Raw genomic sequence first — 115,343 nt, forward strand, 5'->3', positions numbered from 1 at the left:
ATGGCGCAAACTCGGGCTTCTGGGACATACAAAATCGACTCGTTGGCAACAACCAAAGAAATCACGGTTCATTTAAACGATCTTGGCATTCGCACGGGCGTTGAAATCGTTGTGGTACAAAAAGATCGCAAAGGCGGCATCATTTTGCACCAGGGAACGCGGATTGCCTTAGATGCAAGGATCATGGAACAAATCGATGTCACAGAGATCCAGCAGCAAACCGTCATTACCTCTTTGGATCAGCTACAAGTCGGTGAAAGCGGGAAGGTCAATCAGATTGGTGCAAAAGGTGCTTTGCGCCGTCGTTTGATGGATATGGGTCTTACGAAAAACGTACATTTGGAAGTAGTGAAACTGGCTCCATTGGGTGATCCAATGGAGATTCGGCTCCGCGGCTATGAATTGTCTTTGAGAAAGCAAGAAGCAGCGTTGGTTTTTGTCGAAAAAGGAGTCGAAACGTTATGACCTATCACTTTGCATTAGCAGGAAATCCCAATAGCGGGAAAACAAGTACTTTCAATCAATTGACTGGTGCCAAACAAACAGTGGGCAATTGGCCGGGTGTCACCGTAGAACGTAAAGCGGGGCGACTGAGAAAAGACCGGCACGTGTTGATCCAAGATCTGCCCGGGATCTATTCCTTGTCGCCTTATACGCCGGAAGAACTGATTTCCCGCAATTATTTGATGGAAGCATCGCTGGATGCGGTAATCAATATTATTGACGGAACTAATCTTGAGCGAAATCTGTATTTAACCTTGCAATTATTAGAAATGAATGTTCCCACCGTGGCAGCCATCAACATGATCGACCTATTAAAGAAAAAAGGCTTGCAGATCAACTTCGAAAAATTGGCTTACGGATTAGGGATTCCGGTAGTGGGGATCAGTGCTTTGAAACAACGTGGTTTAGCCAAAATGATCGAGGCAGCGAAGCACGCAGTCAACACACAACAGCTCCCTCCCCGCTACGATGATCGTTTAGAAGCTGGCTTGACCGAGATCATGGCGATTTTGCCAGAGACGATCCCTCAGCAGCAAAAACGCTGGTTTGCCATAAAACTCTTTGAAAAAGATGAAGCGATTCAAGCAATGTGTAAACTGACTGATTCCCAGCAAGCAGTCATTCAGGAGACGATTTCGATTTTAGAGATGATCTTTAAAGACAGCAGTGACGCCATTCTCGTTAATGAGCGCTATGGCTTCATTGAAGAATTGTTGGCGCTGGCAGTCATCAAGGAAACAGATCAGCACTTAGCCTTCAGCGACAAAATCGACCGCGTGTTGACCCATCGCGTATTGGCGCTACCAATTTTTGCCTTCATTATGTGGGGAATCTACTATTTATCGATTCAGACGATTGGCACGATCGGCACCGATTGGGTCAATGATGTATTATTTGGCAGCTGGATACCCGAAACAGCAGCGCACTGGCTAGAACAGCTGCGGGTCGCCCAGTGGCTGCAAGAATTGATTTTGGATGGCATCGTGGCAGGGGTCGGTGCGGTCTTAGGCTTTTTGCCGCAGATCTTCGTGTTGTTTTTTTGCTTGGCTATCTTGGAGGACTGTGGATACATGGCACGGGTGGCATTTGTCATGGACAGACTGTTTCGCAAGTTTGGTCTTTCTGGCAAGTCGTTTATCCCCATGTTAATCGCTACAGGTTGCGGCGTGCCGGGGGTGATGGCAAGCCGAACGATTGAAAACGAAAAGGATCGTCGGTTGACGGTGATGGTCACGACCTTTATGCCTTGTTCTGCCAAATTGCCGATCATTGCATTGATTTCGGGTGCCTTTTTCCCTCATTATAGTTGGGTCGCACCATCGGCCTATTTTGTCGGCATGGGTGCTGTGATTTTTTCAGGGATCGTCTTGAAAAAAACGCCGCTTTTTGCAGGTGATCTGGCACCATTCATTATGGAACTGCCAGCGTATCACTTGCCGCAGCTCACAACGATTTTGAAAAGTGCCTGTGATCGAGCCATTGCTTTTGTAAAAAAAGCCGGAACGATAATCTTTGTGGCTTGTATCTTTGTCTGGTTTACCTCCAGCTACAGCTTTGCCTTGCAGCGGGTCAGTGAAGACCAAAGCATTTTGGCCTTTTTCGGTCGACTTTTGGCGCCCCTTTTCGCTCCCCTAGGCTGGGGAACTTGGCGAGGCGCCGTGGCGACGATCACTGGCTTGGTGGCCAAAGAAAATGTGATCGGCACATTCGGGATTCTCTACGGACAAACCGGTGAGTTGTCAGAAAGTGGGACGGAGATTTGGCAAGTGTTGCGCGGCGATTACACTGCTGTGGCGGCATACTCTTTCCTCGTCTTTAATTTACTATGTGCCCCCTGTTTTGCTGCCATCGGTGCGATCCACCGTGAAATGGGGGACAGCAAGTGGACGTGGTTAGCCATTGGCTATCAATGCGGCTTGGCGTACTGCGCCAGTTTTCTGGTGTACCAATTCGGACACGTCATCTTTGAAGGCGGACACCTCACGCTAGGTGTTTTTGCGGCAATAGTCATTGCTGGTCTATTAGTATTTGCTCTGGTGAAGAAACCATTCCGAGGGAGTGCGCCCTTGATCCAAGTCGTAGGAGGCGAAAAATGATTGCTACAGTAATTCTAAGCGGACTGATTTTTGGCTATGGCGGTCGTGTGGTGTACCGCATGGTGAAAAAGGATCATTGTTCTGATTGCCACAGCAGTTGTCCCGTGAAGCATGAGGAAGCAAAGTAGCGGATGACAGCAGAAAGGAAAAACTTCTGATGTCAGAACTACTATAGAAACGAATAAAACAACTCAGAAAAGAATAAAGCAGTTCGATCACGATCGGGCTGTTTTTTTATTCTTTACAAAACGACCTATTAAAGGAATCTCAAATATAGTATAATTATTTAATAAAAAGATATTATTTAGTGAGATTCGCAGGAAAGGGAGCAGGGAATCTCGTTAGAACGTAAACGAAGATAGGTTTTTGATAAAGCAGAGTGAAAGGGTGAGGGCATGAGACAACAACGAAGACGGGAGCGTCAGAAACACCAGCGGATCATTGTGGGGTTAAGTACAGCGTTGCTGGCAATCATACTTGGAGTGATTTATCTAGTGATTCAAGTGACAAGCATCCCCGAACAGCGTCATACAGCAGAAACGACAAAGGCAACAAAGCCAATGCAAGAAACGAGTAGTTCTACCGAAACAAAGCCAGCAGTAAAAACCATCACAGTGACAGCTAGTGGCGATATGCTTTATCATACACCTGTTTATTTAAGCGCTTACGATGGTAAGCGTTATGATTTTGACAACGATTTTGAGCAAGTCAAACCGCTGATTGCATCGGCGGATCTTGCTTTAGGTGATTTTGAAGGAACCATCAATCCCAATAAACCGCTCGGCGGTTTTCCCTTATTCAACGCCCCTATCGATGCCGTTGCCAGTATCAAAAACGCGGGCTTTGATGTGATCGATCTTGCCCATAACCATATTTTAGATACAGGGATCGAAGGAATCAAAACAACGGCGGCTGCTTTTCACGACCAAGGCTTGGCAACGATTGGTGTCACGGTCGACAATAGCGGAATCCTGGTCAAAGAAGTCAACGGGATTAAAGTTGCTCTCTTGGCCTATGCCTATGGCTTCAATGGCCTTGAAGAAAGCTTAACTCAAGCAGAGTATGACACCTATTTGAAAGACTTGTCGTTAGATAAAGTGGAAGCAGAGATCAAAGAAGCGGAAAGCCTGGCGGATATCACCATCGTGATGCCTCAGTCTGGTGTCGAGTATTCTTTAGAACCAACGGAAGAACAACAAACTGTTTATCGGAAGATGATCGATTTTGGTGCTGATATTATCTTCGGTGGCCATCCGCATGTAGCAGAACCAACCGAAATCATCGAAAAGGACGGTGAAAAGAAATTTATCATTTATTCAATGGGAAACTTATTGTCGAATCAACGTTATGAAACCGTCAATAACAACTATTGGACCGAACGAGGCGTCATCCCAGAAGTTGAAATCTCCAAAGAAGGGCAGCGGACCTATTTAAGCAAGATTGCCATGCATCCGACTTGGGTCTCCAAAGAACCGATCCCTGATCGTACCTATTATGATCCAGAATACGGCGTCTTGCAGGCCTTTGATTTTCAAGTTTACTTGGCCGAAGATTATCTACCGGATGGACAATACGCCAAACGTGTTCCTGAAGAAAAACGACAGCGCATAGAAACCGCCTACCATGAAATGCTGGAGCTGTTAGATTTGAAGTGGGAGCAGCAAAAAGAAAATCAAAATGACTAATAAGGCAACCTGACCAACAGGTTGCTTTTTTATTAGCTCTCGAGAAAACGAATCATGAAACGAATGGTGCTCCTTCCAACAAAACATGACAGTAGACTATCATTTATGAACAAAAAATGACACCTCAAACTGATAAAAATAAGTAATAATGTCAATATAAAGCATTCAGAAATGAGTCGGAAAGGATTCAGTAGATGATTTCTGAATAAAAGGGAAAGAAAGCAGGATGTGTCATGAGAATTATTATACTGACGAAAAATATATCATATGAGATTGATTTGCAGCGGGAGTTACAGATTTTGAGTCATGAAGTGTTCGTAGGGAAAAATACAGAAGAGGCGGAATGGTTGATAGAAAGCGCCAAATTATTTGACTGCTTATTTGTCAGTGAAACGATTGCAGATCCAGAATTTTTATTGATCAATCAGGCGTTGGCTCCTTATTATCAAAAACGAATCGTCCGTATCTTGCCAGGGAATATTGAACAAGAAGGTAGGATGGAAAAAGCTGAAAATGCCACGTACCTGAATCGCTCTTTTGTCGAGCTGAGAGAATTTTTGGCTGCACTACCACCAATTAGTCGTAAGTTAGAAAAAGCATCCGTCACGAAAGAATCCTTTCCTAAATTTCTTAGTCTGCAAGAACAGATCTTTTTTAACAATTTAGGAGAAGAGCAATTTATCAATCGAGAAGACCTATGTTGGAAAATTTGGGGAAATGGTGGAACAAACTCAAGAAAATCTCAGTTGTCGATATTAGCGAAACGAATCAATGAAAAATTAGATGAATACGACTACACTGAAAAACGGGTTCGTACCGCTTGGGGCAAAGGCTATATCTTACAATAAAAAGAAAATTGTGTGATCAAAAGAGCATCGAAGTCTTATTTCTCACGAATAGACCTCTTTGTAGCTTCGACTGCTTTTCAGGTAGAAACGACTCTGTTTTCAAATTGAGTCGTTTTTTATATAAAAATATTAGTATTAAATAAATGACGGTATCTAAAATTATGATAATGCTTTTTTTTAGTGTTAAAATAGAGATAATCAGTAATGAAAAGGAATACTACAGGATTTAAAAAGTACTTTGGAGAAACGTGCTGTAGTATCTTTCAGAGGAGGAAATGTCGTGAAGAAGATTGAGTGTGTGATATTTGATTTAGACGGAACCCTATTAGATTCGAGAGAATGCAGCATCAAGGCGACAAAAGCAGCTTTTACAGAGATGGGACTCAAAGTACCGAGTGAGGTAGTCATTGAACATTACATGGGGATACCGATCGAAGAATCGTTTTTTAAAATGTCAGAACAGCCATTGGATCAAGAAACAGCAACGGAACTGATTCGGATTTTTCGTACCTATTATCAAACATACGAGGAAAGTACCTTGAACGTATTTCCTGAAATTCCCCATGTCCTAGAAATCTTAATGAAACGAAAGGTTCCTTGTTTCGTCGTTTCAAGTAAGAAGACAGCGGTCGTTAAACGAAATTTGGCTGCTCAGAGCCTTGTGGCGTTCTTTGAAGAAATCATCGGCTCAGATGCGGTGTCCCACTATAAGCCTCATCCAGAAGGAATCGATAAAGTAGTTACTCACTATCAGTTTGATCCGACAAGGACGATCATGGTAGGAGATGCTATTTTTGATATCCAGATGGGCAAAGCAGCCGGTGTCAAAACCATCGCTGTTACCTGGGGCAGCCACGATGCGAAAAAACTTTCCGCTGAAAAACCAGATGCTTTGGCAGAAGTGCCGCAGGATATTTTAGATTATATCTATGCTTGATCTATTTTTACTGACACAGTTTAAAAATCATTTCTATTTTTGACCTGTAGCGTGAAAAATAGAATGGACTGAGCGTCTTCTTCCAGCAGTATATTTGAGGTTTCGACCAATGATCGATAGATTCGATTATTGGTTTTTTTTGTTGGTATGGATATGGGGCGTCTATTTACATGAAGCAACAATTTTAGCTATCTGTTGATTTTTATGGATATTATAGTCATTTTCTTGTCATTAGAGACGATCTAGTTGCATTCGGGCACTACTTTTTAGCAGAAGGGAACGGGGCCGCCTCTTTTTCACTCTTATTTCTTTTATTTAATAAAAAGTAATTATAAGAGAACCTGAAAGGGAAACTATAATAGGCCTAACTGATTTTCTTAATGTGTCTGCATTGGTAAGAGCTAAAGACCCAATCATTTTTAGTGGTTTTTGGACAGCTAAGCTTCAATTAAAAAACCTATCGGAAGAAAATCAAAGCGAGCAGAAGGGATAGCGCTACTTTCACCAAAAAAACATAGATGTAAAGGAGTAAGGATATGATATCAGAAAATATCAAGGAACCGAAAGACTATTTGTGTTATTCAAAAGAAGTGTTGCGAAGTTTAGGGGTAATGACAGATTTCCCCAAAATTTTTCATTTTTATCAAGAACTCTGCAATGAATTTGAGTACATTTATTATGATCGATCAAAAAATTTATTTGATCAGCTCAAAGCACTTCTAGCAATAGATGCGCAGATTCAAATTTTACTGGAACTTTTTGAAAATAGTAGAACAAACCTATGCAAAGAGTTTTGTATGGATGAGCATGAAATTATTTGTATGATCAAAAATGATAAAAAATCTTATTATCGCGAGCTTACAGGTCAAAAAAACAATCAAGTACCAAAATGGAGTTTAATTTATTTAAGTGAGGAGTAAGCATATTTTAGGATAATTCAACCATCTCAAGAAAGAACACATGGAGCAATAACGCGATGAACACGGGATTAGAGGAATAGAAAGAGGGATCACAATAACAGAATCCCATCTTATGATCTAGTAAAATAGTCTAGCGCACTTTCCTTGTGATTTGTTATACTAATTCTAAGGAGCTGATCTTGACACCTTGTGTTCGGCAAGTACGTTCATGTGAGCGCTTTATTGATTGAGTGAGAAAAGAGGGAATGATTTGACGAAAAAAATTGTCTTTTTAGATGTAGATGGAACATTATGTGATGATGCTGGAAATGTACCAGAAAGTGCACGCCAAGCGATCACAGCGGCGCATAAGAAAGGCCATGAATTTTTCTTATGTACCGGTCGTTCAAAGGCCGAAATTACAGAAGACGTGTTGGCACTGCCCCTAAGTGGGATGATTGGTGCCGGCGGCGGTTATTGTGAGGTGCATAATGAGGTGATTTTGCACAAAGTTTTTGAAAAAGAAGCTTTATTAAGATTGATTGATTTCTTAAAAGAAAACCAAATCGAGTATTACTTGGAATCGAACCAAGGTTTATTTGCAAGTACCAATCTAAGAAATCGTTTGCTGGAGATCGTCTTAGCAGGTGAGTCTGTTGAAAGTGAAGCAGGAAAACAGCGGGTTCAAACTATTCAGTGGTTCCTTGATTTACTGATTGAGGACGAAGCGAAAATCGATTACGATGACGTGAACAAAGTTTCCTTCATCAATCATTCCATTCCTTATGAACAGGTCCATGACCAATACCACGAACAATTCCAAATGATTCGCAGTACGGTACCTGTTTTTGGCAAAGATAGCGGTGAGATCGGCATCAAGAATATCCACAAGAAAACAGCCATCGATTTTCTCTTGAACCATCTAGGGATCGATAACAAAGATACCTTGGCGTTTGGTGACGGCCATAATGATGTCGAAATGTTTGAAGCTGTTGCGACGGGAATTGCGATGGGCAATGCCTGTGAACAGCTATTGGCAGTAGCTGACGAGGTGACGGATCGACCAGAAGACGGCGGGATTGCGCAAGCACTCCAAAAGCACGGCCTCGTGTAGCTACTAAGAAGCAGATGTCTGCACAATCCTTTTGTTTCCTGGAGGAATTGATCAGGAGTTGAGCGATGTTGGTAAACTGATCGGTAAAACCAACGATTGACAAGGAGGCTGAGTTGAATGAAGGAAACAACCTTTTTTTGTTATCTTGAACAAGCATTGAAAAATCTGAAGGCGACAGAAGCCTTGCGCTTCAACATCGAAGGCGAAGTCAAACGGCTGATGAAGGTGTACAGTGAGGCAGAAATTTGTGAGAAAGTAAAAGAGGGTACCTTTAAAAAGTAAGACCATTTTCTTATGAAACGCAGCGAATAGAACAAACACCCAACCTTGTGAAAGGCACAAAAGCGATCAATGCGTCCTTTCAAGGAGGGGCACACAAGTAACTATTTGTTGTATCAAAAAAGACTGATTCCAATTGAATCAGTCTTTTTCTTTCTTCTCAAGCAGTCAGATAAGCCACTAAAATAGCAAACAGGTCGAACAAGACATGTGTGCCCCAACTAGTCAGGATCGAGTTGCTCTTGATGGCAGCTTGGTTAAATAGCAAGCGCGCCACCCCTTGAATGAAAAGAATATGGACCAAGGTATGGAAAACATTGCCGTTGTCATAAGTGCTGTAATGAACCAAGCCAAAGAGGATCGCGGAAAGGATGCTGGCAACTGGCAAGGTACATTTACTAGAAAAGATCGCTAAAAAGAAGATGGAAAAGAGTTCTTCTCCAAGTAACATGATTGGAATAACGAGCAGAGTCAACCATTGAAAGCCTTCGTTCACTGGATTTCCGTGAAGATCCCACTTTAGTACGTATTGCAATACGAGAGAAACGAGGAAGCTGATCAGGATGTTTAAAAGGAAATACTTGCTGATCGTCTTCACTGGTGCGATGGGTTTTCCGAAGAGCTGCTTGACTGCTTCTTTACCGTAAACCAGCCGTAATGCCCAATAGCTGGCAATCAATAATGAGAAGATGCTGACGATGGCAGGTGCATACAAAAGACCGACCAAACCGATACCTGCGAGGACTGTTCCTAGTAAAGCGTTGTTCCATGAGATTTGTTTTCCTATAAGTTTGTTCATTTACTTTTCTCTCCTTATTAAGCTATAGAGCATGTACTATTTAGCTGTTTTCTCTGATTCTTCTGCAGTGTGCTTTTTGTGCCGCAATATAAGCGATAAGTACGACAATGAACGTTTTGGGTGATTTTCATATCATCGCTTCATTTGCGCCATTTCTTTGTACGGTACAAAGGATAGAGTAATCGATAACGAGTTTCTGAAACAAGATGGTCGTATATTTCGGACTTTTTATGGTTGTGCAACTAAGTGATGGAGGATGCACAAGTACTAAGTTACTTCATTAAGAAAGGAAAACTGACTTCCAGTTTCGATGGAATAATCGTCAACAAAGAAACGACATCGCTATGTTCTCTTGAAATCGACTAAAAATTCCAGAATATTTCGAAAAATACCATTGCTTATTTATGGCAAAACCATTAGTATTATTAGAAAAACTGATGGTGAATCGATGATAAAGCGAGCCTTTAACAGTGATAAAGCCGAATCAGTGGCATGAAATAGGAGTGATAAGTGTGGAAGAGTTATGGAATGTATTGAAACCAGCCGAACAAGTCGAACTGAAATTAAGAAAATTGTATACGCAGCATCATTTTTCACCTTATCACTCGAACAATTTTGAAGAGTATCGCAACTATCAGCAAAATGATCAGTTCTTGCGTGGTTCTTCCATCATCACGTTTACAGGCACGGATGGCAGGACGATGGCGCTAAAACCCGATGTCACCTTGTCGATTGCCAAAAATACACCTTCTGGAGAAGCGCGCAGAGTGTATTATGTGGAGGATGTCTATCGACAGGATCGCCAAGCAGGGGAATACCAAAAGATCGATCAAATCGGTTTGGAGCTCATTGACCAAATCACATGGGAAGATCAACTGGAGGTTGTAAAACTGGCTTGGGAAAGTTTGGCTCAGGTGGGAAAAGGGACCTTGGATCTGTCTCATATGGGGATTTTGGATGGCATCTGCCAACGCTTCCCCGAAGCGGATCGACAAAAGGTACTGCACTGCCTGCGGGACAAGAGTTCCCATGGCATGGATGCACTGACTGAAAAGGCTGGCTTGTCAGCAACAGAAGCTGAAAAATTGGCGAAACTGGTACGTTTGTCAGGTGATTTTGAAACCAAGTATCAAAAAGCCAAAGAGCTGCTGGCAGAGTATCCCCAAGCACAAGCTGGTTTAGCAGAACTAAAACAACTGTATCAAGCATTGCAAAAAGAACAACTGTCAGCCTCCATTCGGATAAGGCTGGATTTTTCGATTTTAAATGATGCCGATTATTACAGTGGTTTGCTGTTTCAAGGATTCATCGAAGAAGCAAGAGAGACGATTTTATATGGCGGCCGTTATGATCGCTTGATGATTCGGCAAGGCAAAGCGCAAGGGGCGATCGGGTTTGGTATGAAGCTCAACCATGTAGGGCAAAAGTTGCCGACTGACAACGAAAGTTCAGGCTATTTGAACATTGCGCTACCTAAAGGCCGCATGGGGGATGCCGTATACGATTTATTCACGAAAGCTGGAGTCGCTGCGCAAGGCGTCTTTAAAGACAATCGCCAACTAATTTTTTGTGATGAAGAAAACAAGCTGCGCTTTTTCTTAGTCAAGCCTAGCGATGTAGCAATCTATGTGGAGCACGGAGTGGCGGATATCGGTGTCGTAGGCAAAGATATTTTAATGGAAAGCAAGGCGGAAGTCATCGAATTTCTTGATTTGCATATGGGGGTCTGCCGTTTGGCCGTAGCGGCGCGTAAGGATTTCGAGGAAGATTTCTCCCGACCGCTGCGGGTCTCTACAAAATATCCGCAGATCACCCGCCAGTTTTATCAAGGGTTAGGTCGCTCAGTGGAATTGATCCAACTGCATGGATCGATTGAATTGGCCCCTTTATTAGGTCTCTCCGATGTGATCGTTGACATCGTCGAAACGGGGACGACACTAAAAGAAAATGATTTAGAAGTGATCCAAGACATCGCGCCGTCTTCAGCGCGCTTAGTGATCAACCACGCCACGTGGCGTTTCAAGCAAGAACGCATTCAAACAGTGATTGAGAAGGTGAGGGAGCAATTATGAGAATTTTTTCGACCCAAAAAAATACGATCGAAACGATTGTGGCAAGGAAACAGTCGGAAACGAAAGATGTTTCAACCATTGTCGCCCAAATCATTGCCCGTGTTCAGCAGCAAGGAGATCAGGCGTTGTTTCAATTAATTGAGGAAATCGATCAAGTGACCTTGTCTTCCTTAACCGTCAGTCCAGGGGAGATAGACGCGGCTGTCCATGCCGTCTCACCCGAGCTGCTTAATGTGATGGAACAGGCGAAAGAAAACATTTTGGCATTTCATCAAAAACAAGTCCAGCAAGGCTTTGTCTTAACGAAGGAAAATGGCGTTGTGATGGGACAGCGGGTCTTACCATTAGCAAAAGTCGGGGTCTATGTTCCTGGCGGCACAGCAGCTTATCCAAGTACGGTTTTGATGGATGTCCTGCCGGCAAAAATCGCCGGGGTCAAAAAAATCGTTATGATCACACCGACGGACAGTCAGGGAAAAGTTCCGGCTGCTATTTTAGCGGCAGCTTCCGTTGCCGGAGTGGATGAAATCTACAAAGTCGGTGGGGCCCATGGCGTAGCGGCATTGGCTTATGGAACAGAAACAATTCCCAAAGTCGACAAAATCGTCGGACCGGGAAATATTTATGTCGCCACAGCGAAAAAAATGGTGTACGGCGAAGTTGATATCGATATGATCGCAGGGCCCAGCGATGTGCTGATCCTCGCTGATGCCAGCGCAAATCCTCGCTGGCTGTCGGCGGATCTTTTGGCACAAGCCGAGCATGATCCCTTAGCGCAAGCTATCTTAGTCACAACAGAAGCAGCTTTGATTGAAGAAGTACAAGCCGAGCTTGAGTTGCAGCTGAAGCAACTGCCCCGCAAAGACATTGCTGCTGCGGCGCTTGAATCTAGCGGAAAGCTGATTCTGGTCAAAGATTTGACCGAAGCACTTACCATTGCCAATCAAATTGCTCCAGAACACCTTGAATTAGCGGTGGCTGATCCTTTTGCATTATTGGGACAAGTAGAAAATGCGGGTAGCGTCTTTTTAGGTCACCATACACCGGAAGTACTGGGAGATTATTTTGCTGGACCAAACCATACCCTACCGACAGAAGGGACGGCTCGTTTCTATTCGCCGTTATCAGTGGACGATTTTATTAAGAAAAGCAGTTATTTGTATTACCCAGAGGCAGCCATGAAAGCAGCTGGTCCAGCTGTAGCGTTGTTCGCGGAAACCGAAGACTTGATCGGCCATGCCCGTTCGATCAATGTACGAAGAGAGGGAGAAAAATGACCTTTTTACATCAAAAGTATCACAAGCTGACTCCTTATACACCGGGGGAACAAGTAGATGAGCAAGTCGTTATTAAACTGAACACCAATGAAAGTCCTTATCCGCCAGCGCCAAGTGTTCAAGCAGCGGTTGCTGATGCCGCCCAAAAGCTGAATCGTTACTCGGATATTGCTGCTGAAGTAGTGACAAACCCTCTGGCTGCCTATCTTGGCGTTACACCAGCCCAACTGTTTCTCGGTAATGGCAGTGACGAAGTCTTGTCCTACCTCTTTCAAGGCTTCACGGAAAACGGCATCGCCTTTCCCGATGTGACCTACGGGTTTTATCAAGTGTATAGTGCCTTGTACCAAGTCGCTGCCACCGTTGTTCCGCTGCAAGAAGATTTCTCGATCGCGTTAACGGACTACGATTCACTCAAAGGGACCGTCATTTTTGCCAATCCCAATGCCCCGACTGGGGTTTATCAAGAACAAAGCGAAATCTGTGCCTTTCTAAAACGGCATCCCGATCGCTTAGTGATAGTCGATGAGGCCTATATCGATTTTGGCGGCTCTTCAATGGTTTCTTTGATCGATCAATACCCAAATCTCTTGGTTGTGGGGACGTTTTCGAAATCTCGGCAGCTGGCAGGAGCACGCTTAGGCTTTGCGGTTGCCAATGAAGGACTGATCCAAGACTTGAATCGGTTGAAATTTAGCTTGAATCCGTACAATGTCAATAGTTTGACCCAAGCCGCTGGTGCAGCAGTTTTGCAGGAACAAGCGTATGTCGATGAGAAAATCCAAGCAACGATCCACGTGCGTGAGTGGAGCAAGCAAGCCCTAGCGAAATTCGACTTTGAGCAGACCGACAGCCAAGGGAATTTTTTGTTTGCAAGGCACCCTGCGATTGCCGGTGAAGAGTTGTATCAGGCACTGAAAGAGCAGAAAATCTTCGTCCGCTGGTTCAATCAGCCCCGCATCAAAGAGTATTTACGAATTACGGTAGGAACGAAGGCCCAGATGGAACGACTGATGACGGTGCTAACAACGATCATAGAAGAGGTGAAGGAATGAGAAAAGCAGAAGTTACCCGCAATACGACGGAAACCAAGATCCACCTGCAGTTGACGATCGATGGTACTGGTCAGCAATCAATCAAGACTGGTGTGGGGTTTTTAGACCACATGCTGGAATTATTTGTCCGCCACGGTCGCTTTGATTTGACGTTGGTTTGTGATGGCGATACAGAAGTAGATGCCCATCACACAACAGAAGACGTTGCCATCGCCATTGGCCGAGCGTTTTCAGAAAGTCTTGGGGAGCGACGAGGTATCAAACGCTATGGTAGTATGCTGCTGCCGATGGACGAAGCCTTAGTTATGACAGCGATCGATATTAGCGGTCGCGGCATGGCAGTCGTAGAGTTGGCGATACCGAGTGAAAAAATTGGGCAGCAGTTTGATACGGAGTTGGTTGAAGAATTCTTCATTGCTTTTGCCCGTGAATTAGGTGCTACGATCCATCTCCATCAAATCGCTGGCAAAAACAGCCACCACATTGTGGAAGCTTGCTTTAAAGGTTTTGGGCGTGCTTTAGGTGAAGCGGTGGCGATCAATCAAGCAGCCCCAGATGAGATCCCTTCAACCAAAGGGACGATTCAGTGATTCATGAGGGGGAAAATGATTACGTATCTTCCACACAGAGGGATGAGATAAGGAAAGGGGCGTATTATGTTAGCAATCATCGACTATGGGGTCGGAAATTTGTTCAGCTTGTCTCGTTCGCTGGACTATTTGGGTGTTGAGTGCCGAATCACGCGTTCACTAGCAGAATTAAAAGCTGCCGACCGCATTCTTTTACCCGGCGTAGGGGCTTTTGGCGATGCCCGCCAAAAGTTGGCAGAGTTGTCGCTGATCGAACCGATCCAAGAATTGGCAGCAGCTGGCAAACCCTTTTTAGGCATTTGTTTAGGGATGCAGCTGTTGTTTGATAGCAGTGAGGAGTTTGGCACACATGCGGGGCTCGGTTTGATTCCAGGACGGATCGTTTCCATGCAAAGCGCCTTTGAAGAAGCCAAACTGAATCTGAAAGTGCCACAGATTGGTTGGAATCGTTTGACTGTCAGAAAAGAAAGCCCCCTCGTCAGCGGGTTAGGGGAACAAGACTTTGTCTACTATGTCCACAGTTATTTTGCTGCTGATTGCCAAGAGTATGTCGTGGCAGACAGTGACTATGGTCTAGCAATTCCCGGTATCGTGCAAAAAGACAATGTCTTCGGCACTCAGTTTCACCCAGAAAAAAGCGGGGCAGTCGGGTTGAAGATTTTAAAAGCATTTACGGAGGTGCCGCTATGAAAATTTTTCCAGCAATCGATCTGTTAGATCAAAAAGTGGTCCGTTTGTACCAAGGAGACTATGAGCAAAAAGAAGTGTTTGGGGATGATCCAGTGGCATTTGCTCGTTCCTTTGAAGAAGCGGGTGCCAACTATCTGCACCTCGTCGACTTAGATGGTGCCAAAGCCGGCAAACTCCATTACTTTGATGTCGCAAAAAATATCGTCCAGCAGACTAATCTGTTTGTCGAAGTTGGCGGCGGGATTCGTGAGGAAGAAACGATCCAACATTGTTTGGCAGCAGGCGTTCATCGGGTGATCCTCGGCACGATTGCCCAGAAAGACCCAGCATTCACAAAAGCGATGCTCAAGAAATACGGCAATAAGATCGCCATTGGAGTCGATGCCAAGGAAGAAAAAGTGGCAGTGGAAGGCTGGCTCGAGAAAACGGCAACAGACGCGTTTACTTTTTGCCAACAATTGGTGGCATGGGGAGCGCAAACGATCATCTTTACCGAAATCTCCCGTGACGGTACAGGAGAAGGCATCAATCTGCCGCTATACGAAAAACTCAATCAATTGGATTGCGACATCGTGGCATCTGGCGGCGTGGCTTCATTGGCAGATATCAAAGGATTAAAACAGTTGGGCATCTCTGGCGTGATCGTCGGGAAATCCTTATATAACGGCAGTCTCCAATTGGCCGATGTCTTAGCAGCAGGGGAGGCAGAAGCATGATCGCCAAACGAATTATTCCTTGCCTTGATGTGCGAGATGGGCGAGTCGTGAAAGGGGTCAACTTTGCTGGCTTAAAAGATGTCAATGATCCGGTGACTTTGGCGCGCTTTTACAATGAACAAGGCGCCGATGAGCTGGTTTTTTATGACATTACTGCTTCTGCAGAAGAACGCGGCTTATTCACGGACATTTTGCAGCGCGTGGCGTCAGAAGTGTTTATTCCTTTGACGGTGGGCGGTGGCATCAATCAAGTAGCAGATTTTGAGCGAGTCTTAAACTGTGGCGCCGACAAAGTCAGCGTCAATTCGGGAGCGCTTCGCCGACCAGAGCTGATCGCAGAAGGCGCGAAACGCTATGGCAGCCAGTGCGTTGTTTTATCCGTTGATGTTCGCCGTGTCGGTGAGAACTGGCATGTGTTTGCCAAAGGCGGACGGGAAGATACAGGCTTAGAAGCATTGGCGTGGATTCACCAAGCTGAGCAGTTAGGTGCTGGTGAACTAGTCATCAACAGCATGGATACCGATGGCGTGAAGCAGGGGTTTGATCTCGACTTGCTGAAAGCTGTCAGCGAAATCACAAAATTACCGATCGTCGCATCCGGTGGTGCTGGCAAAAGTACCGATTTTATCGAGCTGTTTCAATTGCCAAATATTGAAGCAGGACTGGCAGCCTCGATTTTTCACTATGGCGAGGTAAAAATCCCAGAGCTGAAAAAACAATTACAGGCCGTCGATATTCCCGTACGAATCGTATAGAGTAGGCGTTTTGATAGGCAACAGAAGGAGTGGATAACATGGTGCAAGTACGATTTGATGAACAAGGATTGGTTCCAGTGATCGTGCAGGATGTGGAAACGAATGAAGTCTTGACTTTGGCTTATATGAACCAAGAAAGTTTGACCTTGACCTTGAAGGACCGATTGATGACCTTTTATTCCCGCAGTCGTCAAGAATTGTGGCGCAAAGGAGAAACCAGCGGCAATTACCAGCATTTAGTGTCATTGACAGCAGATTGCGATCAAGATGCCTTAGTCGCTAAAGTAAAAAAAGACGGACCTGCTTGCCATACAGGCACGGAAAGCTGCTTTACAGAAGTGCTTTATGGTACAAAATCCTCTCCAACCATCGATGCGTTGTATGAGCTGATAAAAGGTCGTAAAGATACGCCACAAGAAGGAAGCTATACCAGCTACTTGTTTGAAAAAGGCAGTGAAAAAATCTTAAAAAAAATCGGCGAGGAAGCAACCGAGGTCGTAATTGGGGCGATGAAGGAAGACCGTCAAGAAACCGTTTATGAGATTGCTGATTTGGCGTATCATACATTGGTTTTAATGGCAGAAATGGGGATTGATTTAGCGGCTATTCGCCAAGAGCTTGCCAAGCGTCATGTTGTGGATAAGAAAGTCAAACAAGAGCGGATGCAATAACGGTCAGGATTTTTCAGTAGAAAGAAAGTAGCTGACGATAAAAAAGAAGCCCTTCAGCTATTGCTTGAAGGGCTTCTCATCCGTGAGGAAAAAGTTGATCTGCTGGTTCTTTAAGTGAGCACATAAAATTGCTATTTGTTTTCTAACTCTTCGATCAATTCTTTCATTTCTTTGATTTCTTTTTCCTGTGCGTCGATGATTTTTTCTGCAAGTTCTTTTACTCTTGGATCAGACAAATCGGCATTTTTACTGGTTAGAATCGCAATCGAATGATGGGGAATCATGGCTTTCATCCAGGCTGTATCTCCCACGGCAGTTTGGCTTCTGACCATAAAAAGTGAACTAAAAAAGAGTGCAACACTGACAACTAGAATGCCGATATTCATTTTCTTGTTGTCATACATCTTCCACATAAACAATAGCATGATGATCGCCATCATCGCGCCCATCATAAGTGCCATAAACAGGCGGGTTTGGCTGAAAAAAATATGATCGAGGGCATAGACATTGAAATACATCATACAAAACATAATCACCGTCGATACCCCAATCATTACCAAAAATTTCCCATACTTCTTCATTTCTTTCCTCTCCTTTTTGTATACAAAATAAAAACAATAAAGCAATCCAAAACATCATCGTAATAGATGCTTTTTTTTGTTTATTGTTTTGTTAGAATAAATTTACTCCCTAAATCAAGTATAGCGGAGGAAGTAGAATGAGAGAAGCGATATACATTTGAACGAAAACAATGGGTTCTTAGAGTAAAAAAGCGAAAACGGGATTACTCGTCTAGGTTTATTTGTTATAATCAACCTAAGAAATGGATGGTGTATAGAATGAATCACAATGATCGCTTGACGCGTTTACGCTATGCTTTGGATATCAAAGATACTGACATGGTGAAAATTTTTGAACTTGGCGGCGCTTCTTTCACGAAAGAAGAAGTAAGACAATTATTGAAGAAAAAAGACCCTGAGACCTACGAGATTGAGTGTACCAATGAAGCCTTTGAGCGTTTCTTAAATGGTTTGATTCGCTCGCAACGAGGAACAAAGTCAGATGCTGCAGAACCTGTCTTAGAGTTGAACAATGGCAATGTGAATAATTTGATGCTGAAGAAAATAAAAATCGCCCTTTCCCTAACAACGGATGAAATGCTGAACATTTTCGAGCAAGCGGGAGTTAAGGTTTCAAAAGGTGAACTGGGCGCCATTTTACGCAAAGAAGGCCATCGCAATTACAAGCCATGCTTAGACAAATATGCCCGCAACTTTTTAAAAGGATTGACGATCGAGTATCGGGATAACTAGTAAAAAATCAATAATAGACTGAACTTACAATGGGGCGCCTAAAGAGATGCATGTTATGTGTCTCTTTTTATGTGTGTAAAAATAACAATTTAAATAAGTGATTGTAGCGCTGACCGAGTCCAAGCTTGGAGCATGAAGAAGCAGGTTAAGTGAACGATCTGATTGCTTGAATAACCTGTTCGTTGAAACCTGACAAGTTTGGTCATTTCTGATACAAATGTTGACGTGTTCAGAATGATGAACCATGCAATACTATCAAAATGAACAGGAGCATCCTGTGTCTAAAGGTTGTAATTAACAAGTCATCACCATCATCAGAAGGCGAAGTTTGTAGATAGGTGAAAGATAGGAAAGCGTATCGTATTTAAACGAATATAAAAGGAGAATGTTATGAAAAGGAAATTTTGGGGCTATTTGTCATTGGCGATCTTGTTAAGTCAGCCTGTGTTGGCACCTTTGGCACAAGTTATGGCTGAGGAACAGGAAACCATTCCATCAAACAAGGAAATAACGACACTAGGAACATTAGAAAAAGTGGAGGAGACTACTGAAACAGTCGCTTCTTCTCGTATAGAAGAATTCAACGGGGACACCACAAGTAACTCAGAATCGCAAGAAGTATTTAATGATGATGAGAAAAATGGCTCGACGGAAAGGACAGAAAAAAAACTACCTGATTCAAGTGAAGACACAGCTAGCTTGGCAACCGAATCGTCAGCAGAAATGAAAGAGGCATTCTCTGATCGCAGCGTTCCATTGGACGCTTGGATGCCGGATAAGAATTTGCAAAATGAGGTAGCGAAAGGGCTAAACAAAACAGTTGATACAATCACTCAAGAAGATATGGCGAATCTAAAACAGCTAGATTTTTCTTCTTTAGTCAAAGACACAGTAGTCGATTTTACTGGCTTAGAATACGCTAGCAACTTACAAGCGTTATATACGACGTCTATTATTGCTGCGAATGTTCCCAAAATCACTATGGCGGAAAATGCAACTTTGTTTACCCGTCCTAATGTACTAGCACAAATTCTTCCAAAAGGATCTTTTTCAAATATCCACATAGGAAATTATGATGCCTATTTGACAGCCCAAGAATTAATTGGGGTTGGTCAATATCTTAGTGGGTGGGTTACAGATTATCTGACGGTCTATGCAAGTAGTATGACGGATTTTTCTAAGTTAGAGCTATCTGCAGAACACCATCAAAATTCCCGACTATCTATTATGACTCAGGAGAAAATACTATTAGAGTCAATGTTAGTAAAAGACGGCCAATCTGATGTTCTTTATAAAGACCATATGATGGTTGATACCCAAGGAAATGCGTTGCTCTCTTCTTTGTCCAACAAAAAGTATTCTTATTCGATTCGGGGGGTAGATAAAAATGGCTATATCTTTCCCTTATATGAAAATGATGGGTTCGAATTGACTGAAGAAGGGATTCAATTTAAAAATATTCCCGCCAATGTTGATTATTTGTCAATCACTTCTCTTGTTCCTAATCGTTTGTCCACAGAAAGAGTTGCTAGTACAGGTACCATTCAATATTTAGTGAATTATCAACTACCTGTGAAGTATGTGAATACTGCAGAAGATGTGACCGTCAAGTATGTTGATGAAAGTAAAAAGACATTGTTACCAGACGTCACTTTATCAGGGGTTGTTGGTGAACCGTATACGACACAAGAAGAGCCGATTGCTGGCTATACATTGAAAGAAATCCAAGGGGATAAAACAGGTACTTTCAGTGATACCCCGCAAGAAGTCGTTTATGTATACAAACGCAGTGATGCTGCACCCGTGACAGTAAGATACGAAGATACAGAAGGCAATCAGTTAGCCGAACCAACGATTCTGAACGGCAAAGTAGGTTTGCCGTATGAGAGCAAGTCAGAATCTATTCCTGGTTGGTATGTAGCTCAAACACCCGACAATGCCAAAGGCATCTTCGGCGACACCGCGCAAGAAGTGGTCTATGTGTATGAACGTAGTGATGCTGCACCAGTGACGATAAGATACGAAGATACAGAAGGCAATCAGTTAGCAGAATCAACGATTCTGAACGGCAAAGTAGGTTTGCCATACGAGAGTGAAACCAAAGAACTTTCAGGCTGGACGGTGACTCAAACGCCAGCGAATGCCAAAGGCATCTTCAGTGACACCGCGCAAGAAGTGGTCTATGTGTATGAACGTAGTGATGCTGCACCAGTGACGGTAAAATACGAAGATACAGAAGGCAATCAGTTAGCCGAACCAACGATTCTGAACGGCAAAGTAGGTTTGCCGTATGAGAGTGAAGCCAAAGAACTTTCAGGCTGGACGGTTTCTCAAATACCAAGCAATGCCAAAGGGATGTTCAGTACTACCGCACAAGAAGTCATCTATGTGTACGGTGCTGAAAAAGAGAATAAACCAGAGGATGATTCAGGAGCAGATACGCCTGAATCAGAAAACAAAACCCCTGAAGAAGAAAAAGAGGATAAATCAGGAAACAAAGACAATCAAATGAACACACAAACCAACACACAAACCAACGGGAAAAGTAAATTACCTGCCACAGGAGAGCAACTAACAGGTCAACGAATCATGGGCTTTTTGGGAACGATCATTGTTCTATTTTCTTTCTTAGCAATTTGGCGAAGAAAAAGAAAAACTGAGAATTAAAGCTTCTCTATAAAGAGTAAAATATGTCCAGAATGAACGATTGGTTTAAAAAGTTAACCTTTTATGGAGTGGGGCGATCCACTCCTTTTTTGTAGGATGGATTGGACGGTTTCCTCGTCTCCTTAATCTTTGAATGGATTTTATCTGACTATTCCCAGTAGCTCAAAGAATTTCTGATCATTTGAGACTCTGATTCTTTATCAGACTAACGTTCCAAGACAATCTCGAATAACAGAATTATTTAGCAAGAATGTTTCATTGAGAGAAACGAATGAATCAACACCTAGGAAATGAAAATGCACGTTTAAAAGAGTATAATTACTGTAAAACTAAAGTTAAGAGGTATTACTATGTATAAATTTCTTTTAACTAAATTGGATCAAGATGTCTATGAGCTATTTGCGTATTTTTTTGAACATGCCATTGATCGTGAACTATTGAGTGACCTTGCGGATCATGTGCATTTATCAAAAAGAAGAATCGTTTTAGTTTTTGAGCGTGCAAGAGACTTACAAAAATCATACCCTTTTTTTGAAATCGACATGCGAGAAGGAAGGGAGCTAGCCCTTGATTTTGCGCCTAATTTTTTGTTGTCAAAATTCTATTCGGTTATGTTAGCAGAAAGTATGCCCTTTCAAATTTTAGACAGACTCTTTAGTGATAAATACGTGTCTTTGGAAGAAACCGCCCAACAACATTATGTCAGTAATCGCACGGTTCAAAGAAAGCTCAAGGAAGTAGAAACGATTCTTGAGAATTATCAAATCAAATTGAATTTAAAAAAGAAACCGTTATTTGTAGCGGAAGAATACCGAATTCGTCATTTTTTCCATATCATGTATTGGCAGATCTATGATGCGACGAATGTGCGTTATATTGGATTGTCGAAGCAAAGTGTTCGTGCATTGAAGGAGAAGTTGACAAGTTATCCTAGTTTTTATCGCGGTATCGATCAGGAAAAATTTATCCAACTGCTTGCACTAAGTCTTTATCGTTTTAAAAGAGGATTTCCGGTAAAAGAGATTCCTCAAGAGATGAAGAAAATGGTCCATCACACGATTTCCTACGAGCAATTCAAAGAAGAGCTCATAAAACCATTGCTAAACGCTAACTTGATTCTAAGTGACGTTCCAGAAACAGAGTTTCTCTTCTTATATTATATGTTTTCTGTGATGACGACGTATTTGCCTGAAGAGATTCCTAGCCAACTAAGAGTTGTTGATCACTTCTCGGAAGGATCAATTGCAACAGCAAGACTGTTTGCAAAAACTGCTCAGAAGATCTTTCTCGTCCCTGAAGGGGAGATCGAGTATCTTTTCGTTAATGCCTTGAACATTCATTCTGTGTCACTCCTCTTTGCGTCGAAAAATAAAATTGATGCTTTTGGAAAAACGACAACGGATAAAGATTATCGCAGAGTCTTTCCCAAAATTTTTCCACTCGTGCAGGAGATGTACCAATCGTTAGCCCAACAATCCCCAATTTTTACTACCATGTATGCTTCCAATAATCGACTGCTTTTTCAATACAGCATGCTTCTTTCAATTGTAGCAAAAATCGATCGAACGACAGTCCGCATCTTTCATGAATCAAAATTTGGAAAAATTCAAGAAATCAGACAAAAAGAACGATTGAAACGCTGGTTTGGCTATACCCTCGCTTTCGTTTCAGAAAAACCAGATTTTGTGGTGACCGATTATCCAGTTGATCGGCAAGCCTTTTTGGACCAAAATCCAAACGTCCAATTTTTTAAGTGGAATAGCTTTCCAACCGGTGACCGGTGGCTGGAACTAATTGAAGCGGTGGAAACATTTCAGAATACCTCCAATAAAAAATACAATGAAAATGATTGATTTACCCAAGATTCAGCAAACAGGCAGTATTCTCAAATCTGAGAGGACTGCCTGTTTTTCTTTATAGCCAGAGGATAGAAATTTGCTGAACAACAGTGTCACACCTTCTATAGCTTGCGAAGTATGTTCGGAGATAAAGGTGATTATGTAAATGAACTGTACTAACTAGAATCAGTATTTATATAACAGGACGTATTTTGTATTTAATCAGTCACATATTGACGCGTTTCCAGCTAAAAACCGTGTGATAATACAGACATACAAAACTGGAATAAATCATTTTACATAAGAATCAACCATTAAAATACAGGAGGTGCTGGAGATGGAGGAACCATTTAAAATCCACACATTGCAAGAATATTTGAACTTTTATATTGAGGAATCTGAACGGCTTTTCAGTAAAGATGAGTATGGGAAAATCAAAGAAAAAATCCATAGAAACTGTTTAGAAATTCGCATGGCGATTCAAGAAATCAATCAAAAAAATTTTTTCGAACAGCTTGCGAAAATCAATACCCTTGAAGCAGAGATTTTGATTATTTTAGAGTGTAGTGAGCTTCGAGGCAGTGACAGTGTTGTGCCTTTTACTGAAGCGGAAATCTTGCAAGTGGCAAAAGAAGACAGCAAGACTTACTTTAAAGAAAGGTGCGGGCTGACATTGATCGCCCCAACCCCTCATTCCTTGCATTTTTCGGTGGAGTAGGAATTTATCAGTTGGAATGCACGGATTGACGCTCAAAGACAAAAAAAGCAATAATATGACCAAGTCAATTAATAGACATGGTTTTTATTATGAAAATAAATAGAAAGGGGAAACAAAACGAATGAAGCGATACGATATCAATGAGGACTGGGCACTTTCAGGTGTGATTGAAGCGGGAAATTTTGTTTTCGTGGGCTATTGCGTGGGGAACATCGGGCAGCCAATAGAGCAACAGATTGTAGGGGCATTGAATCATTTAGAAGAACGTTTGAAATTAGTCGATTTGACATTTGCAAATGTGGTTCAAATGGATGTACTTTTTAAAGATGTGTTTGATATTCCAGTGATGGAGAAGCTCTTAAAAGAAACCTTCCATGGGAAATTTCCGGTTAGAAAATCAATTCAGACAGCTTTCGCTCATTCTGGAGAGGTAGGCATTCTTTTTCAAATCGATGCTATTGCTTTTAAGGAAGATCAGGGAAAGTAAGTTCGTAGAAATCAAAAATGGGCTTCGATGTTTTTGCTTGTTAGCCGTAGGATAAAGGGAGAAGATCAAGAGAGTCTTGGCTGTTTCTATGAATAAGAATGATAAACAAAAGGGGCTGAATATCCAGTCTCTTTTTTTGTATCTCTATATAGCTATTATTTCCTTCGAGTTAATTGGATTGATCGGTTACACCCAAAGTTTTTTACGAGGACTCCGAACGCTTTGTAAACATAGTGTGAACCAGTTCTAGGAAGTAAGTTAAACTATATTTCTTTAATTTGTTCACACTTTCAGAGACACAATCATTCATATTCTTTATTTTCGTTTTATAAAATAGGACTTATTTTGTCATATTCATGACAATTATTGTCGTGTTCGTCCCTGAAAACCATGCAATAATGCAGTCATAAGGAATGAGTCAGCGAACGTATTACATAGATGTAAGAAGTAGTTGTCAATGGGCAGCTTTTTTTAATTGGAGAGAGTGTAGCTGATCTTATTTACTTAATTTGAAAGAGGGAAAAGCAATGAAAAAACCAGCGAAGAAAGAACTTTTATCACGTATTCTGATCAGTTCTTCTGTTTTTATATTAGGCAGCCCATTGATCACGCAAGCAATTGTCAGTGTTCCGGCAGTAGCTGAAACGATCAGCACTTCAACGACAGAAGAAGTAACACGAAGTACAAATGAATTCATATCTGAACAACAAGAAGGAATAGTCGAACAAGCTACAGGTGAAGAAACCGTCGATTCAGAAACACAAGTAGTAGAAAGTACAGGGGAACATGGGGCATCGGAGTCATCACAAGCAAGTGAAGATCAAGTGGAACCATCCACAGAGCAAATGACAGAATCCTCCAGTGAGCCAGAAGCCGCTGAGAGCAGTACAACATCTGATGAGGAGTCGAAAACAAAAGTAGCGGAAGCAGAAAATATCCTTTGGTCAGGTAACTGGGGAACCGCTCCAGCCACATTAGATATTGAAGGGGTTTTGACTGTAGGAGCAGGTACATTGACAACGGCGGTGGACCAAGTGGTTCCTTTAACGGACGAACTTAAGAACATGGTCATAAAAAAAGTTATTCTCACTGCGCCCGTCATTTTGCCAGCCGATGTGGCAGGTTTGTTTGAGAGCTACTCTCACAATGGCACTGTACCCTCTCAATTGAATGAGATTGTTGGGTTGACTTATCTTGATACGAGTCAAGCGACCACGATGAATAGTATGTTTTATGGCTATAGCGGATCTACATTAGATTTATCGAATTTTGATAGCTCCGGTGTTATAAATTCTTTAGGTGCCGGGATGAACGAATTTTTTGGACAGGTACGCTACCTAAGAGAATTAACATTAGGACCAAAATTCAGCTTTGTTGGGTGGAACAATTGGTCAAGCAATCCCTATCCAGTGAACTTAGTTGACCCTAGTGGAATGTATGGTTTTCATTCCAGTTACTATACCGGCTATTGGCAAAATGTAGGGGCTGGCACCATAGATGCGCCATACGGTGAACATATATTAAAATCAGAGGAACTAGTGTTGACCTATGATGGCGCGACGATGGCTGACACCTATGTATGGCAGCCTCGGTTTATTGAAGGAGCACCAGTCACAGTCAATTACCTAGATGAAGAGGGGAATGAATTATTGCCACCTAATGTATTGACTGGTGGAAATATTGGCGATTCAATTGAAGTTGTTCCTGAGGATATTCCTAACTATACATTGAAGGAAGTTCAAGGAGAGGAACAAATTGTCTTTAGCAATGTTCCGCAAACGGTCACGTATATCTATAGTCCTAAAATAGAAAGTAATGAGGAAAGAAAAATTGTCGCACGAGTCATTCACTATTTGCATGAAGACGGTACAGAAGCTGCTCCAGATAAAGTAGACACAGTTGAATTTACTCGAGAAGTAAGGACGAATCTAGCCACTGGCGAAGAAACCTTTGGTGAATGGCAAGCAAGAGATGATGATACGATATTTGATTTAGTCAAAAGTCCAGAGATAGTCAACTACTATACAGACAGGGAGTTTATCGATGAAGTTATCGATGTAAAGGCCGATTCAGAAGATATTGAAGAATTTGTCATGTACTCGCCAAAGATAGTCGAATCTACGGAGACCAAAGAAGTCAAGCGAATGATCCATTATGTGTATGAAGATGGTAAAGAAGCCGCGCCAGACAATGTCGATACGGTCACCTTTACACGCACAGTGACAACGAATGAAGCAACAGGGAAAAATACCTATGGCGAATGGCAAGCCAAAGATGATGATACGACGTTTGACGAAGTGTTAAGTCCAGAAATTGACAAATACAATGCAGATCAAAAAACGGTTGATAAAGTCACAGATTTGACGGCAGAATCAGAAGTTCTCGAAATAACTGTGACTTATTTGCCAAACATGATCGAATCTACGGAGACCAAAGAAGTCAAGCGAATGATCCATTATGTGTATGAAGATGGTAAAGAAGCCGCGCCAGACAGTGTCGACACGGTCACCTTTACACGCACAGTGACAACGAATGAAGCAACAGGGAAAAATACCTATGGCGAATGGCAAGCCCAAGATGATGACACGATGTTTGATGAAGTGTTAAGTCCAGAAATAGACAAGTACAATGCAGACCAAAAAATGGTTGATAAAGTCACAGACTTGACGGCAGAATCAGAAGATTTCGAAATAACCGTCACTTATTCGCCAAATATGATCGAATCTACGGAGACCAAAGAAGTCAAGCGAATGATCCATTATGTGTATGAAGATGGTAAAGAAGCCGCGCCAGACAGTGTCGACACGGTCACCTTTACACGCACAGTGACAACGAATGAAGCAACTGGTGACAAGACCTATGGCGAATGGCAAGCCCAAGATGATGACACGATGTTTGATGAAGTGTTAAGTCCAGAAATAGACAAGTACAATGCAGACCAAAAAATGGTTGATAAAGTCACTGAGTTGACTGCAGAATCAGAAGATCGCGAAGTGACTGTCACTTATTCGCCAAACATGATCGAATCTACGGAGACCAAAGAAGTCAACCAAACGATCCATTATGTGTATGGAGATGGCAAAGAAGCCGCGCCAGACAAACCGGACACTGTTACTTTTACACGAACTGTCACAATAAATGAAGCAACAGGTGACAAAACTTTTGGCGAATGGCAAGCGAAAGATGATGACACGAAATTTGACGAAGTGAAGAGTCCTGAGATCAAGAACTATCACGCAGACAAAACAAGCATCGAGGAAGTCACAGGTTTGACAGCAGAAGACAAGGATCGTGAAGTGACTGTTACTTACTCACCAAATATGACCGAGTCAACAGAAACCAAAGAAGTCAAACGAATGATCCATTTTGTATATGAAGACGGCAAAGAAGCCGCCCCAGACAAAGTAGACACGGTTACGTTCACTCGAACGGTCACCACGAACGAAGCAACTGGTGACAAGACCTATGGAGAATGGCAAGCCCAAGATGATGATACAACGTTTGACGAAGTGAAGAGTCCTGAAATCAAGAACTATCATGCAGACAAAGCAACAGTCGAAGAAGTTACAGGGCTGACAGAAAAATCAGAAAATCGTGAAGTAACAATCACTTACTCACCAAATATGACTGAATCAACAGAAACCAAAGAAGTCAACCAAACGATCCACTATGTGTATGAAGACGGCAAAGAAGCCGTACCAGATAAAGTAGACACGGTCACGTTCACGCGGACGGTCACCACGAACGAAGCAACTGGCGACAAGACCTATGGCGAATGGCAAGCCAAAGGTGATGATACAACATTTGATGAAGTGAAGAGTCCTGAGATCAAGAACTATCATGCAGACAAAACAAGCATTGAGAAAGTCACAGGTTTGACAGCAAAGGACAAAGATCGTGAAGTGACTGTTACTTACTCACCAAATATGACTGAGTCAACAGAAACCAAAGAGGTCAAACAAACGGTTCATTATGTGTATGAAGACGGCAAAGAAGCAGCCCCAGACAAAGTAGACACGGTGACCTTTACACGCACAGTGACAACGAATGAAGCAACTGGTGACAAGATCTATGGAGAATGGCAAGCCAAAGAAAACGATACGACATTTGACGAAGTGAAGAGTCCTGAGATTAAGAACTATACCGTCGATAAGGAAACGATCGAAGCAGTTACAGGAGTAGCGGTTGATAATCAAGACATCGAAGTCACCGTTACGTATGTGCCAAAAATGGAAACCGCAACAGAAACTGAGGAAGTCAAGCAAACGATTCATTACGTCTATGAAGATGGTAGCAAAGCGGCGGACGATCATACCGATAAAGTCACGTTCACCCGGGTGATAGCAAAGAATTTGGCAACTGGTGTAGTGACCTATGGCGAATGGAAGGCAAAAGACAACGACACGACTTTTGCTGAAATTTCCAGCCCAATGATTGAATATTGCACACCAGATAATGAGTTGATCGAAGCAATTACGAATATTCAACCCGATGCAAAAGATACCGAGTTGACTGTGATCTACAAAGCAAATACGGAAACGAAAGAGGAAAGTAAAGAGGTTTCGCGGACGATTCATTATGTTTATGAAGATGGTAGCCAAGCGGCAGAAAGTTATACGGAAACCTTAACCTATACACGCACGGAAACAACCAATCTGCTGACTGGTGAAGTCGCATATAGTGACTGGACAGCCACAAATGGTGACACGACATTTGATGAGGTGAAAAGCAAGCAAATTGAGGGCTACACGGCAGACCTGACGACAGTCAAAGAACAAACAGGAATGACTGCAGAAGATGAAGATACGGAGCTGACTGTGACGTATATAAAAAATGCAACAGACGAAGCCAATCCAACAGACTCATCAAAAGAGTCAAGCAACACGCCAAATGATCAGACAAAAACAGATGATAACACACTGTCTACTGATATGAAAATAACGACTAACGTATCAGAAACAACAAGAACAGTCACGAGTGAAAAAAGTCTTCCAAAAACAGGAGAGAAAGAGGAACCCTTCATATTATACGCTGGAGTGACTATGGCGGTATCATCCCTGCTAGCATTTTTCTTAAGACGCTTAAGACAGAAACGAAAATAAGAAATCAGAAAAAGCTTTCTTTTGAAATGGAATAGAATACTGGCGAAGTAGAAGACTGCTGATAATTTCCCATACTAATCTTGGAAATTTATCAGCAGTCTTTTCATTATGATTTGAAGCTTGTTCAAGTACTATCACACACCAAACCTTCTGACCACTTCAATAGAAAAACTCCTTCGTTTTCTGAAGAAAATTATGATATGATTTTGTGACAGAGACACGCTATGAAAGATAAAGGAGGGATGGAACTATGAAGATAAAACAAGTGAGTGAAAACTATGATATCACACCACATACTCTTAGGTACTATGAACAAATTGGTTTGCTATCACCCAACTATACTGAGAATGGGTATCGAGATTACTCATACGAGGATATTGAGCGATTAAATACCATTAGAGACCTGCGTTTTTTTGATGTGTCACTTGAGGAAATTAAGAACTACTTGGATACAAAGAATAAAGCGCTGACTAAAGAAATCCTTCATTTCGAGATGGAGCAATTAGAAGATAGAATCCATGCGTTAAAAGAGAAACAAGATTTGTTAAAAGAGCGAATTGACTTGCTTGTCTACGCTGAAAAAAAGCAAAACTATGAAATTGAACGTACATTTTATGAAGAACGGTACCTTGTTTTAAGTCAAGAGAAAGACACAGTGGGGAAAGACTTGTACTTTGAACTTAAACGCCTGCACAAACAATTTGAAAAAGAACTGCATGCCAATAATCAAAATGTTTTCGGAACGATTTTACTGCCGCACGAAGACGCATTTAGGCATCAAGTTTTCTATTGTCTGACAAACGATTTGGCAGATGAGAAGGCATTTACAATGCCTGCAGGAGAGTATCTCGCTATTTATTATACGGGCACATATAAGCAGCGCTTAGCTGCTTTAGCAGAACTAAAAAGTTACCTAAAGAAAAATAGACTGGTCGCGAAAGGAAATTTTTATGAGTTCTACTTGATTGATTTTCATGAGACGAATTTACCGGAAGAATACGTGAGTAAAATAGAAATTCTCCTTGATCAACCCGATTAAAACAGAATCGATCAAGGAGAAACGTATCTATTGGTACTTAGTGATTCAGCAAGTTTATCGATAAGATGACTTATGAAATAGAACTGTTCTTATTTCTCTACTTTGGTATCCATTGAGTAGGTGGGAGTAGTTTCCTTTAGAATGACTCGTGTTACGTGCTTTTCAGATTCTACTAATAAGAAAAGTAGAGTTGCTGGGATAACACTGATAAGCAGTTCGGATAAAGTTAAAGAGGTGGTCTGTAAGATACTTTGCAATGGTGAAAAATAGACCATTCCTAATTGGAGAATCGCCATAACAAGTAATGAGTAAATCAAGGCTTTATTCTGCTTGATTTTGTTACTGAAGGCTGAATCCGTGATCTCACGACAGTTGATCATGTAAAAAGCTTGACCGAAAACGATCGCATTGATCAAAACGGTTTGTCTGACAGCTTCGTCGCCGAATACATTCATCGTTAGAAAGCCGAAGAAGGTCAAGAGTAGGCCGACATAAACGATTCGAAAGAGTGTATATTTGGAAATGATTTTTTCTTTCATATCACGAGGTGCTCGATTCATGATCATTTTGTGAGCTGGTTCAAAACCTAACGCATAGGAGAGTGTAATTGACGCAACTAGATTTAACCAAAGAATCTGCACTGTGCTTAGTGGTAAAGGAAGATTTCCCAACATAGAAACGATCAGCAAAAGCCCCTGGGCCAGACAGGTTGGCAAGTAGAAGAGGATCGTCTTTTTTAAATTATCAAAAATTCGACGGCCTTCTTTTATTGCTTTTGCAATCGTTTCAAAATTATCGTCAATGAGGATCATGTCGGCAGCTTGTTTACTAACATCGCTTCCTTTAATCCCCATTGCGATCCCTACATCTGCTTTTCTAAGTGCGGGTGCGTCATTGACTCCATCACCTGTCATTCCGACAATCTCGCCTTGTTCTTGTAAATAAGTAACGATCATCAGTTTATGCTCAGGTGTCGTTCGGGCGAAAATATTGGTATTTTTTACCACTCTTTGCCACTCATCTGTGGATAAACGATCCAGTTCAGTTCCAGTGATTGCCCGTTCAGAATGGTCGATTCCTAATTTTTTGGCAATCGCTTTTGCGGTCGTTGGGTGATCCCCAGTAATCATTACGACTCTGACCCCGGCTTTTTTACAATCTGCTACCGCTTCGATCGCTGATTCTTTTGCTGGATCGATAATGCCAGCTAATCCGATGATTACGAGCTCGTCCATCTCTTCATGAGTCAATTCAGTCGTTGTATCTACATCTTTATAAGCAAACGCGATCACTCGTTGTCCCTCTGAAGCAAAAGCCAAATTGATCTTTTCCCACTGTGCATGATCAAACTCCGCTATCTGCCCATCAATATGTGCAGCAGTCGCTTTATTTAAAACGATATCTGGAGCACCCTTTACAAAAATCCGCTTTTTCCCATTGATCAAATGGCTTGTTGCCATATACTTATATTTTGAGTCAAAAGGTAATGTTTCTAGACTCTTGATCCGCGGTGTGCCAATACGATTGGTCCAACGTAATAAAGCTAATTCTGTTGCATTTCCGGTCACTGGACAGTGGCGATCATCGAAACTCTGTGTTTCTTGACAGTTTTGCATGATTTTTGCTAGCAGTTCATTGTTCGAGGAATCTGCTTGGTCTTCATGGCCAATCACAGTTACCTGTTTATTAGAAAACACATTGGTAAGGGTCATATCGTTTTTGGTCAAAGTACCTGTTTTATCAGAACAGATGACTGTCATTGAGCCAAGTGTTTCGACAGTAGGCAATCCCTTTACGATCGCATTTTGCTCAGACATATTTTTCACGCCGGAAGACAGAATAATCGTCAAGATAGAAGGCAATCCCTCAGGAATAGAAGAAACGATCAAAGCAATGATTGCTGACACGATATACATCGGACTCATGCCATAAATGAAGTAGCTGATCAATCCTAATAAGAAGATAAAGACGCCGATCCCTTTAAAAATAGCATGATTCATTTCGTTCACTTTTTTCAATAAAGGGGTTTCTTTCACTTCAATGGTTGCTAAAGAAGCATTGATTTTACCAATCTCAGTGTCCGAGCCAATTTCAACAACGATCCCTTTTCCAGTTCCTGACTGTACTTGCGTACCTGAGTACGCCATATTGGTTCGTTCAGCAAGTGCTATTTGCCCCTCTAAACGAGCACTTGTTTTTACGACTGCATCAGGCTCTCCAGTCAGAATCGATTCATCGATTTTTAGTTCATTCACGGTTTCCATACGCAAATCAGCAGGAATAACATCACCAGGTGCTAAATAAACACGGTCCCCTGGAATCAAATCTTCTGCATCGATTAAAAGGCGTCCGTTTTCAGATTCGACTGTCGCCTTTGAACTAAGTAATTTTGAAATGCTAGATAGTGAATCATCTGCTTTTCTCTCTTGGTAGTAACCAATCATTGCGTTTAAAACGACAACGAGTAAAACGATCGCTCCTTCAACTAAACTTCCCGTAATAAATTTTAAAACAGCTGCACCGATCAAGACATACATTAACGCATCGTGGAAGTAAGATAAAAACTTCTTCCATTCGGGTGTCTTTTCTGATGCTTGTAATTTATTTTTCCCGTGTTTTTCTTGATACGCTTTACGTACCTCATTTGTGATAAGCGTCTTACTTGTCGCTGACTGCACCTTTTCAATATCCAAATTATGCCATTGTTTCATTATTTTCCCTCCGTTTTCTTTACATGAATAGCATAAAGGTTAGAGTGACTATAAGGTCAAACGTTTTTTGAAAATATTTTTTACCTATAGGCTAATTGCAAAAAAAATTCTTTAGATGGGCTGAAAATGGCGATTTGGATCCGTGTTTCGTTATAGGAGTCAAGGCGCTTGATTAATGAAGGTACCTACAAAAAGGCTAGCAAAACTATTATCAAATGGCTAAATCAATGTCCGCTGGTAAACTTGATGCCCAAAATACCAACTATTAATAAGACGACGAAAACCCAAGTCAGAAGGGATAGCTGGTCTTTAAAGAACACGACCCCCACAATAATCGATCCCACCGCACCTATCCCTGTCCAAACAGGATAAGCGATACTTAATGGTAGGTTTTTGACCGCTAAAGCCAAGAAGCCAAAACTGAAAAGCATTCCGATGACTGTTAAAATACTATACCAAAAGTGGTTAAACCCGTTGCTCAGTTTCATGGTAGATGCCCATACGACCTCAAAAAATCCTCCTAAAAGTAAATAAATCCATGTCATAATTTTTTCTCCTCCTCAAAAAAAAATAAGCATTCAGTAAACTCTTCAAGGACCTAATGAGTTTACCAAACACTTCTATCACCCGGTGGTGTTTTGGATATTCAATTAATGTAACAATAATAAAATCTTAGCTGAAAAGGGAGAGATTGTCAAACTCTCTGAATTCAGGATCTTTTCATTTACTAACCATAGTTTGCATGCATTTCACAAAAGTTAGAATCAACAAAAGGAGCTGGATTCCCCAGCTCCTTTTATAATTGCTTTATACAGCTCAAAAAGTGGTGATAGTCACTTTTTTGTAAGATTGCTTGTTGAATATCTTCACGATCCATCAATTCTAATAAAAGACTATAGATTTCTTCGGTATCTTCATATTCGTCTTTTTGAATCGCAAAGAGAAAGACAAATTTAACCAAATCACCATTTCCCCAATCAACACCATCAGGAATGATCGCCACTGAAACGGCTGAGCGTTTTGCCAGCAATGTCATGGGGTGGGGGATAGCAAGCCACTCGTTAATATTGGTCTGATTGATTGCTTCTCGTTTTTTCACACTGTCATAAAAATCTTGGGGCACAAAATCTTTTTGGTACAATTGCTGCGCCATTTTCTTTAGTAAGGTTTCTTTATCTGCATGATTTTCATGAAGAAAAAATGCTTTTTGAAACAATGAATAGATGCCGTCTTTTGTTTCACTGAGCGTTTCAATGAACGGTTCGATTTTGCCAATTTCTTTATCTAGCTTGGCCATGTTGATGTAAATAGAGGGAACCGAAAACTGTTCTAATGGAACGGTTGTGATCACAAAATCAATCGCAGAAAGATCACATTGTTGTAGCTCGACGTAAGAAAAGCGATCAACGACTTCGATCGTTTCTTGATAGTGCTTGATAATTTTTGCTTCAATAATACGACTCATGGCTCGACCAGTTCCACAAACAAGGATGACGCGATGTTTATGATGATTTCTGATGGAATTCCTTTCCATAGCACCTGCGATGTGCAAAGCGATATAGCCGATCTCATCAGGAGAAAAATAAAAACCGTGTTTCAGGCTTACCGTTTCTAAATGAGTCAAACATAAATCATAAGCCTGTGGAAAAGATTTTTTGATCGTTGTCAGCAATGGATTGCTACGGCGTGCATCCATTAGATTCATATTGATAAAGCCCTCAATATGAGATGTCAGATCTTCTATTAGCATCTTGTCTGTCTCTAATGCATAGTTTGACGTCTGTTTGATCGCAGCTAATAATTCTTCCACAATGGCTTTCGCAGTTTTCGTGGAAGAATCGCTTGCATCGCCTGTTTCAACTAAACGTGGTGCGTTCATCGCGAGATAGTAAATGAAGTATTGTTTTTCTCCAGCAGTCAATTGTATATCAAATGCATGATCGATTTCTTCTAAGAAGTGACCTACAACTTTCTGGGCGTCTTTTTTGAGCGCGGGCACATGCAAGGGAAATTCGTTGATCTGATGACCGGCTATAAAGCGACTGATTGCTAAAGCAAAATGAGAAAGAATGTTTTTATGATAGTAATCAGAGTCTAATAAGTCTAAGGGTGCCAGATGATTTAATGACAATTCTTGCAAGCGGGTTAGATCAATCGTATCAAACAACTCAAGTTCCATTTCCGTGAAGCCGACCAAATACTCTTGGAGATCTTTTTCAATCAACAGATCACTGATTGCTTGGCGTTTGGCGAATTCGTTACCCAAGACTTCAAAGCCAATATTTGGACGATTTACTATTTTTAATTGATAGGTCGCTAAATTGTCTCGAGCCGTTTTTAAGTATGAGTAAAAAGTGTTTTTACTAATAAATAATCGATCAAGAAAATCATCCAAGGATAAAGGGGTTTCATTCTTAAATAAAAGGAAAAGTAGATAAGCTTGTCGTTCTTCACTCGTAGTTAGAAAGGACTCGGTAGTCGACATACTTTCAGTCCACCAGTCATGAAATCGTTCTTTTGAACCAATAGACAACAAATAGCCTTGTCCTCGAATCAACTTGATGGAGGCTCCTACATTTGTTAACAAATCATTCAAATTTGCAATGTCGGTCCGAACCGTTCGCTCAGAAATCGAGAAGCTTTTTGTTAACTCCTTCATTGGTAGCGGCGCCGTTTGTCTAGTTAATACTTCCATTAGATCATCTAATCGTTGATAAGCAAGTTTTGACACTTGTTTCACCTCCGTGCTCTTTCTCATCATACAATAGAAAGAATAAGAATGAAATGCTTCACCAGTACCGAAAGTTTCCAGAAGAGTTGGCAATCATTTTGGAAAACGCTTTACTAATGATTGCCGCTTGAATTGGAAATTTGTTGTGTTTACATGGTGAATCAGAAACCGTAAATTAAACGTGTACAGAAAATAAACCACACGAATTACGCTAATGGTTTCATAATAAAGGAAAGGAGCAGATGAGATGGATTTTCAGGAAAAAAATATTCTCTTGAATGTGGCTGTTACATCAAAAGAAGAACTGTTTCACGTAATTGCGCATCATGCCTATGAATCAGGGATCGTTACCAATGCAGCAGATACATGTGAGGCATTCATTGAACGGGAAGCACAATATTCAACCGGCTTACAAGAAGGCTTTGCTATTCCACATGCAAAAGCTGAACCGGTTTTGGAACCGACCGTTTTGTTTATTCGTTTAGAGCAAGCCATCGAATGGGAAACTTTCGATGATTCGGCAGTCAAAAATGTGTTTGCTTTGATGGTCCCTAAAAAAGATGAAGGAACGGTGCATCTGCAAATGCTGAGTCGTCTAGCAACCGCATTGCTTGAAGAGACATTCATCCAGCAGATTCAACAATCAGAAGACAAAGCTTATTTAGCAGAATTGATCAAAAAGGAAATGATGGGAGAGAAAATTATATGAAAATAGTAGGGATTTCCGCCTGTCCAGCAGGATTGGCACATACACCGATGGCGGCAAAAGCTTTAGAAAAAGCTGGTGCGAAACTTGGCTATGAGGTCAAGATCGAACAGCAAGGCTCGTTAGGGCAAGTCAATGAGATCACTGCAGCCGAAGCAAAAGAAGCAGATTTCTTGCTTTTAGCGACTGACCAAAAAGTTGTTGGGATGGAACGGTTTGAAGGAAAACCGCAAATTCGAGTAAATATCAATACGTGTATCAAAGCACCGGAAGCGGTGCTGAAGAAATGTGTCGCTGCTGTTGAACAAAGAAACGCAAACTAAAGGAAAGAGGCAAGGATGATGAAAAGAGTTCTAGCAGATTTAAAAGGCCACTTGATGAGTGGAATTAGTTTTGTACTGCCATTGATTATTGGTGCTTCACTGGTTGTTGCCATTCCGAAAATGATTGCTCTTGGTATGGGGATCACAAGCTTAGATCCTTATGCTGACACGGAAGGCTTTAAACATGCGCTTTATTTGATTGAACAAGTAGGGTGGACAGGAATCGGCTTGATCAATACTGTCTTGGCTGGTTTTATCGCGTATTCTGTTGGAGATAAGGCTGCGCTAGGTGCCGGCTTTATCGGTGGTGCAGTCGCTTCTAGCACCAATGCTGGTTTTTTAGGGGCAGTTATTGCTGGGTTCTTAGCAGGATACTTAGTGAAGTGGGCGAAAGAACATATCAAATTACCGGAGTCGTTTGCTGGGGTGATGCCGCTGGTAATTTTACCCTTGATTGCTACATTGTCTGTAGCAATCGTCATGGGCGCCTTACTCTCTGAGCCATTGGCGTGGATCAATACTAGTTTGGTTGAATGGATCCGAACCATGATTGAAAATGACGTTAACAAAATTTTACTGGCAGTCATCATGGGGGCAATGATTGGCTCTGACTTAGGGGGACCTGTAAACAAAGCTGCTTGGATGGCAGGAAATGTGTTACTAGCGGAAGGGGTCTTTTTGCCAGCTATCATCGTGAATGTTGCGATTTGTGCGGTACCATTTGGATATGCCTTAGCAACTTTGTTCCACAAAAATCGATTCAACAAAGAGCTACTGGATGCTGGGCGTAATAACTTTATTATGGGGTTCATCGGAATCACAGAAGGAGCAATTCCTTTTACATTAGTCAATCCATTACGGCTTGTGCCGATCAACATGTTGGGAGGAGCAATCGCTTCTGGTTTGGGGATCGCATTAGGAATGTATGACAAAATGCCGCCAGTTGGGGGAATATACGGCTTCTTCACTGTTGGAAACGGTTGGGCGTATTTGATTGGACTATTTGCAGGAGCAGCCTTCATCGGTTTTGTCGCGCCTTTATTCGTGAATTTCAATAAGCAAGAAGAACAAACAGAAGATATTGCCCTCGATGATATTGAAGTGAGCTTTGAAAATTAAGCAACAAGGCTGATTAGCTAAATAGTAGCAAAAGAAAAGGCACGAGCAGGTGATTTTTCAAGAACTCTTTAAGGCATCTGACAATGTCAAGACTTGGGGAAGAAAACGAGAGTATTTGAAGAGAATCGATTTTCAAAATTCGAAGTATTTGTGTAAGAATCAAATTATGTGTACCAGATGGTAAAAAAATTGAGAAAAATTAATAGGCACGAACGACACCCATCGTTACGTGCCTTTTCTAATCACGGGAGAGGAATGATTGAATGAAAAAAACAGTACATGTCGTACCCCACAGTCATTGGGATCGCGAATGGTATTTTACGACGAGTCGCTCGAAAATCTATTTGATGCACGATCTAAAAAACGTCATTGAACAACTAGAAAAGGATGATCCTTATGAAAGTTTTATCTTAGATGGACAGGCTTCTCTGTTAGATGATTACTTGAAATGGCGTCCGCAGGACAAAGAAAGGATTCAACAACTTGTCCAACAAGGAAAATTGATCATTGGCCCATGGTACACACAAACCGATCAATTAGTGATCTCGGGAGAAAGCATTGTTCGAAATATGTTATATGGCATGAAAATTTGTGAAGCATTCGGAACCTACATGAATGTCGGCTATGTGCCAGATTCTTTCGGACAAGCAGCTAGTATGCCACAAATCTATCGTGAGTTTGGTATCACTGACACGATGTTTTGGCGCGGTGTCAGTGATGACGATGTTAAACACACAGAGTACAAATGGCGTGGAGAAGATGGTTCTGTGGTCAATGTTTACCAGATCCCAAGTGGGTACTACATTGGCGGTGCCATTCCTGAACGAGAAGCAGAATTAGCAGAGTTCTTACATCAAGAACCGTTTAAAACGACTTGGGGACGCAGTGCAACGGATCAAGTGTATTTTCCAAATGGTTTCGACCAAGCACCAGTTAGAGAAAATCTTCCAGAATTGGTTGATCGAATGAATCAACTGTATCAGGATGAGTATGAGTTACAATTTTCAACGATCGAAAAATACATTGCTGCGGTCAAAGCACGCCATCCTGAGTTGGAAGAAATCGCTGGTGAACTGATCAACGGAAAATTGATGCGAATTCACAAAACGATTTTTTCTTCACGTCCTGATTTGAAGGCGATGAACACTCAGATCCAACATTACTTAGTCAATGTCATGGAGCCTATCTTAACTATGGCTATGCAATTAGGATTTGAGTACCCCGTAGAAACAGTCATAGAGATTTGGAAGTTAATGTTTGAAAATGCGGCGCATGATTCGATTGGTTCTTGTGTTTCTGATACGACAAACGAAGATATCTATATGCGCTACAAGCAAGCGCGAGATATTTCTATGAATCTTGTCGAATTGATGTTACGACAGATTTCTATTGCAATCAACAACCCACAAGCAAAAGAAATTACTTTTACGCTTTTCAATACCTATGACACAAAACGTAATGGGGGGATCGAAGCAGAGGTTTATTTGCCGCAAAAAGAGTTTGCGATCCTTGACCAGTCAGGTCAGGCGTTACCTTATACGATTTTAGAGCTTACCGACCAAACGGAGTATGTGTTGAATCAGGGGAACATATTAGATCCAGTCAAGGAGATCTATTTGCCGGAGAAAGTCTATAAAGCAAAAATTGCCATAGAAACGACTGACGTGCCGAGTATGGGGTATACCCAGCTGACGATTGATTTAAAAGGTGATACAAGCGCACCATTGCAGGAGATTACAACCAATACGATCGAAAATGAGTACTATCAGATCACTGTCAATAGCAATGGTTCGTTGGATATTCTAGATAAAACCAATCAAGTACTTTATCAAAATCAAGGGATTATTGAAGAAAATGGCGACGATGGTGATTCATTCAATTATTCACCACCTGTGAAAGATTTTGTGATTTCATCAATTGATGCGCAACCAACGATCTCGATTCAGCAATCAGCGATCTACCAAAAGATTGATGTGGCATTCACCCTGAGGGTTCCGAAGGATTTAGCTGAACGTGCAGAAAAGAAGGTCTCAGCTTCACTGCCGATCCAATTGACAATCGTGTTGAAAAAACAATCGCAACAAATTGATTTCAAATTAACGGTTGAAAACCAACAAGTGGATAGCCATCGGGTATGTGTGCTATTTGATACCGGAATTTCCTCGAAATTTTCGCTGGCTGACCAACAGTTTGGTACGTTGCAGCGTCCCGTTGTGTTTGAAAAAGAAATGGCCCTTTGGGAAGCCAATAAAGAGCAATGGAATGAGCAGCCGATCGCCATAGAAACGTGTCAATCGTTTGTCGGTTTATTCGATGAGTCCCATGGCGTAGCAGTCATGCCCCAAGGTGTACGTGAATATGAGATCGTGGGGGAAGCGTTTGATACGATTCGCTTAACGATTTTACGAACCTATGGCTTCATGGGGAAAGAGAATCTACTGTATCGTCCAGGGCGTGCTTCAGGAGAATCAGTGATTGCGACACCAGCTGCGCAGTGCCACAAAACGATGCATTTTGATTTCTCTGTTGCTTACTTTGCGCAAGGATTTGATCAAGCAAATGTTGCACAGCGTGCCAAACAAGCAGTAACACCGATCACGCTTTATCAATCCGCAGAATTTCTGAATTCCCGCTTGATATTTACTTTAGGACCGGTTGACCCAACCTTACCGGCAAACTTTAGTCTTTTTGAGATCAATGGCAATTTGACCCTAAGTGTATTGAAAAAAGCCGAAGCTCGTCCAGGTTATATTTTGCGTCTATACAATGGGCTTTTAGATGAAGGAGGACACGCGAAGATCACATTCAACCATCCAGTGAACGTAGTAGAAACAGTCGATTTAAAAGAAGATACAAAAGAAGCACTTGTTGTGGAAAAGAATGTAGTCACTCTTGAAAAGATAGACCATGCAAAATTTGTGACATTGTACGTAGAGTAATTGCTAGTGATCGAGAGTAAGGATATTCAAACGCAGAGTTGAAGAAAATTCATAGTGAAAAGGTCAACCTCCCGTATACATTTTAACCAGATGTATACGGGAGGTAGGTTTTATTTTCGACTATTTTTAACAGTTTTTGTTGAGAGTCTATCAATTCACAGCAATGAAAGGCAAAGAATTTTCTCAGCCACAGCTTTTCCTAAAATTTCCCCTCCAGTTTGAGAAAAATGCAGATGATCCCCCGAATCAAATGCAGAAGCTAATCTTGTTTTATCAGAAGGATCTCTTACCATATCATTGATATCGATCGTATTTTCTTGCGTCATTATCCATTGATTAAACGCAGTTCGGATAGCTTCTTTTTCCTCGGTCCAACTCGGCTTTCCTTGGTTGTAAGAATAGTTAAAAGGGGGAAGCGTGAGGGGAACAAACGGAATGTCTGCTTTTTTTGCCAGATTTATTAGAACTTTGTAGTGTTTGATCAACTCCTCTTTGGTAGGTAATTCTGAAAGTGGAGAGCCCGTTCCTGGATGAAACAAGTCATTTAACCCAATCAATGAAACGATCAAATCTGGCTTTTGATCCACGACATCTGCTTGGAACCTGTCGATTCCTGCAACACCAAAGCTGTCTTTCCAACGAGAAATCCCTGAACCAGCATGTGTCAGACGATTGCCTGATATGCCAGCATTAAAGCTTGTTGCAATCAGACCACGTTTGTTTAGATTGTCGATGACACTATCACTAAAATATCCTTGATTCGTCAAAGAGTCGCCAAAAAAAGCAATGACTTTTGCATCAACTTTCGTTTCTAGAGCAACTGAAGTAATCCCAAAAATAAAGTTATTGGTTTCTCTTATATTCGAATGGACTACTTGATCAGATAGTAAGTTTGCCGAGGAAGATACTCGATTGATCTCGTTGGAGAATAATGCCTCTATCAGAATATCGGCTCCTTTGGTTACTGAAAAATCAATGTCATCTGTCCATAAAGTGGATCCAGCTGGGACAATGAATTGTGGTCGATTATCTAAGGTAATAACATTGGATTGTTGGTTTCCCGGATTACTACTGATTTTTATCGACTCTACGTTTAAATCAAAAGAATCATAGCGGTTACAAAGTTCGAGTGCTAATTGTTGTCCAGAAAGCGGCTGCTTGATTCTTAAACGTAATTTACGTCCATTAGGAGAAAAGTTTAGTACTTGGTAATTAGAAAATACTTGATGCCAAATTATTTTTTTCATCATATATCACCTTACAGTTCATCTGCAGCTTTCATTTTATCATTGAAACCAAAAAGCCAAGTCAAAAGAAAGGATAGCAAAAATGTTCCTATATGAGAGAGTAGATAAGCATAGAAGTTTTTATCGATCCCTGCAACCGGGTTGATAAAAGAGGCAAATCCTATAACCCCACCTGCGAATCCATAGTTGACCAAGTGAAGGAAACCTGCTAGAGCACCACCAAAAATATTTGAAAGGGTCACGAGATAGAAGACTTTTTTGTATTTTAGTAGAATACCATAGATTGCAGGTTCGCCAACACCGCATATTTGTGAAAGAGTGGCAGCAAAGGCAACTTGTTTTAGTTGAGCTTTTTTTGTTTTCAATGCGATTGAGCACGTTGCACCCGCAATACCCATCATCAATACAGACGAGAAGGCATTCATCATACTAAATCCGTTAACAGTTAAATCGTTGACGATGATCGGAATCAATGGCCAATGCATGCCGAAGACCACTAAGACTGGAAAAAGTGCGCAATAGACTGCTCCGCCAATAATCGTGTTAAAGTCAAAAATGGTACTAATTCCGAATGCTAGCCCATCACTAATAATCGTTATGATTGGTCCGATGATAAGAAGAACGGCTAAGCTTAGTACCAGAACTTCAACGATTGGTGACACAATGGAAGAAATCACGAGAGGAACAATTTTCTTTAAAAACTTTTCAACATACGTTGCTAACCAAGCAGCGACCAGAATAGGGAAAACCGAAGCTGTATAATTCATAATGGGGAATTCTATGCCAAAAATAGCGACCTTCGCAGCTGTACTTGAAGCAATAGTGACTATATTTGGATGAATGAGTATCACACCCACGACTGCCAGAACAATAGGATTCACCTTTAATTTTTGAGCTGCAGTAAAACCTAAGATGACAGGTAAAAAATAAAAAATGCCATCTGCAATCGTGCTAATCAATAGATAAGATTGCGAACTATCTTGTAATAAACCAAACGTCACCAACGAAGCTTGTAATCCTTTGATTATTCCAGCTCCTGCAAGAAGACCGATGACGGGCATCATTGAACCTGTAATTATGCCAATAAACTGATTGAAGCCATTTCGAAATAGCTGAAGAAAATCACTATTGGAATCATTTTCCACCACTCCCTCTGTAGAATCAAAGACTTGATCATTGTTTAACTGGCGCATTACTTCCTCGTAAATAGCATTTACTTTGTTTCCAACAACCACCTGATATTGTCCTTGAGCTTCTACTACGCCCATTACATCATCCAACTCTTTTATCTTAGTTGTATCGGCTTTCTCTTTGTCCACTAGATAGAAACGAACACGTGTAATGCAGTGGATCACATTTTTGATATTATTTTTTCCACCAACGTACTCAATCATGTACTCCGCTAACTGTTTGTCACTCATAATAAAACCTCCTCATTTCTTTTAACCGGTTACGCTCATTTTAAATTTGTTTAAACAAATAATCAAGCATTTGTTTAAACAAATTTAAGTTTTTTGTATAGGTAGAATGATATCATGTTATAATTAACTGAAAGAGTGAGGTGGAACTATGGTGAATAAGTTTCGGGATATTTATGACACTTTGAAAAATGAAATTAATGAGGGACTCTATAACGATACAATGGTTTTACCGACCGAAATGGCGTTAATTGAGCGATTTGGTACTAGTAGAAATACAGTTCGCAGAGCGATTCAACTGCTTAATGAAGATGGATTGGTTTATAGTGTGAAAGGAAGAGGGGTAGTTATTCTTGAAAGAATCGAGATTGACAAGAAGTCTTTCAAGGTAGGAAATTTTCAAGGATTGAAGGCACTATCCGCAGATACTGAGGTCGAAAAAAAAACAATTGTGCAAGAATTTCATGAGTTGACTGTTGATGATTCATTAGCAAAAAAAATTTCATTTCCGGTTGGTGAAAGAGTATACCTTGTGAAACGATTACGCCTCATTGATGGGAAAGCGATGATGTCAGATACGAGTTATTTCAAAAAAAGTATCGTTAAGGGTCTTAATGAGAAAATCATAGCCGGATCAATCTACGACCATATCAAACAAAACTTAGATTTTAAAATCGCTGCATCAAAGTCTATAATGAAAGTTGAATCTGCAAAAGATTCTGACTTTAAAGAATTAGCTTTAGGAAAAAATAATTGTGTGGGAATATTGGAAAATGCGGTCTATAATGATATGGGAAAATTATTCGAATATACGACAATCAGGTATATTCCTAACGAATATGCACTCATTTCATTTGATCAAAATTAAAAACTGGTTTAGCTAAATAACATAAAAGATCATAGCAAAGGGATTTCTAGTACATTGTCTGTATACTTTTTTTCTATTGCACTTGTACAAATCAACTAGCTGTCATTTATTTGTAAGTTGATAAATGAATGTGAGTTATCTAAAACAAGACCGAATAAAAAGCCAAAAGGTGGGAGAATACTATGAGAATTAGAGCTGCTGCATTGTCTGATCATAAAGAACTAGCTCATTTGTCGAAAGTACTAGGCTATCCAATCGAAGAAGAAGTATTGATCGAAGGCCTAAAGAGAATTTTAGCTGAGGAGGATCATCTCTTGCTGGTCGCTGAAATAGAGGGAAAAGCAGTTGGAATGATTGAAGCACAGCCATATTCAACAGTTTATTCTGCCGGGCGATTTTTTAATGTCCTAGGTTTGGTAGTGGATGATCAAGTGCAAAAGCAAGGCGTTGGCGGGAAACTACTGTCGGCAATTGAAGCAGAAGCCCGACAGCGAGGAATGCAAGGCATTCGATTAAATTCGAATGTCAAACGCCATGCTGCCCACAAGTTTTATGAAAACCATGGCTACCACAGCAGTCATGAACAGAAACGGTTTATCAAGGAATTATAAAAATGCAAAGACGCTGGAGGAGTGACAAACGACTCTTCAGCGTCTTTTTTTGTATCCACGTTTTTATTTGTTCAATTTAAGACAGAAAATCTAGGTTCTAAGGGATCAATGCTAGCTGTAGCCTTCAGATACAAATGCATAGATCATGGAGGAACATTTCTTTAATCTTTTAGTGAAGAGGATAATTTTATTAACTGGTCCACGATTAAATAGATAACATTCTATTTCTATGACTTGAATAGTGGTAAGAAAATCACTCAATCGTTGAGGAAAATGGACGTACACTAGATAAACCCATTTAATTGCTACATTTTTATCCGTCTAATCATAGGAATGTATTAATGTTTGCTAAAGATCAATCAGATACTCAAACTTTTTTAGTTTTTGATAAGCTGATTTTCCTTTTCTTGAAAGTTTCACTTTGCTGAATTTAAATCGTCTTCGATTGGCTGATAGCAAGGATCGATGTAATCGAGTATTGATGATAGATTCAATTTCATTCTCTTCTTCTGTGGTTAATTTGATAGGGGAATACCCGCTTTTAATCAAAGAATATGAATATTCCAGACAGCTCATTTTATAAATAAAAGCAGTCAATTTTACTTTTTCGACCCTCATTTAATCACCCTTTCTTCTTAAAATATAGTAGTAAAGAAGATACAAAATTGCCATTCGATATTTACTTCGTGTTATGCAAATATTGAAAAAGAGATGAGTTTATGATGGAAGTTCCCTCTATTTATGGCCTGTTATTTTAGCAAGAAAGTTTTTTTTCTTATCTACTGATTTTTAATAACTAGAAGAAATACCCGGTATTGATATGAATAGCCTAGCTATATCAAGGGAATGACATAGGAAAGCAACAACTTAAAAAAAGCAAGACCTAAAATTTTTAAAAGCTGCTTTTTTTGTTTTTTTTTGCACGGTATTTTTGCGAATTTGGTGTCATTTTAAAAATGATTTTTACTATTTTTTTATTAAAAAACAATTGTTTTCTCTGGGGGGGACTTAGTATGCAAGAAATAATAAATGAATATACGGGTTATAAATAATTGTTATTTTTCTCAAAAATGCATGGCGCTATGAAAATTTCGATTTTGATTTTTTCTTACCCACTTGTAATCTATTAGATGCAAGAAGCAAACAGAACGCACCGTTTTTTTTTCGAAAAGTTGAATCACTAATTTTAAAAGGTAGACTAAAAGATTTATTTTTCAAAAATATCTGTTAGAAGTGATTCAGCTTTTATAAAAGAAAAATACAATGAGTCATCTAAATTGATGGCTAATTTTCACTAAAGGAGGGTGGTGAATGAAATCAAAAATAGGTGAGGGAATGTTGGTCTTTTGCATAGTAGTTTTCATCCATTTTCCAACTATTGTTTATGGTACACAAACTCAAGAAGTGAAGACTGAAGGCATGATTAGTTTCACTGGTACATACGAACCCATTGGCGCGCCAGAACCTAAGCCGCCAGTTCACGTTGTCAAGCCACCTTCAGATGGTAGTTCAAGTTTGGAAAAAACTTTTCCACAAACAAATATGATCACAAACACTTGGTGGAAATCGATTGGATTAAGTTTACTTATCATTGTCGTTTGTTGGTGGGGGAAAGCATTGAAAAACATATATGAATTAAAAGAAAGTAGGAATGAAATATGAAATTTATTCGTTTAGCGTCAATTGCCGTATTATCTACCACTATTTTAGCTGGAAGTGCGACCAAAGCTTATTCACAAGAGGTTCGAGATGTAACCTCGAATGGACAAGTTGAGTTTCGTCCGGCGGGTGAAGAGGATGGAGAGTTAGAGGTGGTGAATCCAGTACCAAATCCAGATGTGGAGATTGAACCCGAAATTCCTGGGACCACTGGAGAATTATCCATCATGAAAGTAGCAACGATGAATTTCGGTACACAAGTAATATCTAATCAAGATAGAGAATATAACATGGTTGCAGAAATGCAGCAAAAATCTGGAACAACGGGTGACGATAATAAAGTACCTTATGTCAGTTTTGCTCAGGTTCATGATCTACGAGGAACAAATGCCGGTTGGGATCTAGAAGTTAGTTTAAGTAATTTTGAGTCACAAACACAAAACAATATTTTGACGGGTGCTTGGATAGAGTTTGTTGGTTCTGAGATTAGGTACGAGGGAAGCAATAATTTAAATTCACCTAGCGCTCATGAAGATAATTTAGAACTACTCACAAACGGGGCTGCTCGTTCAGTGATGAGAGCGATAAAAGGTCAAGGCGCCGGGGTTTCTTCAGTTGTCTGGGGAAATCAAGAAGAACTGACAAATCAATTTTCCTCAGAAGATTTTGATTCTAAAAATGATGTTGTAGAAAATGGTGCCATCAAATTGCATGTTCCGGGTTCTACTGCTAAAGATGCGACCACGTATAAGGCAACACTGTTATGGGATTTGACAACGACTCCTAATGGCGATGTTGGTGATGAAGAAAATAATATTTAGTAAGAGCAGGCACCAGAAAACTTTATGAAAAATTCTCTACAGCGTTGCATGAATGTGTAGCGTTGTTTTTTTTAGAAAGGATGATTCATTTGAACCATACTCATATATCTACTTATTTACAGCATTTGTTCCTTAAATATAAGGTTTTTTTTCTTCTTTCGATTTTCTTGTTTCCAGCATTGGTCCAAGCCGAAGAAAGTAGCCTGAATTTTCATGTTGTACCGGAATTACCTGCTAGCCAAGTAGACAGTACAAATAGTTACTTTGATCTGAATCTAGCACCAGGTTCAAAAGAGAAATTGTCCTTAAAGCTTCATAACGGGAGTGAAGAAACCATTCGAGTGCGAATCACCCCTCATACTGCTTATACCAATGTGCATGGTTTCGTGGAGTATGGCAAAAAGGCAGAAGAACCGGACCCAACATTACTATATTCTCTTGACGAATTGATTGAATCACCAGATGTGGTCGAGCTCAGTGGAAATGAAACAAAAACAGTGAACTTATCACTTCAAATGCCAGACGCTTCCTTTGATGGATTTCTAGCTGGTGGGCTGCGTATTAGTGAAGTGAAGGAAGAGACAGAAGAAACGGTTAGTGAGCAAGAGGGGGTTGCAGTAAAAAATGAATTTGCTTATGTCATAGGAGTTGTGGTCAGCAATACTCGAGATTCTGTAGAACCAGATTTAGAACTCTTAGATGTTTTCCCAAATCAATTGAACTTTCGCAATGTAATTAGCGCGACGATTCAAAATGTGACGCCAACCTTTGTGAATCGACTAGCCATTAAAGCGAGTGTTCAGCGCGAAGGTGAAACAGAAATTCTTTATGAGGCAAGTGACGAGCAAATGCAGATGGCACCTAATTCCCACTTTCATTTTCCAATTCCTTTGGGAGGCGATCGTTTTGAAGCTGGCAATTATCTTTTGAAACTGACAGCAACTTCTAAAGGGGAGACGTGGTCCTGGGAACAAAAATTTACGATTGATTCTGAAAAAGCGCGAAGTTATAACCGTACAGATGTCACGATTGACGCAAGCACAAACTGGTGGATGATAGGATCACTTGTTTTATTTTTTGCGTTATTGGGGATGATCGTTTACGAACTCTATAAGAAAAAGCTTAAAAGAAAGTCAGGAGGTGTGAGATCGGATGAGTAAATTATTTAGGAAAGCGGTAATTTATATTATCGCTTTCAAAATGATTGCACAATCATTCTCTGTACCATTGAACATGGCTTTTGCAGAAACGCTTACTGATTTTGATGATGTATCTGAAACTAATGAATTTCCTTCTATCGTGGAGCAAACAGAAGCGGACGAATTAAAGGATGAAACCTTTCATTTTTCTGATACTTATCTTAAAGGAAAAGTATCAGAACCGATAATCGTAAAGATTTTTTCAAACAGTGAGTATCTATCTGTTCCTATTACTTTGCCAGAAGAGGCACAGATTGTTGAAGAAAAATTACCAGAGGGTATTTCTATAAAACAAGAAGCACAATTAGGTCGGTGGCTAATTGAATCCGTTCGTCCTCAAGATACATTTGACATTCCTTTGTTTTTCGAAGTTCCAGGGAAATATCAAGTATCTGTATTAGAAAAAATACTTGTTCTTGAAATAGAAGAAGAGCAACCTACAAATGAGGCTAGGGACACAGAGTCAGAGGAAAACAAGGGTATTTTTCCTGATGAAGATGGAATTGCTGGACAAGAAAGTGTAGAAACGGGTATTGATTATGAAGCATACAGTGAACATCTTGAGTTATTCAATGAAGTTTTTGAAGGCACACCATTAAACGAGAACAGAAAAGTTATCGTAGATGTGAACAATCTGCAAGACTATTTTCATTTTATTGGCAACGCAAAGAATGACGGTTTTGGTCAAGTGACACTCACGGAAGAAGTAACCAATCAAGCCGGTGCCATAACTCTAAAAGAAAAAATGCTCTCTGGTTATCCTATGCGAGTCACTGGCTCGATTAATACTGGACGTCTCAGTAATACGGGTTTAGGTTCGAGTAGAGGTGGCGATGGGGTCGGCTTTGGTTTTCATGCGGATGACTTAGATGCTGTAGGTGAAACAGGTCAGGGGATGGGGCTTGCAGGATTGGCTTCTTCTTTTGGCTTTAAAATTGATACGTATAGAAACAGTAGCGCAACAGCGCTAACTGAAGCGGACCCCTCGTCAATAGATGGAACTTCAAACTCTGCATTTGGTGCATTTGTTTATACAGACTCAAACTCAGGCATCCTGCGAAACTATCAAGGGAATGAAGCGCCTCCTCGAGTCACAACAAATCCCAGTAATAACTCTTTTCGAAATTTCTCGTTAGTTTACAATCCCGGTGTCGACAACAAAATACTCAGTATTAGCTATGAAGGAAGAGTATGGCGAGTTGATGTTTCTCAGTGGATAGACACAGAAGACTTATCTTTTATCATTTCTGCTGCGACAGGTGGGTCAGTCAACCTCCATCAAATTCGTCTTGATCGCTTTGAGTATGTGGCAGCAGCTACGGAATATGATTTTATTGAAGGGGATCGGACCAATTTTTTGGACCATTTTCATTTGAGCGGTTCGGCAATTTATAATGACCAGACTGGAATCGTCACACTAACCGAGGATAGGAGCAATCAAAACGGTAGTATTTTACTTAAAGAAAAATTGAGTAATATCCATCCCTTTGAGTTTAAAGGCCGTGTCAATATTGGGAATGGAAACGGAGGACAAGGAGCATCGGGTAGTTCTTTGAGCGGAAGTGATGGCGGTGATGGAATAGGTTTTGGCTTCCATCAATCTGAACTTGATACGTTAGGTCAGTCTGGACAAGGGATGGGCATAGCAGGACTGCAAAACGCTTGGGGATTTAAATTAGATACTTATCACAATCGTGTGGATTCGGGATCTGCCACTGCAGATTTAGACGAGTTTCGATCCACTGGTGTTTGGCCTTTGGTTACCCACAATCCACATGGGTCATTCATCTATACCAGAGACGATGGAATGTTGACTAGCCATGTAAGTAACAATAACGATAGTTCAGCAGCAAAGGCGATCTTAAGGAATAATAATAATTTATTTAGAGAGTTTAAAATGACCTATAATCCCGGAGAGTATGATTCGATTTTGTCAATTGAGTATAATGGTCAGGTTTGGCACCATGATGTCAGTGAATGGCTATCTAGTGGAAATGTTACTGCTTTGTCTTTTATTATTTCAGCAGCAACAGGCGCTCAGAGTAATCTACAACAGATAGAGGTAGATTACTTTAAATATATTGTTGGAGAGGGATCGGTCAACGTTGAATACAAAGATATTGATACACAGGAGAATATTTTGTCTGGGGAATCCTTTACGGGCAAGTTGGGTGACTCCACTTTCATCGATCCTAAAAGTAAAGAAAGTGATGAACCATTTCTTAATGGCTATGATTTTGTAGGAATTAGTGAAGACTCCTCTTCGCTGATTGACGACAAAGGATATTACACATTTTCAGATGAAGAAAAGACAATTGTTTATTACTTTACTAGAGCAAAAAATGAAGTCAAAGTGATGCACGTCGCCGAGCCAGGAACGATTGTTTTTAAAGAAGAAACCGTTGAAATTCCCGTGAATCAACACAAAGAATTTTCTGCAGAATATTTTGAAGGATATGAACTCTTATATATTCAAAATGATGAGGAAATCTTAGAAGATGTGCAATCTCTTACTTTAAAAATTCAAAGAGACTCTCCCAAATGGATCAGATTCGTTTATATAAAAGAAAATGATCGTGTTTCTCCGTTAGATCCACTAGCTCCAGATAAAGAAGTAAATCCTGAAAATCCCCCATCTCTGCCTGAAAACCAGGGATTGTTCAGTATTGATTTTGCATCCAATTTTTATTTTGGCTCCTTTGCAATTTCCGCACAAGACAAAAGATATTACGCTAAGCCACAAAGATTATTATCAGTTGATGGAATGTTCATTGAAGAGGAGATTCGACCAAATTACGTTCAAGTCAGCGATCGCCGTCCATCAAATACTCGTGGGGGATGGGAGCTCTCTGTGAGTCAAAACGAGCAATTCTATAGCGCTGAAACAGGATCGGAGTTAACAGGGGCAAGCTTTATATTCCAGAATCAACAATTAGTTTCAGTACAAGATGGCATCGAACCTGGCTTGCAGCAGACGACACCTATCACACTTATTCCTGGTGGAGCTAAACGCACGGTTTTAAAAGCTCAAGGAGCTGAAGGGACGGGAACATGGATTTATCGATTTGGTGATTTTGAAAGTGCTGGTCGAAGTGTGATTTTAGAGGTTCCTAAGGGTGCCAATCCTGATGCTGCAAGTTATAAAACGACATTAACCTGGGAGTTAAGTTCGGTACCATCTAATTGATGTCTCTCGTGAAAAAGTTTGTTTCTTTGGCTTATATAGGAAAATATCAAGTGAAAAGGTCTGCGATGGAGTTGATAGCTACTATCCATGCTACCGTTCGTTTAAGTTTGGACAAGTATTAAATCGAGAATCAGAATAGCCTATACGTGCATTTTGACAGATCATCTACACGTCATTCAATAATGATAAATCAATGATTCCTCCCTTTTTTATGGGCGCACATAAATTATTCTGACAGATATTAATATAGGTGTCTTTCTTTGTTTAGTTGAAGGCTTACGATACTTTTCTGATCGCTTAACAGGTCTCTTTGTGGTGAAGTCTACAATCAAGGTATGTTTCTAAAATGATCAGTGTTGGATAGGGATCCATTGTTCAAGTGATAGAAATTTCTTAAAACATACCAGAGTTCCTAGGTTCTAAAAGAACTAAATGAATGCTAATAGAGCGAATGATACTTATGAACAAAGCGATACTAAAGCGAGTATTAGCAATCTATTTAAGTACTAGTTAGTAGATGGAAAGATAGAAAATGATTACAAATAAAGCGAGGAATATGATGCGTGAACTTCAAATTGCTTTTATTACAAGTCCTATGATCAGAAGATGGATGCGAATTTTAACTATTATAGAACAAGAAGAGACTTTTACAACTATTACGCTAGCAGATAGATTGGCAATCTCTCAACGTACACTAGTCAAAGATATTCATTTAATAAAAGAACACTTTGGTGATAGTGTTGCTATTTATTCAAATAATACTGGATTTCGTTTTGTTGAAATCAATCGTCTGATGTACCAAGAGAAAAAAGAAGAACTGTTAGATCAAGATGCACTTTATGAAATATTGGAAAGAATTTTTTATGGTGATTTTGCTGACCTCGATGAACTCGCACATCAGTACAATTATGCAGAAACTACCCTAAGACGTTTTTTAAAAAAGACACAACCAACATTGGAAGAATACGGTCTTAGTCTAAGCTTTAAACCTGTAAAATTTATTGGAGAGGAGTCAAACATAAGAAAATTTTTCTTTGACTTTTATTATGGAGGCGAACAAGCACCTCAGACTGTTCGTCCTCCAGATGACCTACACGCAATCATTTTAAAAGAACTTTCAGTAGAGCTGAAAACTTATAAAATAGGAACAGGAATTTCAATTGCTGCCTTCTATTCATTACTTTACTTGACAATGGTAAGAGTAAAACAAGAACAGTTGATTAAGGTTCCCGAATGGGCTAAGAGACTCGTTTATCAGGATGAAGATTTCCAGTTATTCGAGTCACTGATCCCGATCATTGATAGAGAATACGGAATTCTCCTGCCGAAAGAAGAGTTAGTCTGGCTCTATTTAATGATTGTGTCAAAACGTACTACAAGTTGCTTGGTATACGAGCAGTGTTTTTTGCTGCGATTTGATCAATGGCCTCAAACTACTGAAATAGTCACTGATTACTTTTCAAATGAATCCTTTAGTCAATGGGATCGTCCTTTGTTAATAACCTTTACGAAGTCTTATTTTGTTGCATGGCAATTAAGCAACGCCCTTTGGCCAATATGGAATAAACAGCAAATAGAAGTGAAACATATTGCCATGCAACAACCATCCTATGAAAAGAACGTGGCGTTCTTGAAAAAACATCAGGAGGCATTAAAATTATCTGCTACAGCACTTGAAGAATTAGCTGTTGGATTTACTTTGTTTAGTGAACTTTTAATTCATTCTCATCAACCTCGTCAAAATATTTTATTTTTATTGGAGGGTGATTCAATGGTGGTTCAAAGTATTCGTCTTCAAGCACAACGTTTGTTAGGCGAAAGCTATCAGCTAAATTTTTTATCCTTACCAGAGTTAACAGAGGAGCGCTTAAAATCTAATAAAACAGATTTAATAGTCACGAATTACCGACCATATATTTTTGATTATGAATTGGAGAAAGATTATCTCCTTATCAATACAATTCCAAATCAGAAAGATTGGGATCAACTAATGCAGAGGTTAAATACTTTAGTGACAAGTTAACTTGATTAAAAAATACGTTTTGAAAATGAAGATAGATAATCTTATTAAAATACTTACTAGGGTTGATGATTTTACTTATTCAAAGATTAAGTACAAAAAGCAAAATTGTACACAAATCGAAAGATTGGAATTCATCATACTTTTTGTGTGCACTATGATTATTTTACAACTCGTCATATTAAGGTATTGTGATGTTTCTATGGGGATTCAAGAGGGAAATTAATGATGAGTCATGCTCATTAAATCTCATAATAATTACCGATTAATCGATGAGATGGTCAAAATGGAATTCGTTACTGATAAAGTGAGAACATAAAAAATATTAGCTAGCGAGTAGCAGTTACGATTGCGTAGAAAAGGACGTGAGTTCTTTTCTACGTATTTTTTTGGTTTGCCTCATTGATTGAGTTGAAATATTTGGAGGGTTCATTTGTTATATATGGAAGGGATGTTTCTCTTATTACATGAATCGTATTAGGAAGTTTTAAATAAAAGTAGGCAAATTATATAGTAATAAGTTTACATAATGAATATTTAGATGGCTAATTTATATTAAGCTTATATACCGATACAAAGCGAAATATTCTTTCTTTTTATTAAAATTAACAAAAGATTATATAGATGGAAACGTTATCGAACCATAATGGGCTTTCTTCTTATTCCAATTTTTAGCGAAGTTTTCAAAAAAGACAAATGGTTATTATTTGTTATATTAACGCTAAAAAAATTATCTTTTTATCTGCGTTTCTGAAAAGTGCAATATGCTATGAAAATTTAGATTTTAATTTCTTCACTACCCTGTGTAACCTTATATGTGTAATGAGGATGCGTAATTTCAATACTTTTAATTAGCGATCAAATTCATTGTTTTCGATCGTGGAAATATTCACTATTTGCGGTAAACATCCTTTTATATTTTATAAAAGCGAAGCAGGTAAGTAATAAAATTTTAGGATCTATAGAAAAGAACGTCGCATGTCGTCTTAGCTTTCGAAGGAACTACTTAATTTTCAATGATGCTTCTTAAGAAAAATGGTTCAAGGAAAAGAGAAAGGGGGATGAGTACATCAAATAGTTAGCTATCTCACTACATGTATAAACAGTCCTGTTCATTCATTGAAATCATAGCAATGGGTAAGAGTTCAACGCAATGAATGAAAGATTTATCTCAAAAACCGGTCAAACTGATTAAATTGGAGAGTTGTTCAATGTTAAAGCACTCAAAGTTAGTTCAAATTAAAGCAAAACTTAGTAGCTATTATGAAAAAAGCAATATGCAAGGTCAAACGGTCATCTACATTTCGTGGTCAACTGGTCAAAGTAGGGCAGAAGTAAAATCTTTCTGCTCGAAGGATTTTGATAGAACATGGATTAAGGTTCAAAGATTTTTTGAAAGAAATAATTTGAGTATGGTCAAGTATCTCAAATTTGATGTTGTCATCTACTCAAAGAAAATTGCTTATCAAAAATTTGACGAAATGCTAAAAGAAACACCAAGAAACAATTATTTTCGATATGGTATAGCTTTTGATGAGGAATTACGTATTTCTTTGCTGGAAGAAGAAATTAATGGGAACATGATTTTCCAACCGGATAGAGAGCATAAAATTGGGAAAAATAAACCAAATTTATCTTTCAACCATGTAAATCTGAGCAAATATCTTTTTCGAAAATATAAGAAACCTATTATTTTACCCGATCCCCTCAAGGCTATCACCATTTTTAGAACGAGAGGAATAATGGTGAGTGAAGGCTCGAAACTCTATGAGCTTCAGTATCGTGGACCAGGGATCAATGTGAGACAGCATTTGAAAAAAAATATTGTTTCTGATTTAGAAAGAGTGATTAAAGATGGACGCAAATATTTAAGCGATCAAATACTAGATTCAGGAAAATTCATATATGGCTATTTTCCTCAGTTTAATAAAACGCTTATCAACTACAATACGGTAAGACATTTTTCCACTTTGTATGCGTGGTTAGAAGCAGTCGAAGACTTAGAAACCTATGAAGAAGATCTTCCGAAAATTAAGAGTGGGCTTGACTGGGGGATCCAAAACCTAACGACTAATATTGAAGGGCATCTGCTTTTCAAAGATATTATCGATCGAAGAATCGACGTCTTTGAATACAAACTTGGAAGCAATGCGATGGTGCTGTTAGCATTTTCAAAGTATCAAGAAATAACTGGTGATTTACAGTATGAAGAAATTCTTATCAATACGGTGAAAATGATCAAAGAATATTTTATTCAAGATGGAGATACAATTCACGTTCTAAACGAAAAGTTAGAAGTAAAAGAGGCTTTCCGAACAGTTTATTACGATGGCGAAGTACTATTCGGTCTCGCTAGAGCGTATAAGCAAATTCCAGATGATACCACTTTAACATTAGCGGAATCAATTTTGAAAAAATTAGTAGAAAAAAAATATTATAAATACCATGACCATTGGATAAGCTATGCCGTTAATGAGCTATCAGCTTTATTACCTAAAGAGGAATATTATGAGTTTGGTATTCGAAATGCTACAGAAAATTTGAATTTTATCAACAAACGAGACACTGCTTATCCTACCATGCTAGAACTTTTAGTCGCGGCTGCTAAATTTGTTGATCACTTAGATACAAGTGAACAATATTCACATTTGTTAGAGAAGTTTCCTAAAGTGAAGGATATAAAACCAACTATGGATAAGCGAGCGTTGCATGAAATGAACGTAGGGGTATTTTATCCGGAGGTTGCTATGTATATGGCAAAGCCAAATATCATTGCTGGTGGTTTTTTTGCAAGACACGATAATTTTAGAATGAGAATAGATGATGCAGAGCACTTTTTAAGTGGACTAATCAATTATAAGAATTATCTCAAAAGCAATTGAGGTTCACTTAATTGCTAAGTTTATATTTATTTTGAATGTGAACTTAGCAATTAATAGAAATCTTATTAATTACTAAAAGGGAGGAAAAAATGAAAAATCAATTTGATCACGTTCAGTCTTTGAATAGGAAAAATATTAAGAAAAAAAATGCTAAAAATAAGCTAATTTACAATGCTATGATTGCTGGTGTAATTACAAGCGGCTTGTTTGTAGCTGAAACAAAAGTAAATGCCGAGTCTGTAAACGTTACAGATAGCACAGGAGGCTATGAAGAGGTTACGCCTCACATCGGGATTAACTTTGGCTTCACAGATAAGTTTGATAAATTATCTGCGGATGAGGAAGGGATTCACATAGCTACATCTGGAGAGTCAAACTCATGGCTAAATATTGGTTTTATTGCTCAATTTAAGCAAACGATTTATTTAGATCCGGATTTGGCAGATCAGTTTTTTTTAACGCCAAATTATAAAGATTACATTTCTGGCACTGTTACACGTCCTGGCTTTGTAGGTCTGGGAAGTAATACTGAGGATATTAAAAAAATTTGGGAACAAGACAGTTTCTTTAGAAGCGAGACGATGTACTACGATCCAGATGAGCATGCTATTCGTTATTATACGAATAATTATACTATACAGCTATCCAGTGTTGATATCTCTATTGATTTAAAAATTGATCTGGCAAGATGGCGAGAAGATAATCCGAGAGACAATATGATAATTAGGAAGGATAGTTACTCTGTTCGGAGCGTAACCAGCAGTGCAGACTGGATTGTTATTGGAGGTAGTGGAACAATATCCGGGGAACTTTCTTCTGAGGGAATTTATAACACTTGGATAGAGAACCCAGTAGAGACGACTACATTACTAACTTCTGACGATCAGAACTTTTATGGAAATGGGAAGCAAGATCTCGTTAATGAACATGATACCGATTATTCTGTAGAATTATTAGTCAATGGTGTACCGAGAGATACAGCCTTTATGGATGAAGAGGGTAATTGGGAATACGATTTCGGTAGTTTTCTACGAGATGGTGATGTCGTTACTGCAAGAGTAAAAGGAGTTCACCAATACGTATTGCGTAATGGAAAAAGGCATACAAAATATTCTGGTATTACTTACCACAGCACAGGAACAGACATTGTAGAATATGAAGATTGGGAAGTAAGTAATCCAACTGTTCATCAAGCGTACACAGGTGAGTATTTAGTTACTGGGTTAAACTCACCACAAAATCGTCAAGCAGGAAGAACGTATGATTTAGTATTGACTATTGAAGGTCAGGAAGTCCTAAGAAGAGAAAATATCTCGAATGACTTCGAATTCTCTTCAATGTGGATTGTGGATGGGGTACCGGTTCCGTTGACTGAGGGTGCAGTTGTTGAAGCATATGTCATTGGAAAACAAGATGGGCATGAAGATAAAGTAAGCTCAACAACTACGATGATTGTTGAAAATATCGATGACTATGATCAATGGGAAGTTCAAGCTGCAAGAATTGATCCATTAAAAGAAGACGATCAATTGATTAGTGGAAGTGTTCCACTTCAGAGTAGAGCGTACGAGAGAAGCTATAACTTAGAGCTTCTGGTGAATGGCCGTCTCGTTAATACTGAAGAAGATATTCCAGTAACAAGTAGAAGTTATGTATTCGCATATGATGTAAATGAATTAAATCTAGATCTTTCTTATGGCGATGAAGTAACAGTTAGAGTTGTCGGACAACAACCGGATGTTTCTAATCCGAGTCAGATAAGAACTAAGTCAGTTGAGACAACAGTAAATGTCGATGATACGACTGGCTACAATAACTGGGTAGTCAATCAGCCGAAACTAAATGATATCTATGTTGGTGACAATGTAATAACAGGAAGTCATGACCAAGATGATACATTTGGTAGAACGTATTCACTTGACGTTTATATTAATGGTGAACTTGTAGAGAAGAATGTACCAATCAATGCTAGCGGTGAATTTGAAATTCCACTAGATGCTGAGCTCAATCTTGGTGATGAAGTAAGTATTGTTGTAAACGGACATCAGGAAAATCGTGATGATAAACAGTCTGATATGGTTGCTGTAATTATACAAGAACCTATTGATACTGACTCAGATGCGGATTCCGATTCAGATGCGGACGCAGATTCTGATTCAGACGCCGACGCTGATGCGGATTCAGATGCTGATGCAGATGCCGATGCGGATTCTGATTCCGATTCCGATGCGGATTCTGATTCCGATTCAGATGCTGACGCAGATGCTGATGCAGATTCCGATTCAGATGCTGACGCAGATTCTGATTCCGATTCAGATGCTGATGCGGATTCAGATGCGGATGCGGATGCGGATGCCGATGCCGACGCAGATGCTGATGCTGATGCCGATGCGGATTCTGATTCCGATTCAGATGCGGATTCTGATTCAGATTCCGATGCGGATGCAGATTCCGATTCAGATGCTGACGCAGATGCAGATTCTGATTCAGATGCCGACGCGGATTCTGATTCAGATTCTGATTCCGATTCAGATGCGGATGCGGATGCTGATGCGGATGCCGATGCGGATGCCGATGCCGATGCGGATTCCGATTCTGATTCAGATTCCGATGCGGATGCAGATTCCGATTCCGATGCGGATGCTGATGCCGATTCCGATTCCGATGCCGACGCGGATTCTGATTCAGATTCTGATTCCGATTCAGATGCGGATGCGGATGCTGATGCGGATGCCGATGCGGATGCCGATGCCGATGCGGATTCCGATTCTGATTCAGATTCCGATGCGGATTCCGATTCCGATTCCGATGCGGATGCGGATGCCGACGCCGATTCCGATGCCGACGCCGATGCTGATGCTGATGCCGACGCTGATTCCGATGCGGATTCCGATTCCGATTCCGATTCAGACGCGGATTCAGATTCAGATGCGGATGCTGATTCAGATGCGGATGCTGATGCTGATGCCGACGCAGATTCCGATTCAGATGCGGATGCAGATTCAGATGCAGATTCCGATGCAGATTCCGATTCCGATTCCGATGCTGATGCCGACGCAGATTCAGATTCCGATGCTGATGCCGATGCCGATGCAGATGCAGATTCAGATGCGGATGCAGATTCCGATTCAGATGCGGATGCCGACGCCGATTCAGATTCAGATTCCGACGCGGATTCCGATTCAGATGCTGATGCTGATTCCGATTCAGATTCCGATTCCGATGCCGACGCAGATTCCGATGCTGATGCCGATGCCGATGCTGATGCCGATGCCGACGCAGATTCCGATTCCGATGCTGATGCGGATGCTGATTCCGATTCAGATTCCGACGCGGATGCCGATGCTGATGCTGATGCGGATGCCGACGCTGATTCAGATTCAGATGCAGATGCCGACGCCGATTCCGATTCAGATTCCGATTCAGATTCCGATTCTGATTCTGATTCCGATGCCGACGCAGATTCCGATGCTGATGCAGATGCAGATTCCGATTCAGATTCAGATGCGGATGCAGATGCAGATTCCGATTCCGACGCGGATTCAGATTCAGATGCAGATTCCGATTCCGACGCGGATTCAGATTCAGATGCAGATTCCGATTCAGATTCCGATTCAGACGCGGATTCCGATTCAGATTCAGATGCAGATTCAGATGCAGATTCCGATTCAGATTCAGATTCAGATGCGGATGCAGATGCCGACGCCGATTCCGATTCAGATGCGGATGCAGATTCCGATGCAGATGCCGACGCAGATGCCGACGCCGATTCCGATGCGGATGCAGATGCCGACGCTGATTCCGATGCTGATGCAGATTCAGATTCCGATGCCGACGCAGATTCCGATTCAGATGCGGATGCAGATTCCGATTCCGATTCAGATGCGGATGCAGATTCCGACGCAGATTCAGATTCCGATGCGGATGCAGATGCGGATGCCGACGCCGATTCCGATTCAGATGCGGATTCCGATGCGGATGCGGATGCCGACGCCGATTCCGATTCAGATGCGGATTCCGATTCCGATTCAGATGCGGATGCGGATTCCGATTCAGATGCCGATTCAGATGCGGATTCCGATTCCGATGCGGATGCAGATGCGGATGCAGATGCGGATGCGGATGCCGACGCAGATTCAGATGCTGATGCAGATGCAGATTCCGATTCCGATTCCGATTCAGATGCTGATGCCGATTCCGATGCGGATGCAGATGCGGATGCGGATTCCGATTCCGATGCTGATGCGGATGCGGATTCCGACGCAGATTCCGATTCCGATTCCGATGCGGATGCCGATGCCGACGCTGATTCAGATGCGGATTCCGACGCAGATTCCGATTCCGATTCCGATTCCGATTCCGATTCCGATTCCGATTCCGATTCCGATTCCGATGCGGATGCCGACGCCGATGCGGATGCGGATTCCGATTCAGATTCCGATTCAGATGCGGATGCAGATTCAGGCTCTGGCAATAAGAAACCGGGTAGCAAATTACCACAAACAGGTTCTTCCTCGATTGCAGCCTCAGTTGTTGGTGGTTTAGCATCTGTAGGTGCTGGACTTGGATTGTGGAATAGAAAGAAAAAGAAAAAGAAATAAAAATAGAAAGAAATAAAAATAGAAAGAAATAAAAATTGGATTGTTGATAGAACACACACTTCGTGTTCTATCAACAATTTTAAGGATTAATAGTTTAGAGGTCAATGTGTATGGCTAAAGACACGCTGAAGAAGTATATATCCAATATACTCATAGTATTTTTAATAATTTTTGGGGCAATAGCTATTTTTAGTATTCCTCTAAAGAATCAAATCATTAATATGAATGTAAAACAGTTTTCCATCGAAAATATGACAAAGGAACAAGTGAAGGAAAATCATGAAAAATTAACAGAATTAGAAAATGAGCCCAGTGAGGAAAACAGTTTTGATTTTGAGTCAATCTCATTGACAAGTTTGTCTTCGATTGTCAGATTACAGCTAGATGAAAATAACGAAACAGTAGCTAAGGATAGGACGATGGGCGCAATTTTAATTCCAAGTGTAGGTATTGATTTACCTATTTTTTTTGGAGTAACAGATTTTACATTAAGTTTTGGAGCAGGAACTATGAAACAAGACCAAGTTATGGGAGAGGGAAACTATAGTCTTGCAAGTCATAGAAGTGAAAGTAGAAGCTTATTATTTAGGCCTTTAGAGCATGTGGAAATCAATGATTTGATTTACATAACAGACTTGGAACAAGTTTATATCTACAGTGTTTCTTTTAAAGAAATCGTAAACCCAGAAAGTACGTATTTAATTGAAGATATCCCCGATCGGAAGATGATTACTCTTGTGACATGTGATGATGCCAGAGGAACAAGAAGACTAGTAATTCAAGGAGAATTGATAGAGACAGTGGAATATCATAATGATTTTTTTGAATCTACTTAAAAATTAAATTAATACTTACTTTTCCAATGGAACAGACTGTGTACCAAAAAACTCAATTAAGATAGGGTGAAAAAATTGTATATCTATTTATCTGTGCTTCTCGTGAGCATAGCCTTATTAATACTCATCTCATGGAGGATTTTTAAAGAGCGACAATTAAAGAAAACAGAATTAGCAATTGGAAATGATTTGCTGCTAAAAAAAAAATTAATAGTTTTTAAGCAAATACAGCAAAGTGTAAATATCTGGATTATTTTAGGTGTGACTGCCACAATGCTCCTTAGCCTAATTACATTAGGAACATTACAAATGAAAGATAAGAAGTATGTAGAAAATGTTTCGGGAGAATTAACGAAACTAGAAAAACAAGTAGATGAATTATCAAAAGCACAAGAAAAATTTTTGGAACTATCAATCTATAGCTATCCGGAAGAAGGTATTGGTCTTTCTGAGATTGATTGGAAAGATCTCCTTGCACAGATAACGCCAGAAGAGCGTTTTGTTTATGAAGAAAAAATAGGCAGGGATCTTACGCCCTATTTTGGTCGTACTGTGTCAATCATCACTAATAATGTACCTTTACAATACTTAATTTTGTCAATCTATATTGAAGTAAATAATCAACAAGATCTACCAAAGATACAGGAAAATATCGAAGTTTATTTAAGCGAAGTTCAAGACATAAGTTTTTTAAATCAGGCAAACATTCAAATTTTTGATAGCGATACAGAAACTATGATTTCTGATGAAGTATTTTTAAGGACAGATTCTGGTGAACTAGAATTGCTTGAAAAGGGCGATGATAGTGTGGAGCAAGAAAATGAAAATAAGACTGAAGTCAAAGAAAAAGTAGAGCAAAAAGGAGAAGTAATAACGAATGGCTAAGAAAGAAAAAAGTTTTTACAAAAAATTATTAGATGAAATTCAAGAAGTAAATGTTGAGTCTATTGATCTATATGACACTGAGTCTGAGTTAGAAAGCGATAAATTAGTCAAAGAGCACTCTCAGGAGAATAACAATAAGAAACAAGAGCGAACTGAACAACTTGAAAAAAAGGTCAATACATTAGTAGCTGAGAAGAACAATTTGCTTCAAGAACTAGAGATGAGTAAGAAAAACCATCAAAGAATAAATAATGATCTTAGCGCAATAAAAGAAATCCAGAAGCAGCAGGAGAATAATTTAAAAAAGATTACCGAAGATCGAAATAATTTAAAGGAACAATTACGACTAGCTCTTGAAGTAAACGAAACGACTGAAAAGGAATTACAAAAATCATTAAAAGAGAGAAACGAACTTTCAACTAAAGTAAAAGAGATTACAAGCCAAAAAGAAAAAATTGAAAATGACTTGGAATCAAAGAACAAAGAGACTAAAGACGGAAGTAATTTGAAGGAACAATTACGATTGGCTATTGAAGTCAAGGAAACGACTGAAAAGGAACTTCAAAAAGCAATAAATGAAAAAAATGAACTTTCAACTAAGTTAGAAGAAATGGTTAGTCAAAAAAATATGGTTGAAAGTGAATTGAATACACAAAACCTAGAGTTAAGAACAAAATTAGAAGAGATTGAAAATCAAAATAAAAATTCAGAAATAAAAGAAGCGTATCAGGAGTTAAAAAATAAATTCGAAACTAGTAAGAAGGATAACCAATATCTTACACACGAACTAAATAAAGCAACACAAAAAGTAATTGAATTAACACAATCATTAGAGCAATACGGCCCTAATCATTTAAATAGTGAAGAATTAGAAAAAGAAAATACGGAAGATTATCGAATTGAACAACTAAAAAGCCAATTAACCAATGTTATTGCTGATACACAAAAAAGATATGATGAATGGCAGGTCGAGAAAGAGCAGTTAAAGGCAACCATCAACAAAGTTGAAGAAAGCTATGAAGAAAAATTAGAAGAAAAACAACATGAGATTGATACTTTGAAAGATAAGCTTTCTGAGAAAGAAATAGCAGAATTAGTTATTACAAAAAAAGATATTCCAAAAGCAATCCAGGACCTTCAGGAACTAGAGACAGAACTTGAAGAAATTCAAGAAGTTCAAGAATTAAAAAAAGAGTTGAGTAAATTAACAAAAGAAAAAGAGAAGTTGCAAAAAGAGAAAGAAGAGTTCGAAGAGGAAATTGGTGAAGTATTAGCATTCGCAAAACGAAAAGCTAAAAGAACTGTCGAAGAAGCACAGTTAGAAGCCAATAAAATGATTCGATTAGCAGAAGTACGTGTTAGTTCTATTCATGAGAGAGCAAAAGAGATTCTATTCGACGTAGATGAAACAAAAGACGAAGTGACAAATCTTTTTGAAGATTTGCAATTTAAAGTAAAACAGCTAGCACATAATAAATTACAATTTAATGACTTTGAAGAATACAAATAATTTTTGTGAAAGAGCATTCTTGCAACAGTCAACAGAAACAAGATAATCATACCATTTTTATCGGATATCGGTCATTTATGGTCAACTGTTGCAAAATACTAAGAACAAAGAATATTTAATATAGATAAATTTTTGTGTAATAATCTAACATTTTAAAAAAAGCGTTTATTTGAATAGAAATAGGAAAGCAAGAAACAATGAAAGAGAGAATGAAGCGCGAGGAGGTATTAAGATGAAAAATAAGAAGATAGGTATCACACTAATCAGCCTAGGTGTATTAGCAGCACAAAGTTTTACCACACCAACTTTGTTGGCAAGCAATTTAACTGATCATCTTTCTGATAAATCAGAAGACGCAAGCCAATCCACCTTCTCAAAGGAAAGGAAGCAATCGAATGTTGATTTGCAAGAACCCAACATAGAGTTAGTTTCGAGTATGCGACAAGCGTCTAATGTAACATCGAATATAGCAATGAGTACCAGCTCCAAAACCGAATTGTCTAGTGGTTATGTTCCAATAATAGAAGAGTCAAGTGAATCTTCCGATGAAAGTACCGACTTTCCAGAAGAGTCTCATTGGGAAGATGAAGAGTTGGGGGAAGAAAACACTGAAGAACAAGAGTCAGACAAACCTGAAGAATCGCAGCAACCAGATATCCCAATAGAAGAAACGATTCCGTCTGAAGTACCAGAAGCTGAACAAACAGTACCACCTTCTTCTGAGGCACCAGTGCAGCCCGATGCACCAACTTCCTCAACAAATCAAGAGGATCAAAGTTCTGATTCAGGAGCTAATCCATTTCCACCGAGTGCTCCGGTGACTCGACCACCTGCTACAGATCAAGAGATTGATACTATTTTTGAAGGTTTACTCAATAGTGCAGAGAATCAACTTCCAGATGCATTTAGAAGTAGTGAAGTGGCTGAATCAACGTTAGGGAGTTTCACATTACCGTTATTAGCTAGCTTTGACCACTCCTGGCAAGCTGCGTTGGTGTATCAAACAATTCGACAGGTTGGCGCAGATGACTTAGAGAGTAAAGAAGTCGATACTTGGCTGAAAGAACTTTATAACGAAGTACTGGCGACAAATCTAGAAAATCTTGATATGAAAGAATCAACCTATAATTCATTACAGCCTGGTGATATTCTCTATAAGGAAACTGCGGAAGGGAATCAATTATTGGGAATTTGGCTAGGAAACGATTATTATGGGACAATTGGTACACAAGAAATGTCAGAAACATTGGAACAAGAATCTCAAGAAGATGAAGTGAATGAAGACGTTGATTTAAATCAATCAGCGACTTCAGTGGTTTATCTTGAGAAGCTGTCCTATCAACAGGTCGATCAAGAAGAATGGGATGAAGAAAACATTTCATTATTGATTAAACGTGCGCAATCACCAGAGTTAACTGAAGTAGGTAAAGAGTTGGTGAAAAATTATCCAGCACAACTTGATTTCCAATTTAATACTGCTACACATGAATTTATCAAACAAATTAGTGAAAAAGCTCGGAAACTAGGGCAAGAGTATGACGTCTTTGCTTCAGTCTTGATTGCGCAAGCTATTTTAGAAAGTGGCAACGGTAGTAGTCTTTTATCAAAGGCACCCTATTATAACCTTTTCGGTATTAAAGGAAGTTATCGAGAAGGTGCAGTAGTGATGACTACCAAAGAGGATTTAGGAAATGGCGAAATGATTGAAATTCAAGATGCTTTTCGTGTTTATCCAAGTTACGATGAATCGTTAACAGATTATATTGCATTGATCCGCGGAGGCGTTTCCCACGATTCATCTTTTTATAAATCAGTCTGGCGCTCAGAAGCAAAAAACTATTTGCGTGCAACTGATGCTTTAACCGGAACCTATGCAACAGACACTAGCTATAATCAGAAATTGAATTCTTTGATTGCTGTTTACGAGTTGACCCAATACGATGAGGATCAATCACAACAAAGTGGTGTCTTCATTAAAGGATTGGAAGAAGTTCCAAATGAATATCGGGAGTTAATGACTTTCCCAGCTTATAATGGGAAAGATTATAATACTTCTGGTTCTTATCCTGTAGGTCAGTGTACTTGGTATGCATTTAATCGAGTCGCACAATTAGGTGGTCGTGTAGATGATTACATGGGAAATGGGGGAGATTGGGGAACTACTGGTCTTAGATTAGGTTATCAAGTTAGTCGAACCCCAAAAGCCGGGACCTTGATTTCTTTCAGCCACGGGACAGCGGGGTCGGATCCCAGGTATGGTCATGTCGCATTTGTAGAAGCGGTTGGACCGAATGGTATTTTAATTTCCGAAGCAAACGTTTATGGTGGTACAACGATTTCTTACCGAGTGATTGGCAATGATCTAGCTCGTTCCTCGTTGGTTCAATATATCACACCGAAATAAGTAATAATAAAAGAGGCAAGTAAAAGATGAATGAATCTTATTATGGAAAGGTGTAACTAAAAGAGTCAATAAGGAAATGAAGGTAGTAAAGCAGGAAGAGAAAATGCTCGATAGAACCTTAACATCAAAAGTCTTACAAGTATTAAAAGAAGAACGTCAGTTGCTCAAAATGAATGCTTAGTGGTATCGGCAGTGATGTAAAATAAAAGTAAAATGTTTAATAGTAGACTGGCGGTTATCAGTATTCTTTGGGGGATCTTCTCTTTCCAACTCGTTCGGATTCAAGGGGGATTCAATGAATCCGACGTTAATAGCATGTTTAAAATCACTTTTACATCTTGATCGTTTTTTGTTGATCAAGAGTGACTCCCATAATGAAGGAGATTTTTATTGGCTATTGTCGCTTCTTCATAAATTACATCTGGAAATTTTTTTAAGAAGAGGTTTCAAGAGTATCATTCATACATTATCTCACCTATTAAACTACTTTATCGAGAGGCATGTATTTTATTAGCTTCCAAAAAAATGTTCACTATTTTTTGGTACGCATTAGAAAGAAATAATCACATAGAGAGGACCTTATGAATCATGCTATTCACAATGAAAGAAGAATATAGTAGCTATTATCAAAAAGAATTTGGGAATGCATCAAGAAAAGAAAAAGATTTGAAAGACTATTTAATTGATTTATTGCGGCGTTTAAACCAACTAACTGATGAAATCTCAAAAGAAAATTTTTGGAGTGTGCTGCCAAGAATTTTGGGAATTGATGCAAAATTAAACCTATTAGTTGAATTGATTAAATTTGAAGAACTACCAAGCGAAGAAATTATCCGTATCATTGAAAATGACTATCAAAGCTATTTTAAAGAACTATGTGGGTATGATTTAAGTATGGAAACGAGATATTCTTTAGTATTTAACGTCGCATAAATGTATTTTGTTTTTTTGCAAAAAATCGAAGTTGTCTGATGGAAATCCTTTATACTGATTCTGAGAAATTTTCTTAAGAATCAGTATAAAGGATATTTTGTTATCTTCTCGATTCACCAGTACCAGCAGCTCTATTCCTTTCCAACAACAGCCGTTTAATCTCCTCATAAATCTCTCCGGTCTCCGGCGTCGCACGCTGACGATTCTGAATGATAAAAAGATCACGATAGCGGTACTCTGGATCAAGTTCCTGCCAAGGCAACTCTTCTGGTAATGAAAGTTTCGAGATGATCGATTTGCCGATGTTTTGTTTTAGTAGGGACAAAATCACTTCGCTGTTATTGGCTTTGATGATTTGCGGATGCAAGTGCTGTGCGTACAGATAGGTTTCGTTAATGTAGTACATCCCCGAGTCGTTTTCCCGCAAGACCCAAAAATCAGAAGCGAGGTTGCCTGCTAACACCAATTCATCGCGATAAACGAATTCTTTTTGGATCAATGGCGAAACGATTGATTTTTCGATCAGGCCAATATGGGCTTTGTTTGATTCGACGGCATCGATTACTTCTTGAGAATTCATGATTTTGATTTCAAAGGCAAACGTTGGAAATTCTTCAATCAGCTGCGCCATGATGCTGGGCAGTAAGTAGACGGCGGTCGTATTCGAACAAGCGAGCACACACTCTGTTTTAAAATTTTTGGTGTCTTTGGCTTGCGAAAAAATAGTGGACAATGAGCGGAGAGACTCGACCACACGAGGATACAAAAACTCCGCTTGGCTGGTGGGTAAAATCAATTGTTTTCCTTTACGTTCAAAAAGTTTGAAGCCAAGTTCGGCCTCTAAGCGTTGGATTTGCAAGGAAATCGTTGGTTGAGTTTTATAGAGTTGTTTGGCGGCAAGACTAAAGTTTCTCGTTTCATAAACAACAATGAAGGTTTTGAGCAATTCAATCATTTTGCGGACTCCTTTATTATTAATAATATTTATAATTAGTATTTAAAAGTACAATTTTACAAATAGTTATCAGGTGATTATAGTATAAGTGTAGAGAAAAAAGAAAGCAAATTTAGTTGAAATTTTCATACGTTTAGAAAGGATGAGTTGATGAAAACATCGATCCAGCATTTTTTACATTCATTGCCAATCCCGATTTGTGGCTTGATTTTAGGCACTGTGTCTTTGGGGAATTTATTGTATTCAGAAGGAATGGAGACGGTTGGAAATGCGTTTTGCACCCTTGGTATTTTCATCATGGGGCTCTTCCTTCTGAAAGTATGCTTTACATTTAAGCACACGATGTCAGAGTTGCAAAACCCAATCGTTGCTTCTGTGGCGCCGACCTTTACGATGGCGCTGATGGTGATTTCCACTGTTTTTGAACGGGTCATTCCCGATGCAGTGGTGAATGATCTGCTCTGGTGGGGGGCTATCGGCTTACATTTTGCTTTAATGATCTATTTTGTTGTCGTGCATATTTTGCCTGTCGACCTTTCGCTGGAATACATTTATCCGAGCTGGTTTATTACCTTTGTCGGTATTGGCGTCATTCCCAATACTTCTGCTGTCTTTTTTAAAGAGCTGGGGGAAGTGATCGTCTGGATCGCATTGGTATTGTATTTTGCGCTTTTGCCGATTATTTTAAAACGAATCGTCCATCAGAAGCTGACGGAACGTGCGGCAGTTCCTTTGATCACGATTTTAACAGCACCAGGGTCTCTTTGCTTAGCAGGTTACCTTTCCGTATTTGAACAAGGCTCTGCTTGGTTTGTCGCCTTTATGCTGTTATTGTCACAAACGATTTATTTCTGTGTCGTCGCTTATATGAAAAACATGCTGGCAGTCGGCTTTTACCCAAGCTATGCGGCATTTACGTTTCCTCTTGTGATTTCAGCGACGGCTATGTTCAAATCAGCGCTGTTTTTTGTGAATCACCCACTGATATTTGGGTTTCTACAAGCCTTAACGATTATTGAAACCAGCTTTGCCGTGATTGTTGTCAGCTATGTGTTAGGAAAATATGCAATTCATTTGTATCAGCAAGCCAAAGCGCTGATTGCCGGTCATAGTTATTAAGGAAACACAAGAGTACACAAGAGAACATACATTTTTTGAGAAAATACGTAATATACGCAAAACAATAGCACAAGTATTTGAAAAGAAAAGGAAGGGATCGCACATGAAAAGTACAAGCAGAAAAGTTGTCGTTGTCGGAACAGGTTTCGTTGGAACGAGCATTGCGTATTCCATGATCAATCAAGGACTGATCAATGAATTGGTCTTGATCGATGTCAATCGGGACAAAGCAGAAGGAGAAGCCCTCGATTTGTTAGACGGTATGTCATGGGGGCAAGAAAACATCAAAGTTTGGGCTGGAGAGTACTCGGAATGTAAAGATGCTGGCATCGTGGTTATTACCGCAGGGGTCAACCAAAAGCCAGGACAAACACGGCTTGAATTGATTGATGTGAACGCCGAAATTATGGCAAGCGTCACAAAACAAGTGATGGATTCAGGCTTTGATGGCGTGCTTGTTATCGCTTCAAACCCAGTCGATGTCTTAACTTATCAAGCATGGCGTGTGTCCGGGTTGCCAGCCAATCGGGTCGTTGGTACGGGAACGACCCTCGATACCACAAGACTTCGAAAAGAAGTGGCGGCAAAATTAGCCATCGATCCACGGAATATTCATGGGTACATCATTGGGGAACACGGTGACTCGGAAGTCGCTGTCTGGTCCCATACAACGATCGGTGGGAAACCGATCGTAGAATTGATCAAGCAAAAGGATCGTTTGACCGTTGCCGATCTAGCGGTTCTTTCTGAACGAGTAAAAAATGCTGCCTATGAAATCATCGATCGAAAACAAGCAACTTTTTACGGGATAGGGATGAGTGTCGCAAGAATCGTTCGAGCGATCTTAAATGATGAGCAAGCGATTCTGCCGGTATCTTCCTACCTTAATGGGGAATATGGCATCAACGATTTATTCACAGGGGTTCCTGCAGTCGTGGACCAAAACGGCGTCCGCGAAATTATTGAATTGACGCTTACACCTGAGGAAAAACGGCAATTTGATACTTCGTGTCATCAGTTACGAGCAGTAATTTCCACAATTGGACAAAGCAAAGTCAGCTGATCTCTAGAACACCAATAATGAAATCCTCGTGTTCGTTTTTGCCAAAGCATGGTTCGACTATTTACGGTCTGCCATGCTTTTTTTCATCTAGCAAAGAATGTTAAAAGGAAATGGCGTATTTTACGCGAAACGCCCAATATTCAACTCTCTTTATTCACACTCCTTTAGGAAAAAACATCCTCAGTGAATGACAGAAAAAGAATGATCGATCAACCTTACAAACTTTCCGAGTTGTAAAAAGTGACAAAGTGTCACCTTATGTGGTATTCTTCAAAAAGTGACACTTTGTCAATATTTGGAAAGTAGGAGGAAAGAACAATGTTTCTGGCTATAAAAGAAATGCGTTATTCAAAATTAAGATATGGGTTGATCGTAGGAATCATGTTTTTGATCGCCTATGTTGTTTTTATATTGTCTGGCTTAGCTACCGGACTTAACTGGGATTTTAAAAAGGCCATCGTCGACTGGGATTCATCCGCGATCGTTTTATCAGAAGATGCGAATGACACATTTGCGGCTTCGCAATTGACGAGAGGGGATTTAGACCGTGTAGAAGGGACACAAAAAGCCCCAATTGGTTTATACAGCAGTGTCATTACGGTCAACGATGAACAAGTCAATGTGACTGTTTTTGGTACACAAGACGATGCGTTCTTGTTACCAGAAGTCTTAGAGGGCAAGCTGTTTTCAAAAGAAAATGAGATCACGATTTCAGAAAACTTAGCAGAAGAAGGTATCAAGGTCGGGGATCAAGTGAAAATCGGACGCTCAGATGAAACCTTCAAAGTCGTTGGGATCACCCCAGAAACGTCTTATACGGTGTCACCAGTGATTTATACTTCCCTCGATACTTGGACGAAAATGAAGTTTGCTAATCAACCATTTGCATCTGACAAGGAGCAGCCAATCAATATCATTGTGACCAAATCAAGTGATCCGAAAGTCAATAACCAGGAAGGAACCCAGCTCAAAGTGTTGGCAACGGAAGACTTTATTGAAAAGCTTCCCGGATTTTCTGCCCAAAACTTGACCTTAAATGCCATGATCTACTTCTTGTTTGTTGTTGCAACGGCAATCGTGGGGATTTTCATGTATGTGATCACCCTACAAAAAACAGCGATTTTTGGTGTGATGAAAGCCCAAGGGATTCGGACCAGCTTCATTGCCAAATCAATTATTGCGCAAGCATTTATGGTAGGAGTGATCGGGGTAGCCCTAGCCTTTGCGGCGGCATACGGCACCAGCTTGTTTTTACCAGATGCCATGCCATTTTTCTTTGAATTAAAGCAATGGCTGCTTTATAGCGGCATCTTGATTCTCGTGGCAGTTCTAGGCGGCTTATTCTCCATTCGGACGGTCATAAAAGTCGATCCAATAACGGCAATAGGAGGGTAACAAAGATGAAAGACATTTTAGTAATGAAGGATATTATAAAAAAATTTGGCAAGCAGCATACCGAAGTAACGGCACTAAAAGGACTGAATTTTCACGTTCAAGAAGGGGAGTTTGTCAGTATCATCGGTCCTTCTGGTTCAGGAAAAAGTACCTTTTTGACCATCGCTGGCGGCTTACAAAGTCCAACAGCCGGAGAGATCATCATCAACCAGGTCAACTTTTCCCAATTAAATGAAAAGCAACGAGGGAAGTTGCGTTTTAAAGAGATTGGGTTTATCTTGCAAAGCTCGAATTTGATCCCTTTTCTAACAGTAAAGGAACAATTTTATTTGGTCGACAAAGTTTCAGGAAAAGCCAAGGAAAAGGAACGGATTGATGAATTGCTTGCTTCATTAGATATTCTCGATCTTCAAGACAAGTTTCCCCGCGATTTATCTGGTGGGGAACGTCAACGAGTAGCGATCGGCAGGGCCTTGTTTAATGACCCAAGCTTGATTTTAGCGGATGAACCAACTGCCAGCTTAGACACCGATCATGCGTATGAAGTCGTGAAGTTATTAGTGAAAGAAGCGCATGAGAAAAAGAAAGCGACAGTTATGGTCACCCACGACGAGCGAATGATCCAATGGAGTGATCGCATTTTCCGAATGGAAGATGGCAATCTGATCGAACAAAACGCCCCATCAAGAGAAACTGCACAAGTCTGAGTGGAAAAGTAGAGGGATTTGTTTATAATAGAGGGAGTAGATTGCGAATGATGGAGGAGAATCCCTTGCCAAGTACAACATTTTTTCATTTAAAACAAGAGAAAAAAGAAAAAATCGATGCCGTGCTTTTAGAAGAATTCTTCAGCAAGCATATCAGTCAAGTCAAGGTCTCTGCCATCGTCGAAAAATCGCACATTTCTAGAGGGGCGTTTTACAAGTACTTTCAAAACTTAGAAGATGCCTATGACTATGCGATCACCAACTATTCCAACCAAATCCATTCTGCGATTTTTACGTTTATCAATCGCAACAAAAATGATTTTTTCAAAGGGATCGAAGAATACTTGGCTTGGTGCAGTCAATGGTCACCTGAAGATGATCATTGGAAAATGATCCACTTATGTACCCAAAGCAATGCCTGGACGAAGCGCGATGCGATCCCTGACGATTCGCCCATGATTCGCCAATGGTTGGAGCTGTTGGAAGAAAATCGCTTCACGATCCATGATACGCAAGAAGCCGTCAGTTTCCTTTACTTTATTATGGCGGTCGTGATGGATAGTCTGACAGATTTTATTTCGAATGAATGGACCGCAAAAGAGCTGATCAAAGATTTCCGCTATAAGGTGCAATGGATCAAGTATGGAATCAAAGAGCACAACAAAGAGTACAACAAAGAGGAATGAACGCTTCGGTAAGAGGATGGACCAAATACCGCACGCGGCGGAGAAGTTCATTTACAAAGAAAGAGGTGCCCGACAACCGAAATAGTTGTCGGACACCTCTTTTTTGAGCAAATGATTATTTTTTATTTACACGTTTCGCAATGATTGGCAAGATCAAGCCAATCAAAAGAAAGGCGATCGGCGTAATGATATTTAAGGCCAATTGGAAGAACCAAGCTTGCGGATCTGCCGCATAATCAAGCTTAGGAACCATCCCTAAAATGCAGGCAAAGGCCGTGAACAAGAAGCACCATAAGCCAATCCCAAAGCCAACTTTGGTGTTTTTCACGAATTTATAATCGGAAGTAAAGCGATTGGCGTGTTTGTTGACTAGCATAAAGGCTAAGAAGACCCATAAGTAACGCAGTGGCATGACAACTGAATTCAAGTTCAGCAACCAACGGTACAGTTCGGTCATATTGCCGATTCCTAGTGCTGGAATAATGATCAAAATGCTTACCAGGATACCAGTCATAATATATCCATTTACTGGTGTTCCTTTTTTGTTTAGTTTTGCTAAGCCATTTGGTACAAATTCTGAATCAGCATCAGACAGTAATATTTTCAATGGGGCATCAATTGAAAAGGCCAAAGCAGAGATTTGCGCCAACGCATTGGCGATGGAATAAAGAATGACAAAGAAGTTGCCGATTCCGTAGAAGTTTCCAAGTCGTTGAAAGGCTTCATAAGCGCCGTTGACCATCAAATCTTCTGGAATATGGTTGGCATCAAAAAGCATCCCCATAGCAATCGAGCCGAGCAAGGCACATAACGCCACCATACCGGCTAAAAAGATCATGCCTTTTGGAAATTCTTTTGCAGGATTTTTTGTGTTATTTACGTAAGGCGAGATTTTTTCACAGCCACCTACCGCAAATACCAGCATCGAGATCGTGGTTAAATAGGTAAAGTCAAATTTAGGGATATAGGTTGAAACAGATGACATGTTTGGTGTAGCAATTTCAGCACCAGTCATTGCTGGAGCGGTGACTGCTAAAAGAATAAAAAGAATTGACATCACGAACATAGCTGTTCCCGCGATGTTCCCAATCATTTTTAAGGTCGTCAATCCTTTAGAGGCAATCCATAAAAAGAATAGAAAAATAGCTAAACAAATCAACGAGACTTCCATGGAACCCATCGTCGATACAAATGTACCATTTCCTTTAAATAACCAACTCAAGGATACTAAAATTCCTTGGGGTTTTTGTGCCAAGTAGGGCACGTGAACGACCCAATAAGTCCAAGCAGCAAAAAAAGCCAACCGCTTTGTTGAGGTTTCTTTGATCCATGAGGAGACACCACCACTTGACTCTTTGAAGGTCGATCCTAACTGACCAACACTTAATGCATAGGGTACAAAATAAAGAGCCATAATTAATAGCCACGAAACAACAACAGTCAATCCTTGTTGAGCGTAATTGTTTACAACATTTCCCAGTCCCCAAACAGAGACGAACGCCATCAGCGCAATATTATACCAGCGTAATTGTTTCTCATTCATCGCTTTCTCCTTCTTAAAATGATTTTTCTGACTGGTTAAAATAGAGCGTTTTTTGAAATTTAGTGAGAAAAAAATTTCTTTCCATAAGCGCTTGATCACTATCAAGTTTCTTATGCACTTTTTCACAAATGTCAAAGGTCAAATTGAATAAAAAAATTTCAGCTGCTCTTTTTTATCCAGTCATTGATTTTCCATAGTTAGGATAAACCTCTGAATTCTTTTGGTCAAGAAAAATTAAATTGTTATTTAAAAAAAATAATAAATTTCTGATGATAGAAAAAGCAAACATCATCATTCATTAATAATCTGAAAGAAATGCTACTACATTCGGTCAAGGGCGTGGATGAAATAGAGAACGTCTCATTTAAATGAATGGACGCATAAAGATGAAAGAAACCCTTTCGAAAGGCTTTTAGCTGGTACTTTTTGGATAGATCTTTAAGCAAAGGAAACAGAAGAGTAGCCATAGTTTTTTTGTTTTTCTAACAATAACTTTACGCTAACATTCTTTCAAAGAAACACGAAAACAAAGTTAGCCGGATTCTTCATTCCATCGAAATCACTGGTTTTTTTTCTTCAATTTATAGGAGCTGGGTGTTATTCGCTCAAATACTGGCCATAAAAGCAAATAAAAGACGAAGTTTCCACTGGCATGGAAGAAATCGAACAGTAGTCCTTGAAGGTAATAGGCAAGAAACGAAGGAAACTGATAAAGCCAAACCTCCATCAACGAAACGATCAAGCCATAAAGAAGTCCGCAAAGAAAGGCAAAGAAAGCTTGCAGGATACGATTTTTCTTGATGATCGGGATTTTTCCAAGCTGTTGAAAAAGAACGATGGTGCCGGTAAGTGCAGCCAATTGACTGATCGTCCAGGGACCCATGCCTAAATAGATATTTGTTCCGAGCAAACTTAGCAAGGCAATCATCAACGCATCGGTTAAGCAGTAAGAAAAAGCCACTAAAAATAAAAGGGCACTCATAGGCTGAACGTTAGGGATAAAGACAAAAACCAACCGTCCAACGATACACGCTGCGGTGAGCAGTGCTAAATGAGAAATTCTTTGAACGGAGAATACCTTGGATTGGGGAGGAAGCATGAAAATCGCCGACTTTCTAATTGATAATCATTCTCATTATACATGGAAAATAATATAATTCAAGATTTAAATACACATTATATAGTACGATAATAAAAACGGAGCACAATATGTTGTGTTTTTAGAAGGAGAGGGAAAGAAATGGACTACAAAAAACAAACGATTGAGAAATTGAACGAGGATATCAAGTTGTTCCAAGAAGTTTCGGCGATCACACCGGATATGACCAAAACATTTGAGGGAATCGCTCGTTTGATTATGTTGGATCGTTACTCATTCAAGGATCAAACCCATCAAACGTTGGGTAAGGATGATTTGGTGATTTTGACAACGAAAGCTGATCCTAAATATCCTGCACGAGGAATCGGTATTGTGAAAGCAATCGATGGGGAACTAGTCTCTATCGAAGTGGAAGAGGCCTATCGTTCAGCGTTAGAAGATACTGATGAACAAGCCAGTGGACTTGTGAAAAGAAGAAAAAGTGACATTGAAAAACCGTTAGAACTCTTTTTTGAGCAAGTGGCGCATCGTGTTGCCAAAGGAATTTCTGCCAACGAGTCCCATAACCAGGAGCGCTTCCTTGGGACGTTTTACCAACAAATCGTGGCGCAAAACCTAATTCCCGCAGGCAGAGTACTTTATGGAGCAGGAACAAATTCTCAAGTTACCTACTTCAATTGCTTTGTGATGCCTTTCATCCATGATTCCCGAAAAGGGATTGCTGTCCATCGACAAGAAGTCATGGAGATTATGAGTCGTGGTGGCGGGGTTGGAACCAATGGGTCGACCTTGCGACCAAAATCAAGTGTGGTCCACGGCGTCAGTGGTCGGTCTTCTGGGGCAGTTTCTTGGCTGAATGATTTGGCGAACTTGACGAACCTTGTCGAACAAGGAGGTAGTCGTCGCGGAGCGCAGATGATTATGATGTCAGATTGGCATCCAGATATTTTTACGTTTATTCTTTCTAAAGTTCAAAATCCTGCTGTATTGCTTCACCTGAAAAAAACAGTCACGAATGCGGCAATCAAACAACTGATCAATGAAAAACTGCAATTTGATCCTTTGACAAAAATGGAAGAAAGAATGTTCACTTATCTAGCGCAACTGCCTGAATCGTCAGATAAGGAACATAATGACATGATCCAAAAGGCAAAAGAAAAATTGCGAATAGGTGGCAGCCATACGGTAAAAGAAAGTGATTTCTTAACTGGTGCGAATATTTCAGTCTGCTTGACAGGAGAATTCATGGAAGCAGTGAAGACAGATGGGTGGTATGAGCTGCGCTTTCCAGATATTGACAATTATTCAGAAGCAGAGATGGCGCAATATGATGCAAAATGGGCGGAAGTCGGGGATGTGCGAGAATGGGCAGCTGCTGGTCATAAAGTCAAAACCTATCAAAGGATCAAAGCTCGTGAGTTATGGGAGTTGATTACTTTTTGTGCAACGTATTCTGCTGAGCCTGGTATTTTCTTTATCGATAATGCCAACAAGATGACGAATGCTACAGCATACGGACAAAAAGTCGTGGCAACCAATCCGTGCGGTGAACAGCCCCTAACCCCTTATGCCGTCTGTAACTTGGCAGCCATCAATCTCGCAAACATGGCGGATCGCCAGAAAGGCACCGTTGATTTTGCCAAACTAAAAGAAACCGTGAAAAAAGCAGTTCGTTTCCAAGACAATGTTATTGACGCAACGCCTTACTTTTTTGACAAAAATGAGCAGCAGGCGAAAGGGGAAAGACGTGTTGGATTAGGGATCATGGGCTTGGCAGATTTATTGATCTACTGTGGGAAAAAATACGGATCGGCAGAAGGGAATCAATTCGTTGATCAAATTTTCGAGGAAATGGCAGTCACTGCCTATGAGGCATCCATTGAATTGGCGAAAGAAAAAGGCAGCTTTCCCTTCCTGATTGGAAAAAATGACCAAGAGACGCAAGCGTTGCGGAAGAAATTTGTCGATACAGGATACATGAAAAAAATGCCAGCGCACATCCGCGAAGGCGTGCTGCGATTCGGCATTCGTAACTCTCATCTTTTGACCGTTGCACCAACAGGATCGACAGGCACGATGACGGGAGTTTCAACCGGTTTAGAACCTTACTACTCCTTTTCTTATTTTAGAAGCGGTCGACTAGGTAAGTTTATTGAAATCAATGCGGAGATCGTTGACGAATACCTGATGGATCATCCTGAAAGAACCAAAGCGCAGTTGCCGGCATGGTTCATTTCCGCTATGGAGTTGACGCCCGAAGAACATGTCGGTGTGCAATGCACCATTCAACGTTGGGTGGATAGCTCCATTTCAAAAACGGTCAATGCACCAAAAGGATATACAGTAAGCCAAGTAGCCAAGGTTTATCGAGATCTTTATGAAGGAGGAGCCAAAGGAGGGACCGTCTATGTAGATGGCAGCCGAGATTCACAAGTACTTACCTTAGAAGCGGTAGAAAATGAGCTGACCGCACAAGTTGAACCGCTGCCTGTCGTTCAAGTAGATGAACCCGTCGTCTCTGGTGAAATCTGCCCCATCTGCCATGAAGGAACCATTGAGGAAATCGGCGGCTGTAGTACCTGCACAAACTGTAAAATCCAATTAAAATGCGGGCTTTAAGAAAAAACGGGATTGATAAAATAACTCTTATCCGCATATTGGATAGAAAAACGATTAGTATTTTGACTATTGGAGAGGAAGAAATAGATGAAAAAAGTATTTGTCGTATTTATGCTAGTGAGCACATTACTCGTCGCTACAGGATGTCAACAGGCAAGTGTAACGTCAGAAAGCACGCAGCAAAGTTCCTTGAAGCAAGAACAAGGAACAGCTACGATCGTCATCCAAAATCAAGAAGATGTGACCTCAAAAGAAGTAACGTTCCGAGAAAATGAGTCGCTGCTGGAAGTAATGAAAGAAAACTTTACGATCAAAGAAAAAGATGGCTTTATCACCTCGATCAACGGCATCAGCCAAGATCAAAAAGCCAATCTATTTTGGGTCTATACCGTCAATGACGAAATGACCGATAAAGGGGCACAAGCGTTGATTTTAAAGAACAATGACACTATCACATTTGATTTGAAAGCATTCTGATTTGTTTGATTCTAAGGATCTTTATTGGTGCAAAAGAACTTGCACATAAAGATCTTTATCTATACAGATAGACTCTTGCGTTGATTTTGGAGGTAGTTTTGCATTCAAGTTCTATTCAAGAGTCTATTCTTGTTTTTCTATCATAGTTTGGAGTGGTGGCTTATTTTATTTTAAAATTGGAATAATAGGAATAAAGATACCATTACATACATAAGTTTTAGCCATGATGTTTCTTTCGTATTTTGGCTTGCGTTCCTATTTTTTGTAGAAAATAATTTTTTTATAGTAGAGTGGAAATGGACAAAAATTTGATTTATCCGTTAGCTTAAGTGGCTAACGCTTCTATTCTCTAATATATGGTTTTACTTACTATTTTTCTTGCGATTGTTTCCCAATCTGCTTGTTGTTCATAAAAACAATGTTATCATTGTATCATCAGATGTGGGTGGCGAACAGTGGTCTAAAACACGAGCGTTGATTACAAATAAGGTTTTTTCGTTCTCTTTGTTTATTGATCAGAAAAGGTAGGAGGAGAATAATGGTTGAGGTACTTTTGATGTGTGGCGTTAGTGGTGCAGGCAAAACCACTTACTCAAAACAAAAAGAGCAAGAAGGTTATGTAAGATTAGCAATAGATGAATTAATTTGGGAAGACTATGGCGTTTATGGTGTTGATTACCCTTCGGAAAAATATGCAAAAGTTTCGTCATTATCTTCAGTTAAATTGAAAGAGCTTACAGTAAGGGCTGTTCAAGAAGGAAAAAACGTAGTTGTCGATTCTAGTTTTTGGGCTAAAAGTCACCGAGACGCTTATAGAGAACTACTGGCAGCATATGATGTGACGATTAAAGTAATCTATCTAAAAGCTGATTATGATACTTTACGAAAACGATTAGCGATCAGAAATAAAGTCCAGACTGCAAATTCCGCTTTTCCTATTACAGAAGAAATCCTTCAACGGTTTTTTTCAGGATTCGAAGAACCGATAAATGAAGATGAAGTAGTGATTGAGCAAAAGAATAAATGAAGTAGCATCAAAATGTTTTTACTCCTTTTCAATACATTTAGTCTTATTACTGTGCAGGACACAAAGGACAGTCATACTAGAAGCAAAACAGTGATTGGCAATTTCTTTTCTTGTTGCATTCTTCGATTAATAAACGGATCAAAAAGCAATCCGCTGAAGACAAAATGACTATGACAGCTGTTAAAGACCAAGAATCAATACAAGAAACCGCCCATTTGGTAAATAGGACGGCAAACAGTAAGCACTTTGAGCAATCGAAACCACAAGTTAAGGCTCAAAAAACGATTACTACAAGACTTGAAGACTTGTAAGAAAAATTAAATATATTCTTCCTCTTTATTTACGTACGTTATAATATGCTTAAGATTTTTAAATAGAAGGAGGAGAAAACATGGAAGTAATTACACCAACGAATGCAAGAAAAAACCTTTATGGAATCATTAAGCATGTTGTGGCTGACAGTCAACCTGTAGAAATTGCGAGTACAAAAGAGGAAGAAAGCGTCATCATGATTAGTAAGAGCGATTGGAACTCCTTACAAGAAACGCTCAACTTACAAAATGTGGGTGTACTTGATCGGATCAAACACTTTGAGAATGAAGAAAGTGAAGACTTAGGTGAAATTGATTGGGATAGAATGTAAAGATCAAAAAGAATGCTCGCAAAGATTTGTCTAAATTGAAGAGTATCAATCTAACTAGTAAGTTTGATGAACTGATCAAAGTCATTAAGGAAAATCCTTTTCAAACACCGCCGCCTTACGAAAAATTAACAGGATTACCTTACTGTTCAAGACGTCTCAATATCAAACACAGGTTGGTATACAGCGTGGAAGAAGAGAGTAAAACGATCACGATTCTCTCTGTTTGGTCACACTATGAACGTGGGATATAATATGCTAAACTATTTCGACTCTTTGTCAATAAGGACTGATGAGTCGTACAAAATCAAATCTGGGTCAGAATAAATAGCATTCTGGCTCAGATTTTTTGTTAGCTTACTTTGATTAGTTGATTGATCAAAATGATTCTAATTCTCATGTTCTCAAATGATTTAAATCTGTAGAATACTCGTTTCGTGATCGGTAAATGAGTCATCGTTTGAGTAAGGGAGAGAATCGTATTGAGATGCCTTCTTCATCGCTCAAAAGTTTTTGAAGTTTTACACAGACCTCTTCAAATAAGAAATCCTCTTATCAAAAAAAATCCCTTTATTCGCAAGGTGATAATAATAAACAAAAAAAATGGAACAGCATAAATGTTTTCGAAATGCTTTCGCACCAACATTTACCTGTTCCGTGGGTTTGGCACCCAATGGGCCGTGAGGGGCTCGAACCCGCGACCCGCTGATTAAGAGTCAGCTGCTCTACCAACTGAGCTAACGGCCCGTACCAAAAGTACTTCATTATCTTAGCACTCCGGTGTTTAAAAATCAATCATTCTTTTGAAAAAAATGTGCGCTTTTTTCAGTTGGAAAACAGGGGTTATCTTAAAAAAACACCATTCGTTCCCCAATTTCAAATGATAGGAAATTCTTAAAAGATTGATCAGATTGCTTTAAAAACTCAGAAAACCGTGATAAAATGTATCTAGTTATCGAAACTAGATGATTAGTTTGTGATAATCTAACCTTCTGTTCGTCAAAATGGAGGATGACATGAAAAAATTACAAGCAGACATGAAAAATTGGGGCAATTCATTGCTGAAATTCCATCTGCCGAGATGGGAAGAGTTGCCAACCCTGGAACTGTATATGGATCAGGTAATCACTTTGATTGACCAATATTTATCACCGGTGATCCAAACAGAAAAACATCCGCTATTGACCTCTTCTATGGTCAATAATTATGTCAAAAAAGGGATGATCCCCGCACCAGAGAAAAAACGCTACAACCAAAAGCATCTCGCATTTTTGATCGCGATCACGATGCTGAAGCAAGTGTTGACGATTCCAGAAATAAAGACAGGCATCCTTTTTCAAGGGAAAGCTGTCGGAATCAGAAATGCCTATAATGTATTTTGTGAAGAACAAGAAAAAGCAATCCATCTTGTTGGCAAAGAAGCAATGGGAGAGCCCGAGCAAATGGCATCGGAACCAATCCCGATTGAATTAGTGGCCATGAAAGGTGCAACGCGTTCCTTTGCCAACAAACTATTGGCAGAAAAAACAATCGAATTAGAAGTCATTTATTTAGAAACACATAAAGGAGAAGCCCATGAATAAAGAGAAAATTGCCCTATTAGTTGATTCAGGTACCGATGTTCCCGCACAGATCATGGAGCAATACGGCATGTATATGCTGCCATTGCAAATTATTTACAAGGATCGGACCTATACCGATAAAGTTGATATTACTGCCGAAGAAATTTACGAACGTTTGCCGCAAGAGATTCCTAGTACTTCGTTACCTGATGGCGCGGCGATCGGGGAAATCTTTGATCGGATCAAAGCCGATGGGTATGAAAAAGTCCTTGCCGTAACCATCTCCAGCGGATTGAGTGGAACGTTTAATGTCGTTCGACTGTTAGGTGAACAACGGACGGATCTTGAGGTTTTTGTCCTTGATACGAAAAATATCGGGATCGGTGCAGGGCTGCAAGCGATTCGTGCGGCAGAACTGTTAGAAAAAGGCGTGACTTGGGAAGAATTGCGGGCACAATTAACGAATGAAGTACCGAAAAACAAAGTCTTTTTCAACGTAGCTACCTTAGAGTATTTACAAAAAGGCGGCCGGATCGGTCTGGTTGCATCCATCTTAGGTAATGCTTTGAAATTGAATCCAATTATCTCTTGTAATGAAGAAGGGATCTACTATACGGTCGCAAAATCTCGTGGACGGAAGAAAAGCTTGGATAAAACCGTTGACTTGATCAAGCAATTCATCGGTGACCATCGCCATGTGCGTTTAGCCGTGGCCCAAGGTGATGCACTACAAGAAGCCAAAGAGATGAAAGCAAGATTAGAAGCCGAATTTCCTAAGGTCAAAGAAATCTTGTTTGGGCAAATCTCTCCCGCGTTAGTTGTCCATACGGGTCCTGGGTTGTTAGGGATCGGTATTCAACTCTTAGAAGAGTAAAAAAGAAAGGCCCCGTGCCTTTCTTTTTTTGTGCTTTCCTTAAGAATGAGGCGGCGGTTTTTGGGAAAGATGAAAAGCCTGTTTAAATAATGTATAATAAGTAAGAAACCAAAAAAAATTGAGGTGACATTTTTGAAAAAGATCCTAGTCGTGGACGATGAGAAACCAATTTCTGATATCGTCAAATTTAATTTAACCAAAGAAGGATATGAAGTATATACCGCCTATGATGGAGAAGAGGCATTAGAAAAAGTAGCCGAGGTCGATCCTGATCTGATTTTGCTTGATTTGATGCTACCAAAAATGGATGGGTTGGAAGTTGCACGGGAAGTGCGCAAAACCCATGACATGCCAATCATCATGGTCACAGCCAAAGATTCTGAAATCGATAAAGTACTAGGCCTTGAGCTTGGTGCGGATGATTATGTAACCAAACCATTTTCAAACCGGGAATTGGTGGCCCGCGTCAAAGCCAATCTGCGTCGCGGCTCGGCAGCTGCGAAGGAAGCAGACGACAATACCAACAGCGAATTAACGATTGGTGATTTAACGATTCATCCCGATGCCTACATGGTCACTAAAAATGGTGCAGCCATCGAACTGACGCACCGGGAGTTTGAATTGATGCACTACTTGGCAAAACATCTTGGTCAAGTGATGACCCGAGAACATTTATTGCAAACTGTCTGGGGCTATGACTACTTTGGTGATGTCCGAACCGTTGACGTGACGGTGCGCCGTTTGCGTGAAAAAATCGAAGACAGCCCGAGCCATCCAAATTATTTGGTTACTCGTCGCGGAGTGGGCTATTACTTGCGGAACCCCGAACAGGAATAAGCTATGAAAAATAAGGTTCGCTTTTTTCAATCGGTGAACTTCAAAATCGCCCTGACTTTTATCTTGATCTTATTGATTGCGATCCAGATTATCGGGGCGTATTTTATTCGCGAATTGGAAAGAACAACGGTCGATGCCTTCAAACGCGACATGGAGGCACGGGCCAGCACGTTAGTGGTGACATTAGGCTCTGAATTGAGTCGCATGGATAATGATGACGGTTTGGATTGGGATTCCATGAATGCTTCCTTGAATCGAATCTTAACGAGTACCAACTCTTCAGAAATTTTGGAGATGCGGGTGGTGGATGAGCAAGGGATTATTCGTGCAACTACCAATATCAATGATCGTGGCTCGGTGGGAGAAAAAAATGATTACCGTGATTACGATACGAACCGCAGTGAAGTCCTTTATGATGAATCCAGCGGACAACGCGTGTTCAATATCGTCCAGTCGATCCAATCACCGACAGGGGATACCGTTTTAGGAACCCTTTATTTACGGAGCAATCTAGAGTCAAAGTACAATGAAGTCAGTACGACGGCGGTCATTTTTGTTACCGCCTCGCTGATAGCGGCAGTGATTTCGATCATTGTGGCACTATTGGTCTCTCGTTCGATTACCCAACCAATTGGAGAGATGCGGGAACAAGCGATTCGCATCGCTAAAGGAGATTATAGCCGCAAGGTCGCGATTCATGGGAAAGATGAATTGGGACAATTGGCGGAAACCTTCAATCAACTAGGGGAACGAATCGAAGAGACTCAAGAGGCGATGGAGTCCGAGCGAAATCGCTTGGATAGTGTCTTATCCCACATGACAGACGGCGTAGTTGCCACCGACCGACGAGGCAAAGTCATAACCATCAATGAGATGGCGATGTCCTTGTTGAATGTCACTAACGAAGAAGCGATCGGGCAGTCGATTTTGACGTTATTGGAAATCGATGAAGAATACACGTTGCGAAAACTTTTGGAGAATCCTGAAGACATGCTTTTGGAACGTCCTAGCAATGATTTGACGGGAACAAATTTGATCTTGCGCATTGATTTCTCCATGATCCGTCGGGAGTCCGGGTTCATTTCCGGTCTAGTTGCGGTAATGCATGATGTCACGGAACAAGAAAAAAATGAGCAGGAACGGCGAGAATTTGTCTCCAATGTTTCCCATGAGTTGCGAACACCTCTAACGAGTATGCGTAGTTACATCGAAGCGCTGAGTGAGGGCGCTTGGAAAGATCCAGAAATTGCACCGAACTTTCTAAAAGTGACCTTGGATGAAACGGATCGGATGATTCGCATGATCAATGACCTATTGAGTTTGTCGCGGATGGATAGCGGCAATTCACAACTGCAATTGGAATATATCAATTTCAATGAGATGGTTAATTTCGTGTTGGATCGTTTTGACATGATGGTGACGAATGAAAGCAAAAAATATCTGATTCGTCGGGAGTTCACCAAACGAGAATTGTGGGTAGAAGTCGATACGGACAAAATGATCCAAGTGATCGACAACATCATGAATAATGCCATCAAATATTCGCCAGATGGTGGGATTATTACGGTGAAATTGATGGAGACTCATAACAACATCGTCCTTAGCATCAATGATCAAGGACTAGGAATTCCGAAAAAAGATCTCACGAAGATCTTTGATCGTTTTTATCGAGTCGATAAAGCTCGAGCCCGCCAACAAGGAGGCACCGGCTTAGGGTTGGCGATCTCACGTGAAGTCATCAAAGCTCATGGCGGTGCGATTTGGGCGGAAAGTCGAGAAAATCGCGGGTCAACATTTTACATTATGTTGCCGTATGAACCGTATGAGGAGGATTGGTGGGTATGAGAATCTCAGAAAAAATCATTCGAGCAGGTTTAATCGTGATGATCGCATTGAGTTTTTATTTCTCCTATATGATTTGGCTAAATCCGACCGGGTTCAACAATGCCAGCACCGAAACAGATACTGGCGTCAATCCTTCGGTTCAAACGTACAAACAAAAAAGCGATTTGTTTTTGCCCCTATATCTAACATGGAATGATGAAGAGGATATCAAAGAAACCAACTCTGAAGCGGTGATTCGAGAGATCCAAGAGGTGATCAACGAGGCAACGATCAGTGATTTGACCCTGCGAACCTATGGTGAAGAACAGGCTTTTTCGAAAGCCCAAGAGGTCGATCAAGGAATATCCTTAAACTACTATACGACATTTTACTTGAAAGATTACGAGAAAACCTTTGATAAAGAACTGTCCTTAGAGGACGAAAGTGAAACAGAGGATTTTCCGTTTTCTCGCATCCAGTTTGATCTCGAAGAAAATACGATCCAATTTGTTGACTTTACCCATCAACGAGTAGTTCGAGGCAAGATCGACTGGGATAAAAGCCAAGTAAAACACTTGCTAGCAGACAATCCTCGGGAATGGACGGCAATGAGGACTGATCAAGAACGATCCAGCAATCAATACTATACGCAGGATTCGATCAAGCTAAAAAAATACAGCTACTATTCTTCGACACAGTCTCAGAGTTTGTTCCGAGAAGCCTTTTTCAGCAATCCTAAAAATGTCAAGATCAATGACGAAAGTGTCGATACCTACTATTATGAAGGTGGGCAAAACATGACGGTCTTGCAAGATCAGCAGCAAGTCAAGTTTGAAACCACCACAGACGGTTCCGATGAAATGGATCTGGCAATGTTGAGTGCGGATTACATTATTCGTCTAGGCAATAACTTTGGGACGATCCGCTATTTTGATCAACAAGACAAACACTTGGATTATCGAGTTTTCGTCGAAGGCTATCCAGTCTTTAGTACTGGCGGCCAGGGGGTGATCAGTGTCGCTTTTTCAGAAAGTGGTCAGACCGGCAGTCGTGAAATGACGATTTCTGCCAGCTTGAATGCGATCCAAGTACCGATTCCTTCTGAAACGGAGATTGAATTGCCTTCTAGTTTGTCAGTCAAAAATGATTTGATTGTGGCCGGGGCTGACCCAGCGTTGTTGCAACAGATCATCGTCGGCTATCAGTGGGGGGAGATCAAAGATGCACCACTGGTTGATTTGACGCCTGCTTGGTATGTCAATTATGACTCTTCTTGGATCAGCTATGATGCATTGATGACAAAATTAGCAGAAACGGAGGGGAATTAATTGGATTTTAAACGAATCGAATGGATTTTTTTCCTCGCTTTTCTTGGTCTGAATGTCTTTTTATTCAATGTTTATAGTGAGGCTCGCAGCGAGCATCAGATGGTTTCACAATCAAACCAAACGATTCCTATCGAACAACGACTCGATTCTGAGGACATTCGGTATTCTGGTGAATTATCAGACGAGGTCTTGAGTGGCTATTATTTGAGCGGTGAACAGACGGATTTTGAGGCAGAACTACGAAATCCGCAACTCAATACTCAGTTCAAAAGAGGGTCGACGGTCAAAGGGCAGCAGTTGATCCATGTCTCAACCAATGGCTTTTATATCAGTGATGATTCTCAAACGGAAGAAACCGTCAATGGTTTCTTGCAACGTAAAGACCAAGTCCTGTTTGGGGATGAATATGACTATTTGGAAAACCTCTCTGTCTTGAACGCCAATCATCCGACGGTGGTGGCGGTCCAGTCGTATGAAGGCATTCCTTTCAATGACAGCTCAAGTCGGATCGATATCACCTTAGAACAAACGGATGATCTACTGCAGATTGCCCGTTATACGCAAACACATATCTCCAATATTACGCCTCTAAGGGAAAAGATGACGGTCTATTCAGAAAAAGAAGCAGTAAATACGCTTTATCTGAACAACAAGCTGCCAAGTCACTCGAAAATTCTCTGGACGGAATTAGCCTATACGATGATTTTGAAGGTTAGGGAAAAAAATGTGTATATTCCTGCATGGTTTATTGCTTTCCAATTAGATGGCGATGACACCATCCAAATCGAAACGGTCAATGCCTTTAGCAATCGGATCATCACGAATAATGCCGTTCAAAAGGTAGAAAATCCATAAAAAAGCGGGTATAATGGAACTCGTTGAAACAACCAGAGAGGAAGTCACGTAAACCATGATGAAGGAAAATGCCTTTCAAGTAAGTATTCTAGCCAGCGGAAGCTCAGGGAATTCGCTCTATATCGAAAGCAATAAAAAGCGGATCTTAGTGGATGCCGGTTTGAGCGGCAAGAAGATCACTTCATTATTGGATGAAGTAGGGCGCAAACCAGAAGACTTGGACGCCATTCTTGTGACCCACGAACATCGGGACCACATCCACGGTGTTGGAGTACTGGCGCGAAAATACAAACTTGATGTCTATGCGAATACAAAAACATGGCAAGCGATGGACCCAATGATCGGTAACGTCGCTGTCGAGCAAAAACATATCTTTGAAATGGGAAAAGTGCTGACCTTGGGTGACTTGGACATTGAAAGCTTTGGCGTCTCTCACGATGCTGCAGCGCCGCAATTTTATCGTTTCCATAAAGACGGCAAATCATTCGTGATGTTGACGGATACCGGTTATTGCAGTGATCATGTGCGAGGCATCATCAAAGGCGCCGATGCATACCTTGTAGAAAGCAACCATGACCTAGAAATGTTGCGAATGGGTCCTTATCCATGGAGTCTCAAGCAGCGGATTCTTGGAGATCGCGGTCACTTATCGAATGAAGATGGCGCACTTGTCATGACGGATATCTTGACCGACAACACCAAACGGGTCTATCTTGGTCATTTAAGTAAAGAAAACAACCTGAAAGAATTGGCGCACTTAACGATGGTCAATACCATGAAAGAACATGATCTAGGTGTTGGAGAAACGTTTGAAGTCTTTGATACCGATCCTGACAAAGCGACGGAATTATTTGCGATCTAATCGATCATCAGAGCGATGAATTTGTTGGGTGGAGGCAGTGGGATGTTTGATGAAGAAAAAATCAAGACTTTGAACGAGCTTGAAATGGCAGTTTATAAATACATTGTCCAGCATTTTGAAGAGATCGATCAGCTGACGATTCGCGAATTGTCAGCTGCATGCCACGTCTCAACGTCGACGATTTTACGATGTATCACGAAATTGGGCTATCGAGGATATTCAGAGTTAAAGTATGCAATCTGTCAAAAAAAGGAACAAGACGCACGAGCGTTTGATCTTTTCTATGATGCAACGATTCAAGTCAATACATTCTTAAAAAAAGTCAATAATGAAGATTACCGTAAGTTTATCCAGCCGGCAGTAGAATTGATTCTTTCCGCACGCCATGTGGCGTTTTCCGGTATCGGCACAAGCGGCATTCTGGGCACCTATGGCAGTCGCTATTTTGCCAACTTAGGCATTAATGCTTATAGCATCGTTGATCCCTTTTTGCCAGTACCGTCTCGTGGAATGGAAAATACGTTAGCAATCATTTTATCGGTGTCGGGTGAAACCATTCAAATGATCAAGCAAACGGAAGACTTCAAACGCTATGGAGCAAAAGTACTCAGCATCACCAATGATGAAAAATCGACGATCGCCCAAATGGCAGACTACAATATATCGTATTATATGCCCGTCGTAAGTGGCGGAAAAGAAGTCGATTTGAACCTGACAACGCAAGTCCCGGTGATTACACTGATCGAACTTTTAGCCCATCAAGTCTACAAGCAAATCTAAGCGATCGTAAAAAAACAGCTTCGGCTGTTTTTTTTGTTGGAACATGTTTCATAACTTAGAAAAGCTATAGGCAAGGGGAATATTATCCATTAAGATTTATTTGTAAGCGAATTCACTGGCCGGTGGATGGAATTTTATTTTAGGAGTGATGTGAGATGAACGAATGGATCAATGAGAAATTATTACCCCCAATATTAAAATTTGTTAATACGAAAGCAATCACTGCATTAAGAAACGGTATGCTTTATACGATGCCCTTTTCAATCGTAGGATCGATTTTCCTGCTATTAGCAAACTTTCCCGTCCAGTCGATTGCGGATTGGGTAACGAATAGTGGCTTAGGTGAATACTTCAACCAAGCCTATGGCGCCTCTTTTGCAATTATGGCTTTTTTCGCCGTAATGGGTATCGCCTATTCGTATGTAAAAGCAGAAGGTTACGAAGGACTCCCTGCAGGAATGATTGGTTTAGTTATTTTCTTATTAACTATGGAGTCAAGTGTAACGGATGCTGAAGCAAATGTGACCATCGCAAATGTCATTGATAAAACATGGACTGGTGGACAAGGCATGATCAGTGCCATCTTAGTAGGGCTTTTTGTGGGTTGGGGCTATACTTGGTTCTTAAAACGCGACATCCGGATCAAACTGCCAGAACAAGTACCGACCAATGTTGCAAACTCATTTACAGCGTTGATTCCGGCAGCTGTTTTGACGACCATCGCATTAGGCATTTATGTTTTCTTTGATAAAGTCTTTCAGACAACCGTGGTCGAATGGATCTACACCGTGATTCAAAGTCCGATGCAAGGTGTGACGGATTCTCTTGGCGGTGCAATGATGCTAGGCTTCTTAGTACCATTCTTGTGGTTCTTCGGGGTTCATGGTTCGACGATCGTGGGCGGCATCATGGGGCCGATTTTACAAGCCAATTCATTAGCAAATACGGCTATTCTTGAATCTGGTAAAGCATTGACATTGGAAAATGGGGGACACATCGTGACCCAACAGTTTTTAGATCAATTTATGACGGTAACTGGCGCAGGAATGACGATTGGCATCGTGCTATATATGGTGGCTTTTGCCCGTTCAGCGCAGTTCAAACAATTAGGACGTCTCTCCTTGATCCCAGCATTCTTTAATATCAATGAACCAATTATTTTTGCGACACCGATCGTCATGAATCCGATCATGGTATTACCATTTATTTTGACACCGATGGTTTCAGGCGTGATCACGTATTTTGCACTTTATACCGGTATCGTACCGTTATTTACTGCTGTGCAAGTTCCGTGGACGACCCCACCGATCATTTCAGGATTTCTAGTAGGGGGCATCCGGACCGCTATTTTACAATTTGTTGTTTTAGCAATCGGCTTCTTTATTTACTATCCTTTCATTCGTAAGGTCGATAGTTTGAACTATAAACAAGAAACAGAGATCGTTTAATACCAAGGAAGCAGGTTGAAAAGAAATGAATAAACTTAGAAACGATTTTTTATGGGGTGGCGCAGTCGCTGCTCATCAATTGGAAGGCGGCTATCGTTCGGGCGGAAAAGGCGTGAGTGTCGCTGATGTCATGACTGTAGGAGGCAACGGAATTCCTCGCCGAATCACGGAAGGTATCCAACCGGGCGAAAGTTATCCCAATCATGAAGCGATCGATTTTTATCATCGGTATCCTGAAGACATCAAGCTTTTTGCCGAATTAGGGTTGAAGTGCTTCCGAACATCGATTGCCTGGACCCGTATTTTTCCAAAAGGTGATGAACGCGAGCCAAATGAGGAAGGCTTGGCCTTTTATGATCAATTATTCGATGAGTGTTTACGCTATGGCATTGAGCCGGTTATTACCCTTTCTCACTTTGAAATGCCCTATCATTTAGTTACCGAATACGGAGGTTGGCGTAACCGTAAGTTGATCGATTTGTTTGTCCGCTTTGCAGAAGTTTGTTTTACGCGCTATCAAAAGAAAGTGAAGTATTGGATGACTTTCAATGAAATCAACAATCAAGCAAACTACAAAGAAGATTTTGCGCCGTTTACCAATTCCGGTCTGTTCTTTACCGAAGGAGAAGACCGAGAAAAAATCATGTACCAAGCAGCCCATTACGAACTCGTTGCTAGTGCGAAAGTGGTGGCGCTAGGGCATGCAATCAATCCTGCGTTTCAAATCGGATCGATGATCGCGATGTGTCCAATCTATCCGTATTCTTGCAATCCCAAAGACATGATGGCAGCCACGGTGGCCATGCAGCGCCGCTATTGTTTTTCAGATGTGCATGCCCGTGGACACTATCCGAGATATATGCGCAGCTATTTTGAGAGAAAACAATTTGATTTAGATATCACCCCTGAAGATGAAGCAATTTTGGCAAACGGCTGTGTTGACTACATCGGCTTTAGTTACTATATGTCTTTTGCGATCAAAGGTAAGGAAAATGATCCAACCTATGACTATGATGAGAGCCAAGATCTGGTGGATAATCCCTATGTTGATGCTTCCGAATGGGGCTGGCAGATTGATCCCGTGGGCTTACGCTACGCCATGAATTGGTTCAACGAACGCTACGAATTGCCGCTCTTCATTGTAGAAAATGGCTTTGGTGCCGTAGATACAGTGGAAGAGGATGGACAGATCCATGATGACTACCGTATTGATTACCTGAAAGCCCATATCGAAATGATGAAAGAAGCAGTAGCTTATGATGGCGTCGACTTATTGGGTTATACACCGTGGGGCATCATTGACTTGGTTTCTGCTGGTACAGGGGAAATGAAGAAACGCTATGGTGTGATCTATGTGGACAAAGACAATGAAGGAAATGGGACCCTTGATCGTCGGAAGAAAGATTCATTTGCATGGTATCAGCAAGTGATTGCGTCCAATGGCATGAAGGTATAAAGAAAAAAACGTTACGCAAAATTTCTGCGTAGCGTTTTTTTCTTTAGGGCATTTGGATATAGCCGTAATGAAGCAACAACTGAATAATAATAACTAAAGTGTTCATTCCCACATGGGTAATCATGGAAGTCCAAATGCTGCCGGTCAAGGCATAAAGCCCAGAAAAGAACAGTCCTAAGAAAATATAGACTAAGAGATGATTGTCATTATGGGCAAAGGCAAAGGCTACAGCGCTGACCACTACACCGACCCAAACATTGCTGTATTTCCCAATGATGCCAACTAAGGCTCTGCGGAAGACAAATTCTTCCATAATTGGTCCACCAACCATTGCCGCGAGGGCGAACAGTGGGTTTTGCAGCACAATAGCAATGATATTTTCGGTATTTTGCGAAGCACTGACTTCACCGAAAAGCGATTCGATAAAAATGGCTAGATTTTGCAACAAGATCGCTGCAATAATACCTGTCAGTCCATAAATAAGAATCGATGAAATTTTTGATCTTTTGTGTTCAAACGATAACGGTTCCGTTTGTTTGAAATACAAGAAAAACATGATCGCAGCACCAACTAAATAACCAATCGTTGTTGCGGCCACTTGATGTCCGCTAGGGATGAAGGCGATCGGTAGAAAAAAGACGATGCCGTAAGTAAGAATCGTGGACAAAGAATATTTTGATAAAGACATAGTTGTTTCCTCACACTCCTTTGCTTCATTATAGACTAGGTTGCTTCTAGAAACAAAAAATCCTACTATTTTTATCAATCAAATAGAAATGCAAAAAAAATTTAGCAAAAGGCTTGCAAAAATTTGGGAAAATGAGTAATATTGAAACTGTAAGTTAGCACTCGATACAAGAGAGTGCTAATACTAAATTCTATAACATTCATTGGAGGGATTTATCGTGTTAAGACCATTAGGTGATCGTGTGATTATCGAAGTCGCAAAAGAAGAAGAAAAAACTGTAGGCGGAATCGTGCTTGCATCAGCAGCAAAAGAAAAACCACAAACGGGTACCGTTATTGCAGTCGGCGAAGGACGCACGCTCGAAAACGGTGAAAAAGCTCCTGTTGCTGTCAACGTTGGCGAACAAGTAATGTTTGAAAAATACGCTGGCACAGAAGTGAAATATGAAGGAACAGAATATTTGATCGTTGCTGCAAAAGATATCATTGCAGTAGTAGAATAAGAAAAATAAAAAATACTTGAGGTGATGAAATCATGGCAAAAGAAATCAAATTTGCAGAAGACGCACGCGCAGCAATGCTTCGTGGGGTAGATAAATTAGCAGATACAGTAAAAGTAACCTTAGGTCCTAAAGGTCGTAACGTGGTTTTAGAAAAATCTTACGGTTCACCATTGATTACAAATGACGGTGTAACGATCGCTAAAGAAATCGAATTAGAAGATCATTTTGAAAACATGGGCGCAAAACTTGTTTCTGAAGTCGCTTCAAAAACAAACGATATCGCTGGTGACGGAACAACGACTGCTACGTTATTGACACAAGCAATCGTTCGTGAAGGATTGAAAAATGTCACCGCTGGTGCGAACCCATTAGGTATTCGTCGTGGGATCGAAATGGCAACAAAAGTGGCTGTAGAAGAGCTACACAACATTTCATCAATCGTTGATTCAAAAGAAGCAATCGCACAAGTTGGTGCTGTTTCTTCTGGTAGTGAAAAAGTTGGTCAATACATCGCTGATGCAATGGAAAAAGTCGGCAATGACGGTGTTATCACTATTGAAGAATCAAAAGGGATCGAAACAGAATTAGATGTTGTGGAAGGAATGCAATTTGATCGTGGGTACTTATCACAATACATGGTAACTGACAACGATAAAATGGAAGCAGCGTTAGAAAATCCATACATCTTGATCACTGACAAAAAAATCTCTAACATCCAAGATATCTTGCCATTGTTAGAACAAATCTTACAACAATCAAAACCATTATTGATCATCGCTGATGACGTTGATGGCGAAGCATTACCAACACTTGTCTTGAACAAAATCCGTGGAACATTCAACGTTGTCGCAGTGAAAGCACCAGGATTTGGTGACCGTCGTAAAGCAATGCTAGAAGACATTGCGATCTTAACTGGTGGTACAGTGATCACTGAAGACTTAGGTCTTGAGTTGAAAGATGCAACCATCGATAACTTAGGTCAAGCAAGCAAAGTGGTTGTGGATAAAGACAACACAACGATCGTTGAAGGTGCTGGTGAAAAAGAAGCAATTGACGCACGCGTTCAATTGATCAAAAACCAAATCGCTGATACAACTTCTGACTTTGACCGTGAAAAACTACAAGAACGCTTAGCAAAACTTGCTGGTGGAGTTGCAGTGATCAAAGTTGGGGCACCAACTGAAACTGAATTGAAAGAGTTGAAATTACGTATTGAAGATGCATTGAACGCAACACGTGCCGCTGTTGAAGAAGGCATGGTCTCTGGTGGTGGAACTGCCTTAGTCAATGTCATCAACAAAGTTGCAGAAATCGAAACAGATGGCGATGCAGCAACAGGTGTCAAAATCGTTTTACGTGCATTAGAAGAACCCGTTCGTCAAATTGCTGAAAATGCAGGCTACGAAGGTTCAGTCATCATCGACAAATTGAAAAACGCTGACTTAGGTGTTGGTTTCAATGCAGCAACTGGCGAATGGGTAAACATGCTAGAAGCTGGGATCGTTGACCCAACAAAAGTAACGCGTTCTGCATTACAAAACGCAGCTTCTGTTGCCGCATTATTGTTAACAACTGAAGCAGTCGTTGCCGACAAACCAGAACCAGCAGCGCCAGCAGCTCCTGCAATGGACCCATCAATGGGTATGGGCGGCATGATGTAAGCAAGCCTTGAGAACTCCTCTTTTGAGGGGTTCTTTTTTTGTACGATCAAAAAATACTTTAACACAGAAAAAGACAAAAAACCTCTCTTCTTAGTATTCTAAGCACCAAAGAATTGGTTCATTGCTTGAATAAAAGGAGAAAGGACTGGTAGATATGATCTATCTGTTTGTCTTGTAAAGGCAGCGTGTTTCCTAAGGAACCGTGAATTACAACCGTTCCCAAAATCCTTGCGCAAAACCAGTAATAAATTCATAAAGAGCCGGCAGTATCACCGAAATACATAAAACGACAAAGACCATTTTCTGAACAGCAGTTAATTGTTTGAGGAAATGGTTTTTTGTGAACAATAAATACGCGATACAGATAACGGCAAGCAGCTGCAATAGATCAAATAAAATGGACAAGAAAATCACCTTTTCTGATTAGATTGAATGGACGATAGAATGATGGATTCTCTCAACATAGAGCAAAGAGTTGAATGATATGGTTCTGAGAAAACGTGAAGATCAACGTTTATAAAGAAACGGTATTTCGACTCCAAAGAATGCGAAGATCCCGCTTAAAAGAAAGTAAGTCAATAAGCCTAGATAAAAAAGGACTTTCCAATTCAATTTCTTTTTCATTCGATCCACTCCTTTTGTGTATCATAGCATAAAAAAACGATAATATAAATAAATAATGTTAAGATGCAAATATGCATTTTTTTAGCAAGTGTAAGCTCTCTCAAGCTACATTTTCGCTATCTTGAAAAACCTGAGCTAAAATAGAAAGAGGAACAAAATCATGGCTCACTTTGATTTTTTAAATGAACAACGAGTCGAAAGAAGGAGACATTTCTTTGAAAAAACCATGGATAAAACGCAAAAAGAAACAAAACGAAAATGAATTATTAACGGAACAGTCCGTTCAAGTCGAGCAAAGTCAAACGGGAGAGGAGCTGCAAGAAGAAGCGGAGTTTACTTCTTTTTTTGCGGATGTCATGATGCGAATGCCGAAAAAATCGGCTGCCCTTGTGATGAAAGGCTATGACGGATCAAAAGCCCAAGCGGAAAAAGTGTTAGCGAAAAGCAAGGATCAATTTGATCAGGTGTTTGAAGAGTTTTTGGTTGGAGTAGATGATGAAACGCGGAAAAAAGCCCACCGCACGATCCATGCGGCTTCTTTGACGGCGGCGATCATCGGCTGTTCACCGATTCCTTTTTCAGATGCAGTGTTACTTGTGCCGGTTCAAATGACGATGATGGCACGTTTGTATCGCATTTTTGGGCGAACGTGGCGTGAAGGGTTAGCGAAGAGTATCTCGAAAGAGTTAGTGGTGGTGAGTTTTGGACGCAGTGCCGTTGGCAATATCTTGAAATTTGTCCCAGCAGTCGGCACCGTTGCTGGAGCTGCGATCAATGCCAGTGTGGCTAGTGGTATCACCGAAGCATTAGGCTGGGTGACTGTCAAGATGCTGAATGATGGGGAAGATGTGTTTGAGCAAGTGATGTCCTTTAAAGGCCAATTTCACACGCTGTTCAATGCGTTGAAAGTTGGCAAGAAATCCAAGTAGGTCAAAAAGAAGAACGAAGCAGGTCCATCAAAAGACGACTTGCTTTTGTTGCTTCTTTTTCTTCACAGCAAAAAAATACTTTTTAAGGAGTGAGTAAAATGAAACAACGAGTGACACGGGAAGAAGTCAAAGAACGGTTGGTCACCGATGCGTATTTTCAAAAAGGTCGTTCTGCTTTGAAGACCCGCCAAACGATTTTGACGATTCTTGCTTGGCTGACGGTCTTGGTTCCTTTTGTCTGGCTGGCCATCCCGCTGACTTTACCGAATCTGGCGGATCGGATCGCCTTTCGGACATATCTTGAAGAAGCAGTGACTTTTGATTTTTTGGCGTTGTTCTTAGGAATTTCGTTTTTGGTCTTGGTTCTGACGTTTACTTTATTGACCTTGAGGAACAACCGCCGCTTCAAACGATTGTTGCAAAAGCAATCGATGCATGACGAAGTTGCCTTAGAAAAACGTAAAGAAGTATTAGAAGCTTTTTACGAAGAACGCTTCGGAACGAAAGAAGAGCGTCACGCTGCCAAGTACTATGCCGTTGCTCCTGAGCAAAACATTGGAGAAACGGAGATCCAAGAACTTTTCCGTAGAAATGGGGTGGGCTGATGGTTGTCAATTTTGATACTGGGTTTCCGTGGTTGGATACATTTTTAACGGTCGTTTTAATGATTCTGTTCACGTATCCGATATTAGGAGGTTTTGCTTGGTTCATCGGGGTGATCTGCAATCGTTTTTTGTTCCGCTATCGTCAATTAGAGTGGATACCAATCCCCGAAGAGATCGAGCCGATGATCACCATTATGGTACCGGCTCACAATGAAGAAGTCGTAATTGAAGACACGATTCATTACTTAATGAACAATCTAAACTACAGCAACTATGAGGTGTTGGTGACGGATGATGGCTCAACGGATCAAACTCCTGTGATACTAGATCGATTGATGGAACAGTACCCGAATCTAAGGGTTTTGCGCATCGAAAAAAACCAAGGGAAAGCCCATGCTTTTAATATTGGTGTAGGGTTTGCTAAAGGGGAATTGATTTTGAGCAACGACGCAGATACGGTCCCTGAACCTGATGCATTGTGGAAATATGTCAATTATTTCATCCGCCAAGATTCCATCAATATCTCTGCCATTACGGCGAATATGGACGTTCAAAATCGCACAACGATCGTCGGGAAATCACAAACCGTTGAATTTTCAAGTATCGTAGGAATTATCAAACGAACCCAGCAAGCCGTTTTCGGCGTCATCTATGCCTATAGCGGTGCCAACACAATGTATCGTAGAGCCGCATTGATGGATGTTGGTCTCTTTCGACAAAATCGTGCCACGGAAGATATCAGTATTGCCTGGGACCATCAATTCCATGGTTGGTTGTCCTTATTTGCGTCACGAGTGATGTTTTTCATGGAGGTACCAGAAACCCTCAAGATGCTCTATCGGCAACGGAAACGTTGGGCGAAAGGCGGGACGGAAGTGTGGTTGACCAATTTTAAAAAAGTTTTCTTACACCCTTTTGAAAATATCGGACGAACCGCCATGTTTGTGGATCAGTCCTTAAGTATTATCTGGTCATTCTTTTTCTGGTTGTCTTCGGCTTTGTTTGTTTTTTATCTGATTTATTATGGGGCAACTGGGAATTACGAGCGGATCTACCATATGTTTACGATGGCCTTTCTCTTCGTGTGTTTTGAGATGATTGCAGGGGTCATGCAGCTATTTACCAGCCTTTTGGCGGATGACAACCGCAGCAAGCTGAAGTATTTCCGCTTTGCCCCTTTTTACATGCTGTTTTACTGGATGATTAATGCCATAACGATCGTCACTACCTTTATTCCAGCCGTCAAAACCATCCTTGGCTACGGTAGCGGCGTTTGGGTCAGTCCCGAGCGAACGGCGAAAAAAACCGAAGAATCTTAACGAGTTCACCTTTCCTAGACAATAAAAACAAGTCTGAGTTTTCTTCAGGCTTGTTTTTTTGCCATTAAGGTTCAGAAAGATAGTAAATCTCACGATTTTGGTAAGGATAACGAGTTTGCGAAAATTCGAAGGGACGCCCGTCGGAGAGACGAGCAACTTGTTCTAATTCTAAGATCGGATCTTTGGGATCGACTTCTAAATATTTGATATCATAGGAATCTGCTTTGTCGGCACGGATTTTACGTATGGCGGGACCTATTTTGAGGTGTAAGGAATCAGTGATATATCGATAGATCGAGTGTTCAAGGATCGCCATATCAATATCGGGAATGGTTTTGATGGGCATGATCGTGTACTCTAATTCAAAGGGTTCGTTATCAACATAGCGCAGTCTTACGATATCATAAACAGGTTCGTTTTCTCGCAAGGACAAGTAATCCATTTCGTTGGCTTCTGGGAAGCGAACATTGAAACTAATGATTTTACTTTGCACTTTATGCCGCCCGCCATATCGGTTGACTAAACCGATATACTCATTGATCTGTCCTTGGTAGGTTGCTGAATTGACATAGGTGCCATGACCTCTTTTGGTGGAAATCAGGCCTTCTTGCTTCAGTTGATTTAGCGCTTTTTGGATCGTCATTCGCGAGGTTTGAAATCGTTTGGCTAACGCAGTTTGTTCCGGTAATTTTGATAAAGCTGGAAAAACACCTTCATAAATGTTCGTCCGCAACTGATCAACGATCTCTTTGTATTTTGTCATAGTCATCACTCCTTATGTAAAGTAATTCATGGACTTGAGTTTTGTTTGAAGGGGATAAAAACAAGGTATATCATTAAAGAATCAACTGAAATTCATATGTACAGAAAAAGCTTTACATGTGTTCTCGAAAAATTTACATGCCGATTTCACCTAATTATAATAGGTTTTGTAAGCGAATACAAATGATGGAGGAATCAATATGACGACATTTTATTGGGGAAACAGTGTCAGCAGTATGCAGACAGAAGGTGGATGGAATGAAGGTGGTAAAAGCTTATCCGTTTATGATATACGGGAAGCTTCGGAACAGGCTAGCGATTGGCATGTAGCAAATGATAACTATCATGCGTATACAGAAGATTTTGATTATATGAAAGATTTGGGGATGAACATGTATCGTTTTCAAATTTCTTGGTCAAGGGTCGTTCACGATGGAGATGGTGCCTTTAATGAAGAAGGGATCGCCTATTACGATCGTTTTATTGATGATCTGTTAGCTCGAGGAATCGAACCTATGATTTGTTTGTACCATTTTGATATGCCCCTACATCTGGCGAAAACCTATAACGGTTTCATCAGCAAAGAAGTGAAGGACGCATTCATTCGCTTTGGTAAAGAAATGGTGGATCGTTTTGCGGATAAAGTCCATTATTGGTTAACCTTTAACGAACAAAATCTTTTCCACCAAGACCATGGTTTTAAGATCAGCGGCTATTTAGAAGGGGAAGAAACAACAGAAGAATTGTATCAAATTTTCCACAATGTCATGGTTTGCCATGCAGAGATCTGTAACTATCTTCATGAAACAACAAATGCGAAGATTGGCGGCATGCTGGCGTATTCTGAAGCGTATCCAGCGACTTGTCGTCCACAAGACATCAAAGCAGCAAGAGAGTTTGATGAATTTGCGAATTTTACTTTATTAGATTGCTATGCGCACGGCAAGTATTCGGCAGCACAAGACCGATACGTGAAAAATCATCAACTCAATATGAATATTTTACCTGGGGAATTAGAAGCGATCGCAGCGCAGAAAAATGATTACATTGCCTTTAGCTATTATGCTTCTTCTACCTTGAACGCTGAAAAAATCCCTGAAGGAACGCCGCCAAATCGGTACATGACTTTTGGAAAACAAGACAATCCGTATATTGAAACGACGGAATGGAATTGGCAAATTGATCCGCTCGGCTTCCGTGATGTCTTAAATAAAGTCTATCAGCGGTACCGGTTGCCAGTGTTTCCGATTGAAAACGGAATTGGTGTCAGAGAGCATTGGAATGGCAACGAACCGATTCAAGATGATTACCGGATTGCCTACCATCAAGAGCATATTCGAGCGATGTTTGCAGCGATGGTGGAAGATGGAGTGGTCTGTCTTGGTTATCTTGGCTGGGGACTGATCGACATTTTGAGCTCTCAAGGTGATATGGAGAAACGATACGGACTTGTGTATGTCAATCGTGGCAATCATGAGTTGCGAGATATGAAACGTGTGCCGAAAAAATCGTATGAATGGTTCAAAGAAGTGATCAAAACGAATGGTAGTACGATCTATACAAACCCATATGCAGAATAGGAGGAACAGAAAATGGCAGCAGAAAAGCGCACGTTTTTAGATAAATTTACAGAGTTTTCGGTCCGTCTCGGCAATCAGGTTCATCTCAAAAGTCTTCGTGATGCGTTTGCGACCTTAATGCCTGCCTTTATTATCGCAGGGATCGCTGTGTTGTTTAATAATGTCTTCTTTCCGTGGTTCTTAGAAGGGGCTGCCTTGGCGCGAATGCAAGTGTTTGGCAATTCCATCACCAATGGAACATTGAATATCGCCGGTTTGCTGATTGCTCCGATGATCGCCTACTTCCTTTGTCGCAACAAAAATAATCCAAGCGCTATCAATGCAACTTTTGTGGCAACGACTTGCTTAGTGGTCATGTTGGCGATGGCTCATGCCGTGATGCCAGAAGGCGCCCAAGCAGAAGTGACCATCAGTGGTGTGATGCTGTTTGATGATGTCGGGACCAAAGGGATGTTTTCTGGAATCATTTGTGGGTTAGTTGCCACGGAATTATTTATTCGACTGTCAGAAAACAAGCACTTAAAAATCAATTTAGGGGATCAAGTTCCTCCTGCCGTCAGCAAATCCTTCAGCACGTTGATCCCTGCTATTTTAGTGATTTCTTTCTTTGCCTTAGTTGCGACCGTGCTAGCAGCCTTTGATACCGATCTGATTCAAATCATTTCCACAGTGATCCAAGAACCACTGCGTTTATTGAACACATCGATTTTTGGGTTCTTGATCATCTATTCAACGGGCAACTTTCTGTTTACTTTAGGCATTCACCAAACCGTCATCAATGGCACCTTATTAGATCCATTGCTGTTAGTCAATATGAATGAAAACATGCAAGCCGTGCAGGACGGTGCTGCGCCGCCCAATATCTTAAATTCAGCATTCGTGACGGTTTTCGCACAACTAGGCGGGACTGGATTTACGATCAGTTTGATCATTGCAGTGCTCTTATTCGTCCGCAATTACCAACCTTTTCGGGATGTCGTCAATCTATCCTTAGCTCCGGGTATTTTTAATATCAACGAGCCAATCATCTTTGGTTTACCGATCGTCTTCAATTTACCAATGATCATTCCCTTCGTTGCAAGTCCAATTGTTGCGACGTTGATTGGCTACTTTGCTACCGCAGTAGGATTCATTGAGCCACTTTCAGTCATGGTTCCTTGGACGACACCGCCAATTCTTAGTGCATTATTGGCATCAAAAGGGGATTTCAAAGTTGTTTTGGTTCAGGTGATCATCATCGTCGTCTGTGTAGCAATCTATTTTCCATTTCTAAAAATCGCTCAACGGGTTGCAATCAAATCTGCTGAATTGGAGCGGGCAGAATAAAAAAAGGGAATCCTATATTATAGTGACCTACAAAAGTTAGATCAAAATTCTAACGTTTTGGGGTCACTATTTTTTGAGGTGATTTTTTTACTAAGTTTCTATTTTGAATTTTAATTAAATGGTATACTATCCCAAAAGGAGCGACTATGAAACTATCAGAAATGCAAAAAGCGATTTATCAAAACAAGATTGATCACCAATTCAATGTCACCAATATTGAAAAAGAGTTTTTGGCTTTATATGGTGAAATAGGGGAGGCCTTTGATGCCTATCGGAAGCAACAAGAGGTAGGAGAAGAATTGGCGGATGTGGCGATTTATCTTCTTGGGTTAGCAGAAATCCTTTCCATTGATCTTGAAGCAGAGATTCATAAAAAAATGGCCGTCAACCAAAAGCGCCGTTATATCAGTTATGGCAATGGCTATGCAAAACGAATCGATGATTGATACACGCACAAAAATTAGTGGATTCTTCGAGTATAGGCTCGACCGAAATAGAAAGGGAAGCAGGAGATAGGATGGAAAAGAACGTAAGCATGCGTGAATTAACAACGGCAGATTTAGCAGAAGTCGTGGACCACTATATTGCTGTATTTTCAGCAGAACCATGGAATGACCAATTGACAGTGCCGCAAATCACCGACTATGTATCATCAATGATGGCAATGAATACTTTTATTGGTTATCGACTAACAAACCGAGCATCGAATGAATTGATTGGTCTTTCATTGGGCTTTATCAAGCCCTGGTATCAAGGAAAAGAGTATGTGGTCGACACCTTTTTAATTACAGGCACGCACCAAGGAAAGGGCTTGGGTTCCACTTTCTTAGAAATGATCAAAGAGGATCTGCTCAAGAAAGAGATTCCAACGATCCTGTTAGATACCGAAGAAAGTATGCCCGCAGCGGATTTTTACAAAAAGAATGGCTTTAAACCGTTACCAGATAATGTGAGCTATTATTTATCTCTAGATTAATTCAAGCATGTCAATAACTAAAAAGTCTGCAAAAAAATCGCAGGCTTTTTAGTTATGCACAGTTTCAACAGGTTTATCCACAATATATTGTAGGAACGTGTTTTCGCCTACTAAATATTGTGTTTAAGACCCGTTGGAATAAGAAACTGTCGCTTCTTTTGAGGAAGAGTTTCCCTTTATTGCATTGATGGTAGTCATTCGGTGATTTTCAAGGTGAATTGACAATGGTTGAGATAGAAAGTATCATAGCCTGCTTTTTTTTCGATTACAATAAAGACGAGACTCGCCACCCTTCGGCGAAGCCTCGTCTTTTTACAGATCAACAAAAAAAGAAAACGCAGGATTCTACGCTTTCTTTTTCTGTTCTTCTTTTTTCTTGTCTGTGGTCGGTACGGAATCTAGGGCTTTTTTGAAAATCTCTTCTTTTTTCGTTTTGTAGTTATGTTGTCGTTCAGCATAAACTTTTTCTTTCGTCTTTGTTTTCATACTCGGTCACCTCTTCCTTTTTTTTAGTATAGCATAATTTCACAAACTTATGCAAATTCTTGGTTTTCTCCTTGGTATTATAAACTTTCGTATGAAATACATTGTGAAAATATTTCTTTCGGTAGAAGTGAGGGACTTCTCTATCAAAAAATTCGTATCCAGTTGGAAGCGATGTAACAGGATTTCATCATAGCGTCGATCACACTGGTAAAAGAAGCATTCTTTTTGAAAAAACTTTTTTCACAGAATCCCGTGTGTAAAAAAGGAATGATAAATGGGTGATTTTAGTATCGATTTTTGAAAAAGGGGATCAGGAAAGAAATGTTATTCAAATAACAGTCTTGATTTTCAAAAAGTGGGTTTGTTTGTAAAAAAAATCCTGTTTTTATTCGCGAATTAAAATAACGTTGAATGAAATAGCATTTTTTTGTTGTTTATAGAAATCTTTGTAAATATAGTGCCAACGGTCAGCGTCAAAGAGAAAGTGATTAAAAAGAATAACGCAGGAAAATAAATGACACGTTTTATTAAACGCAAATTAAAAAAATACAAAACGAAAACAATATCAAAAAATATTAATTTTTGTTAAAATGGGGTACAGGGGGTGTTTTATTGGAATCTCGGAAAATCAAACGGAAGCGTTTAGTGAAACAAAAACGGTCCCTTTTCGTACAAAAAGGATTGGGTATCACAGCAGCGTTAGCATCAACATCAGGTGTCTTTACGTCTCTTGCTCATGCGACCGAAACGACGAACGCTTCGTCATCAACCAACACAACTGCTACTCTTGCCAGATCGTCAGCTGAAACGGCGATCAATCGACAATTTAAAACAACAGCTTCACTGAATGTTCGTTCAAATGCTTCAACAAGTGCCTCTATCGTAAGTGGTGTAGGAGCAAATACAACAATCACTGCGGTGGCTCAAAAGAACGGTACCTCAGTGAATGGCAATACAATATGGTATAAGCTATCAACAGGCGGCTGGATCTCAGGGGCTTATGTGAAGAGCACCTCAGGCTCTTCTTCTGCCAATACAGGCTCGTCCAATTCGTCGTCTTCTTCATCGGAAAAAGCAATTTCGAAATCAGTGAAAACGACTACTGCATTGAACGTCCGTTCAAATGCAACGACAAGTTCTAGTGTCGTACGCGGTTTGAGCAGTAATGCGACAGTACAGGTCGTTGCACAAAAGAGTGGGACATCGGTGAATGGCACGACCACTTGGTACAAATTGTCCACAGGCGGTTGGATCACGGCAGCCTATGTCAAAGATGTTTCCAGTAGCTCCACAGGCAATAGTTCTTCTGGCGGCAATACAAGTGTTTCTGCAGAAACGGCTATCAGCAAGAACGTGAAAACAACAGCGGCATTAAATGTTCGTTCGAGTGCGTCAACAAGCGGCAGTGTCGTTGGCAGCCTAAGCAACAGCACGACGGTGAAGGTCGTTGCCCAGAAAAATGGCACATCCGTTGGCGGCACCAATGTTTGGTACAAAGTATCGACTGGTGGCTGGATCACAGCGGCATATGTGCGTGACGTCACGTCTAGTTCTGGAAATACAAGTAATAACAATAATTCAAACACAGGTTCAAACAATACTGGTTCATCAAACGGCTCAAGCAATGCGAGTGAGCAAGCCATCAATAAGACGTTCCAAACAACCACTGGGATGAATGTGCGCTCAAATGCATCGACTTCTGCAAGTGTGGTCAGCAGTTTGGGCAGTAATGCGACCTTCAAAGCAGTGGCTCAAAAACAAGGCACGTCAGTCAATGGCAATACCACTTGGTATAAGTTATCAACTGGTGGCTGGGTATCTGCAGCATATGTCAAAGAAGTCAGTGCGACGACTCCTGGCAACAATAACAACGCAGGCAATACTAATGTTCCGATGAGCGTGAACGGAGCAGCGATCGTTGCAGAAGCTAGAAAACATATCGGCACTCCTTATCAATGGGGAGGCAAAGGACCAGATGTCTTCGACTGTTCTGGGTTTACACGCTACGTCTTCTTAAAAGTGACGGGCAAAAACATCGGTGATTGGACAGTCCCACAAGAAAGCGCAGGGACGATCATTCCTGTCTCGCAAGCACAAGCTGGCGACTTGCTGTTCTGGGGTCAAAAAGGGAATACCTACCATGTAGCGATCGCTACAAGTAATACAAGCTATATCCATGCGCCAAGCACGGGTTATACAGTCACCGAAGCACAATCAGGCTTTTCGACTGCTAGCTTCGCTCTACGCGTGAAATAAATATTTTATTGAAAAGGCAAAGGGTTTGTCCTTTGTTAGAAACGCCCCTAAGAAAGCTGCAATCAGTTTTCTTAGGGGCGCTTTTTGTGCTGGGCGCAGATCTTCTAAAAGGTGGGACTTTGCCCTTGTTTTTTTGACAAAAAGGCCGATTTGTCAAAATCACTTGATTTTACTAGTACAAATTTTTGTCAAAAAAAATAGTTACTGATACCATAAAAACGTACCAATATTAGGAGGGATCTACATGAGATATACGAACGGAAATTACGAAGCTTTTGCAAGAAGCAGAAAACCGAAAGATGTCGAAAAGAAAGAAGCCTATATTGTTGGTGGGGGATTAGCAGGACTTGCTGCGGCAGTCTTCTTGATCCGTGACGGCCATATGGCGGGTGAGAAAATCCACGTCCTTGAAGAACTTTCTTTATCAGGCGGTTCATTAGACGGAAAATTCATTCCCCATGATGGATTTGTGACCCGCGGCGGTCGAGAAATGGAAAATCATTTTGAGTGTCTGTGGGATTTATTTCGCTCGATTCCGTCTTTGGAGGTGGAAGATGCTTCGGTGTTAGATGAGTTTTACTGGTTGGATCACGATGATCCAAATTCGTCTAACTGTCGGATCATCCACAATCGCGGCCAACGAGCAGCAGATGATGGAGAATTTACCTTGTCTGCTACAGCACAAAAAGAATTGACTCAATTATTTATGACTTCAGAAGATCAATTGATCGGGAAAAAAATCGAAGATGTTTTTGGCGAAGAATTCTTTGAATCCAATTTTTGGCTATACTGGTGTACGATGTTCGCCTTTGAAAAATGGCATTCGGCGATTGAAATGCGGCGCTATGTGTTGCGTTTTGTGCATCATATCGATGGCTTGCCTGATTTTACCGCGTTAAAATTTACCCGTTACAACCAATATGAGTCATTGGTCAAACCACTACTTGCTTATTTGGAAGAACAAGGAGTCGACTTCCAATATGAATGCACAGTCAGCAATATCGATGTTCGGATCGTGGGCGAGGAAAAAGTTGCTCAAAAACTTGTGCTAGAAAAAGCGGGGGCAATCGAAGAAATTCCTTTGTCAGAAGATGACTTGGTCTTTGTTACCAACGGATCGATCACTGAAAGTTCCACGCAAGGGGACCATTATACTCCAGCGCCTATCTCAAAAGCACCTGGTGGTAGCTGGCGTTTATGGAAAAACTTGGCGGCGCAATCGCCTGAGTTTGGTCATCCAGAAGTCTTTTATGAAAACTTATCTGAAGAAAGCTGGTTTGTTTCGGCAACTGTCACTTGGCAAAATTTTGATGTTGAACCTTATTTAGAAAAATTGACCCATCGCAAGTTGCGAACAGGCAGAATCGTCACTGGGGGGATCATCACCATCAAAGATTCCAATTGGATGATGAGCTTTGCGACCCATCGCCAACCGCACTTTAAAGAACAAAAAGACCAACAAACGATCACATGGGTGTATGGATTGTTGTCAAATACGCCAGGAAACTACATCAAAAAACCAATTGAACAATGTTCGGGACAAGAAATCGTGCAAGAACTGCTTTACCATTTAGGCGTGCCGGAAGCAGAAATCCAACGCATTTCAAAAGAATCAAGTGTGGCAGTTCCGGTTTACATGCCGTTTATCACTTCCTACTTCATGCTGCGTGAGCCAGGGGATCGGCCATTGGTTATTCCAAATGGCTCCAAAAACTTAGCTTTTATCGGTAATTTCGCAGAGACTGAAAGAGACACTGTTTTTACAACAGAGTATTCCGTTCGGACTGCAATGGAGGCTGTTTATCAGCTATTAGATGTGGAACGCGGGGTACCAGAAGTGTTTGCTTCCGCTTATGATCTGCGTACCTTGGCCAAAGCTGTCTATTATCTGACCGATAAGAAAAAAATCACGGAAATGGAGCTACCATTTATCGAACGGAAACTATTGGAAGGCTTCGTTAAGAAAACCGAACATACCTACATTGGCGATCTGTTGAAAGAAAACCATTTGATTTAAATAAAGCGCAACGACAACGAGGCAAAAGAAACTGCTCGTGGTCGTTGCGTTTTTTCATTTACTTTTTAGTGTTGTTTAGACGAATCCTTATTCCTCAGATAAAATCCGTACTTGGATCTCTGTCAAATAAGCTTGCTCGTTGCTAAGGGTCGTTTCATGGATCGATCGTTCATAGAAGTAGTCATCGATTTGCCATTGGTGCGCTGCAATCAGCTGCTTGAGTTTTTGATAGAACTGCTTCAATCCTTCGTCATCCCCCTGATAAATGGTGGTAAAATAGCAACCTGCCGGTTTCACGAAGGAAGCTCGTTGTGGTTCTTCTTGCCGCACATAAACGTAGTCGATGTCCTGCGTATTGTCTTTGTTCGTCCGAATCATAAAACCGTATTCGTTATTCGAGAAAAGATAAGGCTGTGCCATCAAAAGGTCGTAGGCTTGGGTGATCATCTCTGGGATGCTGCTGCCGTTTAATCTAGGACTAAGGGAGAAATACTCCTCTGGCAGTTCCTTCAAGGTGAAGGGGGAAGTTTTTTCTGCAGCCAGACGCAAGTCCGCTGCTTTTCGTTCGATGATTTTTTGGATGTTGGTCAACTGCTGAATTTTTTCATCGATGGTTTGCCGCTTGGCTTCCAATAAGTTTCTCATGGTCTCGGCATCCCCCTGCAACGCTGTTTGAATCTCTTTTAAGGGCATCGATAATTCTTTCAATGACAGGATCAATCCGAGATCCAAAAGTTGATCAAGGGAATAATACCGGTACCCGTTCTCGTCTTTGCTGTTTGGTTGAAATAGCCCAATCTCGTCATAATAGTGGAGTGTCCGAGTATTGATTCGCGCTAAGCGTGCCATTTCCGATACTTTTAATTTGGTTTTCATGGCGTTCCTCCTTGACTTTACAGTTACTGTAAACTTTATACTAAAGATAGTCAACTACTGGGAGGAAGATAGAATGAATAAACAAGTAACATATCGACCATTTAAACGAGAAGATCTGCCTGCGCTTGTGCAAGTAATTATTGATAGCTGGAACTACGACAAGCAATTTGACCAGAAGACCGCCAAACACTTTGCTCATGTCTTTTTGTGTTATGAACTTGCCCGTGCTACCTATTCACGTGTGGCTCTTTTAAATGGTGAAGCTGTCGGTATCTTATTAGCAGACAGTAAAAGAGGGAAGAAGCTTCATCCAATGCGCTATTGGGGGAAAACGATGTGGCATGCTGGCTGCTTAATGCTTTCTAATCAAGGGAGAAACACGCTGCTGCATTATGCCAAAGAGGTGGCTGAGTTAAATCAAGCGATGTTGAAAGACTTACAAATTCCTTTTCAGACCGAAGTTGGTTTGTTTGCCGTTAGTCCCAAAACACAAGGATTGGGTGTAGGCAAGCAACTCTTTACTTCCTTCTTAGCGATGGTCCAGCATGATAAAACAGCTCCGTTTTTCCTTTATACCGATACAACTTGTAATTACGGTTTTTATGAGCATATGGGCTTGAAGCGGGCAGCTGCTGTGAAACGCTGGATCAAAAAGCCGATCAAGAAGGAAATCGAGTTTTATATCTATACTTCCTAAGAGTGCAGCGATGCACTCTTTTTTTCATTGGCTAGTATGGTAAACTGGAAGCAAAGAAGGACAAGAAAGCTGTTTTCGTTTTATGGAAACGGCGCTTGTTTTGGTCGAAAGCGATGGATCAATTCGCTTTCGTAAAAAGGATGGGGAATGGGAAAGGATGGTTTATTTGGAAAAAAAGCAGATTGGGTTTATTTTAAGTGATATCGATGGGACGATCTTGGATCATAAACATCAAATCGATCCGGTTTTGATTGAAGAAATCAAACGGTTGAAGCAGCAAGCGATTCCTTTTGTTTTGGCTTCCGCTCGCTCCCCGAAAGGAATGCTACCGATAGCTGAAGAATTAGAGATAGAAGACTGGCCCTTGGCTTGCTACAACGGTGCCCTGATTGGACGGTACGATCATACGGGTACGCTTGTACCAATATTTAGTCATGAGGTCAAAAAAGCAGAAGCAAAGACTTTGGTTGCTCGCATCAAAGCTGATTTTCCTACCGTTTCCATCAATGTCTACTCTGGTGATCAGTGGTATTGCGAAAGAGTGGATCAGTGGGCACAGGCAGAAGCGGAGATCACCAAAGAGACCCCTTTGGAAACTTCATTGGAACAACTGTTGGCACAAGAAGCTTTTGAGGTACATAAGTTTCTTTTGATCGGCACAACGGCAGAAATCCAAGCGCTTCATGCTGCCTGCCAGAACGCTGACTTTTTAGAAAGCGCCTTTTATTTATCCAAAGAGAATTATTTGGAAGTCACTCATCAAGCTGTGGGAAAAGATAAGGCGCTAAATGAATTAGCGGCCTATTTCCAAGTGCCGCTGGCGCAAACCTTAGCGATCGGCGATAATTTTAATGACCTGCCAATGATTGCTTCAGCCGGTATCGGTGTTGCGATGGAGAATGCGCCCGATTTGGTCAAAGCAAAAGCTGATTTTGTGACGGCTAGCAATACAGACCATGGGGTTGCTGATGCATTGCGGCGATTTGTCACAGAATAAATAAAAAAACTAGGTTTTTTGAACAAATTGATTGACTTTCATTTCTACTCTCCTTAAACTTTTAGCTATACCTAAAAAGGTAAGTGTTTGTTGGAAAGAAGGAGAAAAATGAATAAGAAGATCGAGAAGACATTGACCAAATTTGCCGAGCCGTTGGGGCTCTCAGTTGATACTTCCACCGGGGTGATTTATGGAACGTATCATAGTTATAAACTTTTTTTAGTTCAAGAGAATAACAATAGTTATTCTCTTGTGGCTCATTTTTCCCTTAGCAAAGAGGGGGAACTTCCGAACCAAGAAGAAGTCAAAGAAGTTTTAAGTGAGTCAAAAGAGATCACCGACTGTGTGATCCAAGGATATCAAGTTGCCTATACATTACGCGGAGCGATGACTGCAGGGAAAACTGTGGACAAGATCTGTACTGCGTTGGACCAATTGACGAATTTCTTGAAGACGAAAGGTTACCAAAATGCTTGTACCTTCTGCGGAACGATCACTGAGCCGGTTTCGCTGTATGCTATTGGCGGCACTCCCGTCATTGCGTGTGAAGCTTGCTTTAAGAAACAACAAGAAGCGGTCCTTGCACAAGAACGGGAAAAAGGGCAGAAAAAAGAAAATTGGCTAGCTGGAACAGTGGGCGCGTTTCTTGGTTCACTGATTGGTGCCGGCGCAATTATTTTATTAGGACAACTGGGATATGTAGCTGCATTGTCTGGAATCGCAATGGCGATCTGTGCCATCAAAGGGTATGAATTATTAGGTGGAAAACTCAGTACAAAAGGTATTATTAGTAGTATCATCGTCATGATCATTATGGTCTATGTCGGGAATCGTATCGACTGGTCGATCAGTGTAGCGAATTATTACACGGACGTTGATGTCTTCTACGCTTTCCGTATTTTACCTGATTTGATTCGTGAAGGGTATTTGGAAGCGAGTCAATATTACGGGAACTTAGGTCTGGTCTATCTCTTTACGGCGATTGGGGCTATTCCAACTATTATCGCTGCGGTACGAGAGGGTAAAGTGACGCGTCAAAGCTATAAAATGGAGTAATCCACTTTTCTATCCAAAGATAAAAAAACGCAAAGCGCGATCTCTTTCGCTTTGTGTTTTTTGTTTTTGTGTCATAAATAATAACATGCAGTGTTAACATAAAAAATAAATAATAATAAAATGAGAAAAATAGCTTGCTTTTATAATTAATATTTATTAAAATCTTATTTATATTCAGAGTTTTGTAATAATTCTGAAAATTTTGGATTTTCATAAGGGGTAGGTAAGATGAAGAAAAAATGGGGATATGGTGTCATCGCTGTTTGTGGAATCGTATTAGCAGGTTGCTCAACAGGAGGGACATCAAGTACAGGTGAAAGTTCAAGTGGTAGTGGGACAGCAGCTGCCGAACAAATTTTTAATGTTGTGGTTCAACAAGAAATGCCTAGTGCCGATCTATCCTTAGCCACCGATACGATCAGTTTCAGTGCTTTAAATAATGTGTATGAAGGGTTGTACCGCTTAGATGCTGATAGTAAGCCCGAACCAGCAGGTGCCGCCGAATTAGCGGAAGTCAGTGAAGATGGTCTGACCTATAAATTGAAATTACGTGAAGATGCCAAATGGTCAAATGGAGAACCAGTAACAGCAGCGGATTATGTCTTTGGCTGGCAACGCACCGTAAGTGCGGAAACAGGTTCTGAATATGCGTACTTATTTGCGCCCGTAACCAATGCCGAAGCGATAACAGCAGGTGAAAAAGATGCCTCAGAATTGGGGATCAAAGCAGTCAGCGACTATGAATTAGAAATCACGCTGACGACACCTACGCCATACTTCCAATACTTATTGGCATTTCCATCCTTCTTCCCACAAAGCCAAGCAGTCGTAGAAGACAACGGCGATCAATATGCTTCAACAAGCGACAATGCCGTTTACAATGGACCGTTTGTGTTAGCTGGCTTTGATGGTCCAGGAACCGATACAGAATGGTCATATGAAAAGAACGACCAATATTGGGATAAAGATACGGTGAAACTTGATACGATCAATGTCAGTGTTGTAAAAGAATCATCGACCTCCTTGAATCTATTCCAGGATGGGCAAGCGGACGACGTCATCTTAACAGGAGAATTGGCGCAGCAAATGGCCAATGATGAAGCGTTTGTGTCAGAACCATTAGCCCGTACTTCCTATATCGAGTTGAATCAGCGAGAAGAAGATTCGCCATTTCGCAATGAGGATCTGCGTAAAGCAATCTCTTATGCCATCGATCGTGATGCATTAGTGACATCGATTTTAGGTGATGGTTCATTGGCTTCCACAGGATTGATACCAAAAGGAATGACCTTTAACCCAACTGATAATACTGATTTTGTCGATGAAGCGGAAAGTGTCATTGAATACGATCAAGAAAAAGCCAAAGAACATTGGGAAAAAGCCAAAGAGGCTTTGGGAATCGATTCTTTAAGTTTTGAAATTTTGGCCTCTGACACAGACTCAACCAAAAAAGCCATTGAATATATTCAAAGTGCGATTCAAGATACGCTTGATGGGGTGAAAGTTAGCCTAAGTCCAGTACCTTTCTCCGTTCGCCTTGATCGTTCAAACTCAGGTGATTTTGATGTCGTTATGGGTGGCTGGGGTGCTGACTATGCGGATGCCAGCAGTTTTACAGATCTATTTGTAACCGATAATTCATACAACCGAGGTCGTTGGACAAGCGATGAGTACGATGCAGCAGTGAAATCATCTGCCACGACAAATGCTGGCAATCCAGATGCCCGCTGGCAAGATTTGTTGGATGCAGAGAAAATCATTATGGATCAACAAGGGGTTATCCCTGTGTACCAAAACGTTGAAGCTCATTTACGTGCACCAAAAGTAAAAGGGGTCGTTTCTCACGGTGCCGGTGCGCAATACGATTACAAGTGGGCAGTTATTGAAGAATAAGCGCCTAAAGAAGAAGCTGGTTTTGCGTAAGCAAGCCAGTTTTTTTCTTGTGCTTTGTTCTTACTTACACAATGTTAGTAATGAGAGCGGATGCAATTGTTTATAAAAAAACAAAAAAAAGTTGACAAGGATCAATGATCAACTTGTCAACCTCGTTTTTTCTTCATCTATTTCACAGAAATCCAGTGAAAGATTATTCGCTAACTGTTACGTCGCCTGTTACAGAAGCGCCATCTTCGTCAAGTGTTGCTGAATCTTGGAATTCTTTTGAAGTGAATGTTACGTTACCTTCAACTTTTGCACCGTTCAATACAAAGCCGTTTGCATTCACTTCAACGTCACCTTTGATTACACCGTGAACGATGTTGAAGTTTTCTGAGTTAACGATCAATTTAGGAACAGTTACTGTGTACTCAGCTGTTACGTTGCGGTCTTCATCTTGTGAGTACAATGCAAATTTACGGTAGATATCAGCTGAGTCATCGCCTTTATCATGGAATTCGCCATCAACGGTTACATCGTTATCAAATGTCATGTCAGCAGTTACAGCAACGATCCAGTTACCATCTGCACCCAATGCTTTTTCAATGACTGAAGTTTGGTCACTGATAGAAGCAGTTGAAACAACATCATCTGATGATTCAGTTGATGCAGCAGTTGAAGCTGCTGTTGATGATGAGCTTGCAGCTGTGTCGTTATCTGAACTACATGCAGCTAAAAGAGTGCCTCCCATAAGCAATGATGCAGCGATTAAAGTGATTTTAGTTTTTTTCATGTTTCCTTCTCCTTTGTATTCCCATAGTTTTCTTAAAAACAAAATGATTATACCATACCGAAGTGAAGTTTGTGAAACAAAAAACATAAATGAGGAGAAATTTAATAAATATCAGCCTAGGATTAAAAAAATTTCAAAGAAACTAGGAATAAATGCGTGACGCTTACGAATGAATGAGACATCTCATTCACAAAGAACCCTCCATTATGGAAGAAATGCCCTTCTTCTATAATGGAGGGTCATTACTACATTCGCTTTCGATCAGTCAACTGCTTGAACTTCGATACGATCAAATCCATGATGAACTGATACATAAAGGCATGGGTTTGGAAATGGGTTTGATGAGGGAAGATGATGGCTTCTTGGACAAAGGGAAGTTCCGAGATCTGTGGGTTGGCGGT

General features: G+C 40.6%; 94 protein-coding genes, 1 tRNA gene and 1 pseudogene (2 of these 96 cut by a window edge). 77 read left to right on the plus strand and 19 right to left on the minus strand.

The annotated features are described in order from the left end of the window. From IGK85_RS03365 to IGK85_RS03405, 9 genes are all read left to right on the plus strand, one after another. Window positions 1–465 carry the 3' portion of a FeoA family protein gene (locus IGK85_RS03365; protein ID WP_008377095.1) on the plus strand. Its footprint begins 6 nt before the window's first position, so only the last 465 of its 471 coding nucleotides appear in the window; the start codon falls outside the window, past its left edge; its stop codon occupies window positions 463–465. Beyond that, window positions 462–2,600, plus strand: a complete 2,139-nt coding sequence (feoB, locus tag IGK85_RS03370; protein ID WP_008377107.1) for a ferrous iron transport protein B — start codon at window positions 462–464, stop codon at window positions 2,598–2,600. Before IGK85_RS03365 ends, feoB begins: the two co-directional genes overlap by 4 nt. Beyond that, window positions 2,597–2,728: a hypothetical protein gene (locus IGK85_RS03375; RefSeq protein WP_005237465.1), complete on the plus strand. Its 132-nt coding sequence runs from the start codon at window positions 2,597–2,599 to the stop codon at window positions 2,726–2,728. The genes feoB and IGK85_RS03375 overlap by 4 nt, the downstream gene beginning before the upstream one ends. A 267-nt stretch (window positions 2,729–2,995) precedes the next feature. Next, window positions 2,996–4,285, plus strand: coding sequence for a CapA family protein (locus IGK85_RS03380; RefSeq protein ID WP_008377110.1), 1,290 nt, complete (start codon window positions 2,996–2,998; stop codon window positions 4,283–4,285). Between the two features lie 233 nt (window positions 4,286–4,518). Then, window positions 4,519–5,133, plus strand: coding sequence for a hypothetical protein (locus tag IGK85_RS03385; RefSeq protein ID WP_005237455.1), 615 nt, complete (start codon window positions 4,519–4,521; stop codon window positions 5,131–5,133). A 280-nt stretch (window positions 5,134–5,413) separates the two neighbouring features. After that, window positions 5,414–6,070 carry an HAD family hydrolase gene (locus tag IGK85_RS03390; protein WP_008377113.1) on the plus strand — a complete coding sequence of 219 codons (657 nt, stop codon included), beginning with the start codon at window positions 5,414–5,416 and terminating at the stop codon, window positions 6,068–6,070. A gap of 536 nt (window positions 6,071–6,606) precedes the next feature. Further along, window positions 6,607–6,990 (plus strand): DUF7006 family protein, encoded by a 384-nt coding sequence (locus IGK85_RS03395; RefSeq protein WP_008377114.1) that lies wholly within the window; start codon window positions 6,607–6,609, stop codon window positions 6,988–6,990. 250 nt (window positions 6,991–7,240) lie between these two features. Continuing rightward, window positions 7,241–8,083, plus strand: a complete 843-nt coding sequence (locus IGK85_RS03400; protein WP_008377116.1) for a Cof-type HAD-IIB family hydrolase — start codon at window positions 7,241–7,243, stop codon at window positions 8,081–8,083. Between the two features lie 117 nt (window positions 8,084–8,200). Beyond that, on the plus strand, window positions 8,201–8,365 hold the full coding sequence (locus IGK85_RS03405) for a hypothetical protein (protein ID WP_008377119.1): 165 nt from the start codon (window positions 8,201–8,203) through the stop codon (window positions 8,363–8,365). Window positions 8,366–8,522: 157 nt separating this feature from the next. Here IGK85_RS03405 and IGK85_RS03410 read toward each other — a convergent pair whose 3' ends face one another. Continuing rightward, a complete protein-coding gene (locus IGK85_RS03410; RefSeq protein WP_008377122.1) occupies window positions 8,523–9,161 on the minus strand; it encodes a CPBP family glutamic-type intramembrane protease in 639 nt (212 codons plus the stop codon). Between the two features lie 512 nt (window positions 9,162–9,673). On the opposite strand from IGK85_RS03410, the gene hisG reads away from it, so the two are divergent. The 8 genes from hisG (at window position 9,674) to hisIE (ending at window position 16,987) form a co-directional block, all read left to right on the plus strand. Next, the gene (gene hisG / locus IGK85_RS03415) at window positions 9,674–11,233 is read left to right on the plus strand and encodes an ATP phosphoribosyltransferase (protein WP_008377124.1); all 1,560 of its coding nucleotides are present in this window, start codon (window positions 9,674–9,676) and stop codon (window positions 11,231–11,233) included. After that, window positions 11,230–12,510, plus strand: coding sequence for a histidinol dehydrogenase (hisD, locus tag IGK85_RS03420; RefSeq protein ID WP_008377127.1), 1,281 nt, complete (start codon window positions 11,230–11,232; stop codon window positions 12,508–12,510). Before hisG ends, hisD begins: the two co-directional genes overlap by 4 nt. After that, the gene (hisC, locus tag IGK85_RS03425; protein ID WP_008377129.1) at window positions 12,507–13,565 is read left to right on the plus strand and encodes a histidinol-phosphate transaminase; all 1,059 of its coding nucleotides are present in this window, start codon (window positions 12,507–12,509) and stop codon (window positions 13,563–13,565) included. Before hisD ends, hisC begins: the two co-directional genes overlap by 4 nt. Then, window positions 13,562–14,155, plus strand: coding sequence for an imidazoleglycerol-phosphate dehydratase HisB (hisB, locus tag IGK85_RS03430; RefSeq protein ID WP_005225202.1), 594 nt, complete (start codon window positions 13,562–13,564; stop codon window positions 14,153–14,155). The genes hisC and hisB overlap by 4 nt, the downstream gene beginning before the upstream one ends. 66 nt (window positions 14,156–14,221) lie before the next feature. Continuing rightward, window positions 14,222–14,845 (plus strand): imidazole glycerol phosphate synthase subunit HisH, encoded by a 624-nt coding sequence (gene hisH, locus IGK85_RS03435; protein ID WP_008377133.1) that lies wholly within the window; start codon window positions 14,222–14,224, stop codon window positions 14,843–14,845. Beyond that, window positions 14,842–15,561: a 1-(5-phosphoribosyl)-5-[(5-phosphoribosylamino)methylideneamino]imidazole-4-carboxamide isomerase gene (hisA, locus tag IGK85_RS03440; RefSeq protein ID WP_008377135.1), complete on the plus strand. Its 720-nt coding sequence runs from the start codon at window positions 14,842–14,844 to the stop codon at window positions 15,559–15,561. Before hisH ends, hisA begins: the two co-directional genes overlap by 4 nt. After that, window positions 15,558–16,316: an imidazole glycerol phosphate synthase subunit HisF gene (hisF, locus tag IGK85_RS03445; protein WP_008377137.1), complete on the plus strand. Its 759-nt coding sequence runs from the start codon at window positions 15,558–15,560 to the stop codon at window positions 16,314–16,316. The genes hisA and hisF overlap by 4 nt, the downstream gene beginning before the upstream one ends. A 38-nt stretch (window positions 16,317–16,354) precedes the next feature. Beyond that, window positions 16,355–16,987, plus strand: coding sequence for a bifunctional phosphoribosyl-AMP cyclohydrolase/phosphoribosyl-ATP diphosphatase HisIE (gene hisIE, locus IGK85_RS03450; RefSeq protein WP_008377139.1), 633 nt, complete (start codon window positions 16,355–16,357; stop codon window positions 16,985–16,987). A 131-nt stretch (window positions 16,988–17,118) separates the two neighbouring features. Here the strand turns inward: hisIE and IGK85_RS03455 are convergent, their stop codons facing one another. Further along, on the minus strand, window positions 17,119–17,568 hold the full coding sequence (locus tag IGK85_RS03455; RefSeq protein ID WP_005237438.1) for a DUF305 domain-containing protein: 450 nt from the start codon (window positions 17,566–17,568) through the stop codon (window positions 17,119–17,121). A gap of 258 nt (window positions 17,569–17,826) precedes the next feature. On the opposite strand from IGK85_RS03455, the gene IGK85_RS03460 reads away from it, so the two are divergent. From IGK85_RS03460 to IGK85_RS03490, 7 genes are all read left to right on the plus strand, one after another. After that, complete coding sequence (locus tag IGK85_RS03460; protein WP_008377143.1) at window positions 17,827–18,300, plus strand: DUF1456 family protein; 474 nt, start codon at window positions 17,827–17,829, stop codon at window positions 18,298–18,300. Window positions 18,301–18,690: 390 nt separating this feature from the next. Beyond that, window positions 18,691–20,967, plus strand: coding sequence for a MucBP domain-containing protein (locus IGK85_RS03465; protein ID WP_008377147.1), 2,277 nt, complete (start codon window positions 18,691–18,693; stop codon window positions 20,965–20,967). Between the two features lie 350 nt (window positions 20,968–21,317). Continuing rightward, window positions 21,318–22,820 (plus strand): helix-turn-helix domain-containing protein, encoded by a 1,503-nt coding sequence (locus IGK85_RS03470; RefSeq protein ID WP_008377149.1) that lies wholly within the window; start codon window positions 21,318–21,320, stop codon window positions 22,818–22,820. Between the two features lie 322 nt (window positions 22,821–23,142). Next, window positions 23,143–23,523, plus strand: coding sequence for a DUF7006 family protein (locus IGK85_RS03475; protein WP_008377151.1), 381 nt, complete (start codon window positions 23,143–23,145; stop codon window positions 23,521–23,523). A gap of 121 nt (window positions 23,524–23,644) precedes the next feature. Continuing rightward, entirely contained in the window at window positions 23,645–24,010 is a 366-nt protein-coding gene (locus tag IGK85_RS03480; protein WP_008377153.1) for a RidA family protein, read from the plus strand. A gap of 527 nt (window positions 24,011–24,537) precedes the next feature. After that, a complete protein-coding gene (locus IGK85_RS03485; protein WP_429968635.1) occupies window positions 24,538–29,112 on the plus strand; it encodes a mucin-binding protein in 4,575 nt (1,524 codons plus the stop codon). A 250-nt stretch (window positions 29,113–29,362) separates the two neighbouring features. Further along, the gene (locus IGK85_RS03490) at window positions 29,363–30,151 is read left to right on the plus strand and encodes a MerR family transcriptional regulator (protein WP_008377156.1); all 789 of its coding nucleotides are present in this window, start codon (window positions 29,363–29,365) and stop codon (window positions 30,149–30,151) included. An 89-nt stretch (window positions 30,152–30,240) separates the two neighbouring features. Here IGK85_RS03490 and IGK85_RS03495 read toward each other — a convergent pair whose 3' ends face one another. The 3 genes from IGK85_RS03495 to IGK85_RS03505 all read right to left on the minus strand — a co-directional run bounded on the left by IGK85_RS03495 (window position 30,241) and on the right by IGK85_RS03505 (window position 35,593). After that, complete coding sequence (locus tag IGK85_RS03495; RefSeq protein ID WP_008377158.1) at window positions 30,241–32,862, minus strand: HAD-IC family P-type ATPase; 2,622 nt, start codon at window positions 32,860–32,862, stop codon at window positions 30,241–30,243. A 224-nt stretch (window positions 32,863–33,086) separates the two neighbouring features. Then, the gene (locus IGK85_RS03500) at window positions 33,087–33,407 is read right to left on the minus strand and encodes a DMT family transporter (RefSeq protein WP_008377160.1); all 321 of its coding nucleotides are present in this window, start codon (window positions 33,405–33,407) and stop codon (window positions 33,087–33,089) included. Window positions 33,408–33,658: 251 nt separating this feature from the next. Next, window positions 33,659–35,593: a BglG family transcription antiterminator gene (locus IGK85_RS03505; RefSeq protein ID WP_008377162.1), complete on the minus strand. Its 1,935-nt coding sequence runs from the start codon at window positions 35,591–35,593 to the stop codon at window positions 33,659–33,661. A 247-nt stretch (window positions 35,594–35,840) separates the two neighbouring features. Here IGK85_RS03505 and IGK85_RS03510 point away from each other — a divergent pair, with 247 nt between their 5' ends. From IGK85_RS03510 to mngB, 4 genes are all read left to right on the plus strand, one after another. Further along, window positions 35,841–36,302: a PTS sugar transporter subunit IIA gene (locus tag IGK85_RS03510; protein WP_005237428.1), complete on the plus strand. Its 462-nt coding sequence runs from the start codon at window positions 35,841–35,843 to the stop codon at window positions 36,300–36,302. After that, window positions 36,299–36,622: a PTS fructose transporter subunit IIB gene (locus tag IGK85_RS03515; protein ID WP_005237427.1), complete on the plus strand. Its 324-nt coding sequence runs from the start codon at window positions 36,299–36,301 to the stop codon at window positions 36,620–36,622. Before IGK85_RS03510 ends, IGK85_RS03515 begins: the two co-directional genes overlap by 4 nt. 18 nt (window positions 36,623–36,640) lie before the next feature. Continuing rightward, a complete protein-coding gene (locus IGK85_RS03520) occupies window positions 36,641–37,741 on the plus strand; it encodes a PTS fructose transporter subunit IIC (protein WP_008377165.1) in 1,101 nt (366 codons plus the stop codon). Window positions 37,742–38,004: 263 nt separating this feature from the next. Further along, on the plus strand, window positions 38,005–40,680 hold the full coding sequence (gene mngB, locus IGK85_RS03525) for a mannosylglycerate hydrolase (RefSeq protein ID WP_008377167.1): 2,676 nt from the start codon (window positions 38,005–38,007) through the stop codon (window positions 40,678–40,680). Between the two features lie 155 nt (window positions 40,681–40,835). Here the strand turns inward: mngB and IGK85_RS03530 are convergent, their stop codons facing one another. Further along, on the minus strand, window positions 40,836–41,927 hold the full coding sequence (locus tag IGK85_RS03530; RefSeq protein ID WP_237714944.1) for an SGNH/GDSL hydrolase family protein: 1,092 nt from the start codon (window positions 41,925–41,927) through the stop codon (window positions 40,836–40,838). A gap of 11 nt (window positions 41,928–41,938) precedes the next feature. Next, the gene (locus IGK85_RS03535; protein ID WP_008377171.1) at window positions 41,939–43,348 is read right to left on the minus strand and encodes a PTS transporter subunit EIIC; all 1,410 of its coding nucleotides are present in this window, start codon (window positions 43,346–43,348) and stop codon (window positions 41,939–41,941) included. A 148-nt stretch (window positions 43,349–43,496) separates the two neighbouring features. Between IGK85_RS03535 and IGK85_RS03540 the strand changes: the two genes are divergently transcribed. The 14 genes from IGK85_RS03540 to IGK85_RS03605 all read left to right on the plus strand — a co-directional run bounded on the left by IGK85_RS03540 (window position 43,497) and on the right by IGK85_RS03605 (window position 67,761). Continuing rightward, window positions 43,497–44,213 carry a GntR family transcriptional regulator gene (locus IGK85_RS03540; protein WP_005237422.1) on the plus strand — a complete coding sequence of 239 codons (717 nt, stop codon included), beginning with the start codon at window positions 43,497–43,499 and terminating at the stop codon, window positions 44,211–44,213. Window positions 44,214–44,395: 182 nt separating this feature from the next. Then, on the plus strand, window positions 44,396–44,824 hold the full coding sequence (locus IGK85_RS03545; RefSeq protein WP_008377173.1) for a GNAT family N-acetyltransferase: 429 nt from the start codon (window positions 44,396–44,398) through the stop codon (window positions 44,822–44,824). A gap of 1,311 nt (window positions 44,825–46,135) precedes the next feature. Beyond that, entirely contained in the window at window positions 46,136–46,486 is a 351-nt protein-coding gene (locus tag IGK85_RS03550; protein ID WP_005237418.1) for a hypothetical protein, read from the plus strand. Beyond that, the gene (locus IGK85_RS03555; RefSeq protein WP_005237417.1) at window positions 46,483–47,304 is read left to right on the plus strand and encodes a WxL domain-containing protein; all 822 of its coding nucleotides are present in this window, start codon (window positions 46,483–46,485) and stop codon (window positions 47,302–47,304) included. Before IGK85_RS03550 ends, IGK85_RS03555 begins: the two co-directional genes overlap by 4 nt. An 80-nt stretch (window positions 47,305–47,384) precedes the next feature. Next, window positions 47,385–48,464 carry a DUF916 and DUF3324 domain-containing protein gene (locus tag IGK85_RS03560; RefSeq protein ID WP_035006526.1) on the plus strand — a complete coding sequence of 360 codons (1,080 nt, stop codon included), beginning with the start codon at window positions 47,385–47,387 and terminating at the stop codon, window positions 48,462–48,464. Then, entirely contained in the window at window positions 48,457–51,690 is a 3,234-nt protein-coding gene (locus IGK85_RS03565; RefSeq protein ID WP_008377180.1) for a lectin-like domain-containing protein, read from the plus strand. Before IGK85_RS03560 ends, IGK85_RS03565 begins: the two co-directional genes overlap by 8 nt. Window positions 51,691–52,222: 532 nt before the next feature. Next, window positions 52,223–53,713, plus strand: a complete 1,491-nt coding sequence (locus IGK85_RS03570) for a helix-turn-helix domain-containing protein (RefSeq protein ID WP_035006469.1) — start codon at window positions 52,223–52,225, stop codon at window positions 53,711–53,713. Between the two features lie 1,154 nt (window positions 53,714–54,867). Then, window positions 54,868–56,592: a hypothetical protein gene (locus IGK85_RS03575; RefSeq protein WP_035006471.1), complete on the plus strand. Its 1,725-nt coding sequence runs from the start codon at window positions 54,868–54,870 to the stop codon at window positions 56,590–56,592. 89 nt (window positions 56,593–56,681) lie between these two features. Beyond that, the gene (locus IGK85_RS03580; RefSeq protein WP_429972137.1) at window positions 56,682–61,193 is read left to right on the plus strand and encodes an LPXTG cell wall anchor domain-containing protein; all 4,512 of its coding nucleotides are present in this window, start codon (window positions 56,682–56,684) and stop codon (window positions 61,191–61,193) included. A gap of 110 nt (window positions 61,194–61,303) precedes the next feature. Next, window positions 61,304–62,029: a class A sortase gene (locus IGK85_RS03585; RefSeq protein ID WP_008377194.1), complete on the plus strand. Its 726-nt coding sequence runs from the start codon at window positions 61,304–61,306 to the stop codon at window positions 62,027–62,029. Window positions 62,030–62,095: 66 nt separating this feature from the next. Further along, the gene (locus tag IGK85_RS03590; protein WP_016613756.1) at window positions 62,096–62,914 is read left to right on the plus strand and encodes a hypothetical protein; all 819 of its coding nucleotides are present in this window, start codon (window positions 62,096–62,098) and stop codon (window positions 62,912–62,914) included. Then, a complete protein-coding gene (locus IGK85_RS03595) occupies window positions 62,907–64,424 on the plus strand; it encodes a hypothetical protein (protein WP_008377200.1) in 1,518 nt (505 codons plus the stop codon). The genes IGK85_RS03590 and IGK85_RS03595 overlap by 8 nt, the downstream gene beginning before the upstream one ends. Before the next feature lie 169 nt (window positions 64,425–64,593). Next, the gene (locus IGK85_RS03600; RefSeq protein ID WP_016613757.1) at window positions 64,594–66,828 is read left to right on the plus strand and encodes a glucosaminidase domain-containing protein; all 2,235 of its coding nucleotides are present in this window, start codon (window positions 64,594–64,596) and stop codon (window positions 66,826–66,828) included. A gap of 588 nt (window positions 66,829–67,416) precedes the next feature. Then, a complete protein-coding gene (locus IGK85_RS03605) occupies window positions 67,417–67,761 on the plus strand; it encodes a DUF7006 family protein (protein WP_008377205.1) in 345 nt (114 codons plus the stop codon). Window positions 67,762–67,861: 100 nt separating this feature from the next. On the opposite strand, the gene IGK85_RS03610 is transcribed toward IGK85_RS03605, so the two are convergent. Further along, entirely contained in the window at window positions 67,862–68,716 is an 855-nt protein-coding gene (locus tag IGK85_RS03610) for a LysR family transcriptional regulator (RefSeq protein WP_008377207.1), read from the minus strand. 150 nt (window positions 68,717–68,866) lie between these two features. On the opposite strand from IGK85_RS03610, the gene IGK85_RS03615 reads away from it, so the two are divergent. The 5 genes from IGK85_RS03615 to IGK85_RS03635 all read left to right on the plus strand — a co-directional run bounded on the left by IGK85_RS03615 (window position 68,867) and on the right by IGK85_RS03635 (window position 73,686). Beyond that, window positions 68,867–69,835 (plus strand): TDT family transporter, encoded by a 969-nt coding sequence (locus IGK85_RS03615; RefSeq protein WP_008377209.1) that lies wholly within the window; start codon window positions 68,867–68,869, stop codon window positions 69,833–69,835. Between the two features lie 103 nt (window positions 69,836–69,938). Further along, entirely contained in the window at window positions 69,939–70,898 is a 960-nt protein-coding gene (locus IGK85_RS03620; RefSeq protein ID WP_008377211.1) for an L-lactate dehydrogenase, read from the plus strand. Between the two features lie 318 nt (window positions 70,899–71,216). After that, complete coding sequence (locus IGK85_RS03625) at window positions 71,217–72,293, plus strand: ABC transporter permease (RefSeq protein WP_008377213.1); 1,077 nt, start codon at window positions 71,217–71,219, stop codon at window positions 72,291–72,293. A gap of 5 nt (window positions 72,294–72,298) precedes the next feature. Continuing rightward, a complete protein-coding gene (locus tag IGK85_RS03630) occupies window positions 72,299–73,000 on the plus strand; it encodes an ABC transporter ATP-binding protein (protein WP_008377215.1) in 702 nt (233 codons plus the stop codon). A 47-nt stretch (window positions 73,001–73,047) separates the two neighbouring features. Beyond that, entirely contained in the window at window positions 73,048–73,686 is a 639-nt protein-coding gene (locus tag IGK85_RS03635; protein ID WP_008377216.1) for a TetR family transcriptional regulator, read from the plus strand. A gap of 115 nt (window positions 73,687–73,801) precedes the next feature. Here the strand turns inward: IGK85_RS03635 and IGK85_RS03640 are convergent, their stop codons facing one another. Next, a complete protein-coding gene (locus IGK85_RS03640; RefSeq protein ID WP_005225272.1) occupies window positions 73,802–75,229 on the minus strand; it encodes an APC family permease in 1,428 nt (475 codons plus the stop codon). 559 nt (window positions 75,230–75,788) lie between these two features. After that, window positions 75,789–76,328, minus strand: a complete 540-nt coding sequence (locus IGK85_RS03645; RefSeq protein WP_008377217.1) for a hypothetical protein — start codon at window positions 76,326–76,328, stop codon at window positions 75,789–75,791. A gap of 141 nt (window positions 76,329–76,469) precedes the next feature. On the opposite strand from IGK85_RS03645, the gene IGK85_RS03650 reads away from it, so the two are divergent. The 5 genes from IGK85_RS03650 (at window position 76,470) to IGK85_RS03670 (ending at window position 81,345) form a co-directional block, all read left to right on the plus strand. After that, entirely contained in the window at window positions 76,470–78,947 is a 2,478-nt protein-coding gene (locus IGK85_RS03650) for a vitamin B12-dependent ribonucleotide reductase (RefSeq protein ID WP_008377218.1), read from the plus strand. An 87-nt stretch (window positions 78,948–79,034) separates the two neighbouring features. Next, on the plus strand, window positions 79,035–79,424 hold the full coding sequence (locus IGK85_RS03655) for a DUF4430 domain-containing protein (protein ID WP_008377219.1): 390 nt from the start codon (window positions 79,035–79,037) through the stop codon (window positions 79,422–79,424). Window positions 79,425–79,962: 538 nt separating this feature from the next. Then, entirely contained in the window at window positions 79,963–80,451 is a 489-nt protein-coding gene (locus IGK85_RS03660; protein WP_005237399.1) for an AAA family ATPase, read from the plus strand. A 391-nt stretch (window positions 80,452–80,842) separates the two neighbouring features. Beyond that, a complete protein-coding gene (locus IGK85_RS03665) occupies window positions 80,843–81,094 on the plus strand; it encodes a type II toxin-antitoxin system Phd/YefM family antitoxin (RefSeq protein ID WP_005237397.1) in 252 nt (83 codons plus the stop codon). A 26-nt stretch (window positions 81,095–81,120) separates the two neighbouring features. Continuing rightward, window positions 81,121–81,345, plus strand: coding sequence for a Txe/YoeB family addiction module toxin (locus IGK85_RS03670; RefSeq protein WP_016613766.1), 225 nt, complete (start codon window positions 81,121–81,123; stop codon window positions 81,343–81,345). Window positions 81,346–81,443: 98 nt separating this feature from the next. On the opposite strand, the pseudogene IGK85_RS03675 reads toward IGK85_RS03670, so the two are convergent. Together IGK85_RS03675 and IGK85_RS03680 are read right to left on the minus strand one after the other, a co-directional pair. Next, a pseudogene (locus IGK85_RS03675) lies at window positions 81,444–81,613 on the minus strand (ISL3 family transposase); the annotation flags it as partial. 152 nt (window positions 81,614–81,765) lie between these two features. Beyond that, window positions 81,766–81,838: transfer RNA gene (locus IGK85_RS03680), tRNA-Lys, on the minus strand. A gap of 269 nt (window positions 81,839–82,107) precedes the next feature. On the opposite strand from IGK85_RS03680, the gene IGK85_RS03685 reads away from it, so the two are divergent. From IGK85_RS03685 to IGK85_RS03730, 10 genes are all read left to right on the plus strand, one after another. Then, window positions 82,108–82,674, plus strand: a complete 567-nt coding sequence (locus tag IGK85_RS03685) for a DUF1836 domain-containing protein (RefSeq protein ID WP_008377223.1) — start codon at window positions 82,108–82,110, stop codon at window positions 82,672–82,674. After that, on the plus strand, window positions 82,667–83,527 hold the full coding sequence (locus IGK85_RS03690) for a DegV family protein (protein WP_005237394.1): 861 nt from the start codon (window positions 82,667–82,669) through the stop codon (window positions 83,525–83,527). The genes IGK85_RS03685 and IGK85_RS03690 overlap by 8 nt, the downstream gene beginning before the upstream one ends. 132 nt (window positions 83,528–83,659) lie before the next feature. Then, window positions 83,660–84,364, plus strand: a complete 705-nt coding sequence (gene yycF, locus IGK85_RS03695; protein ID WP_008377226.1) for a response regulator YycF — start codon at window positions 83,660–83,662, stop codon at window positions 84,362–84,364. A 3-nt stretch (window positions 84,365–84,367) separates the two neighbouring features. Then, window positions 84,368–86,209 carry a cell wall metabolism sensor histidine kinase WalK gene (gene walK, locus IGK85_RS03700; protein WP_008377228.1) on the plus strand — a complete coding sequence of 614 codons (1,842 nt, stop codon included), beginning with the start codon at window positions 84,368–84,370 and terminating at the stop codon, window positions 86,207–86,209. Continuing rightward, window positions 86,206–87,516, plus strand: a complete 1,311-nt coding sequence (locus IGK85_RS03705; protein WP_008377230.1) for a YycH family regulatory protein — start codon at window positions 86,206–86,208, stop codon at window positions 87,514–87,516. The genes walK and IGK85_RS03705 overlap by 4 nt, the downstream gene beginning before the upstream one ends. Then, the gene (locus IGK85_RS03710) at window positions 87,517–88,371 is read left to right on the plus strand and encodes a two-component system regulatory protein YycI (protein WP_005237391.1); all 855 of its coding nucleotides are present in this window, start codon (window positions 87,517–87,519) and stop codon (window positions 88,369–88,371) included. It abuts the gene before it with no gap. A 55-nt stretch (window positions 88,372–88,426) separates the two neighbouring features. Beyond that, window positions 88,427–89,233, plus strand: coding sequence for an MBL fold metallo-hydrolase (locus tag IGK85_RS03715; RefSeq protein ID WP_005237390.1), 807 nt, complete (start codon window positions 88,427–88,429; stop codon window positions 89,231–89,233). A 42-nt stretch (window positions 89,234–89,275) separates the two neighbouring features. Further along, window positions 89,276–90,013, plus strand: coding sequence for a MurR/RpiR family transcriptional regulator (locus IGK85_RS03720; protein WP_008377233.1), 738 nt, complete (start codon window positions 89,276–89,278; stop codon window positions 90,011–90,013). 155 nt (window positions 90,014–90,168) lie between these two features. After that, complete coding sequence (locus IGK85_RS03725; protein ID WP_005237388.1) at window positions 90,169–91,461, plus strand: PTS sugar transporter subunit IIC; 1,293 nt, start codon at window positions 90,169–90,171, stop codon at window positions 91,459–91,461. A 25-nt stretch (window positions 91,462–91,486) separates the two neighbouring features. Further along, window positions 91,487–92,917 carry a 6-phospho-beta-glucosidase gene (locus IGK85_RS03730; RefSeq protein ID WP_008377237.1) on the plus strand — a complete coding sequence of 477 codons (1,431 nt, stop codon included), beginning with the start codon at window positions 91,487–91,489 and terminating at the stop codon, window positions 92,915–92,917. Window positions 92,918–92,960: 43 nt separating this feature from the next. Here the strand turns inward: IGK85_RS03730 and IGK85_RS03735 are convergent, their stop codons facing one another. Further along, a complete protein-coding gene (locus tag IGK85_RS03735) occupies window positions 92,961–93,605 on the minus strand; it encodes a CPBP family intramembrane glutamic endopeptidase (RefSeq protein WP_008377239.1) in 645 nt (214 codons plus the stop codon). A gap of 217 nt (window positions 93,606–93,822) precedes the next feature. Between IGK85_RS03735 and groES the strand changes: the two genes are divergently transcribed. Both groES and groL read left to right on the plus strand, forming a co-directional pair. Then, entirely contained in the window at window positions 93,823–94,107 is a 285-nt protein-coding gene (gene groES / locus IGK85_RS03740; RefSeq protein WP_005225291.1) for a co-chaperone GroES, read from the plus strand. 32 nt (window positions 94,108–94,139) lie between these two features. Beyond that, complete coding sequence (gene groL, locus IGK85_RS03745; RefSeq protein WP_005237384.1) at window positions 94,140–95,768, plus strand: chaperonin GroEL; 1,629 nt, start codon at window positions 94,140–94,142, stop codon at window positions 95,766–95,768. Window positions 95,769–95,975: 207 nt separating this feature from the next. Here groL and IGK85_RS03750 read toward each other — a convergent pair whose 3' ends face one another. Beyond that, window positions 95,976–96,173 (minus strand): hypothetical protein, encoded by a 198-nt coding sequence (locus IGK85_RS03750; protein WP_016610551.1) that lies wholly within the window; start codon window positions 96,171–96,173, stop codon window positions 95,976–95,978. A gap of 401 nt (window positions 96,174–96,574) precedes the next feature. Between IGK85_RS03750 and IGK85_RS03755 the strand changes: the two genes are divergently transcribed. The 3 genes from IGK85_RS03755 to IGK85_RS03765 all read left to right on the plus strand — a co-directional run bounded on the left by IGK85_RS03755 (window position 96,575) and on the right by IGK85_RS03765 (window position 99,245). Further along, window positions 96,575–97,321 carry a YcjF family protein gene (locus IGK85_RS03755; protein ID WP_016613772.1) on the plus strand — a complete coding sequence of 249 codons (747 nt, stop codon included), beginning with the start codon at window positions 96,575–96,577 and terminating at the stop codon, window positions 97,319–97,321. 98 nt (window positions 97,322–97,419) lie between these two features. Further along, on the plus strand, window positions 97,420–97,926 hold the full coding sequence (locus tag IGK85_RS03760; RefSeq protein WP_008377249.1) for a hypothetical protein: 507 nt from the start codon (window positions 97,420–97,422) through the stop codon (window positions 97,924–97,926). Continuing rightward, complete coding sequence (locus IGK85_RS03765) at window positions 97,926–99,245, plus strand: glycosyltransferase family 2 protein (protein WP_008377250.1); 1,320 nt, start codon at window positions 97,926–97,928, stop codon at window positions 99,243–99,245. Before IGK85_RS03760 ends, IGK85_RS03765 begins: the two co-directional genes overlap by 1 nt. A 64-nt stretch (window positions 99,246–99,309) precedes the next feature. Here IGK85_RS03765 and IGK85_RS03770 read toward each other — a convergent pair whose 3' ends face one another. Beyond that, a complete protein-coding gene (locus tag IGK85_RS03770; RefSeq protein ID WP_008377251.1) occupies window positions 99,310–100,008 on the minus strand; it encodes a GntR family transcriptional regulator in 699 nt (232 codons plus the stop codon). A 199-nt stretch (window positions 100,009–100,207) separates the two neighbouring features. On the opposite strand from IGK85_RS03770, the gene IGK85_RS03775 reads away from it, so the two are divergent. From IGK85_RS03775 to IGK85_RS03790, 4 genes are all read left to right on the plus strand, one after another. Beyond that, a complete protein-coding gene (locus IGK85_RS03775) occupies window positions 100,208–101,587 on the plus strand; it encodes a glycoside hydrolase family 1 protein (protein WP_008377252.1) in 1,380 nt (459 codons plus the stop codon). Between the two features lie 12 nt (window positions 101,588–101,599). Continuing rightward, complete coding sequence (locus tag IGK85_RS03780; RefSeq protein WP_005237366.1) at window positions 101,600–102,913, plus strand: PTS sugar transporter subunit IIC; 1,314 nt, start codon at window positions 101,600–101,602, stop codon at window positions 102,911–102,913. Window positions 102,914–103,059: 146 nt separating this feature from the next. Beyond that, entirely contained in the window at window positions 103,060–103,359 is a 300-nt protein-coding gene (locus IGK85_RS03785; RefSeq protein ID WP_005237365.1) for a MazG-like family protein, read from the plus strand. Between the two features lie 71 nt (window positions 103,360–103,430). Beyond that, window positions 103,431–103,889, plus strand: a complete 459-nt coding sequence (locus tag IGK85_RS03790; protein WP_008377253.1) for a GNAT family N-acetyltransferase — start codon at window positions 103,431–103,433, stop codon at window positions 103,887–103,889. A 345-nt stretch (window positions 103,890–104,234) separates the two neighbouring features. Here IGK85_RS03790 and IGK85_RS03795 read toward each other — a convergent pair whose 3' ends face one another. Beyond that, window positions 104,235–104,375, minus strand: a complete 141-nt coding sequence (locus IGK85_RS03795) for a hypothetical protein (protein ID WP_005237363.1) — start codon at window positions 104,373–104,375, stop codon at window positions 104,235–104,237. Between the two features lie 612 nt (window positions 104,376–104,987). Between IGK85_RS03795 and IGK85_RS03800 the strand changes: the two genes are divergently transcribed. Both IGK85_RS03800 and IGK85_RS03805 read left to right on the plus strand, forming a co-directional pair. Next, a complete protein-coding gene (locus IGK85_RS03800) occupies window positions 104,988–106,631 on the plus strand; it encodes an SH3 domain-containing protein (protein ID WP_008377254.1) in 1,644 nt (547 codons plus the stop codon). A gap of 244 nt (window positions 106,632–106,875) precedes the next feature. Beyond that, a complete protein-coding gene (locus IGK85_RS03805; RefSeq protein ID WP_429972138.1) occupies window positions 106,876–108,648 on the plus strand; it encodes an oleate hydratase in 1,773 nt (590 codons plus the stop codon). Window positions 108,649–108,735: 87 nt separating this feature from the next. Here IGK85_RS03805 and IGK85_RS03810 read toward each other — a convergent pair whose 3' ends face one another. Further along, a complete protein-coding gene (locus tag IGK85_RS03810; RefSeq protein ID WP_008377256.1) occupies window positions 108,736–109,524 on the minus strand; it encodes a MerR family transcriptional regulator in 789 nt (262 codons plus the stop codon). Window positions 109,525–109,597: 73 nt separating this feature from the next. On the opposite strand from IGK85_RS03810, the gene IGK85_RS03815 reads away from it, so the two are divergent. The 4 genes from IGK85_RS03815 (at window position 109,598) to IGK85_RS03830 (ending at window position 114,167) form a co-directional block, all read left to right on the plus strand. Then, window positions 109,598–110,221 (plus strand): GNAT family N-acetyltransferase, encoded by a 624-nt coding sequence (locus IGK85_RS03815; protein WP_008377258.1) that lies wholly within the window; start codon window positions 109,598–109,600, stop codon window positions 110,219–110,221. 157 nt (window positions 110,222–110,378) lie between these two features. Beyond that, window positions 110,379–111,218 carry a Cof-type HAD-IIB family hydrolase gene (locus IGK85_RS03820; RefSeq protein WP_008377260.1) on the plus strand — a complete coding sequence of 280 codons (840 nt, stop codon included), beginning with the start codon at window positions 110,379–110,381 and terminating at the stop codon, window positions 111,216–111,218. 108 nt (window positions 111,219–111,326) lie between these two features. Further along, the gene (locus tag IGK85_RS03825) at window positions 111,327–112,274 is read left to right on the plus strand and encodes a hypothetical protein (protein WP_008377262.1); all 948 of its coding nucleotides are present in this window, start codon (window positions 111,327–111,329) and stop codon (window positions 112,272–112,274) included. A gap of 228 nt (window positions 112,275–112,502) precedes the next feature. Beyond that, the gene (locus IGK85_RS03830; protein WP_005237349.1) at window positions 112,503–114,167 is read left to right on the plus strand and encodes a peptide ABC transporter substrate-binding protein; all 1,665 of its coding nucleotides are present in this window, start codon (window positions 112,503–112,505) and stop codon (window positions 114,165–114,167) included. A gap of 193 nt (window positions 114,168–114,360) precedes the next feature. Here IGK85_RS03830 and IGK85_RS03835 read toward each other — a convergent pair whose 3' ends face one another. Both IGK85_RS03835 and IGK85_RS03840 read right to left on the minus strand, forming a co-directional pair. Beyond that, entirely contained in the window at window positions 114,361–114,942 is a 582-nt protein-coding gene (locus IGK85_RS03835; RefSeq protein WP_005237347.1) for a polymer-forming cytoskeletal protein, read from the minus strand. 245 nt (window positions 114,943–115,187) lie between these two features. Beyond that, a protein-coding gene (locus tag IGK85_RS03840) for a MurR/RpiR family transcriptional regulator (protein ID WP_008377267.1) crosses the window boundary here: on the minus strand, window positions 115,188–115,343 show its 3' end. Its footprint extends 654 nt past the window's final position; the window shows 156 of its 810 coding nt (coding positions 655–810); its start codon lies beyond the right edge, outside the window; the stop codon is at window positions 115,188–115,190.

The sequence above is a fragment of the Enterococcus sp. AZ015 genome, from assembly GCF_050499225.1.
In the GTDB taxonomy this organism is placed as follows: domain Bacteria; phylum Bacillota; class Bacilli; order Lactobacillales; family Enterococcaceae; genus Enterococcus_D; species Enterococcus_D entomosocium.

Bases quoted from the DNA above. Each gene is read 5' to 3' on its own strand.
- feoB (WP_008377107.1), top strand. From the start codon at position 462: ATGACCTATCACTTTGCATTAGCAGGAAATCCCAATAGCGGGAAAACA.
- IGK85_RS03375 (WP_005237465.1), top strand. From the start codon at position 2,597: ATGATTGCTACAGTAATTCTAAGCGGACTGATTTTTGGCTATGGCGGT.
- IGK85_RS03380 (WP_008377110.1), top strand. From the start codon at position 2,996: ATGAGACAACAACGAAGACGGGAGCGTCAGAAACACCAGCGGATCATT.
- IGK85_RS03385 (WP_005237455.1), top strand. From the start codon at position 4,519: ATGAGAATTATTATACTGACGAAAAATATATCATATGAGATTGATTTG.
- IGK85_RS03395 (WP_008377114.1), top strand. From the start codon at position 6,607: ATGATATCAGAAAATATCAAGGAACCGAAAGACTATTTGTGTTATTCA.
- IGK85_RS03405 (WP_008377119.1), top strand. From the start codon at position 8,201: ATGAAGGAAACAACCTTTTTTTGTTATCTTGAACAAGCATTGAAAAAT.
- IGK85_RS03410 (WP_008377122.1), bottom strand. From the start codon at position 9,161: ATGAACAAACTTATAGGAAAACAAATCTCATGGAACAACGCTTTACTA.
- hisD (WP_008377127.1), top strand. From the start codon at position 11,230: ATGAGAATTTTTTCGACCCAAAAAAATACGATCGAAACGATTGTGGCA.
- hisC (WP_008377129.1), top strand. From the start codon at position 12,507: ATGACCTTTTTACATCAAAAGTATCACAAGCTGACTCCTTATACACCG.
- hisB (WP_005225202.1), top strand. From the start codon at position 13,562: ATGAGAAAAGCAGAAGTTACCCGCAATACGACGGAAACCAAGATCCAC.
- hisH (WP_008377133.1), top strand. From the start codon at position 14,222: ATGTTAGCAATCATCGACTATGGGGTCGGAAATTTGTTCAGCTTGTCT.
- hisA (WP_008377135.1), top strand. From the start codon at position 14,842: ATGAAAATTTTTCCAGCAATCGATCTGTTAGATCAAAAAGTGGTCCGT.
- hisF (WP_008377137.1), top strand. From the start codon at position 15,558: ATGATCGCCAAACGAATTATTCCTTGCCTTGATGTGCGAGATGGGCGA.
- hisIE (WP_008377139.1), top strand. From the start codon at position 16,355: ATGGTGCAAGTACGATTTGATGAACAAGGATTGGTTCCAGTGATCGTG.
- IGK85_RS03455 (WP_005237438.1), bottom strand. From the start codon at position 17,568: ATGAAGAAGTATGGGAAATTTTTGGTAATGATTGGGGTATCGACGGTG.
- IGK85_RS03460 (WP_008377143.1), top strand. From the start codon at position 17,827: ATGAATCACAATGATCGCTTGACGCGTTTACGCTATGCTTTGGATATC.
- IGK85_RS03465 (WP_008377147.1), top strand. From the start codon at position 18,691: ATGAAAAGGAAATTTTGGGGCTATTTGTCATTGGCGATCTTGTTAAGT.
- IGK85_RS03470 (WP_008377149.1), top strand. From the start codon at position 21,318: ATGTATAAATTTCTTTTAACTAAATTGGATCAAGATGTCTATGAGCTA.
- IGK85_RS03475 (WP_008377151.1), top strand. From the start codon at position 23,143: ATGGAGGAACCATTTAAAATCCACACATTGCAAGAATATTTGAACTTT.
- IGK85_RS03480 (WP_008377153.1), top strand. From the start codon at position 23,645: ATGAAGCGATACGATATCAATGAGGACTGGGCACTTTCAGGTGTGATT.
- IGK85_RS03485 (WP_429968635.1), top strand. From the start codon at position 24,538: ATGAAAAAACCAGCGAAGAAAGAACTTTTATCACGTATTCTGATCAGT.
- IGK85_RS03490 (WP_008377156.1), top strand. From the start codon at position 29,363: ATGAAGATAAAACAAGTGAGTGAAAACTATGATATCACACCACATACT.
- IGK85_RS03495 (WP_008377158.1), bottom strand. From the start codon at position 32,862: ATGAAACAATGGCATAATTTGGATATTGAAAAGGTGCAGTCAGCGACA.
- IGK85_RS03500 (WP_008377160.1), bottom strand. From the start codon at position 33,407: ATGACATGGATTTATTTACTTTTAGGAGGATTTTTTGAGGTCGTATGG.
- IGK85_RS03510 (WP_005237428.1), top strand. From the start codon at position 35,841: ATGGATTTTCAGGAAAAAAATATTCTCTTGAATGTGGCTGTTACATCA.
- IGK85_RS03515 (WP_005237427.1), top strand. From the start codon at position 36,299: ATGAAAATAGTAGGGATTTCCGCCTGTCCAGCAGGATTGGCACATACA.
- IGK85_RS03520 (WP_008377165.1), top strand. From the start codon at position 36,641: ATGAAAAGAGTTCTAGCAGATTTAAAAGGCCACTTGATGAGTGGAATT.
- mngB (WP_008377167.1), top strand. From the start codon at position 38,005: ATGAAAAAAACAGTACATGTCGTACCCCACAGTCATTGGGATCGCGAA.
- IGK85_RS03530 (WP_237714944.1), bottom strand. From the start codon at position 41,927: ATGAAAAAAATAATTTGGCATCAAGTATTTTCTAATTACCAAGTACTA.
- IGK85_RS03535 (WP_008377171.1), bottom strand. From the start codon at position 43,348: ATGAGTGACAAACAGTTAGCGGAGTACATGATTGAGTACGTTGGTGGA.
- IGK85_RS03540 (WP_005237422.1), top strand. From the start codon at position 43,497: ATGGTGAATAAGTTTCGGGATATTTATGACACTTTGAAAAATGAAATT.
- IGK85_RS03545 (WP_008377173.1), top strand. From the start codon at position 44,396: ATGAGAATTAGAGCTGCTGCATTGTCTGATCATAAAGAACTAGCTCAT.
- IGK85_RS03550 (WP_005237418.1), top strand. From the start codon at position 46,136: ATGAAATCAAAAATAGGTGAGGGAATGTTGGTCTTTTGCATAGTAGTT.
- IGK85_RS03555 (WP_005237417.1), top strand. From the start codon at position 46,483: ATGAAATTTATTCGTTTAGCGTCAATTGCCGTATTATCTACCACTATT.
- IGK85_RS03560 (WP_035006526.1), top strand. From the start codon at position 47,385: ATGATTCATTTGAACCATACTCATATATCTACTTATTTACAGCATTTG.
- IGK85_RS03565 (WP_008377180.1), top strand. From the start codon at position 48,457: ATGAGTAAATTATTTAGGAAAGCGGTAATTTATATTATCGCTTTCAAA.
- IGK85_RS03570 (WP_035006469.1), top strand. From the start codon at position 52,223: ATGATTACAAATAAAGCGAGGAATATGATGCGTGAACTTCAAATTGCT.
- IGK85_RS03575 (WP_035006471.1), top strand. From the start codon at position 54,868: ATGAAAGATTTATCTCAAAAACCGGTCAAACTGATTAAATTGGAGAGT.
- IGK85_RS03580 (WP_429972137.1), top strand. From the start codon at position 56,682: ATGAAAAATCAATTTGATCACGTTCAGTCTTTGAATAGGAAAAATATT.
- IGK85_RS03585 (WP_008377194.1), top strand. From the start codon at position 61,304: ATGGCTAAAGACACGCTGAAGAAGTATATATCCAATATACTCATAGTA.
- IGK85_RS03595 (WP_008377200.1), top strand. From the start codon at position 62,907: ATGGCTAAGAAAGAAAAAAGTTTTTACAAAAAATTATTAGATGAAATT.
- IGK85_RS03605 (WP_008377205.1), top strand. From the start codon at position 67,417: ATGCTATTCACAATGAAAGAAGAATATAGTAGCTATTATCAAAAAGAA.
- IGK85_RS03610 (WP_008377207.1), bottom strand. From the start codon at position 68,716: ATGATTGAATTGCTCAAAACCTTCATTGTTGTTTATGAAACGAGAAAC.
- IGK85_RS03615 (WP_008377209.1), top strand. From the start codon at position 68,867: ATGAAAACATCGATCCAGCATTTTTTACATTCATTGCCAATCCCGATT.
- IGK85_RS03620 (WP_008377211.1), top strand. From the start codon at position 69,939: ATGAAAAGTACAAGCAGAAAAGTTGTCGTTGTCGGAACAGGTTTCGTT.
- IGK85_RS03625 (WP_008377213.1), top strand. From the start codon at position 71,217: ATGTTTCTGGCTATAAAAGAAATGCGTTATTCAAAATTAAGATATGGG.
- IGK85_RS03630 (WP_008377215.1), top strand. From the start codon at position 72,299: ATGAAAGACATTTTAGTAATGAAGGATATTATAAAAAAATTTGGCAAG.
- IGK85_RS03635 (WP_008377216.1), top strand. From the start codon at position 73,048: ATGATGGAGGAGAATCCCTTGCCAAGTACAACATTTTTTCATTTAAAA.
- IGK85_RS03640 (WP_005225272.1), bottom strand. From the start codon at position 75,229: ATGAATGAGAAACAATTACGCTGGTATAATATTGCGCTGATGGCGTTC.
- IGK85_RS03645 (WP_008377217.1), bottom strand. From the start codon at position 76,328: ATGCTTCCTCCCCAATCCAAGGTATTCTCCGTTCAAAGAATTTCTCAT.
- IGK85_RS03650 (WP_008377218.1), top strand. From the start codon at position 76,470: ATGGACTACAAAAAACAAACGATTGAGAAATTGAACGAGGATATCAAG.
- IGK85_RS03655 (WP_008377219.1), top strand. From the start codon at position 79,035: ATGAAAAAAGTATTTGTCGTATTTATGCTAGTGAGCACATTACTCGTC.
- IGK85_RS03660 (WP_005237399.1), top strand. From the start codon at position 79,963: ATGGTTGAGGTACTTTTGATGTGTGGCGTTAGTGGTGCAGGCAAAACC.
- IGK85_RS03665 (WP_005237397.1), top strand. From the start codon at position 80,843: ATGGAAGTAATTACACCAACGAATGCAAGAAAAAACCTTTATGGAATC.
- IGK85_RS03685 (WP_008377223.1), top strand. From the start codon at position 82,108: ATGAAAAAATTACAAGCAGACATGAAAAATTGGGGCAATTCATTGCTG.
- IGK85_RS03690 (WP_005237394.1), top strand. From the start codon at position 82,667: ATGAATAAAGAGAAAATTGCCCTATTAGTTGATTCAGGTACCGATGTT.
- walK (WP_008377228.1), top strand. From the start codon at position 84,368: ATGAAAAATAAGGTTCGCTTTTTTCAATCGGTGAACTTCAAAATCGCC.
- IGK85_RS03705 (WP_008377230.1), top strand. From the start codon at position 86,206: ATGAGAATCTCAGAAAAAATCATTCGAGCAGGTTTAATCGTGATGATC.
- IGK85_RS03715 (WP_005237390.1), top strand. From the start codon at position 88,427: ATGATGAAGGAAAATGCCTTTCAAGTAAGTATTCTAGCCAGCGGAAGC.
- IGK85_RS03720 (WP_008377233.1), top strand. From the start codon at position 89,276: ATGTTTGATGAAGAAAAAATCAAGACTTTGAACGAGCTTGAAATGGCA.
- IGK85_RS03725 (WP_005237388.1), top strand. From the start codon at position 90,169: ATGAACGAATGGATCAATGAGAAATTATTACCCCCAATATTAAAATTT.
- IGK85_RS03730 (WP_008377237.1), top strand. From the start codon at position 91,487: ATGAATAAACTTAGAAACGATTTTTTATGGGGTGGCGCAGTCGCTGCT.
- IGK85_RS03735 (WP_008377239.1), bottom strand. From the start codon at position 93,605: ATGTCTTTATCAAAATATTCTTTGTCCACGATTCTTACTTACGGCATC.
- groL (WP_005237384.1), top strand. From the start codon at position 94,140: ATGGCAAAAGAAATCAAATTTGCAGAAGACGCACGCGCAGCAATGCTT.
- IGK85_RS03755 (WP_016613772.1), top strand. From the start codon at position 96,575: ATGAACAACGAGTCGAAAGAAGGAGACATTTCTTTGAAAAAACCATGG.
- IGK85_RS03760 (WP_008377249.1), top strand. From the start codon at position 97,420: ATGAAACAACGAGTGACACGGGAAGAAGTCAAAGAACGGTTGGTCACC.
- IGK85_RS03765 (WP_008377250.1), top strand. From the start codon at position 97,926: ATGGTTGTCAATTTTGATACTGGGTTTCCGTGGTTGGATACATTTTTA.
- IGK85_RS03770 (WP_008377251.1), bottom strand. From the start codon at position 100,008: ATGACAAAATACAAAGAGATCGTTGATCAGTTGCGGACGAACATTTAT.
- IGK85_RS03775 (WP_008377252.1), top strand. From the start codon at position 100,208: ATGACGACATTTTATTGGGGAAACAGTGTCAGCAGTATGCAGACAGAA.
- IGK85_RS03780 (WP_005237366.1), top strand. From the start codon at position 101,600: ATGGCAGCAGAAAAGCGCACGTTTTTAGATAAATTTACAGAGTTTTCG.
- IGK85_RS03785 (WP_005237365.1), top strand. From the start codon at position 103,060: ATGAAACTATCAGAAATGCAAAAAGCGATTTATCAAAACAAGATTGAT.
- IGK85_RS03790 (WP_008377253.1), top strand. From the start codon at position 103,431: ATGGAAAAGAACGTAAGCATGCGTGAATTAACAACGGCAGATTTAGCA.
- IGK85_RS03795 (WP_005237363.1), bottom strand. From the start codon at position 104,375: ATGAAAACAAAGACGAAAGAAAAAGTTTATGCTGAACGACAACATAAC.
- IGK85_RS03805 (WP_429972138.1), top strand. From the start codon at position 106,876: ATGAGATATACGAACGGAAATTACGAAGCTTTTGCAAGAAGCAGAAAA.
- IGK85_RS03810 (WP_008377256.1), bottom strand. From the start codon at position 109,524: ATGAAAACCAAATTAAAAGTATCGGAAATGGCACGCTTAGCGCGAATC.
- IGK85_RS03815 (WP_008377258.1), top strand. From the start codon at position 109,598: ATGAATAAACAAGTAACATATCGACCATTTAAACGAGAAGATCTGCCT.
- IGK85_RS03820 (WP_008377260.1), top strand. From the start codon at position 110,379: ATGGTTTATTTGGAAAAAAAGCAGATTGGGTTTATTTTAAGTGATATC.
- IGK85_RS03825 (WP_008377262.1), top strand. From the start codon at position 111,327: ATGAATAAGAAGATCGAGAAGACATTGACCAAATTTGCCGAGCCGTTG.
- IGK85_RS03830 (WP_005237349.1), top strand. From the start codon at position 112,503: ATGAAGAAAAAATGGGGATATGGTGTCATCGCTGTTTGTGGAATCGTA.
- IGK85_RS03835 (WP_005237347.1), bottom strand. From the start codon at position 114,942: ATGAAAAAAACTAAAATCACTTTAATCGCTGCATCATTGCTTATGGGA.